This window comes from Arthrobacter sp. NPDC080082, from assembly GCF_040686595.1.
GTDB lineage: Bacteria > Actinomycetota > Actinomycetes > Actinomycetales > Micrococcaceae > Arthrobacter.
In genome coordinates this window covers 1-113,992 of sequence record NZ_JBFBKQ010000006.1, presented here as the reverse complement: position 1 = coordinate 113,992, position 113,992 = coordinate 1, and the positions used below count along the sequence as shown (strand labels likewise).

Annotated in this window: 101 protein-coding genes, 3 tRNA genes and 1 pseudogene; 50 read left to right on the top strand and 55 right to left on the bottom strand. The window is 68.3% G+C overall.

From position 1 onward, the window contains the following. Positions 1–104: 104 nt before the first annotated feature. Positions 105–686 (bottom strand): single-stranded DNA-binding protein, encoded by a 582-nt coding sequence (locus AB0O44_RS13570; RefSeq protein ID WP_290257144.1) that lies wholly within the window; start codon positions 684–686, stop codon positions 105–107. 53 nt (positions 687–739) lie between these two features. Then, complete coding sequence (rpsF, locus tag AB0O44_RS13565) at positions 740–1,045, bottom strand: 30S ribosomal protein S6 (protein WP_290257143.1); 306 nt, start codon at positions 1,043–1,045, stop codon at positions 740–742. A gap of 245 nt (positions 1,046–1,290) precedes the next feature. Between rpsF and AB0O44_RS13560 the strand changes: the two genes are divergently transcribed. Then, positions 1,291–1,977: a DUF1345 domain-containing protein gene (locus tag AB0O44_RS13560; protein WP_364138142.1), complete on the top strand. Its 687-nt coding sequence runs from the start codon at positions 1,291–1,293 to the stop codon at positions 1,975–1,977. On the opposite strand, the gene AB0O44_RS13555 is transcribed toward AB0O44_RS13560, so the two are convergent. The 11 genes from AB0O44_RS13555 to AB0O44_RS13505 all read right to left on the bottom strand — a co-directional run bounded on the left by AB0O44_RS13555 (position 1,974) and on the right by AB0O44_RS13505 (position 16,446). Next, positions 1,974–3,302 (bottom strand): M18 family aminopeptidase, encoded by a 1,329-nt coding sequence (locus AB0O44_RS13555; protein ID WP_364138139.1) that lies wholly within the window; start codon positions 3,300–3,302, stop codon positions 1,974–1,976. The two genes, AB0O44_RS13560 and AB0O44_RS13555, sit on opposite strands and share 4 nt — an antisense overlap. Positions 3,303–3,379: 77 nt before the next feature. Continuing rightward, entirely contained in the window at positions 3,380–4,810 is a 1,431-nt protein-coding gene (locus tag AB0O44_RS13550) for an amino acid permease (RefSeq protein WP_290257140.1), read from the bottom strand. 309 nt (positions 4,811–5,119) lie between these two features. Then, on the bottom strand, positions 5,120–6,022 hold the full coding sequence (locus AB0O44_RS13545; protein ID WP_364138136.1) for an ABC transporter permease subunit: 903 nt from the start codon (positions 6,020–6,022) through the stop codon (positions 5,120–5,122). A 3-nt stretch (positions 6,023–6,025) separates the two neighbouring features. Further along, a complete protein-coding gene (locus tag AB0O44_RS13540) occupies positions 6,026–6,970 on the bottom strand; it encodes an ATP-binding cassette domain-containing protein (protein ID WP_364138134.1) in 945 nt (314 codons plus the stop codon). A 138-nt stretch (positions 6,971–7,108) separates the two neighbouring features. Next, the gene (locus AB0O44_RS13535; RefSeq protein ID WP_364138131.1) at positions 7,109–8,611 is read right to left on the bottom strand and encodes a phosphatase PAP2 family protein; all 1,503 of its coding nucleotides are present in this window, start codon (positions 8,609–8,611) and stop codon (positions 7,109–7,111) included. A gap of 36 nt (positions 8,612–8,647) precedes the next feature. Next, complete coding sequence (locus tag AB0O44_RS13530) at positions 8,648–9,838, bottom strand: MFS transporter (protein WP_364138128.1); 1,191 nt, start codon at positions 9,836–9,838, stop codon at positions 8,648–8,650. Next, positions 9,835–10,605: a DeoR/GlpR family DNA-binding transcription regulator gene (locus AB0O44_RS13525; RefSeq protein ID WP_364138125.1), complete on the bottom strand. Its 771-nt coding sequence runs from the start codon at positions 10,603–10,605 to the stop codon at positions 9,835–9,837. The genes AB0O44_RS13530 and AB0O44_RS13525 overlap by 4 nt, the downstream gene beginning before the upstream one ends. A gap of 56 nt (positions 10,606–10,661) precedes the next feature. Next, the gene (locus AB0O44_RS13520) at positions 10,662–12,344 is read right to left on the bottom strand and encodes an ATP-binding cassette domain-containing protein (protein WP_364138122.1); all 1,683 of its coding nucleotides are present in this window, start codon (positions 12,342–12,344) and stop codon (positions 10,662–10,664) included. A 57-nt stretch (positions 12,345–12,401) separates the two neighbouring features. Beyond that, positions 12,402–14,429 (bottom strand): penicillin-binding transpeptidase domain-containing protein, encoded by a 2,028-nt coding sequence (locus AB0O44_RS13515; protein ID WP_364138119.1) that lies wholly within the window; start codon positions 14,427–14,429, stop codon positions 12,402–12,404. A gap of 83 nt (positions 14,430–14,512) precedes the next feature. Continuing rightward, on the bottom strand, positions 14,513–15,175 hold the full coding sequence (locus AB0O44_RS13510) for a response regulator transcription factor (RefSeq protein ID WP_364138116.1): 663 nt from the start codon (positions 15,173–15,175) through the stop codon (positions 14,513–14,515). Beyond that, positions 15,172–16,446, bottom strand: a complete 1,275-nt coding sequence (locus tag AB0O44_RS13505) for a sensor histidine kinase (RefSeq protein WP_364138113.1) — start codon at positions 16,444–16,446, stop codon at positions 15,172–15,174. Before AB0O44_RS13505 ends, AB0O44_RS13510 begins: the two co-directional genes overlap by 4 nt. Positions 16,447–16,632: 186 nt before the next feature. Between AB0O44_RS13505 and AB0O44_RS13500 the strand changes: the two genes are divergently transcribed. Both AB0O44_RS13500 and AB0O44_RS13495 read left to right on the top strand, forming a co-directional pair. Further along, positions 16,633–17,724, top strand: a complete 1,092-nt coding sequence (locus AB0O44_RS13500; RefSeq protein ID WP_364138111.1) for an FtsX-like permease family protein — start codon at positions 16,633–16,635, stop codon at positions 17,722–17,724. A 58-nt stretch (positions 17,725–17,782) separates the two neighbouring features. Then, a complete protein-coding gene (locus AB0O44_RS13495) occupies positions 17,783–18,478 on the top strand; it encodes an ABC transporter ATP-binding protein (RefSeq protein ID WP_364138108.1) in 696 nt (231 codons plus the stop codon). On the opposite strand, the gene AB0O44_RS13490 is transcribed toward AB0O44_RS13495, so the two are convergent. From AB0O44_RS13490 to AB0O44_RS13470, 5 genes are all read right to left on the bottom strand, one after another. Next, positions 18,475–19,935, bottom strand: a complete 1,461-nt coding sequence (locus tag AB0O44_RS13490) for an NAD(P)/FAD-dependent oxidoreductase (RefSeq protein ID WP_364138105.1) — start codon at positions 19,933–19,935, stop codon at positions 18,475–18,477. The genes AB0O44_RS13495 and AB0O44_RS13490 overlap by 4 nt on opposite strands. Continuing rightward, positions 19,928–21,403: a glycosyltransferase 87 family protein gene (locus AB0O44_RS13485; RefSeq protein ID WP_364138102.1), complete on the bottom strand. Its 1,476-nt coding sequence runs from the start codon at positions 21,401–21,403 to the stop codon at positions 19,928–19,930. The genes AB0O44_RS13490 and AB0O44_RS13485 overlap by 8 nt, the downstream gene beginning before the upstream one ends. A gap of 189 nt (positions 21,404–21,592) precedes the next feature. After that, complete coding sequence (locus AB0O44_RS13480) at positions 21,593–21,733, bottom strand: hypothetical protein (protein WP_290257125.1); 141 nt, start codon at positions 21,731–21,733, stop codon at positions 21,593–21,595. Positions 21,734–22,461: 728 nt separating this feature from the next. Further along, positions 22,462–23,046: a histidine phosphatase family protein gene (locus AB0O44_RS13475; RefSeq protein WP_364138099.1), complete on the bottom strand. Its 585-nt coding sequence runs from the start codon at positions 23,044–23,046 to the stop codon at positions 22,462–22,464. After that, positions 23,046–24,512 carry a CCA tRNA nucleotidyltransferase gene (locus AB0O44_RS13470; protein ID WP_364138096.1) on the bottom strand — a complete coding sequence of 489 codons (1,467 nt, stop codon included), beginning with the start codon at positions 24,510–24,512 and terminating at the stop codon, positions 23,046–23,048. Before AB0O44_RS13470 ends, AB0O44_RS13475 begins: the two co-directional genes overlap by 1 nt. Positions 24,513–24,683: 171 nt before the next feature. Between AB0O44_RS13470 and AB0O44_RS13465 the strand changes: the two genes are divergently transcribed. The 5 genes from AB0O44_RS13465 to trxA all read left to right on the top strand — a co-directional run bounded on the left by AB0O44_RS13465 (position 24,684) and on the right by trxA (position 30,625). Then, entirely contained in the window at positions 24,684–25,235 is a 552-nt protein-coding gene (locus AB0O44_RS13465) for an NUDIX hydrolase (protein WP_290257121.1), read from the top strand. Positions 25,236–25,294: 59 nt separating this feature from the next. Further along, complete coding sequence (gene murJ / locus AB0O44_RS13460) at positions 25,295–27,421, top strand: murein biosynthesis integral membrane protein MurJ (protein ID WP_364138093.1); 2,127 nt, start codon at positions 25,295–25,297, stop codon at positions 27,419–27,421. 169 nt (positions 27,422–27,590) lie between these two features. Beyond that, on the top strand, positions 27,591–29,141 hold the full coding sequence (locus AB0O44_RS13455) for an ABC transporter substrate-binding protein (RefSeq protein ID WP_364138090.1): 1,551 nt from the start codon (positions 27,591–27,593) through the stop codon (positions 29,139–29,141). A 161-nt stretch (positions 29,142–29,302) separates the two neighbouring features. After that, positions 29,303–30,262 carry a thioredoxin-disulfide reductase gene (trxB, locus tag AB0O44_RS13450; RefSeq protein WP_364138087.1) on the top strand — a complete coding sequence of 320 codons (960 nt, stop codon included), beginning with the start codon at positions 29,303–29,305 and terminating at the stop codon, positions 30,260–30,262. 36 nt (positions 30,263–30,298) lie between these two features. Beyond that, positions 30,299–30,625 carry a thioredoxin gene (gene trxA, locus AB0O44_RS13445; RefSeq protein WP_290257117.1) on the top strand — a complete coding sequence of 109 codons (327 nt, stop codon included), beginning with the start codon at positions 30,299–30,301 and terminating at the stop codon, positions 30,623–30,625. A gap of 5,425 nt (positions 30,626–36,050) precedes the next feature. Here the strand turns inward: trxA and AB0O44_RS13440 are convergent. From AB0O44_RS13440 to rpmH, 8 genes are all read right to left on the bottom strand, one after another. After that, positions 36,051–37,319 (bottom strand): ParB/RepB/Spo0J family partition protein, encoded by a 1,269-nt coding sequence (locus tag AB0O44_RS13440; RefSeq protein ID WP_364138084.1) that lies wholly within the window; start codon positions 37,317–37,319, stop codon positions 36,051–36,053. A 68-nt stretch (positions 37,320–37,387) separates the two neighbouring features. Beyond that, the gene (locus AB0O44_RS13435) at positions 37,388–38,455 is read right to left on the bottom strand and encodes a ParA family protein (RefSeq protein ID WP_364138081.1); all 1,068 of its coding nucleotides are present in this window, start codon (positions 38,453–38,455) and stop codon (positions 37,388–37,390) included. An 85-nt stretch (positions 38,456–38,540) separates the two neighbouring features. Next, the gene (rsmG, locus tag AB0O44_RS13430) at positions 38,541–39,191 is read right to left on the bottom strand and encodes a 16S rRNA (guanine(527)-N(7))-methyltransferase RsmG (RefSeq protein ID WP_290257309.1); all 651 of its coding nucleotides are present in this window, start codon (positions 39,189–39,191) and stop codon (positions 38,541–38,543) included. A 17-nt stretch (positions 39,192–39,208) separates the two neighbouring features. Next, entirely contained in the window at positions 39,209–39,823 is a 615-nt protein-coding gene (locus tag AB0O44_RS13425; RefSeq protein WP_364138078.1) for a R3H domain-containing nucleic acid-binding protein, read from the bottom strand. Next, complete coding sequence (gene yidC, locus AB0O44_RS13420; protein WP_290257113.1) at positions 39,823–40,797, bottom strand: membrane protein insertase YidC; 975 nt, start codon at positions 40,795–40,797, stop codon at positions 39,823–39,825. Before yidC ends, AB0O44_RS13425 begins: the two co-directional genes overlap by 1 nt. Positions 40,798–40,813: 16 nt before the next feature. Beyond that, the gene (gene yidD, locus AB0O44_RS13415) at positions 40,814–41,176 is read right to left on the bottom strand and encodes a membrane protein insertion efficiency factor YidD (RefSeq protein ID WP_364138452.1); all 363 of its coding nucleotides are present in this window, start codon (positions 41,174–41,176) and stop codon (positions 40,814–40,816) included. Between the two features lie 37 nt (positions 41,177–41,213). Continuing rightward, positions 41,214–41,624, bottom strand: coding sequence for a ribonuclease P protein component (gene rnpA, locus AB0O44_RS13410; RefSeq protein WP_364138074.1), 411 nt, complete (start codon positions 41,622–41,624; stop codon positions 41,214–41,216). A gap of 40 nt (positions 41,625–41,664) precedes the next feature. Then, positions 41,665–41,802 carry a 50S ribosomal protein L34 gene (gene rpmH, locus AB0O44_RS13405; protein ID WP_003800212.1) on the bottom strand — a complete coding sequence of 46 codons (138 nt, stop codon included), beginning with the start codon at positions 41,800–41,802 and terminating at the stop codon, positions 41,665–41,667. Positions 41,803–42,267: 465 nt separating this feature from the next. On the opposite strand from rpmH, the gene dnaA reads away from it, so the two are divergent. The 12 genes from dnaA (at position 42,268) to AB0O44_RS13345 (ending at position 55,519) form a co-directional block, all read left to right on the top strand. Next, the gene (gene dnaA / locus AB0O44_RS13400; protein WP_290257109.1) at positions 42,268–43,689 is read left to right on the top strand and encodes a chromosomal replication initiator protein DnaA; all 1,422 of its coding nucleotides are present in this window, start codon (positions 42,268–42,270) and stop codon (positions 43,687–43,689) included. A 570-nt stretch (positions 43,690–44,259) separates the two neighbouring features. Further along, complete coding sequence (gene dnaN, locus AB0O44_RS13395) at positions 44,260–45,384, top strand: DNA polymerase III subunit beta (protein WP_290257108.1); 1,125 nt, start codon at positions 44,260–44,262, stop codon at positions 45,382–45,384. Positions 45,385–45,428: 44 nt separating this feature from the next. Further along, positions 45,429–46,313, top strand: a complete 885-nt coding sequence (gene gnd / locus AB0O44_RS13390) for a phosphogluconate dehydrogenase (NAD(+)-dependent, decarboxylating) (protein ID WP_290257107.1) — start codon at positions 45,429–45,431, stop codon at positions 46,311–46,313. A gap of 22 nt (positions 46,314–46,335) precedes the next feature. After that, positions 46,336–47,568 (top strand): DNA replication/repair protein RecF, encoded by a 1,233-nt coding sequence (recF, locus tag AB0O44_RS13385; protein WP_364138070.1) that lies wholly within the window; start codon positions 46,336–46,338, stop codon positions 47,566–47,568. Further along, the gene (locus AB0O44_RS13380) at positions 47,561–48,118 is read left to right on the top strand and encodes a DciA family protein (RefSeq protein ID WP_364138067.1); all 558 of its coding nucleotides are present in this window, start codon (positions 47,561–47,563) and stop codon (positions 48,116–48,118) included. Before recF ends, AB0O44_RS13380 begins: the two co-directional genes overlap by 8 nt. A gap of 436 nt (positions 48,119–48,554) precedes the next feature. After that, positions 48,555–50,642, top strand: a complete 2,088-nt coding sequence (gene gyrB, locus AB0O44_RS13375) for a DNA topoisomerase (ATP-hydrolyzing) subunit B (protein ID WP_364138064.1) — start codon at positions 48,555–48,557, stop codon at positions 50,640–50,642. A 59-nt stretch (positions 50,643–50,701) separates the two neighbouring features. Then, positions 50,702–53,410, top strand: coding sequence for a DNA gyrase subunit A (gene gyrA, locus AB0O44_RS13370; protein WP_364138061.1), 2,709 nt, complete (start codon positions 50,702–50,704; stop codon positions 53,408–53,410). Continuing rightward, entirely contained in the window at positions 53,407–54,048 is a 642-nt protein-coding gene (locus AB0O44_RS13365; RefSeq protein WP_290257102.1) for a DUF3566 domain-containing protein, read from the top strand. Before gyrA ends, AB0O44_RS13365 begins: the two co-directional genes overlap by 4 nt. A 98-nt stretch (positions 54,049–54,146) precedes the next feature. Beyond that, positions 54,147–54,220: transfer RNA gene (locus AB0O44_RS13360), tRNA-Ile, on the top strand. Positions 54,221–54,277: 57 nt separating this feature from the next. Continuing rightward, the gene (locus tag AB0O44_RS13355) at positions 54,278–54,394 is read left to right on the top strand and encodes a DLW-39 family protein (RefSeq protein ID WP_290257101.1); all 117 of its coding nucleotides are present in this window, start codon (positions 54,278–54,280) and stop codon (positions 54,392–54,394) included. A gap of 23 nt (positions 54,395–54,417) precedes the next feature. Next, a tRNA-Ala gene (locus AB0O44_RS13350) sits at positions 54,418–54,493 on the top strand. Positions 54,494–54,604: 111 nt separating this feature from the next. Continuing rightward, the gene (locus tag AB0O44_RS13345) at positions 54,605–55,519 is read left to right on the top strand and encodes a DMT family transporter (RefSeq protein ID WP_364138057.1); all 915 of its coding nucleotides are present in this window, start codon (positions 54,605–54,607) and stop codon (positions 55,517–55,519) included. A gap of 22 nt (positions 55,520–55,541) precedes the next feature. On the opposite strand, the gene AB0O44_RS13340 is transcribed toward AB0O44_RS13345, so the two are convergent. Together AB0O44_RS13340 and AB0O44_RS13335 are read right to left on the bottom strand one after the other, a co-directional pair. Further along, the gene (locus AB0O44_RS13340; protein ID WP_290257099.1) at positions 55,542–56,417 is read right to left on the bottom strand and encodes a glycosyltransferase family 2 protein; all 876 of its coding nucleotides are present in this window, start codon (positions 56,415–56,417) and stop codon (positions 55,542–55,544) included. Positions 56,418–56,555: 138 nt separating this feature from the next. Further along, on the bottom strand, positions 56,556–57,554 hold the full coding sequence (locus AB0O44_RS13335; protein WP_290257098.1) for a hypothetical protein: 999 nt from the start codon (positions 57,552–57,554) through the stop codon (positions 56,556–56,558). A gap of 154 nt (positions 57,555–57,708) precedes the next feature. On the opposite strand from AB0O44_RS13335, the gene AB0O44_RS13330 reads away from it, so the two are divergent. After that, positions 57,709–58,254 (top strand): peptidylprolyl isomerase, encoded by a 546-nt coding sequence (locus AB0O44_RS13330; RefSeq protein WP_290257097.1) that lies wholly within the window; start codon positions 57,709–57,711, stop codon positions 58,252–58,254. 8 nt (positions 58,255–58,262) lie between these two features. After that, entirely contained in the window at positions 58,263–59,159 is an 897-nt protein-coding gene (locus AB0O44_RS13325; RefSeq protein WP_364138052.1) for a rhomboid family intramembrane serine protease, read from the top strand. A gap of 1,337 nt (positions 59,160–60,496) precedes the next feature. On the opposite strand, the gene AB0O44_RS13320 is transcribed toward AB0O44_RS13325, so the two are convergent. Then, positions 60,497–61,129, bottom strand: a complete 633-nt coding sequence (locus tag AB0O44_RS13320; RefSeq protein WP_364138049.1) for a DNA-3-methyladenine glycosylase I — start codon at positions 61,127–61,129, stop codon at positions 60,497–60,499. Between the two features lie 140 nt (positions 61,130–61,269). Then, positions 61,270–61,521, bottom strand: a complete 252-nt coding sequence (locus tag AB0O44_RS13315) for a cell division protein CrgA (protein WP_290257094.1) — start codon at positions 61,519–61,521, stop codon at positions 61,270–61,272. Between the two features lie 273 nt (positions 61,522–61,794). Between AB0O44_RS13315 and AB0O44_RS13310 the strand changes: the two genes are divergently transcribed. Together AB0O44_RS13310 and AB0O44_RS13305 are read left to right on the top strand one after the other, a co-directional pair. Continuing rightward, positions 61,795–62,502: a class E sortase gene (locus AB0O44_RS13310; RefSeq protein WP_364138046.1), complete on the top strand. Its 708-nt coding sequence runs from the start codon at positions 61,795–61,797 to the stop codon at positions 62,500–62,502. 170 nt (positions 62,503–62,672) lie between these two features. After that, positions 62,673–63,314 carry an aminodeoxychorismate/anthranilate synthase component II gene (locus AB0O44_RS13305; RefSeq protein WP_364138043.1) on the top strand — a complete coding sequence of 214 codons (642 nt, stop codon included), beginning with the start codon at positions 62,673–62,675 and terminating at the stop codon, positions 63,312–63,314. 27 nt (positions 63,315–63,341) lie between these two features. On the opposite strand, the gene pknB is transcribed toward AB0O44_RS13305, so the two are convergent. Genes pknB through AB0O44_RS13270 form a run of 7 tightly spaced genes read right to left on the bottom strand, consistent with a single transcriptional unit; the run spans position 63,342 to position 72,993 of the window. Continuing rightward, positions 63,342–65,303, bottom strand: coding sequence for a Stk1 family PASTA domain-containing Ser/Thr kinase (pknB, locus tag AB0O44_RS13300; RefSeq protein ID WP_364138041.1), 1,962 nt, complete (start codon positions 65,301–65,303; stop codon positions 63,342–63,344). Between the two features lie 6 nt (positions 65,304–65,309). Continuing rightward, a complete protein-coding gene (locus AB0O44_RS13295) occupies positions 65,310–67,109 on the bottom strand; it encodes a protein kinase (RefSeq protein ID WP_364138039.1) in 1,800 nt (599 codons plus the stop codon). Continuing rightward, on the bottom strand, positions 67,106–68,563 hold the full coding sequence (locus tag AB0O44_RS13290; protein ID WP_364138037.1) for a penicillin-binding protein 2: 1,458 nt from the start codon (positions 68,561–68,563) through the stop codon (positions 67,106–67,108). The genes AB0O44_RS13295 and AB0O44_RS13290 overlap by 4 nt, the downstream gene beginning before the upstream one ends. Then, positions 68,560–70,023, bottom strand: a complete 1,464-nt coding sequence (locus AB0O44_RS13285) for an FtsW/RodA/SpoVE family cell cycle protein (protein WP_364138035.1) — start codon at positions 70,021–70,023, stop codon at positions 68,560–68,562. Before AB0O44_RS13285 ends, AB0O44_RS13290 begins: the two co-directional genes overlap by 4 nt. After that, positions 70,020–71,714, bottom strand: coding sequence for a PP2C family serine/threonine-protein phosphatase (locus AB0O44_RS13280; protein ID WP_364138449.1), 1,695 nt, complete (start codon positions 71,712–71,714; stop codon positions 70,020–70,022). The genes AB0O44_RS13285 and AB0O44_RS13280 overlap by 4 nt, the downstream gene beginning before the upstream one ends. A gap of 59 nt (positions 71,715–71,773) precedes the next feature. Continuing rightward, positions 71,774–72,256 carry an FHA domain-containing protein gene (locus tag AB0O44_RS13275; protein WP_290257087.1) on the bottom strand — a complete coding sequence of 161 codons (483 nt, stop codon included), beginning with the start codon at positions 72,254–72,256 and terminating at the stop codon, positions 71,774–71,776. Further along, entirely contained in the window at positions 72,253–72,993 is a 741-nt protein-coding gene (locus AB0O44_RS13270; RefSeq protein WP_364138033.1) for a DUF3662 and FHA domain-containing protein, read from the bottom strand. Before AB0O44_RS13270 ends, AB0O44_RS13275 begins: the two co-directional genes overlap by 4 nt. Positions 72,994–73,413: 420 nt before the next feature. Between AB0O44_RS13270 and AB0O44_RS13265 the strand changes: the two genes are divergently transcribed. Further along, a tRNA-Leu gene (locus AB0O44_RS13265) sits at positions 73,414–73,496 on the top strand. Positions 73,497–73,571: 75 nt separating this feature from the next. On the opposite strand, the gene AB0O44_RS13260 is transcribed toward AB0O44_RS13265, so the two are convergent. Further along, a complete protein-coding gene (locus AB0O44_RS13260; protein WP_364138031.1) occupies positions 73,572–74,117 on the bottom strand; it encodes a hypothetical protein in 546 nt (181 codons plus the stop codon). 496 nt (positions 74,118–74,613) lie between these two features. Between AB0O44_RS13260 and AB0O44_RS13255 the strand changes: the two genes are divergently transcribed. Then, a complete protein-coding gene (locus tag AB0O44_RS13255; RefSeq protein WP_364138029.1) occupies positions 74,614–76,176 on the top strand; it encodes a CehA/McbA family metallohydrolase in 1,563 nt (520 codons plus the stop codon). A 19-nt stretch (positions 76,177–76,195) separates the two neighbouring features. Here the strand turns inward: AB0O44_RS13255 and AB0O44_RS13250 are convergent, their stop codons facing one another. Next, complete coding sequence (locus AB0O44_RS13250; RefSeq protein WP_290257084.1) at positions 76,196–76,882, bottom strand: TetR/AcrR family transcriptional regulator; 687 nt, start codon at positions 76,880–76,882, stop codon at positions 76,196–76,198. A gap of 181 nt (positions 76,883–77,063) precedes the next feature. Here AB0O44_RS13250 and AB0O44_RS13245 point away from each other — a divergent pair, with 181 nt between their 5' ends. From AB0O44_RS13245 to AB0O44_RS13230, 4 genes are all read left to right on the top strand, one after another. Then, positions 77,064–78,437: an NAD(P)/FAD-dependent oxidoreductase gene (locus AB0O44_RS13245; protein WP_364138027.1), complete on the top strand. Its 1,374-nt coding sequence runs from the start codon at positions 77,064–77,066 to the stop codon at positions 78,435–78,437. A 67-nt stretch (positions 78,438–78,504) separates the two neighbouring features. Then, positions 78,505–79,455, top strand: coding sequence for a universal stress protein (locus tag AB0O44_RS13240; RefSeq protein WP_364138025.1), 951 nt, complete (start codon positions 78,505–78,507; stop codon positions 79,453–79,455). Continuing rightward, the gene (locus AB0O44_RS13235; RefSeq protein ID WP_364138023.1) at positions 79,452–80,990 is read left to right on the top strand and encodes an APC family permease; all 1,539 of its coding nucleotides are present in this window, start codon (positions 79,452–79,454) and stop codon (positions 80,988–80,990) included. The genes AB0O44_RS13240 and AB0O44_RS13235 overlap by 4 nt, the downstream gene beginning before the upstream one ends. A 66-nt stretch (positions 80,991–81,056) precedes the next feature. Continuing rightward, positions 81,057–81,539, top strand: a complete 483-nt coding sequence (locus AB0O44_RS13230; RefSeq protein WP_364138021.1) for a pyridoxamine 5'-phosphate oxidase family protein — start codon at positions 81,057–81,059, stop codon at positions 81,537–81,539. Between the two features lie 80 nt (positions 81,540–81,619). Here the strand turns inward: AB0O44_RS13230 and AB0O44_RS13225 are convergent, their stop codons facing one another. Continuing rightward, positions 81,620–82,258 (bottom strand): NAD(P)-binding domain-containing protein, encoded by a 639-nt coding sequence (locus tag AB0O44_RS13225; protein ID WP_364138019.1) that lies wholly within the window; start codon positions 82,256–82,258, stop codon positions 81,620–81,622. Further along, complete coding sequence (locus AB0O44_RS13220; RefSeq protein ID WP_364138017.1) at positions 82,255–82,908, bottom strand: hypothetical protein; 654 nt, start codon at positions 82,906–82,908, stop codon at positions 82,255–82,257. The genes AB0O44_RS13225 and AB0O44_RS13220 overlap by 4 nt, the downstream gene beginning before the upstream one ends. Positions 82,909–83,055: 147 nt before the next feature. Between AB0O44_RS13220 and AB0O44_RS13215 the strand changes: the two genes are divergently transcribed. After that, entirely contained in the window at positions 83,056–83,433 is a 378-nt protein-coding gene (locus tag AB0O44_RS13215) for a VOC family protein (protein WP_290257077.1), read from the top strand. Between the two features lie 144 nt (positions 83,434–83,577). On the opposite strand, the gene AB0O44_RS13210 is transcribed toward AB0O44_RS13215, so the two are convergent. Then, on the bottom strand, positions 83,578–83,976 hold the full coding sequence (locus AB0O44_RS13210) for a DUF5997 family protein (protein WP_290257076.1): 399 nt from the start codon (positions 83,974–83,976) through the stop codon (positions 83,578–83,580). A gap of 121 nt (positions 83,977–84,097) precedes the next feature. On the opposite strand from AB0O44_RS13210, the gene AB0O44_RS13205 reads away from it, so the two are divergent. The 5 genes from AB0O44_RS13205 (at position 84,098) to AB0O44_RS13185 (ending at position 89,510) form a co-directional block, all read left to right on the top strand. Then, positions 84,098–84,835: a LysR family transcriptional regulator substrate-binding protein gene (locus tag AB0O44_RS13205; protein ID WP_364138014.1), complete on the top strand. Its 738-nt coding sequence runs from the start codon at positions 84,098–84,100 to the stop codon at positions 84,833–84,835. A gap of 93 nt (positions 84,836–84,928) precedes the next feature. Beyond that, positions 84,929–85,687 (top strand): 5-oxoprolinase subunit PxpA, encoded by a 759-nt coding sequence (locus AB0O44_RS13200; protein WP_364138447.1) that lies wholly within the window; start codon positions 84,929–84,931, stop codon positions 85,685–85,687. 7 nt (positions 85,688–85,694) lie between these two features. Further along, the gene (locus AB0O44_RS13195; RefSeq protein ID WP_364138444.1) at positions 85,695–87,359 is read left to right on the top strand and encodes a 5-oxoprolinase/urea amidolyase family protein; all 1,665 of its coding nucleotides are present in this window, start codon (positions 85,695–85,697) and stop codon (positions 87,357–87,359) included. Beyond that, entirely contained in the window at positions 87,359–89,125 is a 1,767-nt protein-coding gene (locus tag AB0O44_RS13190) for a biotin carboxylase N-terminal domain-containing protein (RefSeq protein WP_364138012.1), read from the top strand. The genes AB0O44_RS13195 and AB0O44_RS13190 overlap by 1 nt, the downstream gene beginning before the upstream one ends. An 88-nt stretch (positions 89,126–89,213) precedes the next feature. Beyond that, the gene (locus AB0O44_RS13185) at positions 89,214–89,510 is read left to right on the top strand and encodes an antibiotic biosynthesis monooxygenase (protein ID WP_290257070.1); all 297 of its coding nucleotides are present in this window, start codon (positions 89,214–89,216) and stop codon (positions 89,508–89,510) included. A 66-nt stretch (positions 89,511–89,576) separates the two neighbouring features. Here the strand turns inward: AB0O44_RS13185 and AB0O44_RS13180 are convergent, their stop codons facing one another. Further along, the gene (locus AB0O44_RS13180) at positions 89,577–90,575 is read right to left on the bottom strand and encodes a bile acid:sodium symporter family protein (protein ID WP_290257067.1); all 999 of its coding nucleotides are present in this window, start codon (positions 90,573–90,575) and stop codon (positions 89,577–89,579) included. Positions 90,576–90,649: 74 nt separating this feature from the next. Next, entirely contained in the window at positions 90,650–91,051 is a 402-nt protein-coding gene (locus tag AB0O44_RS13175) for a MerR family transcriptional regulator (protein WP_290257066.1), read from the bottom strand. Positions 91,052–91,215: 164 nt separating this feature from the next. Between AB0O44_RS13175 and AB0O44_RS13170 the strand changes: the two genes are divergently transcribed. Then, positions 91,216–92,739 (top strand): SulP family inorganic anion transporter, encoded by a 1,524-nt coding sequence (locus AB0O44_RS13170; protein ID WP_364138009.1) that lies wholly within the window; start codon positions 91,216–91,218, stop codon positions 92,737–92,739. A gap of 35 nt (positions 92,740–92,774) precedes the next feature. Here the strand turns inward: AB0O44_RS13170 and AB0O44_RS13165 are convergent, their stop codons facing one another. Continuing rightward, positions 92,775–93,068 (bottom strand): DUF4287 domain-containing protein, encoded by a 294-nt coding sequence (locus AB0O44_RS13165; RefSeq protein WP_290257064.1) that lies wholly within the window; start codon positions 93,066–93,068, stop codon positions 92,775–92,777. A 216-nt stretch (positions 93,069–93,284) separates the two neighbouring features. Between AB0O44_RS13165 and AB0O44_RS13160 the strand changes: the two genes are divergently transcribed. After that, the gene (locus tag AB0O44_RS13160) at positions 93,285–94,004 is read left to right on the top strand and encodes a VIT family protein (RefSeq protein ID WP_364138007.1); all 720 of its coding nucleotides are present in this window, start codon (positions 93,285–93,287) and stop codon (positions 94,002–94,004) included. 60 nt (positions 94,005–94,064) lie between these two features. Here AB0O44_RS13160 and AB0O44_RS13155 read toward each other — a convergent pair whose 3' ends face one another. The 4 genes from AB0O44_RS13155 to AB0O44_RS13140 all read right to left on the bottom strand — a co-directional run bounded on the left by AB0O44_RS13155 (position 94,065) and on the right by AB0O44_RS13140 (position 96,855). Next, a complete protein-coding gene (locus AB0O44_RS13155) occupies positions 94,065–94,454 on the bottom strand; it encodes a DUF202 domain-containing protein (protein WP_364138005.1) in 390 nt (129 codons plus the stop codon). Further along, positions 94,451–94,822 carry a DUF202 domain-containing protein gene (locus tag AB0O44_RS13150; protein ID WP_364138003.1) on the bottom strand — a complete coding sequence of 124 codons (372 nt, stop codon included), beginning with the start codon at positions 94,820–94,822 and terminating at the stop codon, positions 94,451–94,453. Before AB0O44_RS13150 ends, AB0O44_RS13155 begins: the two co-directional genes overlap by 4 nt. A 130-nt stretch (positions 94,823–94,952) precedes the next feature. Continuing rightward, positions 94,953–95,102 carry a lmo0937 family membrane protein gene (locus AB0O44_RS13145; protein ID WP_290257060.1) on the bottom strand — a complete coding sequence of 50 codons (150 nt, stop codon included), beginning with the start codon at positions 95,100–95,102 and terminating at the stop codon, positions 94,953–94,955. Between the two features lie 193 nt (positions 95,103–95,295). Beyond that, on the bottom strand, positions 95,296–96,855 hold the full coding sequence (locus tag AB0O44_RS13140) for a phospholipase D-like domain-containing protein (protein ID WP_364138001.1): 1,560 nt from the start codon (positions 96,853–96,855) through the stop codon (positions 95,296–95,298). Positions 96,856–96,984: 129 nt separating this feature from the next. Here AB0O44_RS13140 and AB0O44_RS13135 point away from each other — a divergent pair. Then, positions 96,985–97,724: pseudogene (locus AB0O44_RS13135) on the top strand (peptidase E). Positions 97,725–97,736: 12 nt separating this feature from the next. Here AB0O44_RS13135 and AB0O44_RS13130 read toward each other — a convergent pair. Then, complete coding sequence (locus AB0O44_RS13130) at positions 97,737–98,843, bottom strand: (p)ppGpp synthetase (protein ID WP_364137999.1); 1,107 nt, start codon at positions 98,841–98,843, stop codon at positions 97,737–97,739. 220 nt (positions 98,844–99,063) lie between these two features. Here AB0O44_RS13130 and AB0O44_RS13125 point away from each other — a divergent pair, with 220 nt between their 5' ends. Beyond that, positions 99,064–99,858, top strand: coding sequence for an alpha/beta hydrolase (locus tag AB0O44_RS13125; protein ID WP_364138441.1), 795 nt, complete (start codon positions 99,064–99,066; stop codon positions 99,856–99,858). Positions 99,859–99,972: 114 nt separating this feature from the next. Next, positions 99,973–101,367, top strand: coding sequence for a Na+/H+ antiporter NhaA (nhaA, locus tag AB0O44_RS13120; RefSeq protein ID WP_364137997.1), 1,395 nt, complete (start codon positions 99,973–99,975; stop codon positions 101,365–101,367). A 71-nt stretch (positions 101,368–101,438) separates the two neighbouring features. Here the strand turns inward: nhaA and AB0O44_RS13115 are convergent, their stop codons facing one another. Further along, positions 101,439–102,761, bottom strand: a complete 1,323-nt coding sequence (locus AB0O44_RS13115; RefSeq protein WP_364137995.1) for an MFS transporter — start codon at positions 102,759–102,761, stop codon at positions 101,439–101,441. Between the two features lie 83 nt (positions 102,762–102,844). On the opposite strand from AB0O44_RS13115, the gene AB0O44_RS13110 reads away from it, so the two are divergent. The 7 genes from AB0O44_RS13110 (at position 102,845) to AB0O44_RS13080 (ending at position 109,348) form a co-directional block, all read left to right on the top strand. Beyond that, the gene (locus tag AB0O44_RS13110) at positions 102,845–103,807 is read left to right on the top strand and encodes a carbohydrate kinase (protein ID WP_364137993.1); all 963 of its coding nucleotides are present in this window, start codon (positions 102,845–102,847) and stop codon (positions 103,805–103,807) included. Between the two features lie 35 nt (positions 103,808–103,842). Next, on the top strand, positions 103,843–104,376 hold the full coding sequence (locus AB0O44_RS13105; protein WP_364137991.1) for a YbhB/YbcL family Raf kinase inhibitor-like protein: 534 nt from the start codon (positions 103,843–103,845) through the stop codon (positions 104,374–104,376). 70 nt (positions 104,377–104,446) lie between these two features. Then, on the top strand, positions 104,447–105,265 hold the full coding sequence (locus AB0O44_RS13100; protein ID WP_364137989.1) for an HAD family hydrolase: 819 nt from the start codon (positions 104,447–104,449) through the stop codon (positions 105,263–105,265). Positions 105,266–105,427: 162 nt separating this feature from the next. Further along, positions 105,428–105,670: a hypothetical protein gene (locus AB0O44_RS13095; RefSeq protein ID WP_290257051.1), complete on the top strand. Its 243-nt coding sequence runs from the start codon at positions 105,428–105,430 to the stop codon at positions 105,668–105,670. 26 nt (positions 105,671–105,696) lie between these two features. Further along, entirely contained in the window at positions 105,697–106,497 is an 801-nt protein-coding gene (locus AB0O44_RS13090; protein WP_364137987.1) for a glycerophosphodiester phosphodiesterase, read from the top strand. A gap of 43 nt (positions 106,498–106,540) precedes the next feature. Beyond that, complete coding sequence (locus tag AB0O44_RS13085; RefSeq protein WP_364137985.1) at positions 106,541–107,665, top strand: glycerate kinase; 1,125 nt, start codon at positions 106,541–106,543, stop codon at positions 107,663–107,665. A gap of 120 nt (positions 107,666–107,785) precedes the next feature. Further along, complete coding sequence (locus AB0O44_RS13080; RefSeq protein ID WP_364138438.1) at positions 107,786–109,348, top strand: MFS transporter; 1,563 nt, start codon at positions 107,786–107,788, stop codon at positions 109,346–109,348. On the opposite strand, the gene AB0O44_RS13075 is transcribed toward AB0O44_RS13080, so the two are convergent. Beyond that, the gene (locus tag AB0O44_RS13075) at positions 109,345–109,860 is read right to left on the bottom strand and encodes a DUF6328 family protein (protein ID WP_364137983.1); all 516 of its coding nucleotides are present in this window, start codon (positions 109,858–109,860) and stop codon (positions 109,345–109,347) included. The two genes, AB0O44_RS13080 and AB0O44_RS13075, sit on opposite strands and share 4 nt — an antisense overlap. A gap of 122 nt (positions 109,861–109,982) precedes the next feature. Here AB0O44_RS13075 and AB0O44_RS13070 point away from each other — a divergent pair, with 122 nt between their 5' ends. Next, complete coding sequence (locus AB0O44_RS13070) at positions 109,983–110,510, top strand: hypothetical protein (protein WP_364137981.1); 528 nt, start codon at positions 109,983–109,985, stop codon at positions 110,508–110,510. A 93-nt stretch (positions 110,511–110,603) separates the two neighbouring features. Here AB0O44_RS13070 and AB0O44_RS13065 read toward each other — a convergent pair whose 3' ends face one another. Both AB0O44_RS13065 and AB0O44_RS13060 read right to left on the bottom strand, forming a co-directional pair. Next, the gene (locus AB0O44_RS13065; RefSeq protein WP_364137979.1) at positions 110,604–111,959 is read right to left on the bottom strand and encodes a solute carrier family 23 protein; all 1,356 of its coding nucleotides are present in this window, start codon (positions 111,957–111,959) and stop codon (positions 110,604–110,606) included. Between the two features lie 74 nt (positions 111,960–112,033). Further along, entirely contained in the window at positions 112,034–112,720 is a 687-nt protein-coding gene (locus AB0O44_RS13060; RefSeq protein ID WP_364137977.1) for a methyltransferase domain-containing protein, read from the bottom strand. 60 nt (positions 112,721–112,780) lie between these two features. Here AB0O44_RS13060 and AB0O44_RS13055 point away from each other — a divergent pair, with 60 nt between their 5' ends. Continuing rightward, positions 112,781–113,587, top strand: coding sequence for a GNAT family N-acetyltransferase (locus AB0O44_RS13055; RefSeq protein WP_364137975.1), 807 nt, complete (start codon positions 112,781–112,783; stop codon positions 113,585–113,587). A 225-nt stretch (positions 113,588–113,812) separates the two neighbouring features. Here the strand turns inward: AB0O44_RS13055 and AB0O44_RS13050 are convergent. Then, the coding region (locus AB0O44_RS13050; protein ID WP_364137973.1) for an HNH endonuclease at positions 113,813–113,992 on the bottom strand (180 nt) is incomplete at its 5' end.

The following is a 113,992-nucleotide window of genomic DNA, read 5'->3' as shown; positions in this document are numbered from 1 at the left end:
AGCCCGTGGATATTGATCCACGGGATGGTGGTGATCCGCCGCCGTTCTCTCGCGGCCGCCCTGAGGCGGCCGTGCGGGTCCGGCGTCGGACCTTTATATGGTGTTTAGAAAGGAGGTTCGGAATCCGGGCCATTGCCCCAGCCGCCGGCATTGCTGACCCCGGGCGTTGCCCACGGATCATCCTGCGCAGCCTGCTGGCCGCCGCCCCAGTTTCCACCCGAGTTGCCGCCCTGGTTTCCACCAGAGTTGCCACCGAAACCGCCGCTATTGCCGCCGCCGAAGCCACCCTGGCCGCCGTTTCCGGCGCCACCCCCGCCGGAGCGCTGGGTGCGGTTGACCTTGGCGTTGGCGTAGCGCAGGCTGGGGCCGATCTCGTCGACTTCCAGTTCGATAACGGTGCGCTTCTCGCCTTCCTTGGTTTCGTAGGAACGGCTCTTCAAGCGGCCGGAAACGATCACGCGCATGCCCTTGGTCAGGGACTCGGCGACGTTTTCGGCTGCTTCACGCCAGACCGAAGCGCGGAGGAACAGGGTTTCCCCGTCCTTCCACTCGTTGGACTGGCGGTCGAACGTGCGGGGCGTAGAAGCGATGGTGAAGTTCGCTACTGCCGAACCTGACGGGGTGAACCTCAGTTCGGGGTCATTGGTGAGATTACCGATGACCGTAATAGTGGTCTCGCCTGCCATCTACTGCCTCCTTGTTCGTTCCTACGGGGTTAAAGATTGAGGGTGGAGCTGAATTACTCAGCAACAACCTTCTGCTCTTCGGGGCGGATGATCTTGGTGCGCATGATGGTCTCGTTGAGACTCAGCTGGCGGTCAAGTTCCTTGGCGGTAGCCGGCTCAGCGGTGAAGTTCACCACGGCGTAGATACCTTCGGACTTCTTCTGGATTTCGTAAGCCAGTCGACGACGGCCCCAGATGTCAACCTTTTCGATGGTTCCACCATCGTTGGTGATGACATTCAGGAACTTCTGAAGCGACGGCTCAACGGTACGCTCTTCGACCTCGGGGTCGATGATTACCATCAATTCGTAAGGACGCATATGTGAACCCACCTCCTTTGGGCTAAGCGGTTACGGCATTTCCGTAACAGGAGGTTCATTTGCGGTGACTGCACGGCCGCGCACCCGGAACGGGGCGTGACGCAGCACAGACTTCAATAGCTTAGTGCATCCGGGGTGTTTTCGGCGACTCTGCACCCACCGTAATCCCGGGCAGGGCAACGGGAAAGCGGGCCGGCGGCGGTGTGGATAACTTCCGGCCAAGGTCCCTGTGCCATGATCTGCTCATGACCCCGGCCACCGCTCCGCAGTCCTCCGGCTTCCCTGTCCGCCGCAGCCGGCTCCGTTTCATCGTCATGCTCGCCGCCGGACTGGTGTCCGGCGTGGCCGCCGGCCTCGGCGGCCGGTGGGTTGAGGCTCCGGCGGTGGGCTGGAGCGTCGCGGCCTTCGTCTATGTCGCCTGGGTGTGGATCGTGATCGGGCGCCTGGATGCGGCGGGGACGCGGGCCCATGCCACCTCGGAGGACCCCTCGCACCGGGTGACGGACCTGATGATCCTCGCCGCCAATCTGGCGAGCCTCGCGGCGGTTGCCGCCGTCGTCATCGATTCGCACAGCGGCAGCGGCGGATTCCGGCTGGCCGGCGGGCTGCTGGCCCTGGCCTCCACGGCGCTGTCCTGGATGCTCGTGCAGACGCTCTTCACCCTGCGCTACGCCGCCCTGTACTTCAGCACCTCTGCCAGGGCGGGGGCCGCAGTGGGCGGCATCGACTTCAACCAGCCGGAGCCGCCCCAGTACACGGACTTCGCCTACCTCGCCACCAGCCTGGGCATGACCTACCAGGTCTCGGACACCGCGTTGAAGAACCACGCCATCCGGGCCGAGGCCCTCAAGCACAGCCTGCTCTCCTACCTCTTCGGCACCGTGATCCTCGCCGCCACCATCAACGTGGTGATCGGCCTCGCCAGTTCCTAGCCGGCCTGACCGGCGGGGGTGCGGAAGAAGGCGCCCGTAACCGTGGCCAGGCGGTGCGGGTCCTCGACGCCGCAAAGTTCACGCGCGGAGTGCATCGAGAGCAGCGGGACGCCGACGTCGACGGTGCGGATGCCCAGGCGGGTGGCGGTCAGCGGCCCGATCGTGGAGCCGCACGGCATCACGTTGTTGGAGACGAATTCCTGGTACGGGACGCCGGATTCGGCGCAGAGCCAAGCCCAGAGGGCCGCTCCGGTGGCGTCGGTGGCGTAGCGCTGGTTGGCGTTGATCTTCAGCAGCGGTCCGCCGTTGAGGACCGGCCGGTTGGCCGGATCGTGCCGTTCGGGGTAGTTCGGGTGCACGGCGTGGCCGGCGTCGGCGGAGACGCAGAAGGACGCGGCGAAGGCCTGCCGGCGCTGGCTTGCGGTGGCGCCGAGGCCGTCGGAGATGCGGACCAGGACGTCCTCGAGGACCGGGCCGCAGGCGCCGGAGCGGGAGGCGGAGCCGATCTCCTCGTGGTCGAAGGCGGCGAGGACGGCGATCGGTCCGTCCGCCGGGACGGGCCCCGCGGCGTGGGCGATCAGGGCGGTGAGGCCGGCGTGCGTGGCGGAGAGGTTGTCGAGGCGGCCGGAGGCGAAGAATTCGCCGCGGGCGCCGAAGACGGCGGGGGGCTGGGTGTCGGCGATGACGACGTCGTAGCCGCCGATCTTTGCGGGGTCCACCGTGGCGCCTTCGACCCGGTCCGCGAGGAGGGCCAGGAGGTCGGAATCTGCCGGGTCACCGAGGCCGTAAACCGGGTTCATGTGCTGCTGCTTGTCCAGGGCGAGACCGTCGTTGACGGCGCGGTCCAGGTGGATGGCGAGCTGGGGGAAGCGCAGCAGCGGTCCGGTGGCGGTGAGGTGTTCGGTGCCGTCGAGCATCACCAGGCGGCCGGCGAGCTGCAGTTCCCGGTCCAGCCAGGAGTTCAGCAGCGGGCCGCCGTAGACCTCGACGCCGGCCTGGAGCCAGCCGAACTTGCCGGTGCTGGGCTTGGGCTTGAGCTTGAAGGACGGCGAGTCGGTGTGGGCGCCGAGGATGTTGAAGCCGGTGACGGGGCCAGCCCCTTCCGGGACTACCCAGGCGATCAGGGCGCCGTCGCGCAGCATGTAGAACCGGCCGGTGCCGGCGTCGGAATCCGCGGCGGTGGGCCAGGGCTGCAGTTCGTCGAGGGCGGTGAACCCGGCCTCATCCAGGCGGCGGGCGGCCTCGTGGACGGCGTGGAAGCTCGACGGGGAGGCGCTGACGTACGCGCCGAGGTCCTGGATGTGCTCTGCTGCGGTGGAAGACATGGCTCCGAGTCTAACCGGAGCCCGTTCCTCCCCCGCCGGCACGCGGAGACGTGGCGGCGGGGGGCGAACGGCGGGATTTACTTGGCCGGGCCGGTGACGGCGGGCTCGGCGTCGGTGACCTCGGCGGCGTTTCGGGCGGTGGCGTCACCCGCGGGGGCGTGGCCCCGGCCGCGGTAGCGGAAGAGCCCAATACCGACGACGACGGCGGCGAGGGCCAGCGAGAGCAGCAGCGATTCGCGGGTGCTGTCCAGGATCACCATCCCGATCAGCAGCGCCACGATGCTGATGATCGCGGCCCAGGTCAGGTACGGGAAGAGCCACATCTTCAGCTGCAGTTCGCTGGCGGCGGCGCCCATCCGGCGGCGCAGGATCAGCTGCGAGACGGCGATGACGAGCCAGACGAACAGGGCGATCGCGCCGGAGGTGTTGACCAGGAAGAGGAACACGGTGTCCGGGGCGATGTAGTTCAGGCCCACGGTGATGAAGCCGACCACGGTGGAGGCCAGCACGGCGCCGGCCGGGACGCCGCGCTTGGAGATCCGCATCCAGGACTTGGGGGCGTCACCGCGGCGGGAGAGGGAGAAGAGCATCCGGCTGGCGGTGTAGAGGCCGGAGTTGAGGCAGGACAGGACCGAGGTGAGCACCACGATGTCCATGATGGTGCCGGCGCCGGGGATGCCGAAGAGTTCGATCACTGCGACGTACGGGCTCTTGGCCACGGAGGCGCTGTTCCAGGGCAGCAGGGTCACGACGATGGCGATGGAGCCGATGTAGAAGACCAGGATGCGCCACACCGTGGACTTCACGGCCTTCTTGACGGCGTCGACGGGGTTCTCGGATTCGCCGGCGGCGATCGTCGCGATTTCGGCGCCGAAGAAGGAGAAGACGACCACCAGGATGCCGGCCAGGACGGCGCCCGGTCCGTTGGGCATGAAGCCGCCCTTGTTGACCAGGTTGTCCAGGCCCGGGGCGGGGACGCCGGGGATCAGGCCGAGGATGGCGGCGACGCCGAAGAGCAGGAAGAGGACGATCGCGGCGACCTTGATGGAGGCGAACCAGAATTCGAACTCACCGTAGGACTTCACCGAGCCGAGGTTGGTCAGGGTCAGCAGGATCATCAGGGCCAGGGCCCAGACCCACTGGTCGATGCCGGGCACCCAGCGGTGCATGATCGCGGCGCCGGCCGTGGCCTCGATGCCGAGGACGATGATCCAGAACCATGCGTAGAGCCAGCCGATGCTGAACCCGGCCCAGCGGCCCAGGGCCTTGTCAGCGTAGGTGGAGAAGGAACCGGTTTCCGGGTTCGCCGCGGCCATTTCGCCAAGCATCCGCATGACGAGGATGACGACGAGGCCGGCGGCCAGGTAGGCGACCAGGATGCCCGGGCCGGCCTGCTGGATGGCGGCGCCGGAGCCGACGAAGAGCCCGGCGCCGATGACGCCGGCGATGGCGATCATCGAGAGGTGCCGGGGTTTGAGGGACTTGGAGAGTTGCTGGTCAGCCTGCATGAAGCGCCGTCCTTTGTGGGTGGTCTAGGTCCGGGCCGCACGCCGGGCTCAGGGGCCGGGGGGCGTGTGCTGCGGACCACAAGGTCGTTTCACAGTAGACCGGCGGCGGAAGGCGGTGTCCTGTGCAATCCCACAGATTACGGTGCGTGATTTCGGGCGCGGTTCCAGCCCGGGGGCCCGGCGGTCAAAGCCTGTTGCCTCCCAGTCAACTTTGAAATGTGCCTGAAACCACTGCTTCAGGCTCTGCCTGGCCCCGCATCTGAGCTACCCGCGGGTACCCCTGGCGGGGCACCGGCGGGTAGCTCAGGTTTAGACGTCGCGCTTCTTCAGCAGGAAGCCAGCCAGGAACAGCGGGATGACCACCCAGGCGCCGAGCACCAGCGCGGCCTGCCACGCCTCGAGGGTGTCCGGGAAGTGCTGGGACGCGGTCATCGGGGTCAGGGTGCTGTCCGGGGTGTACTTGCGCAGTTCCTTGACCACGTCACCCTGGATGATCTGCAGGGCGATCGGCAGCACGAAGAACAATCCCACCAGGGCCATGATGCCACCGGCCGAGTTGCGCAGCAGGGCCCCCAGCGCCAGGCCGATGGCGGCGACGGCTGCCACGTAGGCGCTGTTGATCAGCAGGGTGCGCCAGTAGTGGTCACTGGAGACATCCAGGGTGTGGCCGTACTGCTCGAAGATCGGCACCGCCACGAGGCCGGAGATGTACAGCGACACCGCGGTGACAACAAACGCGGAGACCGCCACGACGATCAGCTTGGCCACGAAGGCCGGGATGCGGCGCGGTACGGCCGTGAACGTGGAGCGCGCCATGCCGGTGGTGAACTCCGAGCTGATGATCAGGACCGCCAGGGAACCGAGGATCAACTGGGCGAAGGAGATCCCGGCACCCGGGGCCGACGCCGCGATGTCACCCTGGGCGGCCAGTGCGGCGGAGCGCTGGGGATCGGCGCCGGAGGACTGGAGGGCCTGGCCGATGCCCCAGGACGCGAGGGCGCCGATGCCCACGATGACCGCGGCGGTGGCGACCAGCAGGATCACGGTCGAGAGCAGGGAGCGGAACTTGATGAATTCGGCGTTGAGGACCCGCGGGAAGCTGGGGCCGGGTCCGGTGCTGAGGCCGGCGGGGCGTCCGCTGCCGCCGGCAGCGTGGGCCGGGTCGCCGGGTTCGCGGCGGGAGGGCGTGGGGTCGATGGTGGTGGAGCTCATGGTTCAGTTGCCTCCGGCCTGGGCGGGGGCGGTGTCGCCCGTGGTGATCAGCGAGTGGTATTCGACCTCGTCCTTGGTCAGCTCCATGTAGGCCTCCTCGAGGCTGGCGCGGAGCGGGGTGAGTTCGTAGATCATGACGCCGTGCTCCAGCGCGGTCCGGGCGATCCGGCGCGGCTCCAGGCCGGTGACTTCGAGCAGTTCGTTCTCCTGGCCGTCCACGGTGGCGCCGTCGGCGGTGAGCAGGCGCGTCAGTTCGGCGGCCTGGTCGGTGCGGACCCGCACCCTGCCCCGGTCCTTGCCCGTGATGATGTCCTGGATCGGCGCGTCGGCAATGATCCGGCCGCGGCCGATGACGATCAGGTGGTCCGCGGTGACGGCCATTTCGCTCATCAGGTGGCTGGAAAGGAACACCGTGCGGCCCTCGGAGGCCAGGTATTTGACCAGATTGCGGACCCAGACCACGCCCTCGGGGTCGAGGCCGTTGACCGGCTCGTCGAGGATGACGGTACGCGGGTCGCCCAGCAGGGCGGCGGCGATGCCGAGCCGCTGGCCCATGCCGAGGGAGAAGCCGCCCACCTTCTTGCGCGCCACCTCGCCGAGGCCGGTCATCTCGATGACGTCCCGGACCCGCTGCTTGGGGATGCCGTGGGTGGCGGCCATGGCGAGCAGGTGGTTGTAGGCGGACCGGCTGGTGTGGACGGCCTTGGCGTCGAGCAGGGCGCCGACGTCGCGCAGCGGCGCGGCGTGCCGGGCGTACGGGACGCCGTCGACGGTCACGGTGCCCGACGTCGGTCGGTCCAGTCCCATGATCATCCTCATGGTGGTCGACTTCCCGGCCCCGTTGGGGCCCAGGAAGCCGGTGACCCGTCCCGGCTGGACGGTGAAATCAACTCCGGCGACGGCGGTTTTGTCGCCGTAGACCTTCGTCAGGCCTCTGGCCTCGATCATGGAAGCGGTCCTTTGCGTAGCGGTGGCTGTGTGGTCCCCACGCTACCCATGCCTTCCGCCAACCGGACCGGTTTGGCAACGGTTTAAGGGATGTTTCAGGGTCGACTCAGGGTCCCGGCACGGGTGCCGGGACCCCCGTCAGTCCTGGTCCCGCGGCGTGTAATAGACCAGGCCGCCGGCCTGGACCGAGAACTCCACGGCCCGGACCCCGGGCATGACCTCCCCGTCGACGGCCAGCACCATGGTGGGTCCGGCGGGTTCCACCCGGATCCGGGTGGCCTCGCGCAGGTGCGTGATGCCGGAGGTCGCGACCGTCCCGGTCAGCACCGCCCAGAGCAGGCGGAGCCGGGCAAAGGACTCGTCCGCGGTGATCATCCGGAGGTCCAGGACGCCGTCGTCGAGCACCGGGCGGACCAGCGGGGCGTGATCGCGCGGGTAGTAGCGGCCGCGGCCCACGTACAGGATCCAGAGCTTGTGCCGCACCCCGTCCACCACCAGGGTGCTGGGCGTTCCGGCGGCGAAGGTCCGGAACATCGCCACGACGCCGGCCAGCGGCTTGCCGAGGGCGGGCTGGAGCTGTTCGCGGCGCCGGACCAGGTTGGGATAGAGCCCGATGCTGGCGGTGTTGAGCATGGTCAGGTGCTGCCGGACCGGGTCGTCCGGGAGGCCGCGTTCCACCGCGACGTGGCCGATGTCGGCGCGGGCGGCCTCGCCCCGGGTCGCGGCGTCGACGGCGGCCTGGAGGGTGGGGGTGCCGGCGTCGCGGGCGAAGTGGTTCAGGGTGCCGCCGGGCAGGACCAGCAGCGGCAGGGAGTATTCGACGGCGGCGGCCGCGGCGGTGCCGACGGTGCCGTCCCCGCCCCAGACGCCGAGGGCCTTGATCCCCTCCCGCCGGGCCACCGCCTGGATTTCGGCGTCGACGTCCTCGCCGGCCTGGATTTCCTTGATATACGCCTTGGGGAATACTTGCTGGAGGGCGGCGGCGGTCTGGTCGGCGTAGGAGCCTCCCAAGGTGTTCACGGCGATGCCGAGCCCCTCGCCGTCGGGCAGCCGGTTGGCCTCCACGGGGGTGCGTCGGACGGCGGGAAACGGCGGCCGGACCGGCCACCAGCGCCGGGTCACGAGGGCCGCTCCGGCGCCGATCGCGGAGCCGAAGAAGACGTCCGAGGGCCAGTGCGCCCCGGTGTGCACCCGCGAATAGGCCACCCCCGCGGCGACCGGGGCCAGGGCGGCGCCCAGGGCCGGCCGGACCAGGCCCACCCCCACGGCGAAGGCCACGGCGGAGGCCGAATGCCCCGACGGCATGGAGGAGCTGGTGGGCTGCGGATTCACGAACCGGAAGGTCGGCAGGTGTTCGGGCAGGGGCCGCTGGCGGGGCAGCAGCGACTTGAAGACCACGTTCGTCACCGCGGACGCCACGCCCTGGGCCAGCAGTCCGTGCAGGGCGGCCCGGCGGGTCTTGCCGGGAACCAGGGCCAGTCCGGCGGCGATCCCGATCCAGAGCTTGCCGTGGTTGGCGGCGGCGGAGAGGTTCCGGAAGAAGTCGTCGTGGCTGCCGTGGGGGAGCCGCGAGACCTTCCGCACCAGCCGGCGGTCCAGCTTCTCAAAGTGGCGCGGGGTTTTGGCCAGCATGCTTCGCATCTGCCCACCTTACTGCCGGCCCGGCGGCGGCGTGCCCTACCCGGCGCGGAGCGGCTTCGCGGCGCCCGCCAGCAGCAGCGCCAGCAGGATGGGCGCCCCGATGGCCAGCAGGGCCAGCCTGATGCCGGTCAGGTCGCCCAGGTAGCCGAGCAGCGGAGGCCCGGCGAGGAACGCGACGTAGCCCAGCGTGGACACCACGGAGACCCGGACGGCGGCGCGGCGCGGGTCGTCCGCCGCGGCGGACATCCCCATCGGGAAGGCCAGGGCGGCCCCCACGCCCCAGAGTGCCGCGCCCCCGGCCGCCACCCAGAGGTTGCCGGCGAAGACGAACAGGGCAAGTCCCGCGGCCGCGGCGCCCATGCTGGCGCGCAGCACCGGCACCCGGCCGTAGCCGTCGATCAGCCGGCCGCCGAACAGGCGCATGGCGGTCATGGCGAGGACGAAGACGGCAAACAGCAGCGCCCCCGTCGATTGCGGGGCGCCCAGGCCGTCGACGGCCGCCTTGGCGATCCAGTCGTTGCCGGCGCCCTCAGTCAGGGTGGCACCGAGGACGACGACGCCGATCAGCACCGTGCGGCCCTCCCGCCAGGCCGAGCCGGCGCGGGGTGCCCCGGCGTCAGCGTCGTGCGCCCCGTCCGCTTCCGCCGCGTGCGGGAGGAAGTAGCGGGGCGCCGTCAGCGCCGCGACGACCACGACGGCGGCGATGACCAGCAGGTGGATGGGCAGGCCGATGCCCAGCTGGGAGAGCCCGGCGCCGATCAGGGCACCCACGAAGGCCCCGCCGCTGAACGCGGCGTGGAACTGCGGCATGATGGTGCGGCCCAGTTGGTGTTCGACGTCGGCGCCCTCGATGTTCTGCGAGACGTCCCAGAGCCCGATCCCGATCCCGAAGAAGAACAGCGAGACGGCGGTCCCGGGGATCGAGACGGCGTTCAGGGAGATGGCGATGCCGGCGCCGGCGACGGCCGCGAGCAGCCCGGCGGCCCGGATGGTGTTGGCCGTGCCCAGCCGGTTGACCACCCAGCCGGCGGTCGGCAGGGCGATCAGCGACCCGACGGCCACGCAGAGCAGCAGCGTTCCCATCTGGCCCGAGGTGATGCCCAGGATGTCGGTGACCGCGGGGATCCGGGCGGCCCAGCTGGCGAAGACCAGCCCGTTGATGCCGAAGACCAGGAAGGTGGCCGTGGCCGCCGCTCTGAGGGGTTGGCGGGTCTGAAGCTTGCTCATACGGTTACCACTTCCACACAGTGACGGGCGAGTTCGGCGCGGTCCGCCGGGGTCAGGTCTTTGTCGGTCACCAGGACGTCCACGGCGTCCAGGACGGCCACCAGCGCTACGGCGCCGGCGTCCCATTTGGCCGCCGAGCAGGCGGCGATCACGCGACCGGCCGACTCAAGTCCGGCGCGTTTGACGGCGGCGTCCTCCAGGTCGTGGGCCAGCAGGCCGTCGCGCAGGCTTACCGCGCAGGGGGTGACGACGGCGGTGTCGAACCGAAGGGCCCGGACGGTGGACTCGGTCAGCGGGCCGCGGAAGGAGAGTTCTCCGGGACTCAGGCTGCCACCGGGCAACAGCAGCCCGGCGCGCCGGCCGGCCGTGGGGCCGCCGGCGAGGGCGTTGACGGCGGGCAGGGACATGGGCATGACGGTCAGTTCACGGTGTTGCAGCTGCCGGGCCACCTCGGTGGCGGTGGTGCCGCTGTCCAGCCAGACGTGGGTCCGGTCCCGGAGGAGTCCGGCCACGCCGGCGGCGATGCGGGCCTTGGCCTCCTGGTCCTCGAGTTCGCGCTGGCCGTATTCGGGGTGCTCGCCGCCCGCGACGAGGCTCTGCGCCCCGCCGTGGACCCGGCGGAGCACGCCGTTGAGGGCCAGGACGTCCAGGTCGCGCCGGATGGTGGCGCCGGAGGCGCCGCACTCGGCGACCAGTTCCTCCACGCTCACGTGGTCCCGGCGGCGCAGCAGTTCGCCGATGCGGCGGTGCCGCTGCTCAGTGTTCATGAGCAAACTCTAGCGTTAAACGATCAAATGATCACGCGCAACGCTCATGTGCGCATTCAGCGGACCCGGTCGACGCGCTTTTCGTCCCAGACCGGCTCCGCAGATTCGTAGACCTTGCCGTCGGAGCCGAAGACGAGGAAGCGGTCGAAGGTCCGCGCGAACCAGCGGTCGTGGGTGACGGCCAGGACGGTGCCCTCGAAGTGGCCGATGGCCCGTTCCAGCGCCTCGGCCGAGTGCAGGTCCAGGTTGTCGGTGGGCTCATCGAGCAACAGCAGGGTGGCGCCGGAGAGCTGCAGCAGCAGGATCTGGAACCTGGCCTGCTGGCCGCCGGAGAGGGACTCGTACTTCTGCTCGGACTGGCCCGCCAGGCCGTAGCCGTCCAGCGCGCCGGCGGCGGCCTCGCGGGCCAGGCCGGAGCGGTGTTCGTCGCCGCGGTGCAGGATCTCCAGCAGGGTCTTACCCAGGAGGTCCGGGCGGACGTGGGTCTGGGCGAAGAAGCCGGGCCGGATCCGGGCGCCGAGCTTCACCGTGCCCTCGTGTGGGACCTCGGCGATCTCGACGTCGGAGACGGGCAGGTGTTCGCGTTCCGGGTCGGTGCCACCGGTCGCCAGCAGACGCAGGAAGTGGCTCTTGCCGGAGCCGTTGGAGCCGAGCACGCCCACCCGGTCACCGAACCAGATCTCGGTGGAGAACGGCTTCATCAGCCCGGTGAGCTCCAGCTTTTCGGCCACGACGGCGCGCTTGGCGGTCCGGCCGCCCTTGAGCCGCATCTGCACGTTCTGCTCGATCGGCAGGGCCTCGGGCGGGCCGGCCTCGAGGAACTTCGCCAGCCGGGTCTGCGCGGCGTGGTACCGGTTGGCCATGTCGGAGCGGAACGCGGCCTTGTTCTTGTACATGTTGACGAGTTCCTTGAGCTTCACGTGCTCCTCGTCCCAGCGCTTGCGGAGCTCCTCGAAGCGGGCGTTGCGGTCCGCGCGGGCCTCTACGTAGGAGCCGAAGCCGCCGCCGTGGACCCAGGCGCCGGCGCCGTTGATGCCCGGTTCCAGGGTGACGATGCGGCCGGCGGCGTTGTTCAGCAGCTCGCGGTCGTGGCTGATGAAGAACACGGTCTTCTTCGAGTCGTTGAGCTTCGCCTCGAGCCAGCGCTTGCCGGGGACGTCCAGGTAGTTGTCCGGTTCGTCCAGCAGCAGCAGTTCGTCCGGGCCGGCGAAGAGGGCCTCGAGGACCAGGCGCTTCTGTTCGCCGCCGGAGAGGCTTGAGGCGGGCCGGTGCTGGGCGCGGTCGAAGGGCAGGCCCAGCGCGGCCATGCAGACCTCGTCCCAGACGGTTTCGACGTCGTATCCGCCGGCGTCGCCCCAGTCCACGATCGCCTGGGCGTACTTCATCTGGGTCGGCTCGTCGTCATGTTCGATCATGGCCAGTTCGGCCTCGTCGACGGCGCGCGCGGCCGCGGCCAGCGCGGGCGGCGCGGCGGAGACCAGCAGGTCCCGGACCGTGGAGTCGTCGCGGACCTGGCCGACGAATTGCCGCATGATGCCCATGTTGCCGGAGCGGCCGATCACGCCCTCGTCCGGCGTGAGGTCACCGGCGATGATGCGGAAGAGCGTGGTCTTGCCGGTTCCGTTGGGTCCAATCAGCGCCGTCTTGGTGCCGTCGGGGACCTTGAAGGTCACGCCGTTGAGCAGCTGGGTGCCATCGGAGAGGAAGTAGTCGATGCCGGAAACGTCAATATGGGCCACGCTTCCATCCTCGCACGGAGCCCCGCGGTCACGGCCGCGGGGCTCCGGGGTGCCGGCCTAGCCGGCGCCGGTCAGGAACTCCTTGAGCAGCGGCCCGGAGGTGGTGGCGCCGAGGCCGCCGTCCTCCACGAAGACGGCGACGGCGAGGTCGCCGTGCGTAGCCACGATCCAGGCGTGGGTCTTCGGCGGGTTGTCCGAGCCAAACTCGGCCGTGCCCGTCTTGGCCCCCACCGGGGCGCCGGGAACGGAGGCGAGGAAGCCGGCGTGCCCGGAGGTGATAACGGCGCGCATCATGTCGGCCAGGGACGCCGCCTCGGCCGGGGTCAGCGGGGTACCGGAGGCCGTCGGGGCGGCGGTCGCCGAGGAGGTCGCACCCGGCGACCCGCTGGCGGAAGCACTTGAGGCTGCCGTCGCGGCGGGAGACGCGGAGCCGGTGGAACCGGCCGTCGTTCCCGCCGTGCCGGCGGGTGCATCGGGGTTGGTGACCAGGACCGGCGACACCGGGGCGCCCTTGGCCACGGAACCGGCCATCACCGCCGCCACCAGCGGGGACAGCAGGACCTTGCCCTGGCCGATCATCGAGGCGGCGTGTTCGGTGCCGCCGGCCTGGCCGGGAACCGACCCCAGAAACGCGGCCGCGCCGAGCTTCGGGGCGTCGACGCCCACGCCCAGGGACGCCGCGGTGCTTTCCAGCTGGGCCTGGCTGACCTTGTCCCGGGCGTTGATGAAGGCGGTGTTGCAGGAGTGCGCGAAGGCATCCCGCAGGGCCACCGAGCCCAGCGAGGAGGCAGGGTAGCCCTCCGCGTTCTTGAAGGTCCGGCCGTCCACCTCCAGGGTGGCGGGGCAGTCGACCTTGCTGTCCGGGGTCATGCCGCCGCGGATCAGCGCCAGGGAATCGACGATCTTGAAGATGGATCCGGGGGCGTACTGTCCCAGCATGGCGGTGTCGTAGCCGTTGCTGCCGGGTCCGGAGGCGGCGGCAAGCACGGCGCCGCTGGAGGGCCGGAGCGCCACGATCGCGGACGCCGGTCCCACCTTGGCCAGGGTGTCCTCGGCCAGTTGCTGCAGCTTCGGATCCAGGGTGGTCTTCAGCGGGGCGCCCGGCTTCATGGCGACCTGGAAGAGCATGCGGCGGCCGGCGTTGGGCTGGGCCTGGCGCTGTTCCGGGGTGAGGCCGGGGACCTGGGCAAAGACCTGAACGCCGTCCGTGCCGCGCAGCCGGGCGTCGTACTGCTGCTGCAGGCCGCCCGTGCCGGTGCTGTCCCCGCTTTTGAGGGCACCACCGGATTTCTCGATCTGTTCGGCGCTGGCCTCGGCCACGGAGCCGAGGACGGCGCGGGCAAAGGTCCGCGTGGGGGCGAGCGGGAGCGCATCGGCGATGGCCCGGGCACCGGGGATCGCGCCGATCTGCTCGTCCGTGATGGTCCGGCCGTCCTGGCGCAGGGTGATGGCGGCGACGAAGGCCTGCGGGCCGGCGGCCTGCACCTGCTGGGTGTATCCGGCCGGGTCCACGCCCACCAGGGCCGCGAGCTTCGCGGCTGATGCCGCCGGATCGGCCCCGCCGAGGGCGGGCTTGTCGATGCCGACGTTGACCACCGGGCGGGAGGTCACCAGCGGCACGTCCCCGGCGCCGAGGATATCGGCCCGCTGGGGCGACTGCGTGGAGGTGGCCAGCACCTCGGTGTCGGTCAGGCCGGGCGCCAGCAGGTCCGGCTTCCAGACGGTCTGCCAGGTGTCTCCGGCCTTCTTCAGCTGGGCGGACACGGTGTACTTCCATTCGGATCCGCCGATGGTCCAGCTGATGTCCAGCGGGAGGGTGGCGGTGTCCTTGTCCACGGTGAGGTCGCCGCCGTGGACCGTGGGCTTGGCCGGTTCGAGGGCCTTGAAGGCCTCGTGCAGCCGGTCATTGGCGGCGGAGGAGTCCTTGCCCTGGAACGGGACCGCGCCGACGTCGAGCGCGGAGAGGCCGGAGGCGAGCTTGTTGGCGGCGTCCTGGGCCCCCGAGCGGCCGTCGTCGCAGGCCACCAACGAGGCGGCGAGCACCAGTCCGGTCAGGCCAAACGTCAGTATGTGTTTTTTCCCCATTCGCGCCATTATGCCCTGAGCCCCGGATATCGCCGTGTCACGCGGCGTCCCCCGGGGTCCCGGCGTTCACCCGCCGGGCAGTCTCACCCGCCGGCGGGGCGGATGATCCGGCGTTGCGTCGCCGCGGCAATGGCCGCCGTCCGGTTGTCGACGCCGAGTTTGGCGTAGATGTGCGCCAGGTGGGTCTTCACGGTGGCCTCGGAGATGAACAGTTCCTTGGCGATGGCGCGGTTGGCCAGGCCGGTGGCCAGCAGTTCCAGCAGTTCCAGCTCCCGGGCGGAGAGGGCCGGTTCCGGGTTCCGGATCCGGCCGAGCAGCCGCGCAGCAACCTCGGGGGCGAGGGCGGTGCGGCCGGCGGCGGCGGCCAGGACGGCGTCGCGGAGCTGCTCGGGCGGGGCGTCCTTGAGCATGTAGCCGCTGGCGCCGGCTTCCACCGCGGCCAGGATGTCGGCGTCGGAGTCGAAGGTGGTGAGGATCAGGACCGGGGGCGGGGGAGTCCCGGCCGCGCCGGCGCGGATCCGGCCGGTCGCGGTGACGCCGTCCATGCCCGCGCCCATCTGCAGGTCCATGAGGACGACGTCGGCCGGTTCGCCGAGTGTGTGGAGACGGGAGAGTTCGGCGATCGCGGCGGCGCCGTCGGCGGCTTCCGCGGCGACGGTGATGCCCTCGCAGCCGGCCAGCATGGCCCGCAGACCGGCGCGGACCACGGGATGGTCATCGACCAGCAGGACGCGGATGTCGTTCACGCGGCCGCACCGCCCAGCGGCAGGCGGAGCGCCACCACGGTGCCCTCCCCGGGCGCGGACTCGACGACGAAGGATCCGCCGAGCGCGGCCAGCCGGTCCTGCAGGGAGCGCAGGCCGAAGCCGGAGCCGTCCGTGCGGCCCGCGGTGGCCCGCGGGTCGAAGCCCTGCCCGTCGTCGAAGATGTCCATAGTGACCTCCGTGTCGAGGAATCCGAGCGTGACCACGGCGGTGCCGGCGGCGGCGTGGCGGCGGACGTTGGCCAGGCTGGCCTGGGCGGCGCGCAGCAGGGTGGCCTGGTAGGGCCGGGGCAGCTCAACGGGAGTACCGGTGAGCTCAAGCCGGCAGGCCAGGGGCGTTCCCTGCGCGGCGGCCTCGGCCTCCGTACTCTCGCAGAGCCGGCGCAGGCTGGTCGGCAGCGAGTCGCGTTCCAGGACGGGCGGCTGCAGCCCGCGGACGAAGTTGCGGGCCTCGGCCAGGTTTCCGGCGGCCGTGGCCTGGACCGTGTGCAGCCGCGCGGCGGCGAGGTCTGTATCTCCCGCGGCCAGCGCCTGCTCCGCGGAGCGTCCCATCAGCACGATGCTGGAGAAGCCCTGGGCCAGGGTGTCATGGATTTCGCGGGCCAGCCGGGCGCGTTCGGCGAGGATGCCGGCGTCGTGTTCGCTGCGGGCCAGCTCGGCGCGGGTGCGCCGGAGTTCCTCCGCCACGCGGCGCTGCTCCTTCGCCTCGGTGTAGAGCGCCCGGTAGGCGAGGCCGGTGACGACGGCGAACGCGGCGCCGAAGCTGGGTCCCAGCACCATCGGCAGCTGCAGCGGCGTCCCGGCGGGGCCGCCGCCGTGGAACCAGAGCGCGGCGATGACCAGGGCGGTGCTAACGGCGATCGCGGCGAGGGCACCCGCCCGGGGCAGCACCTGAAGCTGGAGGAAGAACAGCGGGAAGGCGAGCCAGACGAAGTCGGTGCTGCCGGCGATCAGGGCCAGCCAGAGCAGGCACACAAGCGCGAGCCACCAGCGGGCGTGCGGACTCGGGTCGAAACGGCCGGGCAGCGCCGCGTGCCGCTTCTCCAGGACCGTCCCGGCCAGGTAGACCCCGGCGAGGGCGACGGCCAGGACCAGCTGCAGCCAGGCCGCGCCGGTGCCCAGGCCGCCGGCCAGCAGCCGCGCAACCGCCACCAGCAGGAGCACCGCGAAGCCGACGTGCAGGCTCACGCGCAGCACGCGCAGGATCACCGCCGTGCCCGCCGCCTGCCGGGTGTCCCCCGCTTCCCTTTCCATGTCCTCAGCCTAGCTTTGGCATCCTGCCCGGGAGCCCGCCAATGGCCCGCGGGACACCGTAATCATCCTTTTGGATGATCCGGCACCCCTCCGATCGTCCCGCCGGGATCATCCGGGCACCCGATGGAATGGGCACCGGCCCCGGCCAGAGTGGAAGAAAGGCTTTTCAACCCGCAAAGGACACCCATGTTTCTCGCTCTCCGCGACATCCGCTTCGCCAAGGGCCGTTTCGCCCTGATGGGCGGCGTCGTCGCCCTGATCACCCTGCTGCTGGTGATGCTCTCCGGCCTCACCGCCGGCCTCGGCAACCAGTCAACCTCCGCCATCGCCGCCCTCCCGGCGGACCACATCGTGTTCGGCGCCCCCGCCGGGACCACACCCACCGCCTCCTACACGGAGTCCTCCGTCACCGCGGCCCAGCTGGCCCGCTGGAAGAACCACGACGGCGTCACCAGCGCGGAGCCGCTGGGCATCAGCCAGACCCGCTTGCAGGCCGTGGCCCCGGGCGGGGAACCCGCCGGCTCGGCGAATGTTGCCGTCTTCGGCGTGACCGGGGACGGCGCGCTGGCCCCCGCGCAGGTGGCCGAGGGCACCGTGGTGATCGGGGCCGGCCTGGCCAAGGACCTGGACCTCGCACCGGGGCGCCGGGTCAGCGTGGGCGGCAGCTCCCTGGCCGTCGCCGCGGTGGTTCCGGACCAGTGGTACTCGCACACCGCCGTGGTCTGGACCTCCCTGGCGGACTGGCGCACCCTCTCACACCTCACCGACCCGGCCGCCGTGGCCACGGTCCTGGCCGTCGGCACCTCGGCCGGGACGGACCTCGGCGCCGCCGACGCCGCCGCGGGAACCGTCAGCGCCACCCGCAGCGGCTCCTTCCAGGCCCTCGGCTCCTACCGCAGCGAAAACGGTTCCCTGCTGCTGATGCAGTCCTTCCTCTACGGCATCAGTGCCCTGGTGGTGGCCGCCTTCCTGACCGTGTGGACCGTCCAGCGGACCCGTGACATCGCCGTCCTCAAGGCGCTCGGCGGTTCCACCCGATACATCCTCCGGGACGCCATGGTCCAGGCCGCCGCCGTGCTGGCCGCGGGGGCCCTGGCCGGAGGCGCGGCGGGCGCTTTCGGCGGACTGCTCGCCGGGAAGGCCGCGCCGTTCCTCACGGGCCCGGCCACCACGCTGCTGCCCGTCGCCGGCGTCGTGCTCCTGGGGCTCGCTGCCTCCGTCCTCGCGGTCCGCGGCGTCACCCGGGTGGACCCGCTGCTGGCCCTCGGCGGCAACTAACGCGGCGTGCCACCGGCACCCGCACCCTCACCCTAAACATTCCTCGAAAGGCATATTCATGAAGTCCGTCCTCAGCCTCCGCGACGTCACCCTCGACTACCCCGACGGCGGCAGCACGCTGCGCGCCCTGGACCGGGTCAGCCTGGACCTGGCCGCCGGCACGTTCCTGGCCTTGCTGGGTCCGTCCGGATCCGGGAAGTCATCGCTGCTGGCGGTGGCCGCCACCCTGATCCGCCCGAGCTCCGGCACCGTCCTGGTGGCCGGCCAGGACGCGGGGTCCCTGTCCGACGCGGCCCGCTCGGCGCTGCGGCGGGACCGGGTCGGGATCATCTTCCAGCAGCCCAACCTCCTGCCCTCCCTGACCGCCGTGGAACAGCTCCTCCTGGCAGCGCACCTGCGCGGAGAACAGCCGCGGCAGGCCCGGGAGCGCGCCGGGACGCTGCTGGACCGCGTGGGCCTGGCCGCCGCGGGAGACCGCCGGCCGCACCAGCTCTCCGGCGGCCAGCGGCAGCGCGTCAACATCGCCCGGGCCCTGATGGCCGACCCGGCCCTGCTGCTGGTGGATGAGCCGACGGCGGCGCTGGACCAGCAGCGCAGCGGGGACATCGTCCGGTTGCTGCGGGAGGTCACCGACGAATTCGGCGTCGCAACGCTAATGGTCACCCACGACGCGGACCTGGTGCCGCACACCGACGCCGTCGCCACGATGGCCGACGGTCGGCTCTCGCTCGGCGCCCTGCAGGGCGCGCACTAGCCGGCGGCCGCGTCCCCCACCGGGCCCAGTGCGGGAACCGGGAGACCGAAGACGTCCCGGAGCGCGTGCCGGGCGGCGTGGAAGCCGGGCATGCCGGTCACGCCGGGCCCGGGCGGGGTGGCCGAAGAGCAGAGATAGAGCCCGCGGACGGGGGTCCGCCACGGGACGGGCCGGAACACCGGACGGGCCAGCAGACCGCGCAGGTCCATGGCCCCGGCGCTGAAGTCCCCGCCGACATAGTTTTCGTTGTAGGCGCCGAGGTCCGCCGCCGTGGTCACCCGCTGGTCCACGATCAGGTCCCGGAAGCCGGGGGCGAATCGCTCCAGCTGGGCCGTGACCTCGGCGCCCATGTCCACGGTGGACCCGGCCGGGACGTGGCAGTAGGTCCAGAGGATGTGCCGGCCGGCGGGGGCGCGGCCGGTGTCGAAGGTGGAGGGCTGGGAGACCAGGACGTAGGGCCGCTCCGGGTGCTGCCCGGAAGCCACCAGGTGCTCGGCCTCGGCGGTCTCGGCCCGGGTTCCGCCGACGTGAACCGTGCCGGCCCCGGCGAGCTCCGGGGCGGCCCAGGGGACGGGGCCGGAGAGGATGTAGTCCACCTTGCAGGCGCCGTTGCCGAACCGGTAGTCCTCCAGGGCGCGGCGGTAACGGGCCGGGAGCCGGTTGCCGGCGATCCGCAGCAGCCCGGGCGGGGCCACGTCGAACAGGGTGGCCCGTGCCGGCGGCAGGTCCGTCAGGGCATCGATCCGGGTGCCGGTGTGGATCCGGCCGCCGTGCGCTTCAATGTCCGCGATCATCGCCTGTGCGATGGAGGAGGAACCGCCCACCGGGATGGGCCAGCCCCCGGCATGTCCCAGGGCACCGAGGACCAGGCCGGCGCCGGCGGCCGGGAGGGTGGGCAGCGGGGCGACGGCGTGGGCGGCCACCCCGGTCAGGAGCGCGGGGGCGAGATCCTCACGGAAGCGGGCATCCCACAGCCGGGTGCCCTGTTCAAGGGTGCGCAGGCCGAAGACCGCGGCGGCGACGGGATCGCTGGGGATCCGCAGCAGCTGGTTGAGGGCAACGTCCATGACTCCCTCGAGGCGTTGCAGCAGCGGGGTCATCAGCCGCCGGTACGCAGCGCCGTCGCGGCCCAGGGCGGCTGCCGTGCGCCCCAGGGAGCGGTAGCCGAGCGCGGCCCGGCCACCGTCGAGGGGCGCCCCGTGGGAGAGCTCGGGGGTCACGACGTCGATCCGCCGGGAGAGCCCGAACTCGCGGAAGAACGGCGAGGCCAGCGCCATGGGATGGACGGCCGAGCACACGTCGTGCAGGTGGCCCGGTTCCATCAGTTCCATGGTCCGGAGGCCGCCGCCGGGGGTGGGTGCGGCCTCGTACACGTCCACGGCGAGGCCGGCGCGGGCCATCGTCACGGCCGCGGCGAGGCCGTTGGGGCCCGCTCCCACCACCGCGACGTCAGGCATCGGAGCCCACCTTCGCCGTCCGCCACGGCAGGACCGAGGACGCCGGGTGCCGGAGGTCGATCCGCAGCCGGTCAGCGGCGCCGTCGAAGGGACCTCCATGGGGATCGTCCACGCGCTGCCGGCGGATGATGTCCCGGTCCGGCTCGACGACGTCCCAGGCCACCCGCGCCATCAGATATGCCGTGGCCAGCATGTGCGCGACGACGGCCAGGACGTAGTAGGGCATGTCGATGTTGTGCTGGGAGGGGCCGCCGCTGGTGACCTGACCCAGGAACATCCACACGGCCGCCCAGTGCAGTGCCTCGATGGCCTGCCAGATGAGGAAGTCGCGCCACCGCGGCCGGGCCAGGGCCAGCAGCGGGATGAGCCAGATGACGAACTGGGGCGAGTAGACCTTGTTGGTCAGGATGAAGGCGGCCACGATCAAGAAAACCAGTTGCGCCAGGCGGGGACGGCGCGGGGCGGCCAGGGCCAGCAGCGCGATCAGCACGCAGGCGGCCAGGAACAGGTCCATGGCCAGGGAATTGATGACGGCCGCCTCCAGCGGCTTCCAGCCGAGCCGGCCGGCCACCAGGTTGTACGCGAACCAGGGTGAGCTGTAGCCGGCGGGCCGGGACTCGGTGAACTGGTAGAAGTACTTCCATCCGGCCGGGTCTGCCAGCAGGGCGGGAAGGTTCACGGCAAGCCACGCCGCCGCGGCCGCCCCGGCGGTGGCGAGGAACGCCCGGATCCGTCCGGTGCGCAGCGCGAGCACCAGGATGGCGCCGAGGATCAGCAGCGGGTAGAGCTTGGTGGCGGTGCCCAGCCCGATGCAGATGCCGGCCAGGACCAGGTGGTTCCGGGAGAAGAAGTACATGGCCAGGGCCAGGAAACCCACGGCCCACATGTCCCAGTTGATGAATCCGGCCAGGATGATGCCGGGGGCCAGCGCCACCATGGCGGCGTCCCAGGGCCGCCGGCCGGCCGTGCGGGCGGTGACGAGGACGACGACGATCCAGACGGCCACCACCAGGGTGGCATTGACGTCGAAGTACGCGAGGACCCGGCCGGCGCCGGTTCCCGAGCCGGGTACCAGAAGGGCGGTGGCTCCGGCGATGAAGCCCATCAGGACCGGGTATTCGAAGTAGCTTCCGGCGGTGACGAACGGGAAGGCGCCATTGCCCAGTCCGCGGTTTCGAAAGAGTTCGGGGAAGTCGGAGTAGCAGGTGGCGTAAAACTGGCCGGGGGATTCCCAGCCGTTGCTCCGGCAGTAGCCCTTGACCAGGAGTGCCAGCAGCGCGGCCAGGACCGTCAGGATTCCAAGCACCCTCGGGACGGTGAAGAGGCCGGGAGAGACGACACCGGGCGCGGCGCGGCGCCCCATGGGTCCGCCGATCAGTTCGGTGAAGTTCCGTAGCAGCCGGTCACTGCGGGTGGGAACCACCAGTCGGCTCCTCCGGTGCTGGTCCGGCGGCATTGTCTCCTGCATGCCATGAGCTTACCGGGGGTTCGCGGCGGCCGGACGTGGCCCTGGGGACGACGGGCGGCCGGTTAAACGGGGGAGCCCACGCGTTGCCGCGTGGGCTCCTGGCGGGTAGCTCGGAATGGTCAATCTCATGGGTCCTCCTCTGATGGCTGCTGCGGTGTGCGTGACCTGGGCGGTCGGGGCAGCAGCGAATCAGCGGATCAGGCCCATCTGGTGCAGGGTCAGGTAGACGTCTTCACGCCGCTGTTCCAGCAGCTGGGCGTTGAACTGCGTCCGTTCCTTGCGGCCGGGCCGCGGACGGAAGACCGGCACGCGGGGGAGCTGTCGTTTCATTGGTTTCACCTCCCTCCGGAGGGTCGGGATGGAAGTCTGGGCGGGATCCGGCCGAAGCGGCAGGGCTCCGGGGTGCGGTGTGGGGCGGGTCAGGGACGGAACGACAGACACGTGTACTCCTGGGGTGAAGAGGGAAGGAATTTACGGGATATTTGGGCATGACAAATAGACCCCGGATAAATTGCAGATAATGTCACTAAAAGGGCAGCAAAAGAAGAGCCGTTTTAGTGCGTGAATTCGCCAAGCGAAGAATGCCGGGACTGAGCGTGAAAGATGCACCGCCGGGAAACAGAGTTCCGAATTGTGGTGCCGCGCGTTGTGATGGCCTGGCAGGGCGAAGGTGATGAAGAAGGAGGCTTTACCGGCAACTGTCCCGCCGAAGCCCGCGCCGTCCCTGATGCGGGAGGAGTCGGGCTAGCGGCGGTTCTGCAATCCCGGCACGTGGCCGGCGATCAGCGGAATCAGCAGGTGTGCATTCCAAAATTCGGGCGCCAGGCAACAACGGAGGCCGGGTTGGCGGTGAGGGTGAACATCCATCCGCGAGTCAAAGTAATCATTTTCCCAACCTCCTTTTCTGTTGTGCCATCGCTCCGGCTGACAGGCCGGGCGGTGAGCGCCGATACCCCGGCGGGACGCCTCTGGGGTTGGAAATAAAACTACATGATGAATGCAGGGGTTGACCACTTAATCCATAAAGTTTTATGGGAAAAAATTTTAAGGGAGCCGTTTTAGAGGCCCCAGCGCACCACTGCAGGGGTCTTTTTATCCCAGCCCAGGGTGCAGACCTTGGCTGTACCAAGGACGAAATGCCGTCCCTCGTGGGCGTCCAGTCCCAGCCACCGGGCGGTGAGGATGCGGGAGAAATGCCCGTGCGCCACGACCAGGACATTGTCGAGGCCGGACTCCAGCACCCTGGCCACGATCTTGTCCGCCCGAGCCGCGACGTCGTCGAGCGCTTCACCGTTTGGCACGCCGTGGGTCCAGATCAGGTAGTCCGGGTTGTCCTTCCGGATCAGGTCCGAGCTGATGCCCTCGTAGTCGCCGTAGTCCCACTCCACCGCCAGCGTTTCCAGCCGTGCGTCGGGGAAGCCGGCCAGTTCGGCCGTGCGGCGGGCGCGGCGCAGCGGCGAGGTGAGCACCAGGTCGAAGTCGACCCCGTCAAGGACCTTGCGGGCCTCCACGGCCTGCTGCTCGCCCTCCACCGTGAGGGGAAGGTCCGTCAGGCCCGTGTACTGGCCGCTCTTGGACCATTCGGTCTCGCCGTGGCGGAGGATCCAGAGCTGGGGGCGGGGGCCGTTGGCGGGTGCGGGCATTAGGACTCCTCAGAGGGTGCGACGGCGGCGGATTCCGGCTGCGCCGCCCACCATTCCAGCAGTTTGGCTTCGGCGGCGGCGGGCTCGAGCGGCCCGTTCTCCATCCGTACTTCCAGCAGGTACTTGTAGGCGCGGCCGACGACGGGTCCCGGCTTGAGGCCCAGCAGGGCCATGATGGCGCCGCCGTCGAGGTCCGGGCGGACCGCCTCCAGCGATTCCCGCTCGCGCAGCTCGGCGATCCGCGTCTCAAGGTCGTCGTAGGCGAAGGCGAGGCGTTCGGCCTTGCGCTGGTTGCGGGTGGTTACGTCGGACCGGGTCAGCCGGTGCAGCCGCTCCAGGAGGGGGCCGGCGTCGGTAACGTAGCGGCGGACGGCGGAGTCGCTCCAGCCGGCGTCGCCGTATCCGTAGAACCGCATGTGCAGTTCCACCAGGCGCGCAACGGCCTTGATGGTGTCGTTGTCGAAGCGGAGCGCCTTCATCCGCTTCGCGGTCAGCTTCGACCCCACCATGTCGTGGTGCCGGAAACTCACCGCGCCGCCCGCCTCGAAGCGCCGCGTGGCCGGCTTGCCGACGTCGTGCATCAGGGCCGCGAACCGCAGCACGAAGTCAGGGCCCGGGACGGGGCCTTCGGCGCCGGTCTCCAGGCCCGCGGTCTGCTCCAGGACCTGCAGCGAGTGCTGGTAGACGTCCTTGTGGCGGTGGTGTTCATCCGATTCGAGCCGAAGCGCGGACACCTCGGGCAGCACGTATTCGGCCAGGCCGGTGTCCACGAGGAGGTCGACGCCGGTCCTTGGCTGGGCGGCGCAGATGAGCTTGACCAGCTCGTCGCGGACACGCTCGTTGGAAATGATCTTGATCCGCTCCGCCATGGCGGTCATGGCGCGGCGGACGTCGGGGTGGACGGTCACACCCAGCTGCGCGGCGAAGCGGGCGGCCCGCATCATCCGCAGCGGGTCGTCCGAGAAGGAATCCTCGGGCGACCCGGGCGTGGACAGCGTGGAGGCGTGCAGGTCCCGGACCCCGCCGAACGGGTCCACCAGTTCCATCGAGGGCAGCCGGAGGGCCATGGCGTTGATGGTGAAGTCGCGGCGCAGCAGGTCATCGGTCAGGGAGGATCCGAACGCCACCACAGGTTTCCGTGACTCGGGGTCGTAGGCCTCGGCGCGGTAGGTGGTGATCTCGATCTGGAAACCGGCCTTGCGCATCCCGATGGTCCCGAAGGCGCGTCCGATCTCCCAGAAGTTGTCGGCCCATTTCTTGATCAGCGCGACGGTCTGGTCCGGGGTGGCGTCGGTGGTGAAGTCCAGGTCCGGCGATTCACGGCCCAGGAAGAGGTCCCGGACCGGGCCGCCGACCAGGGAGAGTTCGTGGCCGGCGTCGGCAAAACGCCGCCCCAGCTCAAGGACCACCGGGTCAACCTGGAAATCGACGGGGTGGGACTCGGTCTGGTGATGTGGGTGCGACATAGTCTCTTAAGCTTGTCAGAAATCCCCGCCAGCACCACACCGGGACGGACCGGGGACACCGGCCCGTCCGCGGCGGCCCGCGGGGGCGGGCCGAATCCGATTTTCCCGCCGTCCACTTTCCCGTCACGTTTAGGTCATCAAGTCCGGGCAAGAGTAGTTAGAGTGGACTTTATGGCCCACCCCGTACCGAGCGCTCCCGGCAGGAGGACGAACGCACCGTTGCCCTCGGCAATCGGTGGCAACGTCGCGCCGGCGCAGCAGCACGCGGGCCAGGCCTCCCTGCCTACCGTGGAGGAAGTTTCCGCGGGCGGCGTCGTGGTGGATACATCCGACGCCGAACTGCGCGTGGCGATCATCGCCCGGCTCAACCGCGGCGGCCGCCTCGAGTGGTGCCTGCCGAAGGGCCACCCGGAAGGCAAGGAAAGCAACGAGGAAGCGGCCGTCCGCGAGATCGCCGAAGAGACCGGCATCGAGGGCAAGATCCTCGCCCCGCTGGGAAGCATCGACTACTGGTTCACCGTCAGCGGGCACCGGGTCCACAAGACGGTCCACCACTATCTGTTGCAGGCCACCGGCGGCGAACTGACCATTGAGAACGATCCCGACCAGGAAGCCGTGGACGTGGCGTGGGTGCCGCTGACGGAACTGGCGCGGAAATTGTCCTTCCCCAATGAGCGCCGCATCGCCGACCTCGCCCGCGAAGTCCTTCCCGACCACCGCTAGGACCACGTCCGTACGGGCCGCGGTTGCGCCTATTCGGCCGCCCGGGTGAGACGATGAGAATGATGTCTGCCGCCCAGCCCCAGCCCGAGAAGTCCGCACCCTCCGAAGCCGCCGCCCCCCAGGCCGCCCGCGCCGGAGAGGCCCGGTCCAGCGCCGTCATGGCCGCCGGGACCCTGGTCTCGCGGTTCCTCGGATTCGCCAAGACCTGGATGCTGGCGCTGGCCCTGGGCCTCGGCTCGACGGTCACCGACACGTTCATCAATGCCAACAACCTTCCCAACTTGATCTTCCTGTTGGTGGCCGGCGGCGTCTTCAACGCCGTCCTGGTCCCGCAGATCATCAAGGCCAGCAAGGGCCCGGACCGCGGCGCCGACTACATCAGCCGCCTGCTCACCCTGGCCGTCGTCGTGCTGTTGTCCCTGACGCTGGTGGTGACGCTGCTGGCGCCCACCGTGATTGACCTGACCACCCAGGGGTATTCACCGCAGCAGAAGTCCCTGGCCGTGGCGTTCGCGTTCTGGTGCCTGCCGCAGATCTTCTTCTACGGCCTCTATGCCCTGCTGACCCAGGTCCTGAACGCCAACGGCGCGTTCGGGCCCGCCATGTGGGCACCGATCCTGAACAACGTCGTCGCCATCGCCGGCCTCGGTATGTTCATCTGGATCCTCGGCACCAACGAGGCCAACCCGCACACGCTGGACAACTGGGGATCCTTCCAGACGTTGCTGGTGGCCGGGTTCTCCACCATCGGCGTCGTGGCGCAGACGGCCATCCTGATGATCCCCGTGCTGCGGCTCCGGCTGGGGCTGCGTCCCCGTTTCGGCTGGCGCGGGGTGGGGCTGGGACAGGCCGCCAAGCTCAGCGTGTGGACGCTGGCGACGGCGGCTGTGGGGCAGCTGGCCTTCCTCTACATCATGCGCATCGCGACCATCCCCGGCGCCGAACGCCTCCGGCTCCAGGCCGAAGGACAGACCGAGGCGGCCGCCACGCTTCCCGGCAACGCCGTGCTGGAGGTGGCCAGCCAGCTGTACCTGCTGCCGCACTCGATCATCGCCCTCTCGCTCGCCACGGTGCTCTTCAACCGGATGACCCGCGCCTCCCAGGACGGGGACCGGGCCGGACTCCGCCGCGCGCTCAGCCACGGCCTGCGCACCATGGCGGTGGCGACAGTCTTCGGTGCACTGGCCCTCTTCGCACTGGCCGGCCCGCTGGGCATGTTCTTCTCCGGCGGTGACCGGCAGGACGGGGTCATGCTGGCCCAGACCCTGACCATCCTGGCCCTCAGCACCCCGTTCATGAGCGCCAACTTCATGATGTCGCGGGTGTTCTACGCCAACGAGGACGCCCGCACCCCCTTCTACATCCAGCTGGTCCTGGCCCTGGTGAACGTGGTGGCGGCCTTCTTCATCCAGTTCCTGCCCTTCGACCGGATCATCTTCGCCATTGCACTCCTCTACACCGGCGGCAACATCCTCTCCGTGATCGTCAGCGCCGGCTTCCTTCGGCGGCTCCTGGGCCACCTGGACGGCCCGCGCGTCGCCAGTTCCTACATCAAGATGGGCTACGCGGCCCTCGGTTCGGCTATCGCCGGGACCGGCGCCCTCTGGCTGCTGGGCAGCTACAACCCGGACGGCTTCGCCTGGAGCGGCCGGATCGCCGCACTGGCGACCGTCGCCGTCGTCGGCCCCATCATGCTGGCCGTCTACTTCGTGCTGCTGCGGGTGCTGCGGGTGAGCGAGCTCCAGGACCTCCTGCAGCCGCTGCTGGGCAGGCTGCGCCGCCGCCCGGCCGCCGCGGGTGCGGCAGGCGCCGCAGGGACAGGGGCGGACGCCACGGGCGAGGCTGGTTCCGGCTCGGGCGAGGAAGTAGCCGGGGAGGTTCCGGCGGCACGGACCGCACCGGTCCGGACGGTCCCCCAGCGGGCCACCACCTCCCTGGACACCGGTCTCATCCCGCGGATCTCGGGAGAGTTCGATTCGGCGTCCTTCCGCGTGGGTCCGGACGTCCGCGAGGAGGACACCAGTGGCTGGGGCCCCGACGGCGGCTACCTCCCCGAGGAGGAACGGCCCGCCACGTCTCGGGGCGGGGCGGGCCAGACGGAGATTCCACTGCCGGGCCGCCGCACCTACCAGGGCGACCCCGGACGCAACCCGTACTTCCCGGACGGGCAGGGCAACAAAAAGTAAGCCGCACCCCGAACGGAGGCCGTGGTCACCGGGCGCAACACCAGCATCAGTTAGGATCGAAGACTAACAAGGGGAGTTGCAGACCTGGGGTCCACCGGCTTTACCGGGGGCCGGCGTTGACCGTTAACGTCACCGGGGCCGGCAGTTCCGGACAGCCTAGGAGGAACACGTGTCCCACCCGATCGATGTCGGATCAGTACTCGGCGGCCGCTACAAGGTGACCGCCACGGTTCTGACCTCGCATGACGAGGATCTGGTGCTGGACGGCGTGGACCAGGTGCTGAACCGTCCCGTGAGCATCCTCGTTGCTGGCCCGGGAAACGCCGACCAGGTGGCCCAGAGCGCCCGCGAGGTGGCCACCGGCGAACGCCCCGGACAGGTGCAGATCCTGGACCTCGGAGTCAGTGACGACGCCACCTACCTGATCACCAACCACACCTCCGCGGCGGACCTGCTGGACCTCGTGGTCAGCTCCAACCCGCCCTACGTGGAGCCGTTCTTCACCGACACGCTGGGCAGTGAGATCTTCGGCCAGGCCCGGTCGAACGAGCCCGAAACCTATGACGGCCTCTACGACGACGAGGAAGTCGACGCCGGCTACATCAACTACGGCGACCAGCAGCAGCGGCCAGCCACCCAGCCGGTGGTTCCGCCGCGGCAGGCCCCCGCCCCGCCGGCAGCAGCGCCGAAGACGGAGCACCGGGGAGCCGGAGCGGCCGCCGCCGCAGGTGTTGCCGGAGCAGCCGCAGGCGCGGCCGCCGCGAAGGCAGCGAAACCGTCGAAGGCCCCGAAGACCGCACCGCAGGACGCCGCGCCGCAGCCGACCGTGGCCAACCCGGTCCAGCCGGCACAGTCCGCGAAGTCCGCTCCGACGCCGTCGAACCCCAAGGTTTCCCTGTGGCAGGACGACGATTACGACGACGCCGTCCCGGACCAGCGCACGATGGCACGGGAGAAGTCCTCCGGCCCCGCAGCCGGCCGCGCCGCCGCAACCCTGCCCGCCTTTGCCCGCAAACCCGCCACGGACGGCCCGGGGGACTACGACGACGATGACGATGACGCACCTCGCCGCGAGCCCCGCTCCATGCGGTGGCTGGTCGGCGCGTTGCTGGCCGCCGTCCTGGTCATCGGCCTGATCTTCGCGGTCACCAACCTGGGCGGCCTCTTCAAGGGCGGCACACCGCAGGCAGCGAAGACGACCTCGACTTCCACCGGTACCCCCGAGCAGTCCGGCACGCCATCGACGAGCCAGAGTGCCCCGCCGGCCGCGGTTCCGCCGGCGATCGAATCCGTGTCCCGCCAGGGCAACTTCGACTTTGCGGCCACCTACGACGGCGACCTGGTCAAGACGTACGACGGCAACGCCGCCAGCTACTGGTCCGACATGGAATTCGCCACCGACGCCTGGGGCGGCTTCGCTCCGGACGGCGTCCCGCTGGTGGTCAAGCTCAAGGGCCAGGCCAAGGTCTCCTCCGTCACGCTCAGCCAGCTCGGTGCCTCCGGCGGCAACATCAGCGTCTACACCGCCGACCAGCCCTCGCTCGACGGCGCCAAGCTGGTGGGCAGCAACAGCTTCACCTCGCCGGAGTTGACGCTGCCGTTGCAGGAACCGGTGACCGCGCAGTACGTCATCATCCAGATCAAGAACCTGCCGAAGCTGGCCGCCCCGAAGACCCGCTACGGTTTCGGCCTGCGGCTCGCGGAGATCAAGGTCCAGTAGCCGTTCCGGGCCGTCCCGGCGGCTCCACACCGGTACCCTAGAAGGACGGGGCTAGGCCCCGTCCAAAGGCGTGCGCGGAATATTCACCCGGTGCGCTTAGTTGTGCCATGTGGCCGGCCAACCTGGCGGGTGCATCGACAAAGGAAGAGGTTCACCGTTCAGTGAGCAACGCAGAAAACACCGCGTCCGAAGTACGTGATGTCATCATCGTCGGCTCGGGGCCGGCCGGCTACACCGCCGCGGTGTACACGGCACGCGCCAACCTGAAGCCGCTGCTCCTGGCGGGCTCCGTCACCGCCGGTGGCGAACTGATGAATACCACCGACGTCGAGAACTACCCAGGGTTCCCCGAGGGCATCATGGGTCCTGACCTGATGGAGAACTTCGAGAAGCAGGCTGCCCGGTTCGGCACGGAGATCCAGTTCGAGGACGTCACAGAGCTGGACCTCGACGGCGACATCAAGACCGTCACCATTGCGACGGGGGAGACCTTCCGCGCACGGGCCATCATCCTGTCCACCGGGTCTGCCTACCGCGAACTGGGCCTGGCCAACGAGAAGCGCCTCTCCGGCCACGGCGTCAGCTGGTGTGCAACCTGCGACGGTTTCTTCTTCAAGGATCAGGACATCGCCGTGATCGGCGGTGGCGACTCCGCCATGGAAGAGGCTCTCTTCCTCACCAAGTTCGCCCGCTCCGTGACCGTGGTTCACCGCCGCGATACGCTGCGCGCCTCCAAGATCATGGCCGACCGAGCCCTGGCCCACGAGAAGATCAACTTCGTCTGGAACACCGGCGTCGAGGATGTCCTCGGCGGTGACAAGGTCACCGGACTCCGGGTGAAGAACCTGCTGGACGGCACCGAGTCCGAGCTGGCCGTTACCGGCGTCTTCGTCGCGATCGGCAACGATCCCCGCACTGACCTGGTCAAGGGCAAGCTGGATCTCACCCCGGAGGGCACCATCGCCGTCGAGGGCCGGTCCTCGAAGACCAGCGTCAAGGGTGTCTTCGCCGCCGGCGACGTCATCGACCCGACCTACCGCCAGGCCATCACCGCCTCCGGTTCCGGCTGTGTCGCGGCCGTCGACGTCGAGCACTACCTCGCAGACCTCCCGGTCGCCTAGAACAGCACGCTACCCCTCCACGAAAAGGACAAGGTTATGAGCAACGCAAAAGACGTAACAGACGCAAGCTTCAGCACTGATGTGCTCGCTTCCGACAAGCCAGTCATCGTCGACTTCTGGGCCGAATGGTGCGGCCCGTGCCGCAAGCTGGGCCCTATTCTGGACGAGATCTCGGTCGAGTACAGCGAAAAAGTCGACGTGGTCAAGGTTAACGTCGATGACAACCCGGCCATCGCGGCCGAATACGGCATCACCTCGATTCCGGCCGTCTACCTCTTCCAGGGTGGCGAAGTGAAGGGCAGCGTCATCGGCGCCCGCCCGAAGCAGTACTTCGAGAAGGAATTCGCGGACGTCCTGTCCTAGTTTCTCCTGACCGGCACTGGCCGGTCTCAGCACGGCGACGGCGGCTCTCCCCACTAGGGGAGCGCCGCCCTTTCGTTTCTGTTCCGATGAGAGAGATATCGCGGTTCGCGCGACTGTTTTCTCCTGGCTGCTTGGTTTCACTCAGCAGAGTGAGCGTTCTACCGGTTGGATATCAACCGAATACGAAGGTATATGCAGAGTAAATTTCCTTAGAGCCCCAGAAACCCAATGTCACGGGGGCTGCGTACTAGAGTCACCAGGAGTACCTCGACAAGCAGGTCAATTTTTTCGGTGAATCAAGGAATTGATCCATTTAGTTGTCCAACGCCTTGGCGTTATTACCCGTCCTGCGGAGTGCCGACACCGTCGTGTTTCACGTGAAACGTGCAGTAGCAGCACTGGGCTCCGGCGGATGAAAACCGACTCACCGCAACTGAAATTAGATTGCTGCGACCTTTCGGAGGAACCACTCGCCCGGAACTGGAGTGCCCATCCACTGTTTCACGTGAAACATGACATGTGCGTTCGCCTACTTTTCGAGACACCCTGAACTAGCTGTTGGCACCCTTGGCGGCATTCTCTGAGTCCCGCATCCCAAGGGAGAGTTCGCCGCAGAATGGATTCACGCTCAGCTGCCCTTGCGGTGAGGGCCCTGGATCGAAACGGCTGGACCGAATACGTGCATCTTGATCGGATTCGAAAGCCACCAGGAGGAGTGCTGATGCGGTTCCATCTGCTCCAGTCTCTAAAGAGATGATCAGGCCTCACAAAGAAGTGAAGCCGTGATTCAGCGACCGCAAACACTGCCAAGTCAACCACATTCAAAACACGGATCATCCCTCTTCTAGCTATTACGGTTTACATTCTTCTCTATCAGCTCTTGGACGCTCGACATTTCTCCCTAGTTCTTGCGTCAAGAGGGTAACCACCACCCATCTCCTCACACACGGCCAGTGTGTGCATCGCGGTTGCTTGCGCGGAGAGACGAGCCAATCCCTCTCAATAAACCTGTTTCACATGAAACGTTCAATGCCGGTAGCGGGATGCCTATGGAGGTAAACCTCCGGAGGCATGACATCAAAGCAACCAGATCGCGGTCGCAGGTACCGGGGATCAGGTTCCGGAGTGACGATGCTATTCAGACCAAGGCCTATCCTTGTTTCATGTGAAACCCTCACAACCCCTCCCAGTCTCCACCTTCACCCCAACCCTATGCCCAGGGGGGCGACGAGAGCGGCGGAACGAGCCTCCCAGCAGACGACGAGGGTGATGCGAGGCTCCTAGGCTTCGGATCCGCCTGTCGGCCTCGAAGCCGAAGGAGCAAGGAGGCCCATGGAGGCATGGCAGGGCGCTACCCAGGCTGAAGAGCCCATCCTCTACCTTGCCTCGGGTGCTACACCCATCCAGGCCCGATACTTCCCAGGGACCGTTAAAGTCGCGAGTTGTGGGCCGCCTCGACCTACAACGGTTCGCACATGACACCGGCAGTCAGGTGGAAGTGATCAGGTATTCAAACCGACAGCGGTAATGGTCAATTACGGGATGATCAGGTGAATTTGGGGAACTCCGGAGAGACCAGGTCAGAAGGACGAGTACGCCCAGGCACTTCGCGAATGGCGCCGGATCGGGGATTGGGAGGCATGAGCATTCGCGGCCGTCCTCCGCTGTTCCCGCCCTGCTGCGATGTAAAGGTGTTCGATGGACCCAAACATCTTCGTATCGATACCTAGCCTGTAGAGCCCTAGAGCCGATGGCGTCTATGAGTTCCTTGGGTACCCGATTCCCACCGGGGACCCACCTGACCATAGGGACCTACGCGAAAAATCCTGCTACGCGCCCGATTCAGGGAATGAACGGAACCACAGTGCGCTCTGGGGAGGACTGCAGGATGGTTCCATTCACGCCGAGCCGAGGTCGGTCGCTTGTCATCCCACCTGGGTGCCCATCACTCCCAAGGGTCGGCTGCGCCAGTTGGGCACGTAGTGTTCTCCTAGCGGCATCAGTGTGGGCCTGGCGCCCGCGCGAGGCACTCGTCCGTAGGGCCAGATCATCCTGAGCAACACACGACAAGCCCCCATGAGAGCGGCCGACTGCCATTCCGGGGAAGCCCGTCCTGGTCGTGGCTAACCCGAAGCGCCATGAACCTCAGCAGGACCGGCGCATCCCAACGGAACTTGCCTGAGCCCCAACGCACCGAACTGAGTATGCCGTCCCATATTAGGGGCCAAGCCTAACCACCTGGTGCTGGTCACTCTGGGACGCAGAGGAACCAGTTCGACCAATTGGCCTCAGAATTCATGGACATTGCCGTTACCAACTAGATTGCCGTCGCTCAGTCGACGGTACTGGCAACTCCCAACATAGACACAGGGGGAGTGCCGGTGCAGTTCCACCGGCAGCCCTAGCTGCGGATCCCTCAGCCCCGTGGAACAAAACCCTACGGCGCAAGTCGGCACATCAGCCCGCTGGCGAGGTGACAACGGTGGACATCACCCCGGACAGGGGCCAGCCTTCAATCACGATGTCCGTTCTCGAGCCTCTCCAAACGTGGATATCCACTGTGGCTATCCACAGCGATATCCACAGTCCATCGAGAGATTGCACACAGTCTTATCCACAGCCTCGCGATGCCTCATCAACAGTTCCCCTCGAGGGCGGGTCGGCCCGGATCAATCTCGCAGATGAGGAGAGGGCCGTCTCGTGGAGAAACGGAGTTGTTGGTTTTGTTAGATGGCCGGGCCACCGGCGGAAAGTTAACCCATTTGTGGCGAGATTTCGGCCAGTTCTGGGGATATTCGCCGGCACTCTGCCCGGCGGCAGTGTTTCACGTGAAACAAGCGCTGTCGCGCCTACTCCCACCGCTTACTTCACCCCAAGCAATATTCTCGGGTGCGCACATCTGAGACCATCTAGACCACGATGACCGCCGATCTTTCCACAAAGTTATCCACAACAATATCCACCGGCAAATTGGCTCTCAGAACCTGTGGTGATGGCTGCGAAGTTCGCTCTCGGCCGGTACCGATTCAACTCACTCACGCCGACCCTAAACCCTCACTCCCGGGCCCGGGGACTCAGTGGCGAACCACCGATCGCATCCACCCTTCGACTGGACACTGTTAGTCGTCGTTACCTGCTCACCGTCTTGCCGGTATCGACATTGGCCATGCCTGACAAACCCGACGAGCAACTCCCATCCAGATATCATCCGCCCCTGGCCACGGGTTCAGCCGCCGCGGGCAGGGGACCGGCTTCCGGGGTGTGGAGTCCGCCGTGTGGCCCGGCCGACCGCGTGCTTGGATCTGAGATGCGCACTCGGTTCTCCCCCGGCCGGCGTCCCCGAGCCGGCGTCCAGGGTCTGGGGGCCGGCATCTCGAGGCCCGCAATCCGCAGTCCGGCCTCCGGCGCCCGGGGGTCCAGGGTCCGGCTCTGGGTTTTGGTTTCGGAGCCCGGAGGTCCGAGGTGCGTCGTCGCAGGGGAGATTCTCCGACGCGCGGCCCGGAAAAGACCTTCCCTATTAGGTACTATCCGGCAAGCGATCATCTAGCCATGGGACTCCAGCGAGCATGTTGTCCCAGGCTGCCTGCTCTATGCGCCCCTTCGAACATCACCAGACGGGACTGGGCAGCTGACCCCGATACCTGGCGCTTGCCGCAGATCAGTACCGCACATGAGAACAAAAGGCCACGACCTCGCCACGGGCAGTTTGTACAAGCCACTGATGCACCCGCCGAGCCCATCGAGAGCACTTTGGCGAGAACAAGCAAGGGGAGTGCGGCACGGGACGAGAATCGGCTAGTCGGAAGATGCCCTGCGGGATCCGCTCTCGGTCGCTGAGGCAATCCTCAGTAGCCGGACCCCACTGATGCCGCAGTACACTAATCAGACTCGCGGTGGCACCCATAGGTTCAGGAGTGCACAACACTCAGGGTTGAGCGTCAAAGCGTGGACGAGCCCAGGAGCTCGCACACCTCCTTGAGCGCCCTACAGGCCCCAGTCTGAAGCCAGGTCGCCTCAGTGCTAGTGGTAGCGCCGTCGCTATCCCGGGAGACCCTCAGTAGGCGGCCCCGCCTCCGCGCCCGTGCGGCTTCTCGGCCCTCCGGTGGGGCCTGATGCCCGAGAACCCGACCCCCAGGACAATAGCGCCGAGCCGACGCAAACCGTTTCACGTGAAACATGTACACAGATCCATGATTGATTTGTAGGCTCCAGGCTTTTCATCCACGGCCTGTGCGCTTGTAGTCGAGACCTACCCTTCGCGGAACTCCGAGGTTGTCTGCGGAACGCAGAGATGTGGATCCACCTGTCCAAGGAGGCAACAGCCCATCGTGCCGGCAGACCTTTCGAAACCTTCAGGGAGGACCTACGTCGGAATATCGCGGCCGACGTCTCGGAACGTCCTGTCTTATCAAGCAAACCACTGATCAGGCTCATAGGCGCGGGCTTGTTTCACGTGAAACAGCATCGAAAACAGCAACCGCGAATAGAGACAAGCCGAAGGATGCCTTGGTTGCTGCCTCAGTATCTTGTGATCGCCGCTTCGGCCCCCTTACTTGAAAACGCCTAGGCGCCCCCAACAGGGGATGAGCACCCGAACAACAACAGTAAATCTGCCGCAGGCTACCGAGCGCGAATAGCGACCAATCACCCGGAAGCGCCTCAAGAAAACCAGACGCACACCTCGCCTCACAACTAGTTCAAAGCTAAGTGGCATGAGATGAGTCCTGCCGAGGCCACACAACGGGCGTTCGGCTGGCCAAACCGACGAATAAGGAATTGGGGTGGGGCCTAAAGTTGGACTGTAATCACCTCGAATGCGTCCGAAGACCCACCGTCGGCCGGGAACTCAATGCGCGCCAGGCAGGCTCGGGAGGCACCGTACAGCGCTGCAGAAGCAGGAAGGCGCCACCGCCCACGTCCAGCTCGAAGAGGGCTAGAAAGCGACATCCGGGGGATCTAAGCAGCCCTCTATGGTCATCATCATCCGGTGAACCCGCAATCCGGTCTGACGTCAGGACGTGGACTCCCGGGCCTGGCACGCAGCCGACGGGGCGTACCCAGACTCCCAGGCCCCTCGGCCGTGCGCCAAACACCGCACCGCGCCGCCGCACGCCCACAAAAGCGGCTCAGTTTGGGTGGCCTCATCCACCCACCCCGGTAGGCAAACCAGGACCACCCAACTTACTGCGTGCGCGTTGGCCGGTAGGTAAGACTCCTTGAACTGGCTGTGCCAACCGACGTGCCGCCGCTACCACCAGGGTGTCACCTTCAACATCGGTGAGGGTACGAACGAGGGATTCGCACCCAGTGTGGACGTCATGACCACCCAACAGCCACGAACACGTAGAGCAACCAGCCGGCGCTGGGCACACAAAAGAGGGCCCGTCTCACACGAAACGGACCCTCTTGAAGATGAATGAGAACCCTAGGTTGGATTGCCCGGCGTCAGCACATCCATGATGCGGTTCAGGTCTTCCACGCTGGCGAACTCGATGCTGACGCGTCCCTTGCGCGCACCGAGGGAGATCTTCACGTTGGTATCCAGACGGTCCGAGAGCGACGATGCCAGGTAGTCCAGACGTTCGTGCCGTGCACCGGGGCGGGGGATGTTGTTCTTGGCCGGGGCAGCGGGGCTCTGGTAGAGAGTGACGGCCTCCTCAGTGGCCCGGACAGACATGCCCTCGGCAACAATCTTCTGGGCCAGCCGTTCCATCGCGGCGGCGTCCGGAAGTGCCAGCAGGGCGCGGGCATGCCCGGCCGACAGCACACCGGCTCCAACACGGCGCTGTACCAACGGCGGGAGCTTCAGCAGACGCAGGGTGTTGGACACCTGCGGACGGGACCGGCCGATTCGGTCCGCCAACTGCTCGTGAGTGGTACCGAAGTCTTCCAGCAGCTGCTGGTATGCAGCGGCCTCTTCCAGCGGGTTGAGCTGGCTGCGGTGAAGGTTTTCAAGCAGTGCGTCCCGAAGGAGGTCATCATCGGTGGTGTCACGGACGATTGCGGGGATGGTTTCGAGGCCGGCGGCCTGTACTGCCCTCCACCGGCGTTCACCCATGACCAGCTCGTAGGGTTCTCCACCTTCTTCGGTTGAAGTTCGGACGACAATTGGCTGGAGGACGCCGATTTCACGAACGGAGTGAACGAGCTCCGCCATGTCGTCCTCATCAAAGACAGATCGCGGCTGTTTGCGGTTGGGGTGGATATCGCCGACCGGAATTTCAGCGAAGCGGACCCCGGGGACCGCAACCAGGTCCACGCCGTTATCGGCAGCCGGAAGCTCGGGCTCGGACTCTTCAAGCGCAGGGGCCTCGGCCGCCACCTTCGATGCGGCCGCACGATTCCGTCCGGACGTGCCCGGACCAGCCGGGGCGGCAGACTTACCCTTCGCCGCGGCGGCAGGCTTCCGGGTGGCTGCCTTAGTGGTCGTGTCCGACGGAGCCGGTCGGGACGTCGTCGTCTCCTCCGGCCCAGCAGATGTGGACGCAGCAGACTCGGGGGCAGCAGCATCAGGGGTTGCCTCTACCGGGGCTTCCTCGACAGCCGGCGCCTCGCCGGAGCGCTTGCTGGCCGGCGGGAAAAACAGATCCACGGGCCGGGACGGGGCCGCACCGTTTCCGGAGGCGTTAGCCGAGGCGGAACTTGGAATCAGTGCGCCAAGTCCGCGGCCCAGGCCGCGTCGCTTATCGCTCATGGATAAATCCCTCCATTGGAAGAGCGCGGCATGCTCCGGCTCTGGCTAGTGCAATTGTTGAGAAGATTCTAACGTTCGGCGATTTCAGCGGCGGCTTCCAAGTAGGACAGCGCGCCGCTGGACGACGGATCATAGGTCATGACCGTCTGCTGGTAACTGGGTGCCTCCGAAATGCGCACGGAGCGGGGAACCACGGCACTCAGAACCTGCTCGGGGAAGTGCTCACGAACCTCCGCGGCCACCTGGGCGGCGAGGTTGGTACGGCCGTCATACATGGTCAGCAGAATGGTCGAGACCACCAGGTCGGCATTGAGGTGCTTCTGGATCATCTCAATGTTCTTCAGCAGCTGGCTCAGACCTTCCAATGCGTAGTACTCGCACTGGATGGGAATGAGGACTTCACTGGCGGCACAGAAAGCATTGACCGTCAGGAGACCAAGGCTCGGCGGGCAGTCAATGAAGATGTAGTCCAGCCGCTCCTCGCCGTTCTTGGCGCGTTCCTTGGCGTAGACGTCGATCGCCCGGCGGAGCCGCTGCTCCCGTGCCACCAGGCTGACGAGCTCGATCTCGGCTCCGGCCAGGTGGATGGTGGCCGGTGCACAGATCAGCTTGGCGATGTCCGGGCACGGTGCGACAACGTCCTGCAACGGAACATCGTTGATAAGCACGTCGTAGATGCTGTCGACATCGGCATGGTGTTCGATGCCAAGGGCGGTGGAGGCGTTGCCCTGCGGGTCGATGTCGATGACAAGCACGTTGAGCCCGGCCGCGGCCAGCGCTGCGGCGATGTTCACCGTGGTGGTGGTCTTGCCGACGCCGCCCTTCTGGTTGGACACGGTGAAGATGCGGGTCTTCTCCGGCTTTGGCAGTTGCCGGCCCAGGAGGCGCTCCCGGCGTTTGTTTTCGTGGGCGAGTTCCCGTGCAATCGGGCTGGAGTCATCAATCGAATCCAGTACATTGCCGGTAGACATCGCCGAGGTTTCACGTGAAACCGACGAGGAAGATGAGCTGCTTGCAACCAAAGAAGGTTTGCTTATGGCGGAGGAATGAGAGGCAGCAGGCGCCATGAACGATCGTGCAGACCCCAGGGACACAAACGGCGGAATCCGTTGCGCGGAGGCTTCGCTACTGCTCACTTGACACTCTCACTCTCGCTCGGCGTTGACTGCCGCTAACTAGCCTAACCTCTTACCCCTCAACACAGCGGGCGCCGGGCGGACGCTACGCCTTCTTTAGGGGCTTATTCACTACGATGCGGACCACGGTGGTGGGCTCCTCAAGGAGATCCTCCCCGACAACCACGACGGACGTGTCCACGCCCCCCAGTTTGCGGATGGTCTTTGCGGCTTTTTCGATCTCTTCACCGGCGCTGCGGCCCTTGATGGCCACGACTTCACCCTTGCCCTGGAGCAGCGGGATAGTAAGCCCGGCCAAGTTGGTCAGGGCGGATACCGCGCGCGCGGTGACCACGTCGGCGTCGACCTGTCCCACGGCCAGCTCGGCACGGGTGCGCATCACCGTGACGTTGTCCAGACCGAGGTCATCGACCACTTCCTGCAACCAGATCACGCGCCGCTCCAGCGGCTCGATGAGTGTCAGTTCAAGGTCCGGACGGGCGATGGCCAGGCATAGCCCCGGGAGCCCGGCTCCGCTGCCGACGTCGGCCACGTGTTTGCCGGGCGCAATCTCACGTTCGATCACGGCACAGTTCAGCACGTGCCGGCTCCACAGTCGGGGCACCTCACGCGGGCCGATCAGGCCGCGTTCGGTACCGGACGTGGCGAGGTGCTCCACATAGCGCCGGGCCAGGTCCAGCCGGTCACCAAAAATCGCTTCGGCGGCCTTGAGTTCGGCCGCGGTAATCTCCACCATCATGCTGCTCTGCGGAGTCACTCTGCGGAGACAACGATGTGCCGCTGGGCACCCTCGCCCTCGGACTCGCTGACGAAGCCTAGGTCCGCGACGGCGTCATGCACGATTTTGCGCTCGTAAGCGCTCATCGGCTTCAGCGCCACCGGACCACCGCTCTCCTTGACCGAAGCGATGGCATCCTCGGCAATCTGCTTCAGGTCGCCGGCACGGTCCGTGCGGTACCCGTTGATGTCCAGGACCAGCCGGGAGCGGTTCTCCGTGGCGGCGAGGACGGCCAGACGGGTCAGTTCTTGCAGGGCCTCCAGCACCTCACCGTCGCGGCCCACGAGGTTCTCCAGGCCGGAGTTGTCCTCCTCGGCCACGATCGAGATGTAGGTCCGGCCGTTGCGCACCTCGATGTCGATGTCACCGTCGATATCCGCGATGTCCAGGAGTTCCTCGAGGTAGTCGGCGGCGACGTCGCCTTCCTCCTCCAAGCGGCTGGCGGTGTTGCTCTTGCCCGCGGGCTGGCCGGCTTCGGTATCCGTGGCTTCCGGGGCTTCAGCATCGTTGCTGGGCGCGGCCTCGTCGCGGACGTCTTCCTGGGACAGCGGCTCGGCGGCAATGGCGTGGTCGGTGCTCTCGGCAGGCATTACTTCCTCTTCCTGTTCTTGCGCTGGGGCTGGACGCGCTGGCTCTTGGCGACGGCGGCGCTGGCAGCGGCTTCCGCCTCTGCCTCGGCGTCGGCCTTCTTCGCACCCAGCAGGGGCAGGTTGGGCAGGCCCTTGGCGGCACGGCGCTCGGCCAGGGCCTTGGCGGCGGGGGAACCGGGGGTGGGCATGCGGCGGATCACAAAGAACTGCTGGCCCATGGTCCACAGGTTGGTGGTGGTCCAGTAGATGAGGACACCGATGGGGAAGTTGATGCCACCGACGCCGAAGACCAGCGGCAGGATATAGAGCATCATCTTCTGCTGACGCATGAAGGGGCTGGCCATGGCGTCTTCAGACATGTTCTTGGCCATGATCTGCTTCTGCGTGATGAACTGCGAGGCGGTCATCGCCAGGATCATGACGATCGAGAGGATCCAGACTGCGGTCTGGTTTCCGCCGCCGCCGTGGAGCAGCGAGGCGGACAACGGAGCACCGAAGATGCTGGATTCGTCGAACTGCCGGACCTGGTCGATGTTCATCGCGCCGATGCCCGTGCCTCCGGCCTTGGCGGAGCTGATGCCGGAGAGAACCTGGAAGAGGGCGAAGAAGAACGGCATCTGGATCAGCATGGGGAGGCACGCGGAGAACGGGTTGGTCCCGTGCTTCTTGTACATCGCCATCTGTTCCTGCGCCATGGCCTGGCGGGAAAGCTGGTCGGTCTTGCCCTTGTACTTGTCCTGGAGCTTCTTCAGGTCCGGCTGCAGCAGCTGCATGCCGCGCTGGGCCTTGATCTGCTTGACGAAGACGGGGATCAGCGCGGCGCGGATGACCAGCACCAGGCCGATGATGGAGAGGGTCCAGGTCCAGCCGTTGGCTGCAGGCAGGCCAATGAAGCTCAGTCCGTCGTGGAAGCCGATCATGATGGCCGATACCAGCCACTTGAACGGGGCCAGAATTGCTCCAAAGATGTCCATACGTTATTCCTCTTCGTCAGGCCGCGGGGCGGCCTTCTCCATCAGACTGTGCCGCCAGGTACTTGTCCGGGTTGTTCAGCACGACAATTCGGGGGGTGTGGCCGGCGGGCCACTCCCGGTGACCGGCGGGGACATGGTCCACACCGCCGGAATTCCATGGGTGGCAACGCAGCAGCCGGCGTACCGCCAGCCAGGTGCCCTTGACCGCCCCATGGACCGTCACCGCTTCCAGCGCATAGGCGGAGCAGCTCGGAAAGAATCGGCAGACCTGGCCGTACAGCGGAGACACAACCTTGCGGTAGGCCATCAACAGCAGAATGATCAGGTTGCGGGGCAGGTGCCACAGCGCGCGGCCCAACCAGGCGGCGGCCGCGGACACGCGCGGTGCAGGACCGGGGACGACGGCGGCATCTCGATTACGCACGCGGTGTCCCTTCCTGTGGTGTCTCACTCGAAACCTTGGCAACGGCCTGCGGCGGGCGGCCGGCCAGCCGCTTGAGGGTTGCTCCCAAGGCGGCATCGTAGTCATTACGCAGGGTCTCCCAGCCGGCGGACGCCGACGCGGGCAGGGCCCTGACGACGATGGCAAATCCGACGGGATAAGTGCGCAGCGACAACGCACCGGCTTCTCTCAGTCTCCTCTTAACGAGGTTCCTGACAACAGCGTTCCCGACACTCTTGGAAACGATGAAGCCGATGCGGCTAGGTTGGCCGTCAGGTAAAGCTGCCGTATATAACACTAAGTTCCGGCGTCCATTGCGGACGCCGGAACGTACAGTTGTTGAAAAATCGGTAGAGGTCCTCAGACGGTTCCGGGTGGCTAGCACCGCTCAACTCGCAAAAGGGTGATGACCGATAAGTCAGTATTTACGCCGACAGTTCGGTGCGGCCCTTGCCACGACGGGCTGCCAGGATGGCGCGGCCGGCACGGGTACGCATACGAAGGCGGAAGCCGTGCTTCTTGGCTCGACGGCGGTTATTCGGCTGAAAAGTCCGCTTGCTCACGTTAGTTACTCCAGTGGATCAAAGGTGCGCCCACCCGATCAAAAAAGGGGAAGAACTGGCCGACGCTAAGTTTTGTATGTGCCGCTACCCCGCTCCCGGTGACGCAGGCGTCTGGGAGAGCTTCAATGAAGCGAAAAGCGGACACAAAGGACTTCACAACGTTAGGGGAAAAACGGCTGCAGAGTCAAACCGGAGGGGTCGCCGGCGATCATCCCCAGCTGTGGCTAACCTGCCCCCGGGCCTGTGGATGAAGCACATCACAGGCCCCCGGAGAGAACCACAACGGTGTAATTATCCACAGGTCAGTTCCCAGCTATCTTCTGGGCTTTTCATCCCCTAGAGTGTCCCAGTAGCCCATTATCCACTGTCTGTGTACAACCCTGTGGATTACGCCGGGACCACACATCGAGTCCCGGGCGGTGCGGCTGCGGTAACGCCAGCAAGCAAGGTTTGAGGAATTCATTGATGACGGTAGACGAAGCCGACCACGCCAACACCGTCGGGAGCTCCTGGCGCCGGGTGGTCAGCCTCCTGGAAAACGACCACCGGGTTACCCCCAGGCAGCGCGGTTTTGTCATCCTCGCCCAGGCACAGGGCCTCATCGGCTCCACACTGCTGGTGGCCGTTCCCAATGAACTCACCCGAGAGGTGCTCCAGACCCAGGTCAAGGAAGCCCTCGACGACGCACTGCGGGACGTCTTCTCCGACGAGATCCGCTGCGCAATCGACGTCGACACCGAACTGGTGCCCCTGCACGTCGAACCCGAGGCGGCACCGGAGCTGACCCGCACGGCCGATCCCGCCGTCGAACTCAAGCCGCAGCCAATGCTGCCGAGCACCTCACACGAATTCGGCCGGCTGAACCCGAAGTACGTCTTCGACACCTTCGTGATCGGTTCCTCCAACCGGTTCGCGCACGCGGCCGCCGTCGCCGTTGCCGAAGCCCCGGCCAAGGCCTACAACCCGCTGTTCATCTACGGTGACTCGGGCCTCGGCAAGACCCACCTGCTCCACGCGATCGGCCACTACGCCCGCCGCCTCTACAGCGGGATCCGCGTCCGCTACGTCAACTCCGAAGAGTTCACCAACGACTTCATCAACTCGATCCGCGACGACGAGGGCACCAGCTTCAAGACCACCTACCGGAACGTCGACGTCCTGCTGATCGACGACATCCAGTTCCTGGCCGGCAAGGACCGCACGCTCGAGGAGTTCTTCCACACCTTCAACGCCCTGCACAACAACAACAAGCAGGTGGTCATCACCTCGGACCAGCCGCCGAAACTGCTGGCCGGCTTCGAAGACCGGATGAAGTCCCGCTTCGAGTGGGGCCTGCTGACCGACATCCAGCCGCCGGAACTGGAAACCCGCATCGCGATCCTCCGCAAGAAGGCGCTCAGCGAAGGCCTCTCCGCCCCGGACGATGCCCTCGAATACATCGCCTCCAAGATCTCCAGCAACATCCGCGAACTCGAAGGCGCCCTGATCCGGGTGACCGCCTTCGCCAGCCTGAACCGGCAGCCGGTCGACGTTGCCCTCGCGGAGATGGTCCTCAAGGACCTGATCACCGACGACGGCGCCCAGGAGATCACCTCGGCGCAGATCCTGACCCAGACCGCGGACTACTTCAAGCTCACCATGGAGGAGCTCTGCAGCAAGTCCCGGACCCGGACCCTGGTCACAGCGCGCCAGATCGCCATGTACCTCTGCCGGGAGCTGACCGACATGTCGCTGCCCAAGATCGGCCAGGAGCTCGGCGGCCGGGACCACACCACGGTGATCCACGCCGACCGTAAGATCCGCGAACTGATGGCCGAACGCCGGGTGATCTACAACCAGGTCACCGAACTGACCAACCGGATCAAGCAGCAGCAGCGGAATTCCTAGCCCCGCATCCGCATACTCATACCTTATTAACAGGGGGCTGTGGACAAGCCTGTGGATAGTTAAGGGGACAACGGCGGTTAATGGGCTTAAAACCCTTAAGCCGCCTGTGGATCGACGAAACGGCCGAAAATCTTGTCCCCATCCACACCCTGTTTAAAACCGGACGGACCCACAGCTCATGAACAGGGCTTAACCGCGGATCTGCGGGCCGGGACCGGGTTATCCACAGTTTCCACAGCAGTTATTAACACTACTAATCCCAAGAAAATGAAATTCCCTCAAACAACAATCTCCCTCCACCCCACCACGGCCCGGTCCAGGCCGAACTGAGGGCCCGGCCGAAACCACAGCGATGTAAGCCGGGGATGGGAGAACCCGGATCTTGGGGCTAAGCTGTCTGCTGTGCGTCCGTCCCCGGTCCCACCGTGTCCCCGCGCCGTCCCGGCGCATCCGGGACACGTCGTCCGGGGAACCGCATGACCACCACAGACCAGCTCCGGCGGCGCCTTCGGCACCCGCCGGCCGGTCCGTTCCAGCGATGTCAGCAGCAATGAAAGGCGGCACCCTTCCGTGAAGTTCAGAGTCGAGCGGGATGTCCTGGCCGAGGCAGTGACCTGGACCGCCCGGTCCTTGTCTCCGCGGCCGCCTGTTCCGGTACTGTCCGGCCTGCTGCTCAAGGCCGAGGCGGGCACCGTGAGCCTCTCGAGCTTCGATTACGAAACCTCCGCCCGGCTGGAAATCCCGGCCGACATCAGCACCGAGGGCACCATCCTGGTTTCCGGCCGCCTGCTCGCCGACATCTGCCGCAGCCTGCCGTCCGCACCGGTTGACATCGAAACCGATGGCAACAAGGTGACGCTCTCCTGCCGCCGAAGCAGCTTCCACCTGGCCACCATGCCGGAAACCGAATACCCGCCGCTGCCGGCACTGCCCCCGATCAGCGGCACCGTCCCCGGCGACGCCTTCGCCCAGGCGGTGTCCCAGGTCATTATCGCGGCCAGCAAGGACGACACCCTGCCGATCCTGACCGGTGTCCGGATGGAGATCGAGGATGACCTGATCACCCTCCTGGCAACCGACCGCTACCGCCTCGCCATGCGCGAGGTTCCGTGGAAGCCCGCCACCCCGGGCATCTCCACCAGCGCACTCGTCAAGGCCAAGACCCTCAACGAGGTGGCCAAGACCCTTGGTGGCAGCGGCGACATCCACTTGGCCCTGGCCGACGACGACAGCCGGCTGATTGGCTTCGAAAGCGGCGGCCGCACCACCACCTCGCTGCTGGTCGACGGCGACTACCCGAAGATCCGTTCGCTGTTCCCGGACTCCACCCCGATTCACGCCACCGTCCAGACCCAGGAGCTGGTCGAGGCCGTGCGGCGTGTCTCCCTCGTGGCCGAGCGCAACACCCCGGTCCGCCTCGCGTTCACCCAGGGCCAGCTGCACCTCGACGCCGGTACCGGCGAGGACGCCCAGGCGTCCGAGGAACTCGAATCCCAGCTCACCGGTGAGGACATCACCGTGGCCTTCAACCCGCACTACCTGATCGAAGGCCTCAGCGTCATCGAGACGAAGTTCGTGCGTTTCTCCTTCACCACGGCACCGAAGCCGGCGATGATCACGGCCCAGAAAGACGCCGACGGCGAGGACCAGGACGACTATCGCTACCTGGTCATGCCCGTCCGCCTGCCGAACTGAGCCTCCCAGCTTTACCCGTACCACCGCGCAGAAAAGAGTTCCCCGTGCACATTGGATTGATCGGCCTTGGAAAAATGGGCTTCAACATGCGCGAAAGGCTGCGGAACGGCGGCATTGAGGTCACCGGTTTCGACCGCAACCCCGAGGTCACCGACGCAGCCACCATCGACGAACTGATCGCCGCGCTTCCGGCTCCCCGGCTGATCTGGGTCATGGTCCCCGCCGGAGACATCACCGACGCCGTCATCACCGAACTCGGCGACAAGCTCGAGGCCGGTGACCTGGTCATCGACGGCGGAAACTCCCGCTTCACCGAAGACCAGAAGCACGCGGCCGCGCTGGCCGCCAAGGGTGTCCACTTCGCCGACTGCGGCGTCTCCGGCGGTGTCTGGGGCCTGCAGAACGGCTACGGCCTGATGGCCGGCGGCGACGCCGCCGACATCGAGCGCGCCCTGCCGGTCTTCGATGCACTCCGTCCCGAAGGTGACCGGGCGGACAGCTTCGTCCACGTCGGCGGTGTCGGCGCCGGCCACTACGCGAAGATGGTCCACAACGGCATCGAGTACGGCCTGATGCAGGCTTACGCCGAGGGCTACGAACTCCTGGCCGCCAAGGACATCGTCACCGATCTGCCCGGCACTTTCCGCGCCTGGCAGAAGGGCACCGTAGTGCGCTCCTGGCTGCTCGACCTCATGGTCAAGGCCCTCGACGAGGACCCGGGGCTGGAGTCGATTTCCGATTACGTCGAGGATTCCGGTGAGGGCCGGTGGACCGTCGAAGAGGCCATCGCCAACGCCGTTCCCGCCCCCGCCATCACCGCCGCGCTGTTCGCCCGGTTCTCCTCCCGCGAGGACAGCTCCCCGGCGATGAAGATGGTCTCCGCGCTGCGGCACCAGTTCGGCGGACACGCCACCCGGCCCGCCAAGTAATTTCAGGGACCCTGACCCCGGCGTGTACCTAGAGAAGCTTTCGCTGACGGATTTCCGCAGCTACGCCCAGGTTGACCTGAGCCTCGAGCCCGGGGTCACGGTCCTTGTGGGGTCCAACGGCATCGGTAAGACCAACCTGATGGAAGCCATCGGGTACCTCGCCACGTTGAGCTCGCACCGGGTCAGTTCGGACGGCCCGCTGCTGCGCTTCGGCTCCGAACGGGCCATGATCCGGGCCCGCCTGGTCCGCGGCGAGCAGTCGACGGTGCTGGAGCTGGAGCTCAACGCCGGGCGGGCCAACCGTGCCCGGATCAACCGCAGCAACCCGGTCCGGGCCCGCGACATCCTGGGGATCTGCCAGACGGTGCTGTTTGCGCCCGAGGACCTGGCCCTGGTCAAGGGCGACCCGTCCAACCGGCGCCGCTTCCTCGACGAACTGCTGGTCAGCCTCATGCCGCGGCACGCCGCCACCCGCAGCGATTACGACCGGGTCCTGAAGCAGCGCAACGCGCTCCTCAAATCCGGCCGGGCGGGCAAGTTCACCGCCGGGCACGAGGCAACCCTGGATGTCTGGGACCAGCACATGGCCCGGGCCGGGGCCGAGCTGCTGCATGCGCGCCTGGAGCTGGTGGAACTGCTGCTGCCGCACCTGAAAAGTGCCTACGCCCAGCTCACGGACGGGTCCAAGGAAGCCGGCGCGGTGTACCGCTCCACGCTGGACGGAATCTTCGATGGCGACGGCGACGGCTACGATTCCGTGGCATCCGCTGTGGCCGCCGCACCGGCGGAACAGGACGAGGACCTGCGCCGCTTGACCGTGGAGGAACTCACCGAACGGTACATTCGCGCCTTTTCGGCGTCCCGCCGTCGTGAACTCGAACGGGGCATCTCCCTGGTGGGCCCGCACCGCGATGACCTGGACCTGACCCTCGGGCAGGCCCCCGCCAAGGGCTACGCCTCGCACGGCGAAACCTGGTCCATGTGCCTCTCGCTGCGGCTTGCCTCCTACTACGTCATGCTCGACGACGCCCGGACCGGCGGGTCGGCCCCCATCCTGATCCTCGACGACGTGTTTGCCGAACTCGACGTGCAGCGCCGGCGTAAACTGGCCGCTATAGTCTCCGGCGCGGAACAGGTCCTGGTGACCGCCGCCGTCGAAGGCGACATCCCGGCGGAACTCGCCGGCCGGCGGGTAAAGGTCATTCCGGGAGGCATCGATGAGCCGGACAAGCCACGAGTGACAGGCGATGAATAAGGACACCGACGGCGCGCTGCAGCCCGGCCGCGACCCCGACGACATCGACGCCGCCCAGGCGGCGCTCAATCGCATGCGTGACGCTGCGGCCGCGCGGGGCGAGATCCGGCGCAAGGCGCCGCCTAAGCCCGGAAGTACCCAGAAACCCGCCCGCGGCGCCGGCACCCGCGGCTTCAGCCAGTTCCATGGCAGCGGCCGGGACCCCCTGGGCCTGGGTAAGGTGGTGGGTCGGCTGGTCGCCGAACGCGGCTGGACCTCCCCGGTGGCAGTCGGCTCGGTCATGGCACAGTGGCCGGCGCTGGTCGGACCGGAAATCTCGGCACACTGCACCCCGGAAAGCTTCACCGACACCACCCTGCACGTCCGCTGCGACTCCACCGCCTGGGCCACCCAGCTGCGCCTGCTCAGCCTGAGCCTGCTGGAGAAGTTCCGCGTGGAACTCGGCGACGGCGTCGTCACCAGCATCCAGGTCCTCGGCCCCGCGGCCCCCAGCTGGCGGAAGGGTGCCCGCACCGTCAACGGCCGCGGCCCCCGGGACACCTACGGCTAGGCCGCACGCCGCGCCATACCCCTATGCCGTCCACCGGCACCGCCGCCCGAAGGTATGAAGCAGTTGTTCCAAGACCATTGAAAAATCCACAAACGGCGTGTAGGGCGCTCAGACGCCCCGGTTCGGTATAGGAACCCATCCGGAACACCCCGGGAGCATTCCAGGCGGGGCCAGTGGCCTCTCAACGGCAATTACACCCGCGTTTACCCCGCCAGAATGCGGGATTCGGCCCTATAACACGGTAGAATCAGGGAAGATAACTGGGCGCCGATGCAACGTCGACTGAGTCCGTTTCCGACGCGGTTTCTCCTGCGTGGAATCGGTCCCGGCCAGCCATGCCGCCGGCGCCGTCAGTGACGTGCCCGTTGGCAGCGGCTGTTTCCTTGGAGACGGCCGCGGCCGGCCTTCAACGAACATAGAGGAGTCGAAAGCGCCTGTGGCTAACGACAATGCAGAAATCCCGGCAGCGGACACCGCGGACGGAACCGGCCAGGCGGCCGCGCCCACCGAAACGGTCACTCCCCGCGAATACGGGGCCAGCGACATCACCGTTCTTGAGGGCCTGGAGGCGGTCCGGAAGCGTCCGGGCATGTACATCGGCTCCACCGGACCCCGGGGCCTGCACCACCTGGTGTACGAAGTGGTGGACAACTCGGTCGATGAGGCGCTGGCCGGGTACTGCACCCACATCGAGATCGTGCTGCAGGCCGACGGCGGCGTCAAGGTGGTCGACAACGGCCGCGGCATCCCCGTGGACATGCACCCCACCGAACACAAGCCCACGGTCGAGGTCGTCATGACCATCCTGCACGCCGGCGGCAAGTTCGGCGGCGGTGGATACGCGGTCTCGGGTGGCCTGCACGGCGTCGGCATCTCCGTGGTCAACGCTCTCTCCAGCCGCGTCAACACCGAGGTCCGCCGGCAGGGCCACGTCTGGCGGATGTCCTTCGCCGACGGCGGCAAGCCCCAGGGTGAGCTGGTCAAGGGCGAAGAGACCTCCGAGACCGGCACCACGCAGACGTTCTACCCGGACGGCAGCATCTTCGAGACCACGGAATTCGACTTCGAAACCCTCCGGGCCCGGTTCCAGCAGATGGCCTTCCTGAACAAGGGGCTCCGCATCACGCTGACCGACGAGCGCCGCGCCGCATCGGAGACCTCCATTGATGAGGACCTGAACCTCGACGCCGTCGAGACCGAGGGCGAGGTTCCGGCCGAATTCCACACCGTGGTCTATCAGTACGACGACGGCCTGCTGGACTATGTCAAGCACCTCAACTCCGGCAAGAAGGTCGACGTCGTCCACGAGGACGTCATCGCCTTCGAAACCGAGGACACCGAGCGGCACATCGCCTTGGAAATGGCGATGCAGTGGACCAACGCCTACTCCGAAAGCGTCCACACCTACGCCAACACCATCAACACCCACGAGGGTGGCACCCACGAAGAGGGTTTCCGCGCCGCGATGACCTCCCTGATCAACCGCTACGCGCGCGAAAAGGGAATTATCAAGGAAAAGGACGACAACCTCACCGGCGACGACATCCGTGAAGGCCTGACCGCCGTCATCTCGGTCAAGCTCTCCGAGCCGCAGTTCGAGGGCCAGACCAAGACCAAGCTGGGCAACTCCGAGGTCAGGGGCTTCGTCCAGCGCGTGGTCACCGACGGGCTCGGCGACTGGCTGGAGCGCAACCCCGGCCCGGCCCGCGACGTCATCCGCAAGGCCATCTCAGCGGCCCAGGCCCGCATGGCTGCCCGCAAGGCCCGCGACAACGCACGCCGCAAGAGCCCGCTGGAATCCTTCGGCATGCCCGGCAAACTCTCCGACTGCTCGTCTAAGGATCCGCAGAAGTGCGAGGTCTACATCGTGGAGGGTGACTCGGCAGGCGGCTCCGCCAAACGCGGCCGCAACCCCGAGACGCAGGCCATCCTGCCGCTGCGCGGCAAGATCCTGAACGTGGAACGGGCCCGCCTGGACAAGGCCCTCGGCAACGCCGAAGTCCAGTCCATGATCACCGCCTTCGGCACCGGCATCGGCGAGGATTTCGACTTGGCCAAGCTGCGGTACCACAAGATCGTGCTGATGGCCGATGCCGACGTCGACGGCCAGCACATCACCACGCTGCTGATGACCCTGCTGTTCCGCTACATGCGCCCGCTGATCGAGAACGGCTATGTCTACCTCGCCCAGCCCCCGCTGTACCGGATCAAGTGGTCCAACGCCCCGCACGACTACGTTTACAGCGACCGGGAACGCGACGCCAAGCTGGTGTCCGGCCAGGCCGCCGGCCGCCGCATCCCCAAGGACAACGGCATCCAGCGCTACAAGGGCCTCGGCGAGATGGACTACACCGAACTCTGGGACACCACCATGGACCCCGAGCATCGGACGCTGCTGCAGGTCACCATGGACGATGCCCTCGCGGCCGACCAGATCTTCTCGGTACTCATGGGCGAGGACGTAGAGTCCCGCCGAAACTTCATCCAGCAGAACGCCAAGGACGTTCGGTTCCTCGATATCTAGCGGCTTCGCCTCCTGCATATCCCGGAACCGATATATACCTGAAACGGAAAATACAGACTATGAGTGATGAAACACCGGAAGTTCCCGTCGAATCCGGCGCGGAGCCCGTGCTAGAAGGCAACGTCCTTGATACCGATGTGCTCACCGACCGCGTGGAGCAGGTGGACCTGCAGACCGAAATGCAGCGCTCCTACCTCGACTACGCCATGGCCGTCATCGTCGGCCGCGCCCTGCCGGATGTCCGCGACGGCCTGAAGCCGGTCCACCGGCGCGTGCTTTACGCGATGTTCGACGGCGGGTACCGCCCGGACCGCTCCTTCAACAAGTGCGCCCGCGTGGTCGGCGAGGTCATGGGCCAGTACCACCCCCACGGCGACACCGCGATCTACGACGCCCTGGTCCGCCTGATCCAGGACTGGACCATGCGCTACCCGCTGGCGCTGGGTCAGGGCAACTTCGGCTCGCCCGGCAACGACGGCGCCGCCGCCCCGCGGTACACCGAAACCAAGATGGCCCCGCTGGCCATGGAAATGGTCCGGGACATCGACGAGGAGACCGTCGACTTCCAGGACAACTACGACGGCAAGAACCAGGAACCGACCATCCTGCCGGCCCGCTTCCCGAACCTTCTGGTCAACGGGTCCTCGGGCATCGCCGTCGGCATGGCCACCAACATCCCGCCGCACAACCTTCGCGAGGTCGCCGACGGCGTGCAGTGGTACCTGGCCAACCCGACCGCCAGCCGCGAGGAACTGCTCGAGGAGCTGATCCAGCGAATCAAGGGCCCGGACTTCCCGACCGGCGCCACCATCCTGGGCCACAAGGGCATCGAGGACGCCTACCGGACCGGCCGCGGCTCCATCACCATGCGCGCCGTCGTTAACGTCGAGGAACTCCAGGGCCGCACCTGCCTGGTGGTCACCGAGCTGCCGTACCAGGCCAACCCGGACAACCTGGCGATCAAGATCGCCGAGCTGGTCAAGGACGGCAAGATCTCCGGCATCGCCGACCTCCGCGACGAGACCTCGGGCCGCACCGGCCAGCGCCTCGTGATCGTGCTCAAGCGCGACGCCGTCGCCAAGGTGGTGCTGAACAACCTCTACAAGCACACCCAGCTGCAGGACAACTTCGCGGCGAACATGCTGGCAATCGTGGACGGCGTGCCCCGCACGCTCAGCCTCGACGCCTTCATCCGCCACTGGGTTACGCACCAGATGGACGTCATCGCCCGCCGCACCCGGTACCGCCTGCGCAAGGCGGAGGAGGAAGCGCACATCCTGCGCGCCCTGCTCAAGGCCCTGGACGCTTTGGACGAGGTCATCGCCCTGATCCGCGCCTCCACCACCACCGAGGCCGCCCGCGACGGCCTGATGGAACTGCTGGAGATCGACGAACTGCAGGCCCGGGCCATCCTGGACATGCAGTTGCGCCGGCTCGCCGCCCTGGAACGCCAGAAGATCCAGGACCGGCACGCCGAACTCGAGGCCCTGATCTCCGAGTACAACGAGATCCTGGCCTCCGAGGCCCGCCAGCGGGAAATCATCAGCACCGAACTGGCCGAGATCGTGGCCAAGCACGGCGACGACCGCAAGACCAAGGTCCTGATGGGCTTCGACGGCGACATGTCGATCGAGGACCTCATTCCCGAAGAGGAAATGGTCGTCACCATCACCCGCGGCGGCTACGTCAAGCGCACCCGCAGCGACAACTACCGCTCCCAGCAGCGCGGCGGCAAGGGCATCAAGGGAGCCCAGCTGCGCGGCGACGACGTCGTCGAGCACTTCTTCGTCACCACCACCCACCACTGGCTGCTGTTCTTCACCAACCTGGGCCGCGTGTACCGGGCCAAGGCGTACGAACTGGTGGAGGCCGCCCGCGACGCCAAGGGCCAGCACGTGGCCAACCTGTTGGCGTTCCAGCCGGACGAGCACATCGCCCAGGTCCTGGACCTGCGCGACTACCAGCACGCCCCGTACCTGGTGCTCGCCACCAAGCGCGGCCTGGTGAAGAAGACCCGGCTCGAGGACTACGACACGAACCGGTCCGCCGGCGTCATCGCCATCAACCTGCGCGACGGCGACGAGCTCGTCTCGGCCCAGCTGGTCTCCGAGACCGATGACCTGATGCTGGTCTCCCGCAAGGGCCAGTCCATCCGGTTCACCGCCACCGACGAGGCGCTGCGCCCGATGGGCCGGGCAACCTCCGGCGTGACGGGCATGAAGTTCCGGGAGGACGACGAGCTGCTCGCGGCCGACGTCGTCCAGGACGGCTCGTTCGTCTTCATCGTCACCGAGGGCGGCTTCGCCAAGCGCACGGCCGTGGAGGAATACCGCCTCCAGGGCCGCGGCGGCCTCGGCATCAAGGTCGGCAAGTACCAGGAGGAGCGCGGACACCTGGTCGGCGCCCTGATCGTCCAGGAAGAGGACGAGGTCCTGGTGGTGATGGAAGGCGGCAAGGTGGTCCGCTCGTCCGTGGCCGGCGTGCCCGCCAAGGGCCGCGACACCATGGGCGTCATCTTCGCCAAGCCGGACAAGAACGACCGCATCATCGCCGTGGCCCGCAACAGCGAACGCGGCCTCGAATCCGAGGAAACAGCAGCCGAGGGCGACGCCGGAGATGAGGCTACGCTGCCGGATGACGTAACGTTGGCTGGAGAAAACGGAGCCCGCGAGGGGTCCGGAGACACAACATCAGTACCGGCCCCGGAGTCAGATGAGCCATCAGGGGATGCCGAGCTGGACGAAGACAACCCCGGAGGTAACCCGTGAGCAATTCCGACTCCTATCCCAAGTCGAGCAGTGGCCCCGGCAACGCACGGCAGCCGTCGGCGGCCCCCCGGGTGAATGCGCCGTCGCGTCCGCAGCAGCGTCCCGGCGTCGCGGGCTCCGGCCAGCGTCCCGCGGCCCCCGGCCAGCGGCCTTCCGTCCCCGGGCAGCGCCCCTCGGTCCCGGGCCAGCGTCCGGCCGGCCAGGCCAGCCGCCCGGAAACGGCCGGCGCGCGTCCCGGTCAGCCCGGACTAGTCAAGCCGGCCCCCAAGGCCAAGGTGCGCCGCGCCCGCCTGCTGGTGAGCAAGGTTGACCCGTGGTCCGTGCTGAAGATGTCCTTCCTGCTCTCGGTGGCCCTCGGCATCGTCACGGTGGTCGCCGCAATCGTGCTGTGGACCGTCCTGGACCTCACCGGCATCTTTGATCAGGTGGACGGCCTCCTCGGCACCCTGGCCGGGTCCGAGAGCGGCGGCTTCGAACTGAAGAAGGTAGCTTCGCTGGGCCAGGTGGCCTCCTTCGCGGTCATCATCGCCGTGATCAACGTGGTCCTGCTGACCGCCCTGTCGATGCTCTCCGCGGTGCTGTACAACATTGCTGCCACCCTGGTGGGCGGCATCGGTGTGACCCTCACGGACGACTAGAAATACCCGTTTTGCCCGTGATTTAGCGGGTAAATGCCTCGATTTGAGATCGGGCCGGGATGTGCTGTAAAGTCATATCTCGGCCCGATGAGGCATCGGGGCGTATAGCTCAGGCGGTTAGAGCGCTTCGCTGATAACGAAGAGGTCCCAGGTTCAAGTCCTGGTACGCCCACGGAACCTGTACTGGTTCTTGTAAAGGAACGCGCAAGCGGACCGGAACGGGGTGCATGTGAAGAAGTTGCTGGTAGTTGCAGCTACGCTCGCAGGCGTCCTGGTCTACAGGAAAGTGCAGGAAGCCGAAGCCCGGAAAGCAATCTGGAGCGAATCGACCGACACGGTCGACTAGCCGGATTGGCGGGTTGCTCCGATGGGGGCATGGCGCAATTGGTAGCGCACCTGCTTTGCAAGCAGGGGGTTCGGGGTTCGAGTCCCCGTGCCTCCACCATCGAGAAGTCCCGGTCAGCGGAAACGCCGGCCGGGACTTTTGCTTTAAGCCTCCCTTTCCCGGATTCCGTCACGGCACTGGCCACCGCTGTGCGCGCATTAGGGTTGAGGCGTGACCTTCCTTCTCGCCGCCCTGGGCGTCCTTGGTGTGGCCTCCTCCGGCCCCCTGATCGCCGCCACCCTGGGCGCCACCACCGTCAGCGCCCTCGCCATCGCGTTCTGGCGGAACGCCATCGGTGCCGTGGTGATGGCCGGGCCCGTGCTGGTCCGCCAGCCCCGGCAGTTCGGCCGCGTCACCGGCGCCGAGTTCCGCTGGTCCCTGGCGGCCGCCGTCGCTCTCGCCCTGCACTTCGCCTGCTTCATCACCTCCCTGCAGCTCACCTCCGTGGCCGCCGCCACCGCGCTGGTCTGCCTGCAGTCGGGCTGGATTGCCGTCTTCCAGCTGTTCCGCGGCGTCCGGCACGGCTGGCAGGTCCTGGCCGGGCTGGGCCTGGCTTTCGCGGGCGTGGTTGCCATTACCGGGTTCGATATGGGGACCTCCCCGCAGGCCCTCACCGGGGACCTTCTGGCCGTCGCCGGCGGGATGCTGGCCGGCGTCTACACCCTCGCCGGCGGCAAGGCACGGCAGACCATGAGCACGGGTGTCTACACCAGCCTCTGCTACGGCATGTGTGCCGCTGTCGTCGCCGTCCTGGCGCTGGCCAGCGGACAGCCCCTGGGCGGCTTCGAGGCGGCCGGCTGGCTGGGCATCTTCGCCATCACCGTCTGCGCCCAGCTGGTGGGCCACACGGCCTTCAACCACCTGCTGGCCACCATGAGCCCGCTGCTGGTGTCCATGATCATCCTGCTCGAAATCCCGGGTGCCGCCCTGCTGGCGGCGGCGTTCCTGGGTGAGAAGCTGCCCGCCGGAACCTACGTTGGGCTGGCCATGATCCTGGTGGGACTCGCCGTCGTGGTCCTCGGCCAGCGCCGCTCACGCGCCGTGCGCCGCAGTGCCGCCCGTCTTGCTGAGCTCGGCACGGACTAGCCCGTTCGGAATTAACTGCGGGTTACTGGCCCCCGCGGCGTACCGGCTGGGCCGTGTTCACGGTGTGCAGGGCACGCAGCAGCTTGGCCGGGAAGTACACCGAGAAGAAGACCACCATGGGGGCCTTGAGCGCCATCTTCTTGACGTTGTGGGCCTTGTAGGTCCGGTCGAAGCGGGTGACGTAGTACCGGTAGTCGCGCGGCGAGTCCTCGAGCCGTCGTGCGGACATCCCGGAGATCATCTGCGGCCAGTACTGTATCCGGAGCTCGTGGTCGGCAAGGTGCAGGGACAGGTCGATGTCCTCGTGCATCTCGTCCCGCTCATCCCGGCAGGTTTCGTCCTTGATGGTTTCCCAGGCCGAGCGGCGCAGGGCCATGTTGGAGCCGAACAGGAAGTGGTACTGGTGCTTGGCGAGCTTGAGCATCAGCTGCCGCATTTTGTCGTCGGCCTTGAGCCCGAAGCGGCGCATCGGCATGTCGTAGTAGACCACCGGGCCGGTCGCGGCTGCGACTGAGGGGTCGGCGAAAGCCTTCTGGACCTGCTCCACCCAGTCCGGCTCCAGGACCGAGTCGGCGTCGATCCGTCCGAGCACATCGCCGGTTGCATGGTTCAGGCCGAAGTTCCGCGTGGGAATCAGGCCTTGGTCACTGTCCTGGCTCATGAGCAGGATCCGGCTCTCCGGGTATTCCAGCTGCATCTGCGCGACGATTTCGGCGGTCCGGTCCTTGGACATGTTGTCCACGACGATGATCTCCTGCGCCGGAACCGACTGGTAGACGGCAGCGATGAGACACTGCCGGATCACGCTTTCCTCGTTGTACGCCGGGATGACGATGGAGACGGCAGGCGGCAGCGCTGCATCGTCGGGGGAACCCAGCTGGGACTCTTCGCGTGACATCCCCCCAAATTTAGCATCCGGGCGGGTTGGGACCCCGGGCTGGTCGGCACAGATCGGAATAACAAAGGGAGGGCCCCGCCCGTGGCGGTGACCCTCCCTGTGTGGCCGCGGCCGCCAACTGGACGGCGGCAGCGGTGCTTACTTGGTCTTGCCCTCGTCGTTCAGGCTGGCCGCAATGTTGTTCATCGCGGTCTTGGCGTCCGTGGCGACCTTCTTATTGGCATCGGACTTCTCGGCCTCCTTGGCCGCTTCGTCAGCCTTGCTGGCGGCGGCGTCGGTGGCTTCCTTGGCGGCGTCGCCGACCTTGGACGCTGCGTCACCAAGCTTGTCGGCGGCGGCGGAGGAAGCGGAACTGACGGCGTCGGCGGCCTTGGAGGCAGCGTGCTTCGCCTCTTCCTTGACCTCGGTGACCGTGGTGGCCGGAACCGGTGCCGGCGTGGCGGGCTTCACCGGGCTGGGGGTCTTCCACGGGTCTTCGACCGGCTTGGACGCCTTCCAGGCGGCGACGCCGGCGGCAACGGCGGCGGTGATGATGCCGAAGATCAGGAATCCGCGGTGCTTGGGCTTCTGCTGCTTGGCGACCTCGCCGGTCACCGCGCGGCTGGCCTCGGAGGCGGCGGCCTTGATCTGCTTGCCGGCAGCCTGTGCCTGCTCCTGCACGTTCTGTACGACGCCGGAGTCAGCGAGACGCTGGGCGACGGCGTCGACGTGGGCCGGTGCGCCCTCAAGGGTGCGGTGAACGGCGTCGGACGCGGCACCGATCTGGTCCGAGAGCTTCGGCAGGTACTCAACCACGACGCGGTCACGCGCGTTGGCGATCACCGGGGTGGCCTTGTCCAGCGCGTCGTGCAGCCGCGGGGTGGCGGCGTCGACGGCATCGTGGATCTTCGGCGCAAGCTGCGCCAGACCGTCCTGGATGCGGGGAGTGACGGTGGCGACGCCGTCGGCCAGGTTGTGGGCCGCAGACTTCAGGCCCTCCTGGATCTTCGGGGAAGCGGTATCCAGGCCCTGCTGCAAGCGCGGAACGGCCCAGTCAACGGCTGCCTCCACCCGGGGGGTGGCCCAGTCCTTGGCGTTTTCCACGGCGCTGGACACCGAGTGCTCCAGCTCACGGGCAATACGATCCGTTTTCTTCACAACTACCTCCCGATTAATGTGACGGTTCTGCAGTTAGCCTACGTGGCCGGAACTCCACCGGCTATTCTCGGCCCTTATTTCGCGGCGATTTCACCCAGCGCGGAACTCAGCCCGCGCCCCTGTACGCCGGAGGCCGCCGTGGAAGAATAGGCCCATGACTGCCATCGCAACTGCAAAAGCAACCATCCACACCAGCATGGGCGACATTGTCGTCAACCTCTTCGGCAACCACGCGCCGAAGACCGTGGACAACTTCGTTGGCCTCGCCACCGGTGAGAAGGCCTGGACCCACCCGGAGACGGGCGAGGACAAGACCGGCACGCCGCTGTACAACGGCACGATCTTCCACCGCATCATCAAGGACTTCATGATCCAGGCCGGCGATCCGCTGGGCCGCGGCATCGGCGGACCGGGCTACAAGTTCGACGACGAGATCCACCCGGAACTGAACTTCAACGAGCCCTACAAGCTTGCCATGGCCAACGCCGGCATCCAGATGGGCCGCGGCACCAACGGCTCCCAGTTCTTCATCACCACCATCCCCACCGGCTGGCTGCAGGGTAAGCACAGCATCTTTGGTGAGGTGGCCGACGAGGAGTCGAAGAAGGTTGTCGACGCCATCGAGGGTGTCCGCACCGGCATGGGCGACCGTCCGGTTGAAGACGTCGTCATCAACAGCATCGACGTCGAAAAGCTCTAGCCTCCGCCATGAGCTACGGAATCCCGTCGGCCGAGCCGTCCGCTGACGTGCCGGTATGCCCCCGCCACCCCGACCGGCCCGCCTACGTGCGGTGCCAGCGGTGTGGGCGTCCGGCATGCCCCGACTGCCAGCGGGCGGCCGCCGTCGGATTCCAATGCGTTGACTGTGTCAACGAAGCCCAGCGCTCCGCGCCGCAGGTCCGCTCCGCCTTCGGCGGGGTGGCCGCGGCAGGCCGGCCGCTGGCGACCCTGGGCATCATCGCCGCCTGTGCCGTTCTCTATGTCCTGCAGTGGATCGTGCCGAACGACTGGGTCTATCAGAACCTGGCCTTCGCCACGGTCTACGCCACCCCCGAGTTCGGGGCGTTCGAACCCTGGCGGATGCTGACCTCCGCGTTCCTGCACTCCCAGGGCTTCATCCTCCACATCTTGCTGAACATGTACATGCTGTGGATCTTTGGCCAGGCGCTGGAGCCCCTGCTGGGGCGGATCCGCTTCCTGGCCCTCTACCTGATCTCCGCCGTCGGCGGTTCGGTCGGTTACTACCTGCTCACCCCGGCGTACGTCCCCGGCCAGCAACTGGCCGGTGTGGTCGGCGCCTCCGGGGCCATCTTCGGCCTCTTTGGCGCCACGCTGGTGGTGCAGCGCCGCCGCGGCGGCGACACCCGGCAACTCTGGGTCCTGATAGCAATCAACGCCGTCATCGGATTCGTGGTGCCGCAGATCGCCTGGCAGGCACATCTCGGCGGCTTGGTCACCGGTGCCCTCTGCGCGGCGGCCATCGCCTACGTGCCCCGCGGCCAGCGGCAGGGCGTCCTGCAGTTCCTGGGCCTTCTCGTGGTGGTGGGCCTGCTGGTCGCCGCCACCGCCGTCCGCGCCGCCACCACAGCCGCCCTGCCGGTGTAGCTGCGGCCGGGCTGGGTCCAGCTTCGGCTCCTGTTGCGGCTCCCGCTGCCTCCACACCCTCTCTTGCGCGTCGGTTTCGGACAGGCGCGCCGCATCCTCTCTTGCGCGCCGATTTCGGACAGGCGCACCCCACTCTCTTTCTCGCACCCATTTCAGACAAGCGCCCCCGAGGCCCGGCATGCGCTGGTCCGAAATCGCAGCGGTCTCAGCGATGCCTCTCTGCTGACGACAGGTTCGACAGCCTTTGTTGCCAGAGTCCGGGCTGTGCGGCCCCACCGTCCCGGTACCGGACTCCGCTGCTGATTACAGGGCTGTGGATCAATTCCTGCCTCTCCACCCTCCCGGCGCTGTCCCTGTGCCTGGGAACCCTCCCCTTCTCGCGGCGGTTTCGGACCGCGGCACTTCGGACCCGGGGTGCGATGGTCCGGAAGCGTAGCGGATCCGCGGTCGGGTGCGGGTGGGCAACAGGAGGGACAGACGCGGCACAAGCCGGGCGGCCGCTTTTCCACAGGGCTTATCCACACTGTTGGTAACTTACAGCCCTGTAGTTCAAGAACGAGGATGCGCTCGAGCCGCCCGTGCTGGCGGAATTAAGCCACTTGGTAACAGTTACACACCGGCTCCTCCACAGCTGTGGATAACTCTTGGGGAATCCAGTGTGGGTAAGTGGACAACTTGTGGGCGTGCAAGCCCGATTTAAGCCGGAATCCACCGAAGTGACCCTGACCTGGACGTATAGATCAGATTTATAGCGGTTATGCACAGACTTTTTCACAGTGTTAATAACTCGACAGCCTAGTTACTCTCCGGTCGGCCCCGCCTCTACGGCCCAGTTGTCGCCGCAATCGAGGGCAGCGTCACCGTTATCCCCACTTGTGGATAACTTGTGGGTACTCGACGTGGATAAAGCGCCCGGGGTGATGGGTTGGCTGGCAGGCGGCTAGTGAGGCCAAGCAGACTAACCGGTGACCACCTGTGGGGATCACGTGGATCTCCGAGATCCTGCTGCTCCGACGCATGCACGGCTTTCTCATCGCCGCTAACAAACCTCGTGCCTTATCCACAGCCGTTTCCACAGTGTTAATAACTCACAGTCCTGTAAGTCGGTGGACGTAATTCGCAGTCGGACCCCCTCAAGCCCGCCAGCAGGCCCGAATTTGCGGGATGGTCGAGGTTATCCACTCACTGGATCCACAGCCTGTGGATAACTTTGTGATTCTTGTGCACAGCTGGGGATGAAGAAAGGGAGCGATTTCAGTGCCGAGCGGCCGCGTTGGAAGCACGGGAGAAACGCTTGAGGTGGCGGCGTCGGAGCGCCCAGGCCACGCGGAGACCCTCTACCGGGGCCACACTCCGGAGCTGCCCCGGCGGTGGCTGTCCATGAGGTGGGTGTCGACCATGCCGATCGCCTCCATCAGGGCGAACATCGTCGTCGGGCCTACGAAGGCGAAGCCGCGCTTGCGGAGGGCCTTCGAGAGGGCCACCGACTCGGGCGACGTGGTGGGGATCTGGTGCAACGCCGTCGGCTCCGGCGTCGACTCCGGTTGGAAGCCCCACACAAAGTTCACCAGCCCGCCGTCGTTCCGCAGCTCAACGGTGGCGCGGGCATTCGTAATCGCGGCCTGGATCTTGAGCCGGTTGCGGACGATCCCGGCATCCTGCATCAGCCGCTCGACGTCGCTCTCCGTGAACTCTGCAACGGTGTCCGGGTGGAAGTCGGCAAAAGCCGTCCGGAAGGCCGGGCGCTTCCGCAGGATGGTTGCCCAGGACAGGCCTGCCTGGAACGCCTCGAGGCTGATCCTCTCGTAGAGGCCCTGTTCATCGCGGACCGGGAGGCCCCACTCGGTGTCGTAATAGTCCCGGAGCATGGGATCGGAGGAGGCCCACACGGGGCGGGCCAGGCCGTCGTCGCCGATGACCGTTCCGCCGGTTGCCGTGGCGCCGGTGGTGGCGAGGGGTTCGGTACTCATGGGATTCTCCTGTCCGGGATGATTCCGAGCCTAGCGGGAGCCGCTGACGTTATAGCCGGGAAAGAATGGCGCCGGAGGAAGCCCGGCCTTAAACCAACGGACCGGCACACAGGGTGCCGGTCCGGAAGGTCGAAAAGGGGCTAGGAGCGCCAGCGGGTGGTCATCAGGAACCCGACGATGGCGATGCCGAAGCCGGCGATGATGTTGCCTGCGCCCCAGTCCTTGACCGGCAGAGTGCCTTCGCTGATGTAAAACGTGATGATCCACAGCAGGCCGATGATCATCAGGCCGAACATCACCGGCTTGAACCACACCGGGTTCGGCTTGTAGGCCTCCGCGGCGCGAGTCTGCTCGGGTGCGGCAGACCTCTTTCGGGGCTTCGACTCGGGCACGGGTCCTCCTTGGCGGGCGGCTGACGATGCGCGAACGGCGACTTGATATCCTGCAAAAAGAAAAGCCGGCGGACAACGCAATCGTGGACGGGTTTAAATCCCCACAATTCTAGCTGTTATTCAGAACACAACCGCGCGGACGCCGCGGATGCCCAGGGAGGAATCACGGTGCTGCTGCAGAAAGCGGAGTCCGGACACCCTTCAGACGCACCGGGCGCGTCGGCCACGCGCGCAACGCCAAAGGACCAAGGGCGCCGCTCCCCGGGCCGTTGGGTGCTGCTGATTGGCGGAGAACTGCTGGTCACCGCCGGTGTGGTGCTCCTCCTGTTCGTCGCGTGGGAGCTCTGGTGGACCAACGTCGACGCCGATTCCCGCCAGCAGGCCGCCGTCGCCGAGTTCGCCCGTTCCCTCGACGGGCCCGCGGCCCCGCCAGCCTCCGCTGCCGCGCCGGATCCCGGACCGCCGCTGGTCGCCGGGGAGCCTGCACCCGGCAGCACGATCGGCGTCGTCTATATCCCGCGTTTTGGTGAGACCTACACCCGGCCTATGGTGCAGGGAACGACGACGGCGGTGCTGGATTCCCTGGGCCTCGGCCACTACGAGGGGACGGCTATGCCGGGCGGCGTGGGCAACGTGGCCCTCGCCGGCCACCGGCAGACCCACGGGGCCGTGCTGGACGCCATCGACAGCCTGGTCCCCGGCGACCGGATCTACATCCAGACCCGCGACGGCTACTACACCTACGTGTTCCGGAACAGCCGGATTGTCCTGCCCACGGCCGTGGACGTGCTGCTTCCGGTGCCCTCCCAGCCCGGAGTGGCCCCGCGGGACCGGTACCTCACCCTCACCAGCTGCAATCCCCGGTTCGGCTCTCAGGAGCGTTTCGTCGCCTATTCGACCATGGAGGGCTGGCAGCCGGCGTCCGCCGGACCACCCGCAGAGATCGCCGCCCAGGTGGCGCGGACCAGAGGGGGCAGCTGAGACATGTACACCTGGATTTTCCGCCACCTCCCCGGCCCCCTCTGGCTGCGCATCGTCACAGCGTTGGTGCTGCTGGCCGGGGTACTGATATTGATGGTTCAGTACCTTTTCCCGTGGATGGCGCAATTCGGCCCATTCACAGATTCAACGATTGGCACGGCACGGCACCCATGAGCGCAACCAAGATCCTGGTCGTGGATAACTACGACAGCTTCGTCTACACCCTGGTGGGCTACCTTCAGGAGCTCGGCGCGGAGACCACGGTGGTCCGCAACGACGACGTCACGCTCGCCGAGGCGATTGAGATGGCGGAGGCGCGCGACGGCGTGCTGATTTCCCCAGGCCCCGGTGCCCCCGCCGAAGCCGGCGTCTGCATCGACCTGATCAAGTGGTGCGGGGAGCACAGCAAGCCCATGCTCGGAGTCTGCCTGGGCCACCAGGCCCTGGCCGAGGCCTACGGCGGGACCGTCACCCACGCCCCCGAGCTGATGCACGGCAAGACCTCGCTGGTGGAACACCAAGGCGGCAGCGTCTTCGCCGGGCTCCCCTCGCCGTTTACCGCCACCCGCTACCACTCCCTGGCCGCGGTTCGCGAGAGTATCCCGGCAGAGCTGGAAATCACCGCGGAGACCGGCACCGGCGTCGTCATGGGCCTGCAACACCGCTCCGCACCGCTCTGCGGTGTCCAGTTCCACCCCGAATCGGTCCTGACCGAAGGCGGCTACCTGATGCTGGGAAACTGGCTTGAGTCCCTCGGCATGGCCGGCGCCGCCGAGCGCGCTGCCGTGCTGAGCCCGCTGATCAAGCACTGACCCGCACGGTCCGGCACTAACCCACGGTCAGAGGCCGCCGAGGAGCCCGCCGGAACTGTTGTTGCCGGAGTCCTTGCCCGTTTTGGTGGGCGTCGGGGTGGGCGTGGGCGTCGGTGTTGGCGCGGGTGCCTTGGCCACGGTCACGGTGATGGTCTTGCCTTGCTCCACGGTGGAGTCCGCGGCGTCGCTCTGGCCCGTGACCTTGCCCGGTTCGACCTGGGAGTTCTCCACCTCGGTGACATTGGCGTTTAGGCCCGCATTCTTCAGTGCGGCCTCCGCCTCGGCCCGCGGCAGGCCGACGAGCTGGGGAACCGCCACCTTGCCGGTGGAGACGACGATCTCGACCGTGCTTCCCACCGCCACGCTCTGGCCGGGCGCGGGGTTGGTGGTGATGACAATCCCGGCAGGAACGGTGGCGCTGTTATTCAGCGTGGTCTTTGGCGCGCCCGTCAGTCCGGTCCGCCGCAGCACGTCGCGGGCGTCCGCCTCGGTCCGGCCGGGCAGGTCCGCGGGAATCTTGATGACGCTGGGTCCCTCGGAGATATTCAGCGTGATGTCCGAGTTCCGCTCCAGGCTGCTGCCTGCCGACGGCACGGTTCCCACCGCGGTTCCCTTGGGAATGGTCTCGTGCTGAACGCGGCTGATCTGCGGCTTGAAACCAACGTTGTAGAGCTTCTGCAACGCCTCGGATTCACTAAGGGATGCCACAGACGGCACGTCGACCTTCGCCACCGGCGCCGGCTGCTGGTTGACCATGTTGTACAACCACAGTCCGCCACCGGCCAGGACCAGCAGGGTGAAAATGATCAGCGTCGCAATCCACATCCGGCGGCGGGACTTCTGCTGGCTGCTGGGCTCGCGTTCGGCTGGCAGGTCCAGCGGCATGCCGCCGCTGTCGGGAACCTCGAGGGCACCGACCGCAGCCCCGCCGTCGTCGTGCCCGTCCAGGGACAGGCGCCCGGTGGGGGCATCGTCAAGGAATTTCGCGCCCGTCAGGGCGAACGCCGCCGTGGGCACGTCGGCCGGGGACTCGACCGTGTTCGTCGGGTCGGTGGGTGCCTCGCTGCTGGGCAGGGCCGCGACGCCGACGCCGTTGCGTGCCGCGCGCAGCGCCTGACGGAACGCGGACGCGTCCTGGAAGCGGTCTGCCCGGTTCTTCTGCAGCGCCTTCGCCAGCACGCTGTCCAAGGCCGGAGAGACCTCCGGGTTGAGGCTGCTGGCCGGCTCCGCGATCTCCCGCACGTGCTGGTACGCGACGGACACCGGGCTGTCGCCAACGAACGGCGGCCGTCCCGTCAGCATCTCGTACAGCAGGCAGCCCGCCGAATACAGGTCACTCCGGGCGTCCACCGTCTCGCCGCGGGCCTGCTCGGGAGACAGGTACTGGGCGGTCCCCACCACGGCCTGCGTCTGGGTCATGGTGGCCGAGGAATCAGCCATGGCACGGGCGATGCCGAAGTCCATCACCTTGACGCTGTTAGTGTCCGGGCAGTACATGACGTTGGCCGGCTTGATGTCCCGGTGCACAATACCGGCCTGGTGGCTGTACTCCAGCGCGGACAGCACGCCCAGCGCGAAGTCGACGGCCTGGTCGATGGTGACGTCCTTGGCGCGGATCAGGTCGCGGATGGTCCTGCCGTCCACGAACTCCATCACGATGTACGGGACCCTGACCTGATCGTCGTGGCCGCCGGGGACGGGATGGTCCCCGGTGTCGAAGACGGCCACGATCGAGGGATGGTTCAGCGCCGCGACGGCCTGCGCCTCGCGTTTGAACCGGGCCTGGAACTGCGGGTCGCGGGCCAGGTCCGGCCGCAGCAGCTTGATTGCGACGGTCCGGCCCAGCCGGGTGTCGAGCCCCCGGTACACGTCCGCCATGCCGCCGCGGCCGATCAGCTCACCCAGCTCATAGCGCCCGCTGAGGACGCGCCGGGTGCTCGCCGTGCCGCTGTCCTCCCGGTGCGAAGGAGTTCGGGGTGAGGTGGTCACAACGGCCTACTTGGTGGGGGTGGGGCTCGGGGACGGGGTCTGCGCCGCCGGGGCGGCAGCCAGGTGGTAGGTCACGACCGACCCGGCCTGGACCTGGGTTCCGGACGCCGGCTCGGAGCTGACAAACGTCCCCTCCTGCTGGTTCTTGGTGCCCGGCAGTGGGTCGCCCTTCTGCCAGCGCAGACCGGCGGCCTCGATGGCCTGCTGCACCGACGTTTCGCTGGCGCCCTGCTTGAACTGGGGCACCGCGACCATCTGGGGACCGGATGAGTACGTCACCGTGATCACGTCACCGCGCTGCACCGGTCCGGAGGGGTTGATGTCCGTGACGGTGCCGGGCGTGGACGGATCCGCTACCTGGTTGCCCTTGACCTGCAGCCCCATTCCGATCAGCTGGCTGCGCACGTCGTTGTACTGCCGTCCCAAATATGACTCCGGCACCAGGTTGATGGCAGGCGGCGTGGACACCGTGGGCGTCGCCGAGCTGACGGTCGGCGTCGGCGTGGGGGTCGACGACGTCGGTGCCGCCGTCGTGGACGCCGGCTTCGACGTCGTGGCGGTGGAGGACGGGAACAGGCTGCCGGCCTGCGAGACCACGATCCCGACCAGGGCGAAGAGCACCAGCAGGATCAGGGCGATCAGCGGCCAGGTCCACGGGCTGCGGCCGCGGCGCTTCGGCTCCTCCTCCGGCTCATAGCCGTCGTAGTCCTCCTCGTCCTCCTCCGGCAGCCAGTTGCGTTCGGCGGCCAGGGCGTCGGCCCGGTTCAGGGCATTGCGCGCGCCGTAGCCGCTGGCGGCCGCGGCACCGGCGGCCAGCCCCGCGGCGGCGCCGGCACCGGCGGCCCCGACGACGGGCAGGGCCGAGGTGCGGTTGTCCCCGCCGATCACGCCGGTAGCGGCGGTCTGGACGCTCGTGGGAGCGGTGACGGGACCGTTGGTGTCCTCGAAGAGCAGCATGCCGGGGACCGCTGCGTGCGCGGCGGCGATGTCACCGTTGCGGATTGCGTCCGCTGCTTCGGCCAGCTTGATAGCGTCGGCCGGGCGGTTCTTTGGATCCTTGGCGAGCATGGACATCAGCAGCGCCCGGACCGGGCGCGGCAGGGTGTCCGGCAGCGGCGGCGGGGCGTCGTTGACCTGGGCCAGGGCGATGGCGATCTGCGATTCGCCCGAGAACGGCCGGTGGCCGGTCAGGCATTCGTAACCGATGACGCCCAGGGAGTAGATGTCCGAGGCGCCGGTGGCCGTCTGCCCGGTGGCCTGCTCCGGGGCCAGGTACTGGGCGGTGCCCATCACCTGGCCCGTCTGGGTGAGGGGAACCTGGTCCGCCAGGCGGGCGATGCCGAAGTCCGTGACCTTGACCCGGCCGTCCGGCGTGATCAGCAGGTTTCCGGGCTTGATGTCGCGGTGTACCAGGCCCTGGGCGTGGGCCACCGACAGCGCCCGCGCGGTCTGCGAAATCATCGACAGGGTCCGCTCCGGCGAGAGCACCTGCTCGTGCTCGATGATGCTGCTCAGCGGCTGGCCGGGCACCAGTTCCATCACCAGGTAGGCCGAGCCCTCCTCCTCGCCGTAGTCGAAGACGTTGGCGATGCCGACGTGGTTGAGCAGGGCGGTGTGCCGAGCCTCGGCCCGGAACCGCTGCAGGAAACCGGGGTCGCCGGTGTATTCCTCCTTGAGGACCTTGATCGCGACGATCCGGCCGAGGATTAGATCCTTGGCCTTCCAGACCTCGCCCATACCGCCGATCGCAATCCGGGTGGTCAGCTGGAATCTGCCGCCGAGGGTGATACCCGATGAAGGCCTCACTTGTTCAACACCGCCTCAAAAATCTTCTTCGCATTAGGACTGGTTAGCTGTGCTCCGGTGGTGATGTCCACGCCTTGCATGACGATGGTGACAGCCACTTGCGGGTCATTGGCCGGGGCGAACCCGGTAAACCACGAGTTGTTCTTCCCGTCGCCGAGTTCCGCGGTGCCGGTCTTGCCGGCCACCTGGACGCCCGGAACGGCCGCGCCCTTGGCGATGCCGTCGCTGACCACGCTGGCCATCCACTCGCTGATCTGCCGGGCGATCTCCGGCGTCGTGGAGGTCCGCAGTGACTCCGGCTTCGGTTCGTTGATGATCCGCAGATCGGGGGCCCGGAGGGTCTTGATCAGGTTCGGTTTCATTTCGACGCCGCCGTTGGCGATCGCCGAGGTCATCAGGTTGATCTGCAACGGGGTGGCCCGCACGTCGCGCTGGCCGATCGCGGACTGCGCCAGGCCGGCGTCGTCCAGCGGTTCGGTCGGGAAGAAGCTCTTCGCCGAGTCCAGCTTCAGCTGGTCGCCGAAGTCCTGGCCGAAGCCGAACTTGGCCGCCTGGTCCGCGATGGCCTTCTGGCCCAGGTCGAGTGCGATCTTGGCGAAGGGGGTGTTGCAGGACTGCTGCAGGGCGAACGCGAAGGACGCCGTATCCCTGGTGTAGCAGTTGCCGCCGGCGTAGTTCGGCAACTTGTACTGGATGCCGGGAAACGGCAGCTCCGCCGGGTTGGGCAGTTCGCTGTCCTTGTTGTACTTCCCGGAGCCCAGGGCGGCGGCGGTGTCGATGATCTTGAACACCGAGCCGGGTGCCAGCAGCGCGCCGGTGGGGCCGCTGACCGACTGGTTCAGGTTGATGCCCGGGATCTTGTTCAACGCCGTGATGTTCGCGGCCTCGGCGTCGCTGTCCTGCGTCGCCACGAGGTTCGGGTTGTAGGACGGCTTGGACACCATCGCCAGGATGGCGCCGGTCTTCGGGTTGGTCACCACGATCGAGCCGCGCTGGCCGTCCGGAATCAGGTCGTAGGCGAGTTTCTGGATCTTCGGATCCAGGGTCAGCTCCACCGAGGCGCCCTTGGGCTGGTTGCCCAGGAAGAGCTGGCCGACGCGGTCCAGGAACAGCTGGTCCGAGCTGCCGGCGAGCTGCTCATTCATGGCCAGCTCCATGCCGGTCAGGCCATAGTTCCGGGAGAAGTAGCCGGTGACGCCCGCGTAGAGCTCCGGCTGCGTGTAGGTGCGCTGGAACTGGCAGCTTTCACTGCCCGGCACGGACTGGGCGATCGGGGTGCCGCCGACGATGATGGCGCCCCGGTCGTTGCAGTAGTTCTGGATCAGTGTGCGGGTGTTCCAGGCGTTGGCCTTCAGTTCGTCGGCGCCAACCACCTGCACGTAGCTCAGGGCCCCGAAGATCAGCGCGAACATGGCGATCGCGGCGATCCAGGAGTTTCGGATGGCCTGGTTCACAGGGAGGTCACCGCCTCGGTCGGAGCGTCTGGACTGGAAGGTTTGCCGGGCCGGGGCGCGGGGGCGGCCGCGGGCTTCGGCGGGACGGCCGGTGCGTCGGCGCGGGTCTCGGGAGCCTGGCCCGGCGGCAGCGGCGTGGTGTCGACCGGGCCGCGGGCGGTGTGCGAGATCATCAGCAGCAGCCCCACGATGATCCAGTTCGCCAGCAGCGACGAACCGCCGGCGGCCAGGAACGGCGTGGTGAGGCCCGTGAGCGGGATCAACCGGGTGACGCCGCCGATGACGACGAAGCACTGAAGCGCGACGGCGAAGGACAGGCCCGTGGCCAGCAGCTTCCCGAACGCGTCCCGGGTGCCCAGGGCGGCGCGGAAGCCGCGGGTGAAGAGCAGCAGGTACATGAGCACGATTGCGAACAGTCCGATCAGGCCCAGTTCCTCACCGAAGGAGGCGACGATCATGTCGCTGTTGGCGAAGGGGACCAGGTTGGGCCGGCCCTGGCCCAGGCCGGTGCCGACGAGGCCGCCGTTGGCCATGCCGAAGAGACCCTCGACAATCTGGCGGCTGCCGCCGAACTCGCGGCCGTAGACCTCCTCCGTGAACGCGTTCCACCAGCCGTCGATCCGGAGCGCCACGTGGGAGAAGACCTTGGCGGCAGCGAACCCGCCGGCCACCATCAGGACGACGCCGATGATGACCCAGCTGATCCGGCTGGTGGCGACGTAGATCATCACCAGGAACAGGCCGAAGAACAGGATGGAGGTGCCCAGGTCGCGCTGGAAGATCAGCACGCCGATGCTGACCAGCCAGGCCGTGATCATCGGGCCCATGTCCTTGATGCGGGGGAACTGCACGGGGCCGACCTTGCGGCCGGCGAGCAGGATGAGGTCCCGGTTCGAGGAAAGATACCCGGCGAAGAATATGGCGAGGGTGATCTTGGCGACCTCGCCGGGCTGGAAGGTCATCGAGCCCAGCTTGATCCAGACGCTGGCGCCGAGCACCTCGCCGGCGGAGATGCCGGGGACCAGGGGGAGGACCAGCAGCACCGCACTCGCGGCGAGTGAGATGTAGGTAAACCGCCGCAGCAGGCGGTGGTCCTTGAGGAAGAATACGACGGCGATGGCGACGGCCATGGCCACCAGCGTCCACCGGAGCTGGTTGTTGCCGGTGTCCTCGCCGACGCGGTCGAGGCGGTGGATCATGGCCAGGCCCAGGCCGTTGAGGGCAATGACCAGCGGAAGTATTACCGGATCGGCATACTTGGCCCGGAACCGCAGCACCAGGTGGAAGGCCAGGGCGGCGGCGGTCAGCAGCCCGGACTGGAACCAGAAGTCTGTGTCGAAGGCCTTTTGCCGGTCCACACCCACGAGTGCGTTGGCGCCGATGCCGACCAGGAGAGCCAGGATCAGCAGGACCAATTCGACGTTGCGACGGGGCTTGGGCGTGGGATCGATGGGGGTCATTTTGATCCCTCGCAGTTGGGTGTGGGGGTGGGCCGGGCGGAGCCGGACGGCGCCGGGGCGGCCGCGGAGCCGGACGGCGAAGCGGTCGCCTGCCCGCTGGGGCTGGCCGATCCGGTGGGGCTGACCGTGCCGGTGGGGCTGGGGCTGGGGGAGGGCGTCAGGCACTCATCGGCGGGGGAGGTCAGGCCTGTGCGTTCCAGGTTCTTCACGATCCGCTGCGCGTCGTACAGGTCCCGGGCCGGGACGGTCTGGCGGACGCGCTGCTGGGAGAACTCGGGCAGGTCGGACATCTTGATGTCGGTGACCGTCTCCAGGGTGGAGAGCGGAATCGGCCCCAGCTGCTGGGAGACGCCGTTGAAGATGGCCACGTGCTGGTTGTGTTCCCCGATGTAGTACCGGGTCTGGGTCCAGGCGTAGCCCAGCCACAGTCCGAGCCCCAGCACGATCGCGATGGCGGCGGCTATCGAGATGGTCAGCCAGCGGCGGCGCTTGACCGGCGGCTTGATCTCGTCGGTTTCCTCGCGGGCCGGATCGGCCTTGTGGGTAAGGACGGTTGCGGCGCGTCGGGCCACGGTGCGGCCGGCGATCGACGGAATGGATCCGCTCTCGGCGGCGGAGGCGGCGGCACCGACGAGTTCGTGCGGGCGGCTGGACAGTTCCTCGCGCAGCACCTCGGCGGAGAGATGCTCGCCGAGGTTGGGGTCGGTGGCCGGGGACGGCTCGTCCGCGGGCTTTCCGGCGTCGCCGTCCTTGACCCCGTCGCCGGTGGTGTTTTTGGAACCGGGCATGCTGGCCGCGTAGGTGCTGCCGGCCGCATCGGTTTCCGCGGTGGCTGACGCACCGGCGGCTGCGCCGGCAGCAGGCTTGGCGGAGGGCTTGCCGGCGTCGGTCGTCTCGGCGGGGGGCTGCACGGTGGCGGACACGGCTCGGGGCAGCACCACCTCAACTGCGGCGGTGTTGACGTCGTCACCGGTCTGCTCGGCGATGTCGAGCACCACCACGGTCACGTTGTCCGGGGAACCCGCCTCGAGGGTGAGGTCCACCAGCGTTTCGGCGCATTCGCGCAGGCTCTTCGTCTCGCGGATGGTCCGTTCCACTACGTGGCCAGCCACGTAGTTCAGGCCGTCCGAGCAGAGCAGCCAGCGTTCCCCGGGCTGGACGTCGAGGATGTCCAGGTCGAGTTCGGGGCTGGCGTCCACGTCGCCCAGGACGCGCATCAGGACGTTCTTGTGCGGGTGGGTTTCGGCTTCCTCCGGGCGGAGGCGGCCCTCGTCGATGAGCCGCTGCACGAAGGTGTGGTCCACGCTGACCTGCTCGAAGACCCCGTTACGCAGCCGGTAGGCACGGGAGTCGCCGATGTGGGCGAAGTGCAGCTTGCCGCCGGCCAGCAGGAGGGCGGTCACGGTGGTGCCCATGCCGGCGAGCTTCGGGTTCATGTGGACCAGCTCGGAGAGCAGGGAGTTGGCCGTCTGGATCTCGTCGGCCAGGACGGTGTCCGCCTCGCCGGCCGCGGTGTCGTAATCGTCGCGGTCCAGGTGGATCATGTCCAGCACGGTCGCGGCGGAGGCGACGTCACCGCCGGCGTGGCCGCCCATGCCGTCCGCGACGACGGCGAGGTGCCGGCCGACGTAGGCGGAGTCGTCGTTCTTGGAGCGGACGCGGCCGACGTCGGAGCGCGCGGCGTAGCGCATGATGAGCGGCCGCTCCTGGGCAGATGCCTGGTTCGCGGGGGTTTGGGTAGCAGCCACGGCTACGGCCTCAATTCAATGACCGTCTTGCCGATTCGCACGGGGACACCCAGCTCCACCGGGAGGGCCCGGGTCAGCTGCTGCTCTGCGAGATAAGTGCCGTTGGTGGAACCGAGGTCCTCGATGAACCAGCGGCTGCCCTGCGGGAACAGGCGGGCGTGCCGGCCGGAGGCATAGTCGTCCTCGAGGACCAGGGTGGCTTCCTGCGCGCGGCCCAGCAGGATGGGGCTGGCCGCCAGCGGCAGGGTGGTGCCCTTGAGGGGACCCTCCGTCACCACGAGCTGGCGGGCCTGCTGCTTCACCGGCGCCGGTGCGGGCTCGGCCAGGGAGGGGTTGCGTCGTACCTGCCGGGCCGTGGGGGCACCGGCGGCGGCCTTCCGGCCGATCATCAGGTCGCGCCGCATGGCCGAGACAATGCTGAAGATGAGGACCCAGAGCAGGATGAGGAAGCCAAACCGCAGGGCCGTGATGGTCAGTTCGCTCACGGGCGGCCGCCCTGGCTGGGGGGCAGAAGGCGGAAGATGATCTTGGTCCGTCCCATGGTGATGGTGGCGCCGTCGGAGAGTTCCGCGGAGCCGACTACTTTGTGTCCGTCGACGTAGCTGCCGTTGGTGGAACCCAGGTCGATGGCCTGGGCCGTGCCGTGGCCGGTCCGGATTTCCAGGTGCCGGCGTGAGACGCCCGTGTCATCGATCAGGATGTCCGCCTCCGAGGAGCGGCCGAGGACGACCGAGGGCGCATTCAGCGAATACCGCTGGCCGTTGATGTCGAGCACCGGCTGCAGGTTCGCCGCGGGCTGGCGTGACGGCGTGACCGGCATCGGCGTGGGCCCGGCGGCCGGGGCCCCACCGGACTTTTCGGTTCGGGAGCTGATGTCGAAGTCGCCTGCCTTGCGGTCGCCGTCGTGGCGGAAGCTGATCCGCACGGGACCCTGCAGGGTGTAGCCCTGGCTGCGGACGTGGTTGATGACGACGTCGCACAGTTCTTCGGCCAGCGGGGTTCCCCATTCCTGGGCCCGTTCGAAATCGTCTCCGCTTAGCAGTACATCGAAGACGTTGGGGGCCAGGGTGCGGCCGGCGGCGATGGTGATGGCCTTATCGTCCACCTCGCGGCGGAGGTGGCTGGCGATCTCGACCGGCTCTACCCGCGCCCGGGAACCGGTGGAGAAGACGCCGCGGACGGCCTTTTCAATGCCGCGCTCGACCTTGTCTAGCAAGCCCATGGTCCCTCTCCTTTCCTGACAGCTGCGGGGCAGCGTTTTGTTCCGGAACTCGGTTTCCAACTAACGCGGGAGTCCACCGGGATCGGGCACTCCTACATCAGATACTACTGTCCATGGCTGGGAATGGCCTTAATGCGGCCCGCCGTCGGGGCTGTTATTCCCAGGGTCGCCACCGGCGCTGACGTGGGCGGACGCCCGGGAGGGCGGCAGTGTGACGGCGGCCGGACGGGGCGGGCAGCCGCCCGGCCGCGGGCCAGGAAAGCGGGTGTGCGGCGGTCGAAAATGGCCCCTTGGGACGCCTCCAGGAGGGGCTGAAACGGCCGATTAGTGTTTTCCCGCAGGTGTCCGTTATGCTTGATCTCGCTGCTTTCACGAGGCGGAGGTTCCGGAAACGGACTACTGCCGAGCGGAAGAAGTTGCGCGCGAGTGGCGGAACGGCAGACGCGCTGGCTTCAGGTGCCAGTGTCCGAAAGGGCGTGGGGGTTCAAATCCCCCCTCGCGCACGCATAAAAGAACCCCGGTCTTAGGACCGGGGTTCTTTTTGTCTCTACCCACGCGTAGCGGCTCGGGCGTGACTCCTACGGAGAGACGGTCAGGGACGCGACTGGCTGGAGGATTGGGTTGGTGACGGTGACCTTGATCGGGCCTGGGGCCACATCGAAATTCACGAAACCCCGGTTCTTGTCGCCGACGGCAACTGGACTGGAGCCGATGATGCCGTCGCCGAATATCGCGATGTCAGCCTTGCGGCCGTCTGCGTCTTTGGCGTCGAAATACATCGGATTGGAGCTCGTCGTGCCCTTCTCGGTCTCCCAGAGGACGTCCAGCTGCAGGAACTTACCGTTCTTGGACTTCGGGGCGAACTGGTTGGTGCTGATCGAATCAACGAACTTGGCCGAGAGAATGGTGATCTTGGCGACGTTGCCATTGCCCATGTCCGCGGTGAACGGTGTGCCGACGGTCGGCTCGGCGGCCTTGGCATCGGCGGGTGCTGCGGCGGCCGCGGGGGCTGCGTTAGTGGAACCGTTGGGGCTGGGGGCCGAGGATGCGGTAGTGGATCCGCCGCAGCCGGCGAGGAGGAGGGGGACGACGATGAGCGCTGTGAGCGCCGGGTTCTTCTTCATGGTTTGCTTTCTGTCCGCGAAATGTTGATGGCGGAGCACCAAAAGAAAAACAGCGTCCCCCAACGGGGTGAAATTACCCCCGCATAGGTTTCCCGGACAGGGTCCGAAGGCCCGGAATCAGACGAAGGACCCCGGAGCCCCGGAGGCACTATCGCCCTCTCCTTGGCCAGGATCACGACGTCGAGCTGGGGGCGATCGCGGTCGCTCCATGGGCGCCCGGGGCCACAGGACTAGCTTCTTTCCGTTGGCCAGTTCGTCCTTCTTGTGGGCAAAGGTTCTGTTCCGATCCGGCGGCAATAGAGGTGGCGCGACGTGCTGAAGTCAGAGACTCTTCGAAGTCAGACTATGTGAATGGAAAAATGCGCTTGCCGAGGCGCAGGTGCGGCCAGCTCCGCTACTGCCCCGGACACCCGACGGCGGTATTCCCAGCGGACGTTCACATCCCGGCCAACCCGTGCCCCCCGGGAGTTCAGCTGCCGCCGTGAGCATGGTCCGCGTGACTTCACCATGCAAGGCCCACGAGGCCATCACCCCCGCTCTTTCTCCCAGCCGCAGAGGCTTCCTCGCCGCCGCCATGACCGGCGCGGCCCTGACGCTGGCCCCCATGAACTTCGCGGCCGCCGCCGACGGCAGCGCCACCACCAAAACCCTCACTGGCCACCTCGATCCCGGTGCCGCCGACTTCGTCTACCTGCCGGTCGAGGTCCCCGCCGGGGTCAACAAGATCAGCGTCAGCTACAGCTACAGCAAGCCCTCCGTCGCCGCCGGCCTGCTGAACAACGCCTGCGACATCGGCGTCTTCGACGAGAAGGGCACCGCGCTCTCCGGCAAGGGATTCCGTGGCTGGTCCGGCGGATTCCGGACCGAATTCTTCATCAGCGCCGCCGAGGCCACCCCCGGCTACCTGCCCGGCCCCGTGGGAAAGGGCACCTGGAACATCGCGCTCGGCCCCTACCAGGTGGCCGAACAGGGCATGGACTACACCGTCACTGTCACCCTGGACTTCGGCCCGGACGCCGCACCCTACCGTCCGCAATATCCGCCGCAGCAGGTGGCCGGCAAGGGGCCGGGCTGGTACCGCGGCGACGCGCATCTCCACACCGTCTACTCCGACGGCAAGCGGACTCCCGGGGAAGTCGCCGCGGGTGCCCGTGCCGGCCGCCTGGACTTCATGATCAGCACCGACCACAACACCCCGGCCTCACACGGCGCCTGGGGCCCGCTGGCCGGCAACGACCTCCTGATCCTCACCGGTGAGGAGGTCACCACCCGCAACGGCCACTACCTGGCGCTGGGGCTGGAACCGGGCGACTGGATCGACTGGCGCTACCGCGCCCGGGACAAGGGCTTCGAGCAGGAGGCGCAGCACATCCACGCCTCCGGCGGCCTGGTGGTCCCCGCCCACCCCTACTGCCCCTACGTGGCCTGCCGCTGGAAGTTCGGCTACGACGACGCCGACGCCGTGGAGGTCTGGACCGGCCCGTGGACCGCCGATGACGAGTACGCCATCAACACCTGGGACTCGATGCTGGCCCAGTCGGCCCGCACCGGCGGCCGCTGGCTGCCCGCCATGGGCAACAGCGACGCCCACAGCGCACCGCAGGTGATCGGCTTCCCGCACAATGTGGTCTACGCGAAGGCGCTGTCCCGGGACGGCGTGCTGGAAGGCATCCGCAACGGGCGCAGCTGGATCGCCGAGTCCGCGGACATCACCGTTGACTTCGGCGTCGCCGTCGGCGGCCGCACCGCCGGCGTGGGCGAGCGGATCGCGGCGGCACCGGACGCGCGGGTCACCGTCACGGCCAAGGTCTCCGGCGTCGCCAACGGCGTGGTCCGGTTCATCACCGACGAGGGCCAGACCCAGCAGTTCGCCCTGCCCGCCTCCGGGATGGGCACCTGCACCTGGCTGACGACGCCGCAGCTCGCGGCATACATCCGGGTGGAGGTCCGGCACCCGCTGCCCGACGGGACGGCCAGCAACGGGACGGCGATGGGCACCACGCTCCAGCTCGGTCCCATGGCGGCGCTGACCAACCCGGTTTTCCTCGACGCCAAGTAGCCCGCCCGGAAGGCTGCGCCTAGGACCTCAGGGCGCCGAAGCCCGCGATCAGCGCCTCAAGGCCCAGGCTGAAGGCGGTGTCCGCCTGGTTGGCGTAGCCTTCCGTGCCGAGGCTGGCGACGGCGGCCGTGAAGTTCGGCGTCGACGCGGCCAGGCTGCCGGCGTCGAAGATGTCCGCCGGCGCCGTGACGTCGTAAGCCGAACCGAAGATAAAGGACTCCAGCGCCACGATGGCCGCGACAATCCGGTCCTGCGGGAAGCCCGCGCGGCGGAAACCGGCGCTGACCGCCTCGTACATGGCCAGGGTCTTCGGCGCGTCCGCCACCGGCAGCACGGCAATGACCGGAATCAGCGGCGTGTGGCGGGAGAACACGTCCCGGTAGCTCCAGGCCCACTCCCGTACGGCCTGCTCCCACGGCAGGGTCTCGAACGCCGAGACGTCGACGAACGAGGTCAGGTGGTCCTGCACCAGCACCAGCACCTCGCGCTTGGAGGCGACGTGGTTGTACAGGGCCGACGGCGCCACGTTCAGCGTCTTCGCGAGGGCGGCCATGGTGAACCCGTCGTAGCCGCTCTTGCGCACCAGTTGCAGGGCCGCGGCGGTGATGCCGTCCTGGTCCAGGACCGCGGCGGCGGGGCGGCCGACGCGGCGGCGCGAGACCGCCGGGCGGTGCGGTTCCGTGGTGGCGTTGCTGGCTGCCGGCATGCCCTGCCCTTCTCTTCCTGCGGATCCGGGAGGCTCCCGGCGGGTGTCCTCTGGATTATTCCACCGACGGCAACCTTGCGCCGAGGTCTTCCCTCCGCGCCCCTCCGGCGTTATAGTCGTCACTAAATGAATGGCATTCATTTAGTGGTCCGCATCACTCAGCGGACCCGGAGAGGACATCATGCTGGAATTTGACCGCGACGTCGCCATCGTAGGAGCGGGCCCCGCGGGCCTGACCGCGGCCCGCGAACTGCGGAAGGCCGGGCTGAGCGTGGCCGTGCTGGAGGCCCGCGACCGCGTGGGCGGCCGGACCTGGACCAACACCATCGACGGCGCCATGCTGGAAATCGGCGGCCAGTGGGTCTCCCCGGACCAGACCGCCCTCCTGGAACTGCTGGACGAACTCGGGCTCGAAACCTACGACCGCTACCGCGACGGCCAGGCCGTCTACCTCGGAGCCGACGGCAAGCGCACCCTCTACACCGGGGAAACCTTCCCGGTCAGCGAGACGACGGCGGCCGAGATGGCCAAGCTGACCGACCTGCTGGACACCCTCGCCGCCGAGATCGGCCCCACCGAGCCGTGGGCCCACCCCAAGGCCCGCGAGCTGGACACCATCTCCTTCCACCACTGGCTCCGCCAGAACTCCACCGACGAGGAAGCCTGCAACAACATCGGCCTCTTCATCGCCGGCGGCATGCTCACCAAGCCGGCACACGCGTTCTCCGCCCTGCAGGCCGTGCTGATGGCAGCGTCGGCCGGCTCCTTCACCCACCTCACCGACGAGGACTTCATCCTGGACAAGCGCGTGGTGGGCGGCATGCAGCAGGTCTCCGTGCTCCAGGCGGCGGAACTGGGCGACGACGTCGTCCTCTCCAGCCCTGTGCGCAGCATCACCTGGGCGGACGACACCGCCACCGTGGTTTCCGACCGTGCCACCGTCACCGCGCGCTACGTCATCATGGCCGTCCCGCCGAACCTGTACTCCCGCGTCTCCTACAACCCCCCGCTGCCGCGCCGCCAGCACCAGATGCACCAGCACCAGTCCCTGGGCCTGGTCATCAAGGTCCACGCCGTCTACAGCTCGCCGTTCTGGCGCGAGGAGGGCCTCTCCGGCACCTGCTTCGGCGCCGACGCCCTGGTCCAGGAGGTCTACGACAACACCAACCACGAGGACCCCCGCGGGACCCTGGTGGGCTTCGTCTCGGACGAGAAGGCGGACGCCATGTTCGAACTCAGCGCCGAGGACCGCCGCCGCGCCATCCTCGAATCGATCGCCGGGTTCCTGGGCCCGAAGGCGCTGGAGCCGGAGGTCTACTACGAATCCGACTGGGGCTCGGAAGAGTGGACCCGCGGAGCCTATGCCGCCAGCTACGACTTGGGCGGCCTGCACCGCTACGGCAAGGACCAGCACGCCCCCGTCGGTCCCATCCACTGGGCCTCCTCCGACCTCGCGGCCGAGGGATACCAGCACGTCGACGGCGCCATCCGGATGGGCCGCCAGGTGGCAGCCCGCATCGTCGCCGCCGCCGACCGGCTCCCGGCCGGCCGCTGATCCGGCGCGCCACCCCGTGACCCAGCTTGTGACCCAGTCCAGCACCCAACCAGAGAGGTCGGTCAGTATGCGATATGTAGTGGGATATTCCGCGAACGCCAGAGGCCGCGACGCCGTCAACCTGGCCGTCTCCCTGGCCCGCGGCCGCGGCGCCGCCCTGGACCTCGTCGTCGCCATTCCGGAGGCCGCGCCGTTCAACGCCGCGCACGCCCCCGCCGCCGGCTACGACAACTACCTGCACCAACAGGCGCAGGAATGGCTCGACGAGGGGCTGCGGCTGATCCCCGCGGACGTGCCCGCCTCGGCGCATATCCGCAGCGGAGAATCGGACGCCCAGACCCTGATCGATGCCTGCGACGAGTTCGGCGCCGACATGCTGGTCATCGGCGCCACCAGCAACGGGCTGTTTAAGCGGTTCACCGTGGGCTCCGTGGCCGGCGCCCTGCTGCACGCCGCCACCGTACCGGTGGCCCTGGCGCCGCACGGCTACCACCGGCGCGAAGCGCTGACCCGGGTCAGCTGCGGGCTGGGCGACCGGCCCGGCGCCGAGGAACTGCTGGATTACGCGGTGTCGATGGCCACCAACCGGCACGTCCCGCTGCGCGTCGTCTCGCTGCTCACCCTCGACGAGGGCGACTCGGCCGAGGCCGCGGAAGCCGCCCGAGCGTACGCCGCCCGGCACCTCGCCGCCGCCCTGCCGTCCGCCGGCACTGCGGGGGAGTCCGGCAGCCCAGGCGCCGACGGCGGGCCCGCCGCGGCCGCCCACCCCTCCGACGTCGTCGTGGCCCAGGGCCGCAGCGTCGAGGAGGCCGTGGACCGGCTCGACTGGGAGGACGGCGAAATCCTGCTGATCGGCTCCAGCCGGCTGGCCCGGCACCGCTCCATCTTCCTGGGCAGCACCGCCAACCGGATCCTGCGCGCCCTGCCGGTTCCCATGATCGTGGTCCCCAGCGACTACGAGCTCAAGAGCCCGTCCCATTCACCGTCGAATGACCCATCCCGAGAGGCACAAGCATGAGCATCAAACACGCGACGTCCGGCGCCGCCGGCACCGTGCAGCAGCACGGTCTGAGCGAGAAGGGCCTGAAGGCCGGCTCGGTGGGCCTGATCGGGGCCGTGGTCATCGGCGTTTCCTGCATCGCCCCCGCCTACACCCTCACCGCCGCGCTCGGCCCCACCGTCTCCGAGGTGGGCGTCCACCTGCCGGCGATCTTCCTGGTCGGCTTCATCCCCATGCTGCTGGTGGCCCTGGGCTACCGCGAGCTGAACAACGCCATGCCCGACGCCGGCACCTCCTTCACCTGGGCCTCCCGGGCGTTCGGACCTTGGATCGGCTGGATGGGCGGCTGGGGCCTGATCGCGGCCACCATCATCGTGCTTTCCAACCTGGCCGCCGTCGCCGTCGACTTCTTCTATCTGATGCTCGCCCAGATCTTCAACAACCCCGAACTGGGCGACCTGACCAAGGTGCTGCCGCTGAACATCGCCACCACCCTGGTCTTCATCGCCCTTGCCTGCTGGATCTCCTACCGCGGCATGGAAACCACCAAGACCGTGCAGTACGTCCTGGTGGGCTTCCAGCTGCTGGTGCTGGGCTGGTTCGCCATTGCGGCGTTCAGCCACGTGGCCAACGGCACCGCCTTCGACGCCACCGCGATCGCCCCGGACTGGTTCAACCCGTTCGCCGTCGAATCCTTCTCCGCCTTCGCCGCCGGCGTCTCACTCTCGATCTTCATTTACTGGGGCTGGGACGTCACCCTGACGATGAACGAGGAAACCCGCAACCCGGAGAAGACGCCGGGCCGCGCCGCCACCGTCACCGTCCTGGTGATCGTGATCATCTACATGACGGTCGCACTGGCCACCCTGGCGTTCGCCGGCGTCGGCGAGGAAGGCCTGGGTGCCGGCAACCCCGAGAACCAGGGCAGCATCTTCGCGATCCTCGCCGGACCGGTCATGGGCCCCTTCGCGATCCTGATGTCCCTGGCCATCCTCAGCAGCTCCGCGGCCTCCCTGCAGTCCACCTTCGTCTCGCCGGCCCGCACGCTGCTCTCGATGGGCCACTACCGGGCGCTGCCGGCAAAGTTCGGCACCATCAGCCCCAGCTACAAGTCCCCGAGCTTCGCCACGATCGCCTCCGCGGCCGCGGCCGCCGGCTTCTACGTCATCACCCGCACCCTGTCCGAGAACGCCCTCTGGGACACCATCACCGCGCTGGGCATGATGATCTGCTTCTACTACGGCATCACCGCCCTGGCCTGCGTCTGGTTCTTCCGCGCCCAGGCGTTCCGCGGTGCGCACTCGTTCTTTTTCAAGTTCCTGGCACCCCTGCTGGGCGGCGTGATCCTGCTGGTCATGTTCGTCAAGACCGCCTACGACTCGATGGACCCCGAGTACGGCTCCGGCTCCTCGATCGGCGGCCTGGGCCTGGTGTTCATCCTGGGAATGGGCGTGATCCTGCTGGGCGTGGTCCTGATGCTGGTGATGGCCAGGCTGCGGCCGGAGTTCTTCCGCGGCCAGGTACTCTCCCGCGGACGGCAGCTTGAAAACTAAGCACCCTTATCAATAGGCTGGCGGCAGGAGGACTTCCCTCCGGACTTCTCAAGACGAGGTGAGCACATGTCGGACGCGCAGGACATCAGCAAGGTGACGGACATCATCAACCATTCCCGGATTGGAATGTTCACCACCATCAACGAAAAGAACGCCCTGGTCAGCCGTCCGCTGGCGGTCCAGGACGTGGAGAACGACGGCGACATGTGGTTCTTCACGTCGCAGGACACCTCCCAGGTGGCCCACGTGAAGGCCAACCCCGCCGTGAACGTCTCCTTCGGCAAGGGCACCGAGTGGGTTTCCGTGGCCGGGACCGCGGAGATCGTCACCGACCGCCAGGCGATCCGCGACCGCTGGAACCAGGCCGTCGAGGCCTGGTTCCCGGACGGCCCGGAAACCCCCGGCGTGGTCCTGCTGCGGGTCGACTCGGACTCCGCCGAGTACTGGACCAGCCCGGGCGGCACCGCGGCCACCGTGCTGCAGTGGGTCAAATCCAAGGTCACCAACAGCCGGATGAGCGTGGGCGAGAGCGGCACCGTCGAGCTCTAGCTCTTACGGCCCCGAACCACGACGGCGGGCGGTCCGGTCTGATGACCGGGCCGCCCGCCGTCGTTTGCGTCTCTTGCCTCTTAGTCGATGACGTTTAGCGCTGTCTGCCAGTTGAAGGATTCGTAAGCCGGATTCATCTGCAGCCCGATCATCAGCAGTTGGATCCCCTCCAGCTCGCGGGCGTGCCGGAGCGCGCCGACCTGCAGCGGCCGGAGGCCTGCCTTGGCGGCAAAGGATGCCACCTCGTTGCGGGCCTGCTCCGAGTCGGAGGCGATGAACACGTCCAGTTGCCGGCCGCCTACCGACCCCTCCGCCAGGGGCCCGGCAAAGGTTGTGTTGAAGGCCTTCACCACCCGGGCGCCGGGCAGCAGCCGGGCCACCTCCTCCGCCGCCGAGGTGCCGGGCTCCACCAGCAGCGAGTCCCCGGTCTCCATGTTCACCGGGTTGCTGATCTCCACCACGGTCTTGCCGCTGAGGGTGTCTCCGTAGTGCGCCGCGACCTCCTTGGCCGGCCCGAAGTACAGGGCAAGGACCACGATGTCGCCCTCGGGGACGTCGCCCAGGCCGCCGGAGCTGGTGTCGGCGCCGAGTTCCGCCGCCAGCCGGGCCGCGTTGTCCGGGCTGCGGTCCAGGATCTGGATGGATTCCCCGGCCGCGGCCGCCCTCAGCCCGATGGCCCGGGCCATGTTGCCGCTGCCGATGATGGTGATGTCTGTCATTGCGCACTCCCTGGTGAAAGCCGTGGCTGGCCGAGTGCACCGGCGGAACGCTCGGCCTCGGCCAAGGCGGTTTCCAGCCGCGCCACGGCGTCGCTGTAACTGGGTCCGTCCGCCCGGCCAGGCCCGCCGGGACCTGCGCTCCCGCCGCGGCCGGCAACGGGCCGCAGCAGTTCCGCCCGCCGCATGGCCTTGAACAGGGCAGAGGTCTCCGGGTGCCGGGCGTCGCTGAGCTGCGGGTAGTCGATGCAGAGGGCTGGATCCAGCTCGTAGCGCTGCCAGCGGGCCAGCACCTCTCCGTGCCGGGCCGCGGCCTCAGCGTCCTCAGCCGTCGCCCGCCTGCCGTCCTGCCTCATCCGCTGCCGGAGCAGGAACGCCGGGGTCCAGCGGAAGCTGGCCACCGCCGAAGCTATGGCGACGGCGGCGAGCATCAGACCCGCCGCGGGCGAGGCGAGGGCGCCCAGCAGGACCGCGGGCGCCACCACGGCCACACCGGCGAAGACGTCCCAGAAGACGGAGTCGGGGAGGGTCGCGGGGTCGGCGTGGTGCTTGCGGGCCAGAGCGGCGGACCCGGCGGCGCCCATGGCCACCACCAGGGTCAGGGCCAGCAACTGCCACAGCCCCGTCACGGCAAACATTGCAGGAAACGGCATCGCGCACCTCCCGCGGAACCCCCGGGCGGGTGCGTTCCGCTCCTTCCATTGCAGGTCATCCGGGCCGGGCCGTCAATGGCGCAAAGTCCCCAGTGGGGCCGCTCGCACCCGTTCCCAGGGCGGCGGCCGCCGCGTAGCCTAGGGCCCATGCGACTGAAAATGTGCAGTATACATGTCAAGGACCCGGCCGCGGCCCACGAGTTCTACACCGGCATTCTCGGCTTCGAGACCATGATGGCCATGCCGGAGCACAATCTCTACATCATCAAGGACCCCCAGGGTGCGGCCACGGTGGGGCTGCTGCTGGAACCCAGCGACAACCCGATCGGCGCCTCCTACATGAACGCCGTGCACGACGCCGGGCTGCCCGCGATCGTGTTCGGGGTGCCGGATGTGCGGGCGGAGTACGAGCGGCTCACGGCCAAGGGCGTCATGTTCCTGACCGAGCCCTCAGACGGTCCCGGTGGCACCACGGCCATCCTCGACGACGGCTGCGGCAACTACGTCCAGCTGCACCAGGACTAGGCCCGGCGCCCGCCGGTCGTGTGGGCTGGGCCCGCCGTTTCGACGGTTCCCTGCCGGATCGACGTCCGGAGACGTCGAATGTGCGGCCAACCGTCTAAATGGACGACGGTTGCCGGGCGCGGCCAGCTTACGGCCGCCCGGGTCCTACTCGGTGCGGGCCTTCTTGGCGGCCTTCTTCGCCGCCTCGTCCTTGACCCGCTGGGCCTCGGCGCGGACGGCGGCGTGGGTGGCACGCTCGGACACCAGCCAGGCCGGGGGAGCCTGCAGCAGCGCGGTGATTTCCGCCGTCGTCAGCGCTTCCTCGACGCCGCCGCGGGCCAGGCCGCTGATCGAGACGTTGAGCTTCTGCGCGACCACGGGACGCGGGTGCGGGCCGTTGCGGCGCAGTTCGGCCAGCCACTCCGGCGGATTGGCCTGGAGCTCGGCGAATTCCTCACGGGTAATGACCGAATCCTGGAACTCCTGGGGCGTGGCGGGCAGGTAGATGCCAAGTTTCTTGGCAACGGTGGCCGGCTTCATGGACTGGGAGTTTGCAGAGGTCATGGTTAAAGGGTATCGGTCGGCGCGCCCGCGGGGCACCAATGCACCCACTCCCGGGAGCGACGCCGGGATAGACCCCGGTGCCGCCCCCGCGCGCCGGAGGCCCGGGCGGTACTGTGAAGCTGTGCCCGCAGCAGAAGAAACCACCCAGCCCCATGACGAGTCCGCGCCCCAGCCCCGGGAGCTGCGCTTCGCCTACGTGGCCGGGGTGACGCCCGGCAAATGGATCCGCCGCTGGGAGGAGCGGATGCCGGACGTGCCGCTGGGCTCCTTTATGACCGACGACGCCGCCCAGCTCGCCGTCCTGCGCGACGGCTCCGCGGACCTGAGCTTCGTCCGCCTGCCGGTGGACCGAGAGGGCCTTAGTGTCATCCCGCTCTACGAGGAACAGCCCGTGGTGGTGGCGCCCAAGGGCCACGAAATCTCCCTCTTCGAGGAGGTGGCACTGGAGGACCTGTCCGCCGAGACGTTCCTGGACGTGGCCGACCTCGGCGGTGCCGAACCCGCCCTGCAGGTGGTAGCCTCCGGCGCCGGGCTGGTGATCCTGCCGATGTCCGTGGCGCGGCACTTCAACGTCAAGGACACCGTCGCCCGGCGTCTCACCGGAGCTCCCGTCACGCAGATCGCCCTGGCCTGGCCCAGCGAGTCCACGGACGAGGTGATCGAGGAGTTCATCGGGATTGTCCGAGGACGCACCGCCGCCAGTTCCCGGCAGCCCTCTGCCCAGCAGGAGAAGCCCAAGCGGGCGCCCAAGCCGGACCGCCGCGGACCGGCCGTGAAGCAGCCCAAGGTTGCCCAGCGCTACGCCCCGAACCCGGACAAGGGCCGGGGCAAGGGCTCCCGCAAAAAGGGAAAGCGCTAACCCGCATAGAAAATTGTTGAACAATCCTCATTCATGGTGCATCCTAGGTAGGAAGCAACCTTGAGACGAGGATCACACATGGCCACCACCGGGCTGAACACCATTGACCTGAACAGCGACGTCGGCGAATCTTACGGGCGCTGGAGCCTCGGCGACGACGCCGCCATGTTCCGCTCCGTCTCCAGCGCCAACGTCGCCTGCGGCTTCCACGCCGGCGACCCCAGCGTGATCCGCCAGACCTGCCGGGACGCCGTCGCCGCCGGGGTCACCATCGGCGCGCACGTCGGCTACCGCGACCTTGCCGGCTTCGGCCGCCGCTTCGTGGACATCGACCCGGGCGAACTCGCGGACGACGTCGTCTACCAGATCGGCGCGCTGCAGGCCCTCGCCGCCGCGGAAGGCGGCAAGGTCACCTACGTCAAGCCCCACGGCGGCCTCTACAACGCGATCGTCTCGCACACCGCCCAGGCCAAAGCCGTCGTCGACGCCGTGAAGTCGGTAGACCCGGGCCTGCCCATCCTGGGGCTGCCCGGCTCCGAGGTGCTGCGCCTGGCCGAGGCCGCCGGTCTCCGGGCCGTCACGGAGGCCTTCGCCGACCGCGCCTACAACCCCGACGGAACCCTGGTATCGCGCACCCGCCGGGACGCCGTCCTGCACGACCCCGCCGAGGTTACCGAACACGTCCTCCGGATGGCCACGGACTCCGCCGTCCGCGCGATCGACGGCTCAATCCTGAAGATCCGCGCCGAAAGCATCTGCGTCCACGGCGATTCACCCGGAGCCGTGGCCATGTCGGCTGCCGTCCGCGCCGCCCTCAACGACGCCGGCATCGGCACCGCCGCATTTGTCTAGGCCCGTGATGACCCAGACAACGGGGGAGGCACTGCAGGCCGGAACGGGCAAGGTGGCCGGCGTCCGCCCTGCCGGGACCCGCGCGGTCCTCGCCGAACTCGCCGGCACCGGAGACGTCCTGGCCCTCCAGGCCCTGCTCCAGGAACACCCGCTGCCCGGCCAGGTGGACGTGCTGGCCGCCGCGCGGACGGTCCTGGTCACCGCCGACTCCCCGGCCTCCGCCCGCCGCATCGCCGCCACCCTCCCGGAACTCGACCTCACCGCCCCGGTCCAGCGCGACGGCGGCCTGGTGTTCATCGACACCGTGTACGACGGTGAAGACCTCGCCGAGGTGGCCCGGCTGACCGGGCTGGGCCCCGACGGTGTCGTGGCCGCCCACACCGGCCAACTCTGGACCGTGGCCTTCGCCGGGTTCGCCCCCGGCTTCGGCTACCTGCTGGGTGAAGACACCGCCCTGGAAGTGCCGCGCCGCAGCTCGCCCCGCACCGCCGTGCCAGCCGGTGCCGTCGCCCTGGCCGGCACCTACTCCGCCGTCTACCCGCGCCGTTCACCGGGCGGCTGGCAGCTGATCGGACACACCACCGCCCGGATGTGGGACCTCGGCCGGGACCAGCCCGCCCTCGCCGCCCCCGGCCAGCGGATCCAGTTCCGCGCGGTCCGGGAAAGCCTGGACATCACCCCCAAATCCGCACCGGCCGCGGACGTTGCCGCCGACGCAGCGGCGCAGGAAGCCTCCTCCGGACTTCGCATCATTTCGCCCGGGCTGCAGAGCCTGATCCAGGATCTGGGCCGCACCGGCCACGCCGGCCTGGGCGTATCCGCGGCCGGGGCCCTGGACCGAGCCTCGCTCCGCCGGGCCAACCGCCTGGTGGGGAACGCGGCGTCCGCCGCCGTGATCGAGACGGTGGCCGGGGGATTGCAGGTCCGCGCCGTGGGCGACCAGGTCCTCGCCGTCACCGGTGCCCCAGCCGGGCTGACCATCACGGCCGGTGACGACGGCGCGGCGCCCGACCGGACCGTGCCCATGGCCACCCCGTTCGCGCTGCTCGACGGCGAGACCCTGACCCTCGGCGCCCCCGCCAGCGGGTTCCGCAGCTACCTGGCCCTGCGCGGCGGCGTCGACGTCCCGCCGGTGCTGGGCAGCCGCTCCACCGACACGCTCGCCGGCCTCGGGCCCGCCCCCCTGGCCGCCGGGCAGGCCCTGGCCGCCGGCGGCAGCGCAGAGTCGGGCGTGGTGGGCCACCCCGAGATCCAGCCCGACTTCCCCGATGAGGGCGTGACCGTGCTCGACGTCGTCCCCGGACCCCGCTCGGATTGGTTCGACCAGGCCGCCCTGGACGCCCTCACCGCCCAGGAGTGGACCGTGAAGCCGCAGTCCAACCGCGTGGGCATGCGGCTGGACGGTACGCCGCTGCGCCGCACCCGGGACGGGGAACTGGCCAGCGAGGGGACCGTCTCCGGTGCGCTTCAGGTCCCGCCCGAGGGCCTGCCCGTACTCTTCCTGGCCGACCACCCCGTCACCGGCGGGTATCCGGTGATCGCCGTCGTCGTCGACGAGCACCTTGACCGGGCCGGGCAGGTCCCGATCGGCGGAATCATCCGCTTCCGCTGGGCCGACAGGGACAGCGCCAGCGACAACCCAACAGTCTCCGACACAGAAGTGAGTTCCTGATGCGCAAGGTCCTGATCGCCAACCGAGGAGAGATTGCCGTCCGGATAGCCCGGGCCTGCGACGACGCGGGGCTCGCCTCCGTGGCCGTGTACGCCGACGTCGACGCCGACGCCCTCCACGTCTCCGCAGCCGATGAGGCCTACGCGCTCGGCGGCAACTCGCCGGCTGAGACCTACCTCAGCATCCCCAAGCTGCTCGCCGCGGCCGCCTCGTCCGGCGCCGACGCCGTGCACCCCGGCTACGGCTTCCTCTCCGAAAATGCAGACTTCGCCCGGGCCGTCCTGGACGCCGGGCTGACCTGGATCGGGCCGTCGCCGGAGGCCATCCTGCTGCTGGGCAACAAGATCACCGCCCGCGAGACGGCGGTCCGGGCCGGAGCCCCGTTGGTGGCAGGCAGCGACGGCCCGGTCGGCTCAGCGGCGGAGGCCCGCGCCTTCGCCGAGGAGCACGGCCTGCCCATGGCCATCAAGGCGGCCTTTGGCGGCGGCGGCCGCGGCCTGAAGGTGGTCCGCTCCCTCGACGAGGTCGAGGAGGCCTTCGATTCCGCCGTCCGCGAGGCCGTCGCCGCCTTCGGTCGCGGCGAGTGCTTCGTAGAGCGGTACCTGGACCGGCCCCGCCACGTCGAGGCCCAGATCCTCGCCGACACGCACGGAAACGTGGCCGTCGTCGGCACGCGCGACTGCTCACTGCAGCGACGCCACCAGAAGCTGGTCGAGGAGGCCCCGGCACCGTTCCTGACCGATGAACAGACCCGGCAGATCTACGACGCCGCCAAGGCCGTCTGCCGGGAGGCCCGCTACACCGGGGCCGGGACCGTGGAGTTCCTCGTCGCGGCCGACGGGACCGTGGCCTTCCTTGAGGTCAACACCCGCCTGCAGGTGGAGCACCCGGTCACCGAGGAAACCACCGGCGTGGACTTGGTGCAGGAGCAGTTCCGGATCGCCGCCGGAGAGCCGCTGGGCCTCGACGGCGACCCGGCACCCCGCGGCCACGCCTTCGAATTCCGGCTCAACGCCGAGGATGTGGGCCGTGGGTTCCTGCCCTCTCCCGGTACCGTCACCGGTTTCAACGGCCCTACCGGCCAGGGCATCCGGCTCGATTCCGGGGTGCGCGCCGGCTCGATCGTGGCACCGCAGTTCGACTCGCTCCTGGCCAAGCTGATCGTCACCGGCGCGGACCGGCAGCAGGCCATCCGCCGTGCCCGCCGTGCCCTCGCCGAACTGGAGATCACCGGCGTCGCCACCGTGCTGCCCTTCCACCGAGCCGTCCTCGACGCCGAGGATTTCACCGCCCCCGACGCCCTGAAGGTCCATACCCGCTGGATAGAGACGGACTTCGCGGACCGGATCCCGGCCGACCCCAACTACAGCCCGGCCGCACCCGAGGGCGCGCGCCGCACCATCACCGTTGAGGTGGACGGCAAGCGCCTCGCCGTCGGGCTCCCCGGGGAGCTGCTGGACGGGTGGATGCGCAGCGGGAACGGCGTCGCCGCTGCGCCCGGCGTGAGTGCCCGCGACGACGTCGCCGACTCCGCCGGCCGTGGGGATGCCGACCCGGCCGAACTCCGCGCCGACATGGCCGGCACCGTGGTGAAGTGGCTGGTGGAGCCCGGGACCGAGGTCGCCGCCGGCGACGCCGTCGTGGTCCTCGAGGCGATGAAGATGGAAACCCAGGTCTCCGCGCACCGGGACGGGACGCTCACCGATGTCCGGGCGGACGCCGGCGGCACCATCAGTGCCGGAGCAGTCCTGGCCCTGATCGGGTAGCGGCCGGCGGGCAGTCCGGCCCTACCGGCGCCTTCGGTCCAGTCCGATGCTGGGGGAATCAGCCCCACATCGAGAACGGAGGCGGACCATGTCTGTCTACAGCCTGGGGATCTGGCTGGTGCATCCCGGCCGCGAAAACGACTTCGTCCAGGCCTGGCGGGACCTGGCCAGGAAGACGCAGGAGGACTATCCCGGCGCCCAGGCCGTGCTGATGCACGACGAGGACGTCCGCCAGCGCTTCATCAGCACCGGCGCCTGGGAGTCCCTGGAGCAGATCGAGCAGTGGCGCGCCTCGGAAACCTTTACCCACGGGCTGGCCGCGATCCGCCCCATGCTGGAGCACTTCGAGGCCCGGACCCTGGACGAGGCGGCGCGGATCGGCTGAGGCCGGAAATGCGGGTGGGGCGCGCCGCCACAGCGACGCGCCCCACCCGGTAAAACGAAAAGCTGCTTAGGCGTCGCGCAGCGGACGGCGCGCCAGCCAGGCGGCCACGATGGCCCCCGAGACGTTGTGCCACAGCGAGAACACGGCCGAGGGCAGGGCGGCCAGGGCGCTGAAGTGCGCGGTGGCCAGCGTCGCGGCCAGGCCGGAGTTCTGCATGCCCACCTCGAACGCCAGGGCGCGGCGGGCCTTGTCGTCCAGGCGGCCCAGCTTGCCGGCGAGATAGCCGAGGCCCAGGCCGAAGCCGTTGTGCAGGACCACGGCGAGGAAGACGATGCCGCCGGCGGCGACGATCTTGCTTGCGCTGCCGGCCACCACGATCGCCACGATCAGGGAGATCACCACTGCCGAGGCCCACGGCAGGGCCGGGAGGACCTTGGCCACCGCGCGCTTGAGGAACAGTCGCGCCAGCAGGCCCGCGACCACGGGCAGCAGCACGGTCTTGACGATGTCCAGCACCATTCCGGCGGCGTCGATCTGCAGGTAGGAACCGGCCAGGAACAGCACCAGCAGGGGAGTGACAACCGGGGCGATCAGCGTCGAGACGGAGGCGACGGCAACCGAAAGGGCGACGTCGCCCTTGGCCAGGAAGGCCATCACGTTCGAGGCGGTGCCCGACGGCGCGCAGCCCACCAGGATGACGCCGACGGCGAGTTCCGGCTCGAGGTGCAGCGCCTGAGCGATCAGCCAGCCGGCCCCCGGCATGATGACGTAGTGCGCCACGATGCCCAGCACCACGGCCCACGGCCGCTTCGCCACGGAGGCAAAATCCGGCGGAGTGAGGGTCAGCCCCATGCAGAACATGATGATGCCGAGCAGATACGGGACGCTCGGTGCGAGCGGCTTGAAGGCGCCCGGTGCCAAGAAGCCCACGACGCCGGCCACCACCACCAGGAGCGGGAAGACCGTAACGGCGATGCGGGCGATCCGGGCCTCGGCGGCGAGGGCGGGATTGGCCGGGGTGTCCGCGTCGGCGCGGGAGTCTGAAGATTTAGTTGCCTCAAGCATCCAAGAATGGTGCCATTCGGCGCGCCCGCGGGGCCACTTTGTGACCGGGGGGGCGGGGAGTGTGTCAGGCGGGGCTAGGCGGTCCTGCGGCCCAGCATGGCGATGAACTCGTCCGCCTGGGCGAGGTTGCGGGCCATCTTGGCGCGCTGGATTTCGGCGCGCTCCAGAAATGCGGCGAGGGGGGTGGTGGCGGCGGGGGTGTCCGCGCCGAGCAGGGCCAGGATCTCAGCCATTTCCTCCAGGGAAAATCCGAGCGGTTTCATCTGCTTGATCACCATCAGCCGTTCGGCGTCGGCCTCCGAATAGACGCGGAAGCCGCCATCGGTGCGGGCGGACGCGGGCAGCAGGCCGACGTCGTCGTAGTGCCGGATGGTGCGCAGGGACAGGCCCGTGCGTTCCGCCAGTTCGCCGATGTGCATGGTGGTGCTGTTGGCCGTCATGAAGGTCTCCGTCCGTTCGACGTTCAACTCTACCATCACGTTAGGGTAGAGTTGGTGGTAACGCGGTGTGATGGCCAAGCCGTCCCGCTCTTCTCAGGCGCAGTGAGGCGCCCGTAATCGACGCATTCAAGCATTCGCCAGACCCGGGCAGGTCCCGGGATCCGTGGCGCCCCGGCGCCCCATCAGAAACGGAGCCAGCAGTGGCCGTGACAACCGCCGTGCCCGCACCCGCCCAAACGCCAGAAGAACGTCAGTCCGTCCGGGCCACCTTGGCCTCCCCGCGGCGGCTGAAGACCGAGGTCCTCGGCGGCCTCGTCGTTGCCCTCGCGCTGATCCCGGAGGCGATTGCGTTCTCGATCATCGTCGGCGTCGATCCGCGGATCGGCCTCTTCGCCTCCTTCACCATGGCCGTCACCATTTCGATTGTGGGCGGCCGTCCCGCCATGATCTCCGCCGCCACCGGGGCCGTGGCCCTGGTGATGGCACCGCTGGTCGCGTCCCACGGCGTGGACTACCTCATCGCGGCGGTCATCCTCGCCGGCATTTTCCAGATTATCCTGGGGCTGTCCGGTGTGGCGAAGCTGATGCGGTTCATCCCGCGCTCGGTCATGGTGGGCTTCGTCAACGCCCTGGCCATCCTGATCTTCATGTCCCAGGTCCCGGAACTCCTCGGCGTCCCCTGGCTGGTGTACCCGCTGGCGGCCCTCGGCCTCGTGATCGTCTTCGGGCTGCCGAAGCTGACCACCGCCGTCCCCGCCCCGCTGGTGGCGATCGTGGTGCTGACGCTCATAACCGTGCTGGCCGCCGTCGCCGTCCCGACCGTGGGGGACAAGGGTGCACTGCCGGATTCGCTGCCGTCCCTGCTGATCCCGTCCATCCCCTTCACTGTCGAGACGCTGCAGATTATCTTCCCGTTCGCCCTGGCCATGGCCTTCGTGGGGCTGCTGGAGTCGCTGATGACGGCCAAGCTGGTCGACGACATTACCGACACCCGCTCGCCCAAGTCCCGCGAGGCCTGGGGCCAGGGCGTGGCCAACATCGTGACCGGCTTCTTCGGCGGCATGGGTGGTTGCGCGATGATCGGCCAGACCATGATCAACGTCAAGGCCTCCGGCGCCCGCACCCGGATCTCCACCTTCCTGGCCGGCGTCTTCCTGCTGATCCTGGTGGCGGTGCTGGGCGGCATCGTGTCCCTGATCCCGATGGCGGCACTGGTGGCGGTGATGATTTTCGTGTCGGTGGCCACCTTCGACTGGCACAGCATCCGGCCCCGCACCCTGAAGATGATGCCCAAGAGCGAGACCGCGGTCATGGTGGCCACGGTCATCGGCACCGTCGCCACCCACAACCTGGCAGTCGGCGTCGGCGTCGGGGTGCTCGTGGCCATGGTGCTGTTCGCCCGCCGCGTGGCGCACTTCGTGACCGTGGAACGCACGGTTTCCACCGCGGGTGGCCATGACACCGCCACCTACACGGTGACCGGCGAGCTGTTCTTCGCCTCCTCGAACGAGCTCTATACGCAGTTCGACTATGCGCTGGACCCGGAGTTCGTGGTGATCGACCTGCACGCGTCCCACCTCTGGGACGCCTCCACGGTGGCGGCGCTGGATGCGATCACGGAGAAGTATCGCCACCACGGCAAGGACGTGAAGATCGTGGGTCTCAACGACGCCAGCGTCCGGATGCGGGAACGGCTCGGCGGGAAGCTCGGCGCCGGGCACTGATCCCCGACGGCGTGCCCCGGGTCTGAGTTCAGGGCCTACGTCCCGGGCTTCGAGTCCTTGCCGTCGAGCCACAGGGTGTCGGTGGCATCGCTGTGCGCGCCCGTTGTGCCGACGTGCTTGGCGCTGATGCCCGGGCCGTGCTTGAACACATGCACCAGGGCCATCCCGTGGCCGCGGCCCAACCCGTAGTCGGCCTTGAGCCAGTCGAGGATTTCCCCGGCCTTCACGGAGGTGCCCGTCAGGCCCCGCTGGTGGGCGGCATTGAGGAACTCCCTGGGGGTGAGTCCGGTTTTAGCCTCGATGGAGTCAAGGTAGGCCTGAAATGACATCGATGTCCCTTCGTTGGACCGTCTTTTGAGCGTTTGGGGGCCACTCTAGGCACGGGGCGGGGGCCGCGCCAGAGCCGGAGGGGCCCTCCATGCGGGCCTTCGAGGGCTTCCGGCGGGTTTCGGGCGGGCCTCCGGCGGGTCCGACGACGTGCGTCCCATCCCGCCCGCCCGCGGATCATCGTGGCGCGGCATGCCGCCGGGTGTTTTACTAAGGCCATGACTGACGCCACGCTGCACGCCAACGAACCGCACGACGAGAGCATTGCCGCCAGGCTGAACTGGTTGCGGGCCGGCGTCCTCGGCGCGAATGACGGCATTGTTTCCGTCGCCGCGACCGTGGTGGGCGTGGCAGGTGTAACGAACGATGTCACCCCCATCCTGGTGGCCGGCGCGGCCGCCGTCGTTGGTGGCGCGGTATCTATGGCTCTTGGGGAATATGTCTCCGTCAGCAGCCAGAGCGACAGCCAGCGAGCCTTGATCGAGAAGGAGCGCCGCGAATTGGCGGAGGATCCCGAGGGCGAACTGGCGGAGCTCGCCGCGATCTACCAGGCGAAGGGACTCTCGGCGGCTACGGCCCAGACGGTGGCACGGGAATTGACCGACCATGACGTGCTGGGTGCGCACCTTGAGGCCGAGCTGAAGATCGACGAGCACGAGGTGGTCAGCGCCTGGCACGCCGCCATGGCCTCGGCCATCGCCTTCACCGTTGGCGCGATCCTGCCGTTCCTGACCATCATCCTGACCCCCGCGGAGGTGCGCATCCCGCTGACCTTCGTCGCCGTCGTCATTGCACTGGCCATCACGGGCACCATCAGCGCCAGGATCGGCGGCAGCTCCAAGCGGAAGGCCACCCTGCGCCTGGTGATCGGCGGTGCGCTGGCCATGGCGTTCACCTACGCCGTGGGCCTGCTGCTCGGCACCACCGGCATCGCGTAAAGCCCCTGCCGGAGGTCAATGACAGCGGCGGCGTCGCCCTGAGGCGTTCCCTCGGGTGGGTCAGCGGGAGAGGACGATGCTGGCGGACACCGCCGCGGCGAGCAGGAGGACCGCACCGGCGGCCGTGCGGAGCAGGGCGGCGGACGGGGCGTCGGTGCCGCGCCGCAGGACCCGGGCCCGGACAATGACGCAGCCCGAGATCAGCACCGTTGCCGCCGCGGCGGCCGCGGCGGCAATTCCGAGGCCCAGCGCGTAGCCGCCGGGTCCGCCCTGTTCGGGGATGTGTTCCTGGCCGTGTTCCAACCCAAGGTGAGTGAGCCAGGAGCGCCAGATGAAGAAGTCCGCCACCAGGAGCGCCAGCAGGGTCCGCCGCCAGGCCAGTGAGGTCCGCTCCGGCTGGAGGCCGGGGTCCCGGCCCGGGACCGTTCCGCCGTCGGCCGCGGCGCTCATCGGCCGAGCAGGATCAGGACTGCGAAGACGACGGCGGCCGCGGCGATGACTCCGGTCATCGCCACCAGCAGCCAGGCATGCGGGAGTTCGCGGTTGTTCCGCATGGCTTGTTCCTGCAGGGCCCAGCGGCGGTAGGCCTCGACGGCCAGCAGGGCGCCAATGACAGAGAGCACCAGGCACAGCACCACCCGCACAGGCTGGGGTGCGATCTGCGGCGTGAGCTGGTCGATGGCGATGGCCCCCGCGAGGAGGGCCATCGCGGTGCGGATCCAGGCCAGGAAGGTACGTTCGTTGGCAAGGGAGAACCGGTAGTCGGGCATCTGCCCCTCCCGACGCCAGCCGGGTTCGCGGGACAGGATCTTCTTCACGGGACTCCCTTCCCCGGCCTGAGGGCCGGCGGCGGCCTGGGTGGCCACCGGATCTAGGCTAGCCCGGACATGGCAATGGCGGGGGAGCCGACCAGGTCAGCACCCCCGCCATTGCCGGGTTACGCGGTACTTAGACGCGCGAGGATCGTCCACGGACGAAGTGGAAGATCAGGACGATGACGGCGACGACGAGCAGCAGGTGGATGAACCCGCCGCCGATGCTGCCGAGCAGGCCGAGCAGCCAGAGAACGGCCAGGATGATCGCGATCCAAAGCAACATGATGACTCCTTGATGACTCTTTGGGTGAAGATATGGATGGTTCTTGGTGAGTCCCGGCCCGGGGGCCGCTTCAGAGGAAATAGTAAGGGTGCTTGCGATCTTTTGCCAAGCGGCGCGCCGATGATGCGTCTGGCATGGATCCGCAGGTCAGGTGGGTCAGCCCGTGCGGCCGCCGGTGCTCCGGAGCCTGTTCCTAGAACTGGGTGGTTCCCCGCAGCCGCCGCGGCCTGCCGTCCGGGTCGACGACGAGACGGTACAGCGGTTCGGCCCAGAGCCGCTGCAGCCGGGTCACGGTCTCGACGGAGTGGCGGCGTACCTGGCCCGCGTGGCGGGGCCCCGGGCGGCCGCCGTCGTGCCAGTTCTGCAGCGCGGCCGCCGTCCCCTCCCAGAGGCCGGCCCAGGAATCGGCGTCGTCCATCCGGGGGTCGGCCGGGTCCAGGCCCAGGTGCTCGGCCCAGAGTTCGTGCCGGAGCTCCCGGGCCAGGGCCGGGGCCACAACGGCGCAGGTCAGTTCGCTGTCCGTGGTCCAGGACCGGAGGTTGAAGTTATCCGAACCGCAGGTGAACCAGGTGTCGTCGATGATGCAGACCTTGGCGTGGACGTACACCGGGGTTCCGGCGGCATTTTCCAGGTCGAACACGGACACCCGGTCCGGGGCGGCCCGGTGCAGCCGGTGCAGGGCCTTCAGCTGGCCGAGCCGGCGCGGCGGACCGCCCAGGGTGCCGTCCGAGTCCGGGTAGCGCGGCACGACGGCGATCACCCGAAGGTCGGGATTGCGTTCCAGGGCCGCGGCGATCCCGTCCGCCACCTCGAGGGACCACAGATACTGGTCCTCGATGTAGATCAGCGACCTCGCGCGGCCGAACGCCTTCGCGTAGGCGCGGGCGATGCTGCGTTCGCCGTCGGGCGCGAACGGGAAAGGCGGCCGCTTCACCCCGTAGGTGCGCAGCAACTGGACCGCGTGGCCACCCGCCGGCCGGGGCGGCGGGGCGGTCTCCGGCAGCGGTTCGGGATGCCGCGGCATCCGGGCCAGGCGCTGCAGCAGCATTCGGTAGGGGGTCTTGCGGTCCAGGGGGTGGGGGTCGTTCCAGCGTTCGGCGAAGGCGGCCAGCACGTCCGCCACGACGGGACCGCGCAGCTCCAGGGCGGCGTCATGCCACGGCGGGCGGTCACCATAGCGCGGGTCCATCTCCACGGCCTGCGGATCCCCGGCGTGGCCGGCATCGTCCCTGCGGCTGTGCGACAGGTCCAGGCCGCCGACGAACGCCACATCCCGGGCCGGATCATCCCGGCGACGGATCACCACCAGTTTCTGGTGGTGGGAGCCAAACATCCGCACCCGCTGGTCGAGCAGGACTTCGCCGCCGGCGTCGTTGATCTCGCGGCCCAGCAGCTCGTTGGAGCGGCCGCTGATCGGTGCGGAGATGCGCTCACCGTGGGAGCGCCACACCAGGCCGCGGACCTCGACGCCGGAGCGCGCCAGGGACGACAGCAGGTCGCCGATGGTGGGGCCGCCGGCCACCAGGCGCTCGTCGGCGTCGCCGCGCCAGTCCGTGAACCAGACGCGGTCGCCGGCGGTCAGCGAGGACAGTTCCTCGTACAGGCGGGCGAAGTAGGTGGCCCCGTGCACCAGGGGCCGAACCAGGTTCCCCTCCGACCAGGCGGGACCTCCGTTCCGGCCGTCCTGGACCTCGCTGGCGGGGTTTCCCCGCTCCGGTCCGCTGAGGAACCATGCACCGGCGTCGCTGTCCATCCAGACCTTCTTTCGGCTGTCGGGGCGGGAGGTAGCCTGCCGCCTGCCTCCAAAGGTAGCCGCTGGCGCGCAGATGACGGCTAGTCTCGAAGCACACCGCCCCTGATACCGCCGGAGGAACCCGCACCCATGACCGCCGACAGTCCCACCATCCTCGCCACGTCCGGCGGCCTGCGCCCCGGCACCCGGACCCGTTTCGAGTTCAACAAACTGGTGCATCACGCCGTCGAACTGTCGGGGGTCTCCGGGCGGGCGCCGCGGATCAGCCATGTCGGCACGGCCAGCGGCGACCAGCGCCGGTTCAGCCACGAACTCAGCGAGGCCGGCAGGGTAGCCAAGTTCGACCTCAGCCACCTGAACCTGTTCACCATGCCGAACGTCGGGAACATCGAGGAATACCTCTTGGGCCAGGACGTCGTCTGGGTCAACGGCGGCTCGGTGGTCAATCTTCTGGCGGTCTGGCGCGCACACGGCTTGGACAGCATCTTCCGCCGCGTCTGGGAGGCCGGCGTCGTCCTCGCCGGGGTCTCCGCCGGGTCCATCTGCTGGTTCAAGGGAGGCACCACCGACTCGTTCGGCCCGGAACTCCGGGCCGTGGACAACGGGCTGGCACTGTTGCCGTACGACAATGGCGTCCACTACGACTCCGAGGCCGCGCGCCGTCCAGCGGTGCACCGGCTGGTGGCCGACGGCACGCTGGGGAGACGCACTGCACCGACGACGGCGTCGGCCTGGTCTACCGCGGCCCCGACCTCGCCGACGTGGTCACCGAAGCCCCAGGCAAGGCGGCCTACCGGGTGCGGCTCGAGCGGCCGGGAACACCCGACGCCACCGTGGTCGAGGAGAAACTGGAGCCGACGGCCCTCTAGCTCCGCTGTGTCCTACCCCTTGGTGAGTCGGTAACGCTCGATCTGCTTCAGGCGGCGCAGCAGGCTGTCCCGGCGGGGGTGCGGCACCGTATCGGCGGGCTCGGCCGTGAGGTCGATGTGAGCGTGGCCGTACTCCCAGAGCAGCAGGTCATCGAGCAGCCGATCCGGCCCGGGCGAGTAGCGGTGGTCCAGGGCCTTGCGGACCTCGGTGATGCGGGCAGCGCTCAGCAGCCCCGCGAGTTCCACGGTCTGGTTCAGCCCGTGGGCCGCCATCAGTTCCGCGGCCCAGCCCCAGTCGTCGTCGACCTTCCGGTCAACGTGCGGCAGCAGGGTCCGCCAGACGTCGCGGATCCGGTTCGGCGTCAGCTGCGCGGCGCCCTCGCCCTCCATGTCCCAGTAGCTGCGGACCTCCTCGTAGCGTTCGTGCAGGTCCGCGAACGCGCTTTCCACGGTCTCGAGCATCGCGGCGGTCGCGGTGAACTGCCGGTCGAACTGCGGGGTCCAGGCGCGCGGGTCCTCGGCCTTGAAGCGGATGTCGTGCTCGATCTCGCTCCAGGCGTGGGCGAAGACCGTCCGGATCTGGCATTCGAAGAAGTAGCTGCCGTTGGGCTGGGCCTCCGGGTTGAAGACCTGCTGGTACTCCTTGACCGCCTCATTCTGGATGCTGCGCAGGATCAGGTGCCGGCTGGAGTACCCGTAGGTCCCCGACTCGATCGAGCCGATGTCCTTTTCCCGGTCACCGCGGCAATCGAAGAGCTGCCGCTGCCGCTTGATCAGGTTGGCAACGACGGCATTCTCCGCCGGAAGCTTGGTGATCACCCGGATTCCCACCATGTCATTGAGCGTCCGGAACGGGTCCGGGAATTTCAGCACCGGCGGCGCCCCGGGTTCCACGGATTCCTCCACCCGGGAGATCTTCTCCCGGAAGGATTCCACCGTCTTGGTCCGTCCGGTGACGAACAGCGGGGTCACCTCGGTGCCCTTCAACATGGTCCGCAGCGTCAGCAGCACGTCCCGGGTCACGAGTTTCAGGGCAGGGCGGACCCGCTCGTAGAGCTCCACGTTTTCCTGCACCGATTCGCGCAGTGCGGGGTCCAGACGGTCCCAGTTGCTTGCCATGCGCCCCAGCATACGGTGCGGCACCGACAGCGTGCCCGGACCCCGCCGCCCTCCGGTTCCCCGCGGAGACGTCCGCCCGGGCCTCCGCCGTCCGGCCTCGGGCCCACGGTAGGCTCTGGGCATGGCTGATCTGCGGCGTCGGGTGTTGCTCGGTGCCGCGGCTACGGCGGCTCTGGGGGCCGCCGCCGTGGCATGCTCACCCGGCCCCCGGGAGGACACCGTGAAGCGGCAGAAGTATCACTACGGGGACGACCCCAGCCAGTGGGCCGAGTTGTTCCTGCCCGGCGGCACCGAAACCAGGGGCGTGGCGGTGGTCATTCACGGCGGCTACTGGCGTTCCCAGTACGGGGCCGAACTGGGCGAGCCGCTGGCCAAGGACCTCGCGAGCCACGGCATGGCCGCCTGGAACCTCGAGTACCGACGGGCCGGCAACGGCGGCGGCTGGCCGCAGACCTTCGCGGACGTCCTGAACGGCATCGACAAGCTCCGGGATGCCGCCGGCGAGCACGGCCTGGGCCTGGACCGCGTGGTGGCGCTGGGCCACTCGGCGGGCGGCCACCTGGCCGTCTGGGCCGCGGGGCGGAGCCGGCTGGGCGCGCTGGGACTTCCGGACGCGGACCGGCAACTGCAACGCAACGACGACGGCGCCGCGGTGCACCTGACGGGCGTGGTGAGCCAGTCCGGGCTGCTGAACCTGGCCGAGGCAGACCGGCTGGACCTCAGCAACGGGGCCGTCAGCAACTTCCTGGGCGGCTCTTCGGAAAGATACCCCAAACGGCATAAGTATGCGGACCCCATGACCGCTGTGCCCTTGGACGTGCCCGTCGTCGCGCTCCACACCACGGAGGATGACACCGTCCCGATCAGCCAGTCCGAGAGCTATGCCGCCGCCGGCCGGGCCGCCGGAGCCGCGGTTCAGCTGGTCAAGGTCCCCGGCGACCACTTCGCCCTCATCGATACGAAGGCGCCGGCCTACCGGAAGTCGCGGGAACTGGTCCAGCAGCTGCTCGCCTGAGCCGGCGGCCGGACCGGCCATCGGTGAGCCGGGCCCATCGCCTAGACTGGAGTCAGGTGCGCCGGGAAGTCTGGTCGGCATGAATTCGTCGACCCAACCGTGAGGACTTCCCAGATGAGCCAGACACCCACGACCCCTTCCCCGCAGCCGCCGGGCCCGGGGACGCCGGGACCGAAGCAGCCCGCCTCCCGTCCCGCCCTGTTCAGCCGCGGCAGCTACGCCGAATCACTGCGCATCGGCGAAATCCTTCGCAAGGAAACCGTCGGCGGCGCGCTGCTGGTGGCCGCCGCCGTTGTCGCCTTGATCTGGGCGAACTCCCCGGCGTCGGGGAGCTACTTCGCGCTCCGCGACCTGACCATCGGCTACGAACCCTGGCATCTGAACCTGAGCCTCGGCGCCTGGGCAGCGGACGGGCTGCTGGCGATCTTCTTTTTCCTGGTGGGGCTCGAACTCAAGCGCGAGTTCATTGCCGGCGACCTCCGGCAATTGAGCAAATCGATCGTCCCGGTGGCGGCCGCGGCCGGCGGTGTCCTGGTGCCGGCGGTGCTGTACGTGCTGGTGAACCTGGGCAACGCCGAAACGCTCCGGGGCTGGGCCATTCCCACCGCAACGGACATCGCGTTCGCCGTTGCCGTCCTGGCGATCATCGGCTCGCACCTGCCCAGTGCCCTGCGGATCTTCCTGCTCACCCTTGCGGTGGTGGACGACCTGATCGCCATCACCATCATCGCGGTGTTCTATTCCGGGGAATTGCATGTGCTGCCCCTGCTGCTGGCGCTCGTGCCGCTGGGCCTCTACACGTTCCTGGCCCACCGGTACCGGCGATTCTTCGGCCTGAAGGCTCCCGCCGCCTGGCTGATCCTGCTGCCCCTGGGTGTCATCACCTGGGCCCTGGTCCACGCCTCCGGAATCCATGCCACGGTGGCCGGCGTGCTGTTGGGCTTTGCCATCCCGGTGATCCGTTCGCAGGCCAGCGGTGGACCCGAGGCCGGGCCCGGCCTCTCGGAGATTTTCGAGCATCGCTTCCGGCCCATCTCGGCCGGCGTGGCCGTCCCGGTCTTCGCGTTCTTCTCCGCCGGGGTGGCGGTCGGCGGCTGGGAGGGCCTGGGCTCGGCGCTGACCGATCCGGTGGCTCTGGGCATCATCGTGGCGCTGGTCCTCGGGAAGCCGATCGGCATTCTGGCGACCACGTGGCTGCTGACCAAACTGACCCGCGCGCGGCTGGACGGCTCGCTGCGCTGGATCGATATCACCGGGGTGTCCATCCTCGCCGGCATCGGGTTCACCGTCTCGCTGCTGGTGGCAGAGCTGAGCTTCGGCCAGGGCAGCCCCCACGACGACCACGCGAAGGTTGGCATCCTGGCGGCCTCCTTCATCGCGGCCCTGCTCGCCAGCGCGGTGCTCACCACCCGGAACCGGCAGTACCGGATCGCGGAGGAAGAGGAGCGCCGGGATTCGGACCAGGACGGTATTCCGGACGTCTACCAGCAGGACGCGGCGGGTTCCTGACGACGGCGGCGGGTTCCTAATGACGACGGCGGCCGGGGCGGGGCGCGACGTCGGCCCCGCCTTGCGGTCGTTTAGCGCCGGTGGTCCGTGCCGCGCATCCGCAGGGCTACCACCACGCCGGACGCCGCGGTGAGGGCGGCCACCACCATGATCGTCGACGGAATCCCGTAGACGTCGGCCAGGATGCCGGACAACAGTGCGCCCACGGCGAAGCCGCCGTCGCGCCAGAGCCGGTAGACGCCCACGGACCGTGCCCGCCAGCCCGGATGGGCGACGTCGCCGATCGCTGCCAGCAGCGTGGGGTAGACCATGGCCGTCCCGACGCCCATCAGCACGGCGGCGGCCAGCCAGACGCCGAACCCGTGGCCCGCCGCGACCATCACCAGGCCCGCCGCCTGCACGCCCATCCCGCCGGCGATCAGCCACTTCCGGCCGAAGCGGTCGGACGCCGCCCCGGTGACCAGCTGCACCGCGCCCCAGACCGCCGGGTACACGGCGGCCAGGATCCCCACCTGCTCCAGCGGCAGGCCTGCGCTGGTGAACAGCACCGGAAACAGTCCCCAGGCGAGGCCGTCGTTGAGGTTGTTCACCATCCCGGCCTGGCTCACCGCGGACAGGGAGCCGTCCCGGAAGCTGGTGAGCGTGAAGACCTCGCGGCTGCTGAGTCCGCCCGAAGCAGCGCCCGCAGCCGGACCCGCCGCCGCACCCGGCTGGGTCTCCGCCACGGAACCGGTGCGTGATGCCGCCTCGGCCTTGGCGTGGTGGTGCGTTTCGCGGACGGTGAGGATGGACAGGCCCAGACCCACGGCAATGAATGCGGCGCCCAGCAGGAACGGGGCCGGCCGCAGGCCGTAGGTCGCCGCGAGATAGCCGGTGAAGAGTGCGGTGCCGGCGACGCCCAGGTAGCCTGCCGCCTCGTTGAAGCCCATGGCCAGGCCCCGGCGGTGCGGTCCCACCAGATCCATTTTCATCACCACGGTGGTGGACCAGGTCAGGCCCTGGCTCAGGCCCAACACGACGTTGGCGGCAACGATCCAGGCCCAGTTGGACCCGAAGATCAGCAGCAGCGGCACCGGGAGGGCGATGAGCCAGCCGGCCACCAGCACCGGCTTGCGCCCGAACCGGTCCGACAGTGTTCCGGCGGCGTAGTTGGTGGCCGCCTTGGCCAGCCCGAAGGCCAGAATGTACGTCAGGGCGGCGCTGTAGGAGTCCAGGTGGAACACGTTGCCGGCCAGCAGCGGCAGCACGGTGCGTTCCTGGCCCAGGGTTCCGCCCACCAGGGCGTTGACCGCCACCAGCAGCAGGAACTGCGGGAGGTTGCTGCGCAGGCCAAGGATGACGGAGGAACCGACGGCGTCGCGGCGCGAGGCATGGCTGGGGGCGGGAGTCGACATGCCTCAATAATATACCCCTGGGGGTATTGCTAGAAAGTGGCCCGGGAGCGGCGCCGTGCAGGATTCTCTGGCAGAGTATGACCATGCTCACAGTCATTGGCGAGGCCTTGGTAGATGTCGTCCAGCGGTCCTCCGGCACCCAGGCCCACGTCGGCGGCAGCCCCTTGAACGTCGCCATCGGTTTGGCCCGGCTGGACCACCCGGTCCAGTTCATCGGCCGCTACGGACGGGACGAGTACGGCGACGCGGTGGCGGCGCACCTGAAATCCGGCTCCGTGCTGCTGCCCCTCGGCCCCGATGACTTGCCCACCTCGGTGGCGACGGCGTTGATCGACGACGCCGGTGCGGCCAGCTACACCTTCGACCTCGCCTGGCAGCTGCCGAACCTGACCGAGCGGCTGCCGCTCATGCTGCAGGGCACCACTCTGCTGCACACCGGTTCCATCGCCACCATGCTGGCGCCCGGCGCCGCCGCCGTGTTTGCCGCCGTCGAACGCGCCCATCCCTCCGCCACGATCGGCTTCGACCCCAACTGCCGCCCCAGCATCATCACCGACGCCGTCTATGCCCGGCACCAGGCCGAAAAGTTCGTCGCCCTCGCAGACGTCGTCAAGGCCTCGGACGAGGACCTCGAATGGCTCTACCCCGGCGTGGATCCGCTGGATTCGGCGCGGCGCTGGCTCACGCTGGGCGGCTCCGAGGGCCCCGCGCTGGTGGTGGTCACCCGCGGAGCGGACGGCCCCTGGGGCGTCAACGCCGACGGCGAGGCGCAGGCGCCGGCGCCCCGGGTCAAGGTGGCGGACACCGTGGGCGCGGGGGACTCGTTCATGGCGGCGCTGCTGTCCGGCATCGTGGACCGCGGCCTGGACGGCGCGCAGAACCGCGGCGAGCTGCGCTCCCTTTCCGCCGGCAGCCTGCGCGAACTCCTGGTGCACGCCGCCGCGGCCGCCGCCGTCACCGTCTCCCGGGCCGGCGCCAACCCGCCCGGCCGCGCGGAACTCTCCGCAATGGAACTTGGTAGCGTGAACACCAGCACGGCCCCGTAAGCTCCCGACCTCCGCGTTAGACCTGAAAGGCAGCCATGACCTCCCACGACCCGTATGCCCCGCTCCCGGACGTTCCCGCCTTCGACCTCCGCAGTGAATCCTTCGCCGACGGGGAGACCCTCCCGCCGCCGCAGCGCAGCGGGCTCATGGGTGCCGGCGGCGAGGACGAATCCCCGCAGCTGAGCTGGAGCGGCGCCCCGGAAGGCACCAAGAGCTACGCCGTCACCGTCTACGACCCGGACGCTCCGACGGCCAGCGGCTTCTGGCACTGGGCCGTCCTGAACATCCCCGCGGACGTCACCTCGCTGCCGGCCGGCGCGGGCTCCAAGGACGGCGCGCACCTGCCCGAGGGCGCCCTGCAGCTGAAGAACGACGCCGGATTCGCTGGCTTCGTGGGGGCAGCGCCGCCCAAGGGCCACGGTCCCCACCGCTATCTCGTTGTGGTGCACGCCGTCGACGTCGAACACCTCGACGTCGACGCGGACGGCAGCCCCGCCTTCCTTGGCTTCAACCTCTTCAGCCACAGCATCGGACGGGCCCGGCTGACCGGCATCTACGAACAGCACTGAGATTTTCCGAACAGCACTGAAGCGTCGGCGCCCCGGGCCACCGCCCGGGGCGCCGACGTAGACTGGCAGCATGCGGCTGGTAGCGAGCGATATCGACGGAACGATCCTGGGACACGACGGCAGGATCAGCGAACGGACCGTCCGCGCCTTCCACTCCTGCCGCGACGCCGGCGTTGAGCTGGTGTTCGTCACCGGCCGGCCGCCGCGCTGGCTGCACCCCCTCCGGGACCAGCTGGGCCACACCGGAACCGTGATCTGCTCCAACGGGGCCGTGGTCTGGGACCTGGAATCCGACCGGGTCATCTCCTCCCGCGCCTTGGCCCTCGAATCGGTCTTCGAGGCCCGGCGGATCATCCAGGGCATCCGGCCGGACGCGCTGTTCGCCGCCGAAACCCTCGACGGCTTCCACCTGGAGCCGCACTTCCTGGGCGGCAACTCGGCCGGCCTGCTCGACGAGGTCACCCCGGCCCCGCTGCAAGAGACGCTCCGTCCTGGCGATTCCGTGGTGAAGCTGATGGCGATCATCCGGGAAGGCACCGCGGACGAGTTCCTCGCGGACGTCTCGCCCGCCGTTGCCCACTTGGCCGCCGCCACCCACTCCGCCCCCAATATGGCCCTCCTGGAGCTCTCCCTCCCGGGCGTGAATAAGGCCGTGACCCTCGCCGAATATGCCCGCGCCCTGGGCCTCGGCGCCGAGGACGTGGTGGCCTTCGGGGACATGCCGAACGACATCGAGATGCTGCGCTGGGCCGGCCACGGCTACGCCATGGCCAGCGGCCACCCCGACGCCATCCGCGCCGCCGCGCACACGGCCCCGCACTTCGACGACGACGGCGTGGCCCAGATCCTGGAGGCCCGGCTCGCCGACCTCGGCGTCCGCCAGCCCTGACCCTCCGCCTTCTGTCCTGACCCGTCGCGCCGCGCCGCCCGCCCCGCCGTCGCGCCGCCCGCGCCGCGGACATGTGATTCCCAGCTGGCGGCCAACTGCCGTTCACCTTGGCCTCCTACGCTCAGACCACTGAACGGATCGGATGACTGAGGGCGGGCAATCATGGCCAGGAACGTGAAGCGACACATTGACGACCAGCCGCTGCGGCGCGTCACCCCGGACGCCCACTGGCAGAGCCTGCGCCAGGGCGACCGGGTCCGGGTGCGGCTGTCCCCGGGCTACGAGGCGGCCGGATTCGTCGACGCGCTCACCGTGGACCACACCACCGTCTGGGTGGACCTCGACGGCGGCGGACGCACCCTGCTGCACTGCAGCGACGGCGTCGAAATCCTGCCCCACGGCTAGGACCGCGGCTCCGGTACGCTGACCGGATGAGCGCAGAGCACCCCTTCCTCGCCCGCGACGGCGCCCCCGACACGCCCGTGGCCATCGCCCACCGCGGGTTCTCGCCGAAGGGTGCGGAAAACTCGATGGCCGCGTTCCGCGCCGCCGTCGGCCTCGGCTACCGGTACCTGGAAACCGACGTCCACACCACCGCCGACGGCGTGCTGCTGCTCTTCCACGACCAGACCCTGGACCGGGTCACCGACGGGGCCGGACGAGTGTCCGAACTCTCTGCCGAGACGGTAGCCCGGGCCCGGATCGCCGGCACCGAACCCATCCCGGAGCTCGCCGAACTGGTCACGGAATTCCCGGACGCCCGGCTGAACCTGGACGTCAAGGACTGGAACTCGGTGGAGACACTGGCCGCCGCGATCGAACGGCACGGGCTGCACGACCGGGTGCTGGTGGCCAGCTTCTCCGACCGCAGGCGCCGCGCGGTCCTCCGCCGCCTGAGCCGGCCGGCCGCTAGCTCCGCCGGCATGGCCTCCAACGCGCTGTTCGTGCTGCTGGGTCCGCTACTCCCGGCGCCGGTGCTGCGGCGCGTGACGGCGTGGGCCCTGCGCGGGGTCCACGCCCTGCAGGTCCCGGTCCGGTTCGGTGCGGTCCCGGTGGTGACGGCGGGCTTCGTCCGGCGCGCCCACCTACATGGCCTGCATGTCCACGTCTGGACCATTAATGAGGAGGCGGAGATGCACCGGCTTCTGGACCTCGGAGTCGACGGCATTGTGACGGACAGGGCGGACCTGCTCAAGGCCGTGCTCCAAGACCGCGGCCAGTGGCGGGACTGACTGCACGTCCCTGCCTGTCTGCCCCGGCTGGCAGGATGGACCCATGCGCATCCTGATTGCCCCGGACAAGTTCAAAGGCAGCCTCACCGCGGCCGAAGCCGCCGCTGCCATGGCCGAGGGGGCCCTCCGTGTCTACCCCGAGGCCTCCGTGCTGCAGCTGCCCGTCGCCGACGGCGGCGAGGGGACGCTGGAGGCCGCAGTTGCCGCGGGCTACGAGGAGCGGCTGAACGCCGTCGTCGGGCCCATCTTGGCGCCGATCGGCGCGGCCTGGGCGATCCGGAAGGACGCCTTCGGCGGGGCCACCGCCGTCATCGAGACCGCCCAGGCCTCCGGGCTCGCCCACATGGAGCCGACGCCGGAAAACGCCCTGCGTGCCCACAGCTACGGCTCCGGGCAGTTGATCGCCGCCGCCCTCGACGCCGGCGCCACCGAGATCATCCTCGGCGTGGGCGGGTCCGCGATGACCGACGCCGGGAGCGGCGCCCTGCGCGCCCTGGGCCTCAAGCCGCTGGATGCCAACGGCAACGTGGTGCCCCTCGGCGGCGGCTCGCTGGCTGACGTCGTGGCCGTCGACGTCAGCGGACTGGACCCCCGGCTGTCGGCCGTGACGCTGCGCATCGCCGTCGACGTGCAGAATCCGCTGTACGGCTCCGACGGCGCCGCGCACGTCTTCGGTCCGCAGAAGGGCGCCGACGAGGACGCCGTCGAACGGCTCGACGCGGGCCTGCGGAACTGGGCCTCGGTGCTTCGGCAGGCCACCGGCCGGGACGTCAACGTCCCCGGCGCCGGCGCGGCCGGCGGCTTCCCGGCGTCGTTCCTGGCCTTCAGCAACGCGGCCCTGGAGAGCGGTTTCCAGCTCGTGGCGGGCCTCACCGGCCTTGCCGACAAGCTGCGCGGCGCAGACCTGGTGATCACGGGGGAGGGGTCCCTCGACGAGCAGTCGCTGACCGGCAAGGCCCCCGTGGCGCTGGCCGACGCCGCGCACGCCCTCGGCATCCCGGTGATCATGGTCGCCGGCCGGATCCTGGTCACCCCGGAAGACCTGGAACGGCGCGGCGTGGTTGCGGCGGCGCAGCTTGTGGACACGGCCCCTTCGCCCGAGGAGGCGCAGGCGAAGGCGGCCAAGTACCTCGCCTGGACCACCAGCCAGGTGCTCGAGGGCGCCTAAGTGGCGGTGAAGACTCTGGTTTAGCGGCTCCCCGCTGAATAAGATTGCTTCATTGGGGGCCGTGACCCCCTGCCAGGGCCACGCGCATACCGGTGGCCGTGACAGGAGATCCGCATGTCCATGAAGCGCAGCACCGCCCGCCGCCCCAAGCTCCGCGAACGGCGGCTCGAGGTCGAACACATCAATGTCGTGGACCGGCGCGTGATGCGCAAGGCCCTCGGCGGAACCATCGTCGGCAACACCATGGAATGGTACGACGTCGGCGTGTTCGGCTACCTGATCACCACCATGGGCCCGGTCTTCCTGCCCGAGGCGGACAAGACCGTCCAAAATCTGTTCCTGCTGGGAACCTTCGGCGCCACCTTCGTGGCCCGGCCGCTCGGCGGGGTCTTCTTTGGCTGGCTCGGCGACAAGATTGGCCGTCAGCGGGTGCTCGCCATGACACTGATCATCATGGCCGCGTCCACCTTCGTGGTGGGCCTGCTGCCCGGGTACGCCACCCTCGGCATCTGGGCTGCAGTGCTGCTGGTCGCCACCAAGCTGATCCAAGGCTTCTCCACCGGCGGCGAATACGCCGGCGCCACCACGTTTGTCAGTGAGCACGCCCCGGACGCCCGGCGCGGTTTCTTCGCCAGCTTCCTGGACCTCGGCAGCTACATGGGCTTCGCCATCGGCGCCGCACTGGTCACGCTGCTGCAGGTCACCCTCGGCGAGGACACCATGCAGGCCTGGGGCTGGCGGCTCCCGTTCCTGATCGCCGGCCCGCTGGGGCTGATCGCCATCTACTTCCGGATGAAGATCGAGGAATCCCCGGCGTTCCAAGCCAGCCTCGACGCGCAGACCGGCGGGGCGGAAGGCGAATCCGCGGACGCCAAGGGCCCGGTAGCCATCTTCGCCTCGCACTGGCGCGGAATCCTGCTGGCGATGATCCTCGTGGCCGCCGCCAACACCGTGGGTTACGCGCTCACCTCCTACATGCCCACGTACCTGACCTCGAACAAGGGCTACGACGAGCTCCACGGCACCCTGCTCACCATCCCGATTCTGGTCCTGATGTCCGCCGCGATCCCGCTGACGGGCAAGCTTTCGGACCGGATCGGCCGCCGTCCGGTGCTCTGGATCGGCTCGCTGGGCACCGTGGTCCTGGCCCTTCCGGCCTTCCTGCTGATCGGTATCGGCGCCATCTGGTCCACGCTGCTGGGGCTGGCGTTGATCGCCTTCCCGCTGACCTTCTACGTGGCCAACCTCGCCTCCACGCTCCCGGCGCTCTTCCCGACGGAAAGCCGCTACGGCGCCATGGGCATTGCGTACAACTTCGCCGTCGCCATCTTCGGCGGCACAGCGCCGTTCATCATCGCCTCCCTCATCGCCGGCACGAACAACGAGATGATGCCCGCCTACTACCTCATGGCCACGTCTGCGGTGGGTGCCGTCGCCGTCTACTTCATCAAGGAAACGGCCGGCCGGCCGCTGATGGGCTCGATGCCGAGCGTTGACACAGTCGAAGAGGCCCACGAACTCGTGGCGGGGCAGGAGGATAACGAGCTGCTGGATCTCAACGAGATGCCGTTCGACGAGACCTACCATCCGGCCGAGTCGGACCAGCCGGCGTCGGAGCAGCGCGCGTCGGACGCGTCGGACCGGGAGGGCGACGCCGAGCGGAGGGAGCACCCCGCCGGCTAGTGGTCAGGGCCATTCACGGTGCTGCGCCCCGGGGCCTTCCGCCGAAGCCGGTCCGGCACCAGGACCAGCAGCACCAGCAGGACCGCCAGGAGCGCCGCGCCGGCCACGATCCCGGCGGTCCGCCCGATCGTGACGTCGAAAACCAGTGCCGACGTCCCGACGCTGAGAAGGGCGACGGCGGCCAGGGCGGTCTTCGCGATCCGGTCCGCGCTGGAGACCAGAACCTCCTTCAGGCCCTGCCGGAACAGCCGGCGGTGAGCGCTGACCGGCAAGAGAATCAGGGCCGTGGTGAGCGCCGCGAGGACCACGTTGCAGAGGTAGAGTCCGATTTCGAAGCCGTCCAGTTTCTCGAAGCGGCTCTGGAACGGCAGCGTCAGCAGGAAGCCGGCCAGGATCTGCACGCCCGTCTGCAGCACCCGGAGTTCCTGCAGCAGTTCGCCCCAGTTGCGGTCCATCTTCTCGTCAAAGGTCTCACTCCGCCCGGCGTCCCGGGACTCATCGGCGCGCGCCATCGCTGCTCCTCACCTGAGATTTCGCTCTGGTACTAAGCTTACTGACGATTTTCGGGTACGGTGGAAGAGCAGGGAAATTCTGCCAGGCTGACCGCCGGCCGCCGCTAACCAGGAGGAAGCACATGTCTGAAGACCAGCACCGCGTCGTCGAGGAAGAAGCAGGCGGCTACGGCACACCCACCGCCGAGCAGGAGATGCCCGGCGGCGACACCAAGAGCTTCGCCCAGCCGCGCGACGAAGAAGCGTTCGACGCCGCGGGCCTGAACCAGGACAGCCCGGACGGTGAGACCTTCCCGGCCGGCGCCCCGGATCTGAGCCAGTTCGGCGCGGAAGACCAGGACAGTGCAGGAGAACCCGGAGCGGGACGCTTCGGAGGAACGGAGGAGCAGATGAACGCGGAAAACGAGAGCACCGAGCAGGGCTTCGAGTCCGGCGACGAGACGGCAGCCGAGAACGGCGGCGCCGTGCCGTCGTCGGAAGCTGACATGGACTCGGCCAACACCGAGGAAGCCGAACCGGGGCGCCCGTTCTCCTCGGAGTCCGGGCAGGACGCCGCCGGCATTCCGGACGGCTCCGGCACGGACCTGCCGGAGGAGCACTCACCGAAGGATCGCGACGACGAGGACAAAGAGTCCTTCAACGCCGGCTAACCACCGGTTTCGGCAGCAGTAACACCAAGGGCGGCGCCACTCCTTCCCGGGAGAGGGGCCGCCCTTGCCGTGTTCCAGGCCGCGGGTCCGCGCTTAGCGGCGCTTCTTGGGGGCGCGCTTGGCGGCGGCGTTCACGGCGCCCCGGGCAGCGGCGGCGACTGTGCCGTCCTCGGTCTCCGGTTCGGCGACCGTTCCGCGGGCCTTCGCGATGGCCTTCATGCCGTGGTAGATCACCAGGGCGGCGGCCGAGCCGAGGGCGATGCCGGTGAACTTGAGGTCGCCAATGGTCCAGGTGTAGTCCGCGATGCCGACGATCAGGGCGACGGCGGCCGTGGTGAGGTTGACCGGGTTGGAGAAGTTGACCTTGTTCTGCACCCAGATTTTCACGCCGAGGACGCCGATCATGCCGTACAGCATGGTGGCGGCGCCGCCCAGGACACCTGCCGGGACGGTGGCGATCAGTTCGCCGAACTTCGGCGAGAAGCTGAGGATCACGGCGAAGAGGCCGGCAACCCAGTACGCCGCCGTCGAATAGACCTTGGTGGCGGCCATGACGCCGATGTTTTCGGCGTAGGTGGTGGTGCCGGAGCCGCCGCCGAGGCCGGCGAGGACCGTTGCGGCGCCGTCGGCCATCAGCGCGCGCCCGGAGACGCCGTCGAGGTTCTGCCCGGTCATGGCGGAGACGGACTTCACGTGGCCGATGTTCTCGGCCACCAGCACCAGGACCACCGGCACGAAGAGGCCGACGACTCCGAGGTGGAACTCGGGGGTCTGGAAGTGCGGCAGGCCGATCCAGGCGGCGGCGTCGACCTTGGCGAAGTTGACCTCGCCGCGGATGATCGCGACGAGGTAGCCGACGACGACGCCCACCAGGATGCTCAGCCGGCCGAGAATGCCGCGGAAGAAGACGCTGACCACGATGATGACGGCGAGCGTGATCAGGGCGGTGATCGGGGCGGCGTCGAAGTTGTTCTTGGCCGCGGGGGCCAGGTTCAGGCCGATCAGGCCGACGATGGCACCGGTGACGATCGGGGGCATGAGGCGGTTGATCCAGCCCGCCCCGAACTTCTGCACGATCGCGCCGATGATGGCGAGGCCGATGCCGGCCATTACCACGCCCCCGAGCGCGCCGGGGATGCCGAACTGCTGCTGCGAGGCCATGATCGGGGCGATGAACGCGAAGGAGGAGCCGAGGTAGCTGGGGACGCGGCCCTTGGTGATGACCAGGAACAGCAGGGTGCCGACGCCGGAGAAGAACAGGGTGGTGGCCGGGGGCATGCCGGTGATGATCGGAACCAGGAAGGTGGCGCCGAACATGGCCACGACGTGCTGCATGCCGACGCCGATAGTCAGCGGCCACGCCAGGCGCTCGTCGGGCCGGACGACCTCGCCGGGGCGGATGGACTTGCCGTTTCCGTGGATCTTCCAGTTGGTTCCGAGCATGCTCATGGCAGTGAGCCTTTCAAAAAGGGTGTCGCGGGGCTGGGAAGGAATCTTCCGGGTGACACTTTACCGCGACGGCGTCAGCGGGCGGCGGTCGACAGGTCCTGTTGGCCGCCGGGACCGGCGCCGCGCCGGAACAGGAGCACGGCCTGGGGCTGCTTCTCCGACTCCCTCGGCGGCCGGAGCAGTTGCTCCAGCGGCGCGAAGCCGTGGGCGGCGAAGCAGCGCGTGACGTCGCCGGGGTTGTGCAGTTCGGCGCGGAGCACGACGTCGTGCCCGTACGCGCGCGTCAGGGTGCGGGAGCCGCTTCCGGCCTGGAAGGCGACCAGCGCGGCGCCGCCCGGCCGGAGGACCCGCGCGAACTCGCGGGCGACGGCCGGTATGTCGCCGGGCTCGAGGTGGATGATCGAATACCAGGCCACGACGCCGTTCACGGACCCATTGTCGGCCGGCAGTGCGGTGAGCTCGCCCGCTGCGAACTCGATTCCTGGGTGCAGACGCCCGGCCACCCGGACCATGGTCGGTGAGAGGTCGACGCCGGTGACGTTCAGCCCGGCGCCCGCGAGGTGGGCGGCGAGCCGGCCGGTGCCGCAGCCGGCGTCGATCACGCTTCGGTCCGGCGAGGCGCCGACATCCTTTACGAAGCGCTGGATCATGGCCAGATCTTCGGCGGATTCGAAGCCGAGGTCCGGCAGGACCCGGGCGTAGGTTTCAGCCACCGTGTCATATGCGGACCGGACGGCGGCGTGATAGGCGGGCTCCGGCATGGCCCGAGCCTACCGCGGCATGACAGTGCCGCCCGGCGATGCCGCTGTATCGTGGGCCCGATGACGACGACTAAGCTCCTCGCGGCCTATGACCAGCAGCTTCGCACCGACGCCGAAACCCCAAGTGCCGTGGCCGTCGAACGGTTGGGTCCGCTGCGTCTCGTCACCTTTTCCGGCGGCAGGGGGTTCGTCACCTATCAGGATCTGGGCGGGGCAGATGCGCCGACGATCGCCGGGTGGGTGGCGGAGACCGTCGAGTATTACCGCGCCCAACCCGGGATCGACCGCTTCGAGTGGAAGACCCGCGGCCACGATCACGCCCCCGGACTGCACGACGCCCTTGTGGAGAATGGCCTGGAGGCCGACGAGACCGAGTCGATCATGATCGGCGGGGCCAGCGGATTGGCGGCCGGCGTCGACCTTCCGCCGGGTGTGACCGTCCGGCAGGTGTCCGACGAGGCTGGCATCCGGGCGATGTGCGCCATGCAGGACGAGGTCTTCGGCAGTCCGGCCTCTGACGGCAACGCGGAGGCGGTGTTGCGCCGCGCGGCCCGGGACGACGGGATGCAGCTTTGGGTGGCCGAGCACGACGGCATGATTATCAGCGCCGGGCGTCTGGAACCCGTCCCCGGAACCGATTTCGCTGGCATCTGGGGTGGCGCTACGCGGCCGGAATGGCGTGGCCGGGGCATCTACCGCGCGGTCACCGCTGCCCGGGCGTGTGCGGCGCTGGAGCTGGACAAGACGCTCATCCACAGCGATTCGACCGAGTTTTCGCGTCCCATCCTGGAGCGCTCCGGACTGGTCCGCGTGTCGACCACGACGCCGTATCTCTGGCGGCGTTCGTCCGGAGCCGACGGGAACTGATGACCGACGTGGCTGCCTCGGCCTGAGGACATCCAAGTTGGTGGCTCCTTGCCCTCGGACTGACCGCCGGGCTTCAGCGGAGTCCGTGCGCCGCAAGTGGCCGTCGCCGTTACCGCAGCCTCTGCCCACACAGGCAGTTGCTTCTGCGGCGCGCCCTTCTCGAGTCAGTGCCTTGTAGATCGGAGTGACGCTCCATACCGTCCGCGCCCGTCCGCTCTGCCTTCACTATTTGAAGTAGTGGTTTTGTCGGGGTTTTTGGTGGGGGTCGAGGTGGGGTGGCGGGATGTACCAGGGAGTCCCGGCGCGGGTTTGGATGGTCCATTGTTCTTTGTGGATCAGGTGATGGTGGTGTGAGCACAGCAGGACACCGTTGTCTGTGCTGGTTGATCCGCCGCGGGACCAGTA

Excerpts from the sequence above, each read along its gene's own strand:
- AB0O44_RS13305 (WP_364138043.1), top strand. The coding sequence starts at position 62,673 with ATGAGCGCAACCAAGATCCTGGTCGTGGATAACTACGACAGCTTCGTC.
- AB0O44_RS13185 (WP_290257070.1), top strand. The coding sequence starts at position 89,214 with ATGTCTGTCTACAGCCTGGGGATCTGGCTGGTGCATCCCGGCCGCGAA.
- AB0O44_RS13210 (WP_290257076.1), bottom strand. The coding sequence starts at position 83,976 with ATGACCTCTGCAAACTCCCAGTCCATGAAGCCGGCCACCGTTGCCAAG.
- yidC (WP_290257113.1), bottom strand. The coding sequence starts at position 40,797 with ATGGACATCTTTGGAGCAATTCTGGCCCCGTTCAAGTGGCTGGTATCG.
- AB0O44_RS13095 (WP_290257051.1), top strand. The coding sequence starts at position 105,428 with ATGGCCAGGAACGTGAAGCGACACATTGACGACCAGCCGCTGCGGCGC.
- AB0O44_RS13530 (WP_364138128.1), bottom strand. The coding sequence starts at position 9,838 with ATGAGCAAGCTTCAGACCCGCCAACCCCTCAGAGCGGCGGCCACGGCC.
- AB0O44_RS13540 (WP_364138134.1), bottom strand. The coding sequence starts at position 6,970 with ATGATCGAGGCCAGAGGCCTGACGAAGGTCTACGGCGACAAAACCGCC.
- AB0O44_RS13260 (WP_364138031.1), bottom strand. The coding sequence starts at position 74,117 with ATGAAGAAGAACCCGGCGCTCACAGCGCTCATCGTCGTCCCCCTCCTC.
- AB0O44_RS13280 (WP_364138449.1), bottom strand. The coding sequence starts at position 71,714 with ATGCGCTACGCCGCGCGCTCCGACGTCGGCCGCGTCCGCTCCAAGAAC.
- AB0O44_RS13140 (WP_364138001.1), bottom strand. The coding sequence starts at position 96,855 with ATGGACAGCGACGCCGGTGCATGGTTCCTCAGCGGACCGGAGCGGGGA.
- AB0O44_RS13175 (WP_290257066.1), bottom strand. The coding sequence starts at position 91,051 with ATGGTAGAGTTGAACGTCGAACGGACGGAGACCTTCATGACGGCCAAC.
- AB0O44_RS13490 (WP_364138105.1), bottom strand. The coding sequence starts at position 19,935 with ATGCCTGACGTCGCGGTGGTGGGAGCGGGCCCCAACGGCCTCGCCGCG.
- AB0O44_RS13525 (WP_364138125.1), bottom strand. The coding sequence starts at position 10,605 with ATGAACACTGAGCAGCGGCACCGCCGCATCGGCGAACTGCTGCGCCGC.
- AB0O44_RS13550 (WP_290257140.1), bottom strand. The coding sequence starts at position 4,810 with ATGCAGGCTGACCAGCAACTCTCCAAGTCCCTCAAACCCCGGCACCTC.
- AB0O44_RS13480 (WP_290257125.1), bottom strand. The coding sequence starts at position 21,733 with ATGAAACGACAGCTCCCCCGCGTGCCGGTCTTCCGTCCGCGGCCCGGC.
- AB0O44_RS13145 (WP_290257060.1), bottom strand. The coding sequence starts at position 95,102 with ATGTTGCTTTGGATCGCGATCATCCTGGCCGTTCTCTGGCTGCTCGGC.
- murJ (WP_364138093.1), top strand. The coding sequence starts at position 25,295 with ATGATGTCTGCCGCCCAGCCCCAGCCCGAGAAGTCCGCACCCTCCGAA.
- AB0O44_RS13485 (WP_364138102.1), bottom strand. The coding sequence starts at position 21,403 with ATGCAGGAGACAATGCCGCCGGACCAGCACCGGAGGAGCCGACTGGTG.
- AB0O44_RS13470 (WP_364138096.1), bottom strand. The coding sequence starts at position 24,512 with ATGTCGCACCCACATCACCAGACCGAGTCCCACCCCGTCGATTTCCAG.
- AB0O44_RS13320 (WP_364138049.1), bottom strand. The coding sequence starts at position 61,129 with ATGAGTACCGAACCCCTCGCCACCACCGGCGCCACGGCAACCGGCGGA.
- rpsF (WP_290257143.1), bottom strand. The coding sequence starts at position 1,045 with ATGCGTCCTTACGAATTGATGGTAATCATCGACCCCGAGGTCGAAGAG.
- AB0O44_RS13215 (WP_290257077.1), top strand. The coding sequence starts at position 83,056 with ATGCGACTGAAAATGTGCAGTATACATGTCAAGGACCCGGCCGCGGCC.
- trxA (WP_290257117.1), top strand. The coding sequence starts at position 30,299 with ATGAGCAACGCAAAAGACGTAACAGACGCAAGCTTCAGCACTGATGTG.
- AB0O44_RS13220 (WP_364138017.1), bottom strand. The coding sequence starts at position 82,908 with ATGCCGTTTCCTGCAATGTTTGCCGTGACGGGGCTGTGGCAGTTGCTG.
- AB0O44_RS13055 (WP_364137975.1), top strand. The coding sequence starts at position 112,781 with ATGACGACGACTAAGCTCCTCGCGGCCTATGACCAGCAGCTTCGCACC.
- AB0O44_RS13340 (WP_290257099.1), bottom strand. The coding sequence starts at position 56,417 with ATGTCACGCGAAGAGTCCCAGCTGGGTTCCCCCGACGATGCAGCGCTG.
- AB0O44_RS13160 (WP_364138007.1), top strand. The coding sequence starts at position 93,285 with ATGACTGACGCCACGCTGCACGCCAACGAACCGCACGACGAGAGCATT.
- AB0O44_RS13270 (WP_364138033.1), bottom strand. The coding sequence starts at position 72,993 with ATGGGCTTGCTAGACAAGGTCGAGCGCGGCATTGAAAAGGCCGTCCGC.
- AB0O44_RS13060 (WP_364137977.1), bottom strand. The coding sequence starts at position 112,720 with ATGCCGGAGCCCGCCTATCACGCCGCCGTCCGGTCCGCATATGACACG.
- AB0O44_RS13100 (WP_364137989.1), top strand. The coding sequence starts at position 104,447 with ATGCGGCTGGTAGCGAGCGATATCGACGGAACGATCCTGGGACACGAC.
- AB0O44_RS13545 (WP_364138136.1), bottom strand. The coding sequence starts at position 6,022 with ATGAGCTCCACCACCATCGACCCCACGCCCTCCCGCCGCGAACCCGGC.
- AB0O44_RS13110 (WP_364137993.1), top strand. The coding sequence starts at position 102,845 with ATGCTCACAGTCATTGGCGAGGCCTTGGTAGATGTCGTCCAGCGGTCC.
- AB0O44_RS13240 (WP_364138025.1), top strand. The coding sequence starts at position 78,505 with ATGCGATATGTAGTGGGATATTCCGCGAACGCCAGAGGCCGCGACGCC.
- AB0O44_RS13115 (WP_364137995.1), bottom strand. The coding sequence starts at position 102,761 with ATGTCGACTCCCGCCCCCAGCCATGCCTCGCGCCGCGACGCCGTCGGT.
- AB0O44_RS13230 (WP_364138021.1), top strand. The coding sequence starts at position 81,057 with ATGTCGGACGCGCAGGACATCAGCAAGGTGACGGACATCATCAACCAT.
- AB0O44_RS13080 (WP_364138438.1), top strand. The coding sequence starts at position 107,786 with ATGAAGCGCAGCACCGCCCGCCGCCCCAAGCTCCGCGAACGGCGGCTC.
- AB0O44_RS13195 (WP_364138444.1), top strand. The coding sequence starts at position 85,695 with ATGACCCAGACAACGGGGGAGGCACTGCAGGCCGGAACGGGCAAGGTG.
- AB0O44_RS13475 (WP_364138099.1), bottom strand. The coding sequence starts at position 23,046 with ATGCCCGCACCCGCCAACGGCCCCCGCCCCCAGCTCTGGATCCTCCGC.
- AB0O44_RS13245 (WP_364138027.1), top strand. The coding sequence starts at position 77,064 with ATGCTGGAATTTGACCGCGACGTCGCCATCGTAGGAGCGGGCCCCGCG.
- AB0O44_RS13465 (WP_290257121.1), top strand. The coding sequence starts at position 24,684 with ATGGCCCACCCCGTACCGAGCGCTCCCGGCAGGAGGACGAACGCACCG.
- AB0O44_RS13180 (WP_290257067.1), bottom strand. The coding sequence starts at position 90,575 with ATGCTTGAGGCAACTAAATCTTCAGACTCCCGCGCCGACGCGGACACC.
- AB0O44_RS13075 (WP_364137983.1), bottom strand. The coding sequence starts at position 109,860 with ATGGCGCGCGCCGATGAGTCCCGGGACGCCGGGCGGAGTGAGACCTTT.
- AB0O44_RS13130 (WP_364137999.1), bottom strand. The coding sequence starts at position 98,843 with ATGGCAAGCAACTGGGACCGTCTGGACCCCGCACTGCGCGAATCGGTG.
- dnaA (WP_290257109.1), top strand. The coding sequence starts at position 42,268 with ATGACGGTAGACGAAGCCGACCACGCCAACACCGTCGGGAGCTCCTGG.
- AB0O44_RS13065 (WP_364137979.1), bottom strand. The coding sequence starts at position 111,959 with ATGAGCATGCTCGGAACCAACTGGAAGATCCACGGAAACGGCAAGTCC.
- AB0O44_RS13570 (WP_290257144.1), bottom strand. The coding sequence starts at position 686 with ATGGCAGGCGAGACCACTATTACGGTCATCGGTAATCTCACCAATGAC.
- AB0O44_RS13380 (WP_364138067.1), top strand. The coding sequence starts at position 47,561 with ATGAATAAGGACACCGACGGCGCGCTGCAGCCCGGCCGCGACCCCGAC.
- AB0O44_RS13500 (WP_364138111.1), top strand. The coding sequence starts at position 16,633 with ATGTTTCTCGCTCTCCGCGACATCCGCTTCGCCAAGGGCCGTTTCGCC.
- AB0O44_RS13070 (WP_364137981.1), top strand. The coding sequence starts at position 109,983 with ATGTCTGAAGACCAGCACCGCGTCGTCGAGGAAGAAGCAGGCGGCTAC.
- AB0O44_RS13505 (WP_364138113.1), bottom strand. The coding sequence starts at position 16,446 with ATGGAAAGGGAAGCGGGGGACACCCGGCAGGCGGCGGGCACGGCGGTG.
- AB0O44_RS13225 (WP_364138019.1), bottom strand. The coding sequence starts at position 82,258 with ATGACAGACATCACCATCATCGGCAGCGGCAACATGGCCCGGGCCATC.
- AB0O44_RS13555 (WP_364138139.1), bottom strand. The coding sequence starts at position 3,302 with ATGTCTTCCACCGCAGCAGAGCACATCCAGGACCTCGGCGCGTACGTC.
- AB0O44_RS13250 (WP_290257084.1), bottom strand. The coding sequence starts at position 76,882 with ATGCCGGCAGCCAGCAACGCCACCACGGAACCGCACCGCCCGGCGGTC.
- AB0O44_RS13535 (WP_364138131.1), bottom strand. The coding sequence starts at position 8,611 with ATGCGAAGCATGCTGGCCAAAACCCCGCGCCACTTTGAGAAGCTGGAC.
- AB0O44_RS13085 (WP_364137985.1), top strand. The coding sequence starts at position 106,541 with ATGCGCATCCTGATTGCCCCGGACAAGTTCAAAGGCAGCCTCACCGCG.
- AB0O44_RS13105 (WP_364137991.1), top strand. The coding sequence starts at position 103,843 with ATGACCTCCCACGACCCGTATGCCCCGCTCCCGGACGTTCCCGCCTTC.
- AB0O44_RS13330 (WP_290257097.1), top strand. The coding sequence starts at position 57,709 with ATGACTGCCATCGCAACTGCAAAAGCAACCATCCACACCAGCATGGGC.
- AB0O44_RS13090 (WP_364137987.1), top strand. The coding sequence starts at position 105,697 with ATGAGCGCAGAGCACCCCTTCCTCGCCCGCGACGGCGCCCCCGACACG.
- AB0O44_RS13495 (WP_364138108.1), top strand. The coding sequence starts at position 17,783 with ATGAAGTCCGTCCTCAGCCTCCGCGACGTCACCCTCGACTACCCCGAC.
- nhaA (WP_364137997.1), top strand. The coding sequence starts at position 99,973 with ATGAGCCAGACACCCACGACCCCTTCCCCGCAGCCGCCGGGCCCGGGG.
- AB0O44_RS13440 (WP_364138084.1), bottom strand. The coding sequence starts at position 37,319 with ATGAGCGATAAGCGACGCGGCCTGGGCCGCGGACTTGGCGCACTGATT.
- rsmG (WP_290257309.1), bottom strand. The coding sequence starts at position 39,191 with ATGGTGGAGATTACCGCGGCCGAACTCAAGGCCGCCGAAGCGATTTTT.
- AB0O44_RS13560 (WP_364138142.1), top strand. The coding sequence starts at position 1,291 with ATGACCCCGGCCACCGCTCCGCAGTCCTCCGGCTTCCCTGTCCGCCGC.
- gyrA (WP_364138061.1), top strand. The coding sequence starts at position 50,702 with ATGAGTGATGAAACACCGGAAGTTCCCGTCGAATCCGGCGCGGAGCCC.
- AB0O44_RS13155 (WP_364138005.1), bottom strand. The coding sequence starts at position 94,454 with ATGAGCGCCGCGGCCGACGGCGGAACGGTCCCGGGCCGGGACCCCGGC.
- AB0O44_RS13190 (WP_364138012.1), top strand. The coding sequence starts at position 87,359 with ATGCGCAAGGTCCTGATCGCCAACCGAGGAGAGATTGCCGTCCGGATA.
- AB0O44_RS13515 (WP_364138119.1), bottom strand. The coding sequence starts at position 14,429 with ATGGGGAAAAAACACATACTGACGTTTGGCCTGACCGGACTGGTGCTC.
- AB0O44_RS13285 (WP_364138035.1), bottom strand. The coding sequence starts at position 70,023 with ATGACCCCCATCGATCCCACGCCCAAGCCCCGTCGCAACGTCGAATTG.
- AB0O44_RS13425 (WP_364138078.1), bottom strand. The coding sequence starts at position 39,823 with ATGCCTGCCGAGAGCACCGACCACGCCATTGCCGCCGAGCCGCTGTCC.
- AB0O44_RS13235 (WP_364138023.1), top strand. The coding sequence starts at position 79,452 with ATGAGCATCAAACACGCGACGTCCGGCGCCGCCGGCACCGTGCAGCAG.
- AB0O44_RS13165 (WP_290257064.1), bottom strand. The coding sequence starts at position 93,068 with ATGTCATTTCAGGCCTACCTTGACTCCATCGAGGCTAAAACCGGACTC.
- AB0O44_RS13325 (WP_364138052.1), top strand. The coding sequence starts at position 58,263 with ATGAGCTACGGAATCCCGTCGGCCGAGCCGTCCGCTGACGTGCCGGTA.